Annotated in this window: 103 protein-coding genes, 1 other RNA gene and 2 pseudogenes (2 of these 106 only partly in view); 64 read left to right on the top strand and 42 right to left on the bottom strand. The window is 59.4% G+C overall.

Annotated features, from left to right (window positions below; genetic code table 11):
* A protein-coding gene (locus tag ACZ47E_RS22975) for a LysR family transcriptional regulator (RefSeq protein WP_022563097.1) crosses the window boundary here: on the bottom strand, positions 1-397 show its beginning. 500 nt of this gene lie to the left of the window's left edge; only the first 397 of its 897 coding nucleotides appear in the window; it begins with the start codon at positions 395-397; its stop codon lies beyond the left edge, outside the window.
* Between the two features lie 105 nt (positions 398-502).
* Between ACZ47E_RS22975 and ACZ47E_RS22970 the strand changes: the two genes are divergently transcribed.
* The 4 genes from ACZ47E_RS22970 (at position 503) to ACZ47E_RS22955 (ending at position 4227) form a co-directional block, all read left to right on the top strand.
* Positions 503-1585 carry a 4-oxalomesaconate tautomerase gene (locus tag ACZ47E_RS22970; protein WP_022563096.1) on the top strand — a complete coding sequence of 361 codons (1083 nt, stop codon included), beginning with the start codon at positions 503-505 and terminating at the stop codon, positions 1583-1585.
* A gap of 46 nt (positions 1586-1631) precedes the next feature.
* Positions 1632-2633, top strand: a complete 1002-nt coding sequence (locus tag ACZ47E_RS22965) for an ABC transporter substrate-binding protein (RefSeq protein WP_022563095.1) — start codon at positions 1632-1634, stop codon at positions 2631-2633.
* Positions 2634-2696: 63 nt separating this feature from the next.
* On the top strand, positions 2697-3464 hold the full coding sequence (locus ACZ47E_RS22960; RefSeq protein ID WP_060942253.1) for an ABC transporter ATP-binding protein: 768 nt from the start codon (positions 2697-2699) through the stop codon (positions 3462-3464).
* A complete protein-coding gene (locus tag ACZ47E_RS22955) occupies positions 3451-4227 on the top strand; it encodes an ABC transporter permease (RefSeq protein WP_022563093.1) in 777 nt (258 codons plus the stop codon). Before ACZ47E_RS22960 ends, ACZ47E_RS22955 begins: the two co-directional genes overlap by 14 nt.
* A gap of 180 nt (positions 4228-4407) precedes the next feature.
* Here ACZ47E_RS22955 and ACZ47E_RS22950 read toward each other — a convergent pair whose 3' ends face one another.
* The 6 genes from ACZ47E_RS22950 to ACZ47E_RS22925 all read right to left on the bottom strand — a co-directional run bounded on the left by ACZ47E_RS22950 (position 4408) and on the right by ACZ47E_RS22925 (position 10559).
* Positions 4408-5484, bottom strand: coding sequence for an ABC transporter ATP-binding protein (locus ACZ47E_RS22950; RefSeq protein ID WP_022563092.1), 1077 nt, complete (start codon positions 5482-5484; stop codon positions 4408-4410).
* Positions 5481-6308 (bottom strand): carbohydrate ABC transporter permease, encoded by an 828-nt coding sequence (locus ACZ47E_RS22945; protein ID WP_004445880.1) that lies wholly within the window; start codon positions 6306-6308, stop codon positions 5481-5483. The genes ACZ47E_RS22950 and ACZ47E_RS22945 overlap by 4 nt, the downstream gene beginning before the upstream one ends.
* Complete coding sequence (locus ACZ47E_RS22940) at positions 6305-7207, bottom strand: carbohydrate ABC transporter permease (RefSeq protein ID WP_006697215.1); 903 nt, start codon at positions 7205-7207, stop codon at positions 6305-6307. Before ACZ47E_RS22940 ends, ACZ47E_RS22945 begins: the two co-directional genes overlap by 4 nt.
* Positions 7208-7315: 108 nt before the next feature.
* Complete coding sequence (locus ACZ47E_RS22935; protein WP_022563091.1) at positions 7316-8548, bottom strand: ABC transporter substrate-binding protein; 1233 nt, start codon at positions 8546-8548, stop codon at positions 7316-7318.
* Positions 8549-8609: 61 nt separating this feature from the next.
* Positions 8610-9512: a sugar phosphate isomerase/epimerase family protein gene (locus ACZ47E_RS22930; RefSeq protein WP_022563090.1), complete on the bottom strand. Its 903-nt coding sequence runs from the start codon at positions 9510-9512 to the stop codon at positions 8610-8612.
* 12 nt (positions 9513-9524) lie between these two features.
* A complete protein-coding gene (locus ACZ47E_RS22925) occupies positions 9525-10559 on the bottom strand; it encodes a Gfo/Idh/MocA family protein (RefSeq protein ID WP_022563089.1) in 1035 nt (344 codons plus the stop codon).
* Positions 10560-10698: 139 nt separating this feature from the next.
* On the opposite strand from ACZ47E_RS22925, the gene ACZ47E_RS22920 reads away from it, so the two are divergent.
* Positions 10699-11733, top strand: a complete 1035-nt coding sequence (locus tag ACZ47E_RS22920) for a LacI family DNA-binding transcriptional regulator (protein WP_022563088.1) — start codon at positions 10699-10701, stop codon at positions 11731-11733.
* A 44-nt stretch (positions 11734-11777) separates the two neighbouring features.
* Here ACZ47E_RS22920 and ACZ47E_RS22915 read toward each other — a convergent pair whose 3' ends face one another.
* Positions 11778-12392, bottom strand: a complete 615-nt coding sequence (locus tag ACZ47E_RS22915) for a TetR/AcrR family transcriptional regulator (RefSeq protein WP_006697211.1) — start codon at positions 12390-12392, stop codon at positions 11778-11780.
* Between the two features lie 298 nt (positions 12393-12690).
* Here ACZ47E_RS22915 and ACZ47E_RS22910 point away from each other — a divergent pair, with 298 nt between their 5' ends.
* The 4 genes from ACZ47E_RS22910 to ACZ47E_RS22895 all read left to right on the top strand — a co-directional run bounded on the left by ACZ47E_RS22910 (position 12691) and on the right by ACZ47E_RS22895 (position 18825).
* On the top strand, positions 12691-13767 hold the full coding sequence (locus tag ACZ47E_RS22910; protein ID WP_048902964.1) for an efflux RND transporter periplasmic adaptor subunit: 1077 nt from the start codon (positions 12691-12693) through the stop codon (positions 13765-13767).
* The gene (locus ACZ47E_RS22905; protein ID WP_022563086.1) at positions 13767-14852 is read left to right on the top strand and encodes an efflux RND transporter periplasmic adaptor subunit; all 1086 of its coding nucleotides are present in this window, start codon (positions 13767-13769) and stop codon (positions 14850-14852) included. The genes ACZ47E_RS22910 and ACZ47E_RS22905 overlap by 1 nt, the downstream gene beginning before the upstream one ends.
* Positions 14849-17920 (top strand): efflux RND transporter permease subunit, encoded by a 3072-nt coding sequence (locus ACZ47E_RS22900; RefSeq protein ID WP_022563085.1) that lies wholly within the window; start codon positions 14849-14851, stop codon positions 17918-17920. The genes ACZ47E_RS22905 and ACZ47E_RS22900 overlap by 4 nt, the downstream gene beginning before the upstream one ends.
* Before the next feature lie 188 nt (positions 17921-18108).
* The gene (locus ACZ47E_RS22895; protein ID WP_022563084.1) at positions 18109-18825 is read left to right on the top strand and encodes a FadR/GntR family transcriptional regulator; all 717 of its coding nucleotides are present in this window, start codon (positions 18109-18111) and stop codon (positions 18823-18825) included.
* Here the strand turns inward: ACZ47E_RS22895 and ACZ47E_RS22890 are convergent.
* Positions 18794-20221 (bottom strand): aspartate ammonia-lyase, encoded by a 1428-nt coding sequence (locus ACZ47E_RS22890; RefSeq protein WP_022563083.1) that lies wholly within the window; start codon positions 20219-20221, stop codon positions 18794-18796. The genes ACZ47E_RS22895 and ACZ47E_RS22890 overlap by 32 nt on opposite strands.
* Before the next feature lie 270 nt (positions 20222-20491).
* Between ACZ47E_RS22890 and ACZ47E_RS22885 the strand changes: the two genes are divergently transcribed.
* The 9 genes from ACZ47E_RS22885 (at position 20492) to ACZ47E_RS22845 (ending at position 31422) form a co-directional block, all read left to right on the top strand.
* On the top strand, positions 20492-21943 hold the full coding sequence (locus ACZ47E_RS22885; RefSeq protein WP_022563082.1) for an amino acid permease: 1452 nt from the start codon (positions 20492-20494) through the stop codon (positions 21941-21943).
* On the top strand, positions 21940-22887 hold the full coding sequence (locus tag ACZ47E_RS22880) for an asparaginase (RefSeq protein WP_022563081.1): 948 nt from the start codon (positions 21940-21942) through the stop codon (positions 22885-22887). Before ACZ47E_RS22885 ends, ACZ47E_RS22880 begins: the two co-directional genes overlap by 4 nt.
* 319 nt (positions 22888-23206) lie before the next feature.
* Complete coding sequence (gene kdpF / locus ACZ47E_RS22875; protein WP_003506089.1) at positions 23207-23296, top strand: K(+)-transporting ATPase subunit F; 90 nt, start codon at positions 23207-23209, stop codon at positions 23294-23296.
* Between the two features lie 33 nt (positions 23297-23329).
* Entirely contained in the window at positions 23330-25033 is a 1704-nt protein-coding gene (gene kdpA, locus ACZ47E_RS22870; RefSeq protein WP_022563080.1) for a potassium-transporting ATPase subunit KdpA, read from the top strand.
* Positions 25034-25042: 9 nt separating this feature from the next.
* The gene (locus ACZ47E_RS22865) at positions 25043-25207 is read left to right on the top strand and encodes a hypothetical protein (protein WP_022563079.1); all 165 of its coding nucleotides are present in this window, start codon (positions 25043-25045) and stop codon (positions 25205-25207) included.
* A gap of 43 nt (positions 25208-25250) precedes the next feature.
* A complete protein-coding gene (gene kdpB, locus ACZ47E_RS22860; RefSeq protein WP_004445850.1) occupies positions 25251-27335 on the top strand; it encodes a potassium-transporting ATPase subunit KdpB in 2085 nt (694 codons plus the stop codon).
* A 12-nt stretch (positions 27336-27347) separates the two neighbouring features.
* Positions 27348-27914 (top strand): potassium-transporting ATPase subunit KdpC, encoded by a 567-nt coding sequence (gene kdpC / locus ACZ47E_RS22855; RefSeq protein ID WP_022563077.1) that lies wholly within the window; start codon positions 27348-27350, stop codon positions 27912-27914.
* 54 nt (positions 27915-27968) lie between these two features.
* Positions 27969-30683, top strand: a complete 2715-nt coding sequence (locus ACZ47E_RS22850; RefSeq protein ID WP_022563076.1) for a sensor histidine kinase — start codon at positions 27969-27971, stop codon at positions 30681-30683.
* 49 nt (positions 30684-30732) lie between these two features.
* The gene (locus tag ACZ47E_RS22845; RefSeq protein ID WP_022563075.1) at positions 30733-31422 is read left to right on the top strand and encodes a response regulator transcription factor; all 690 of its coding nucleotides are present in this window, start codon (positions 30733-30735) and stop codon (positions 31420-31422) included.
* Positions 31423-31452: 30 nt separating this feature from the next.
* On the opposite strand, the gene ACZ47E_RS22840 is transcribed toward ACZ47E_RS22845, so the two are convergent.
* Complete coding sequence (locus ACZ47E_RS22840; protein WP_004445845.1) at positions 31453-32505, bottom strand: threonine aldolase family protein; 1053 nt, start codon at positions 32503-32505, stop codon at positions 31453-31455.
* 373 nt (positions 32506-32878) lie between these two features.
* Here ACZ47E_RS22840 and gltB point away from each other — a divergent pair, with 373 nt between their 5' ends.
* Both gltB and ACZ47E_RS22830 read left to right on the top strand, forming a co-directional pair.
* Positions 32879-37624, top strand: coding sequence for a glutamate synthase large subunit (gltB, locus tag ACZ47E_RS22835; protein WP_022563074.1), 4746 nt, complete (start codon positions 32879-32881; stop codon positions 37622-37624).
* Between the two features lie 179 nt (positions 37625-37803).
* Positions 37804-39258, top strand: coding sequence for a glutamate synthase subunit beta (locus tag ACZ47E_RS22830; RefSeq protein WP_004445843.1), 1455 nt, complete (start codon positions 37804-37806; stop codon positions 39256-39258).
* An 82-nt stretch (positions 39259-39340) separates the two neighbouring features.
* On the opposite strand, the gene ACZ47E_RS22825 is transcribed toward ACZ47E_RS22830, so the two are convergent.
* The 4 genes from ACZ47E_RS22825 to ACZ47E_RS22810 all read right to left on the bottom strand — a co-directional run bounded on the left by ACZ47E_RS22825 (position 39341) and on the right by ACZ47E_RS22810 (position 44137).
* Complete coding sequence (locus tag ACZ47E_RS22825) at positions 39341-40696, bottom strand: sensor histidine kinase (protein ID WP_064263624.1); 1356 nt, start codon at positions 40694-40696, stop codon at positions 39341-39343.
* The gene (locus ACZ47E_RS22820) at positions 40693-41367 is read right to left on the bottom strand and encodes a response regulator transcription factor (RefSeq protein ID WP_004445841.1); all 675 of its coding nucleotides are present in this window, start codon (positions 41365-41367) and stop codon (positions 40693-40695) included. Before ACZ47E_RS22820 ends, ACZ47E_RS22825 begins: the two co-directional genes overlap by 4 nt.
* Positions 41368-41612: 245 nt before the next feature.
* Positions 41613-42848 carry an SGNH/GDSL hydrolase family protein gene (locus tag ACZ47E_RS22815; RefSeq protein WP_004445840.1) on the bottom strand — a complete coding sequence of 412 codons (1236 nt, stop codon included), beginning with the start codon at positions 42846-42848 and terminating at the stop codon, positions 41613-41615.
* 65 nt (positions 42849-42913) lie between these two features.
* Positions 42914-44137, bottom strand: coding sequence for a lytic murein transglycosylase (locus ACZ47E_RS22810; protein WP_004445839.1), 1224 nt, complete (start codon positions 44135-44137; stop codon positions 42914-42916).
* Positions 44138-44332: 195 nt separating this feature from the next.
* On the opposite strand from ACZ47E_RS22810, the gene galU reads away from it, so the two are divergent.
* Complete coding sequence (gene galU / locus ACZ47E_RS22805) at positions 44333-45220, top strand: UTP--glucose-1-phosphate uridylyltransferase GalU (protein WP_022563071.1); 888 nt, start codon at positions 44333-44335, stop codon at positions 45218-45220.
* Positions 45221-45278: 58 nt separating this feature from the next.
* Here the strand turns inward: galU and uppP are convergent, their stop codons facing one another.
* Positions 45279-46772: a polysaccharide biosynthesis protein UppP gene (gene uppP / locus ACZ47E_RS22800; RefSeq protein WP_022563070.1), complete on the bottom strand. Its 1494-nt coding sequence runs from the start codon at positions 46770-46772 to the stop codon at positions 45279-45281.
* 413 nt (positions 46773-47185) lie between these two features.
* Here uppP and ACZ47E_RS22795 point away from each other — a divergent pair, with 413 nt between their 5' ends.
* The gene (locus ACZ47E_RS22795) at positions 47186-47551 is read left to right on the top strand and encodes a PAS domain-containing protein (protein ID WP_022563069.1); all 366 of its coding nucleotides are present in this window, start codon (positions 47186-47188) and stop codon (positions 47549-47551) included.
* Between the two features lie 58 nt (positions 47552-47609).
* Positions 47610-48605 (top strand): KpsF/GutQ family sugar-phosphate isomerase, encoded by a 996-nt coding sequence (locus ACZ47E_RS22790; protein WP_004445833.1) that lies wholly within the window; start codon positions 47610-47612, stop codon positions 48603-48605.
* Positions 48606-48640: 35 nt separating this feature from the next.
* Here the strand turns inward: ACZ47E_RS22790 and ACZ47E_RS22785 are convergent, their stop codons facing one another.
* The 6 genes from ACZ47E_RS22785 to ACZ47E_RS22760 form a co-directional block, all read right to left on the bottom strand.
* On the bottom strand, positions 48641-49105 hold the full coding sequence (locus ACZ47E_RS22785) for an NfeD family protein (protein ID WP_004445832.1): 465 nt from the start codon (positions 49103-49105) through the stop codon (positions 48641-48643).
* 2 nt (positions 49106-49107) lie between these two features.
* Positions 49108-50157, bottom strand: coding sequence for an SPFH domain-containing protein (locus ACZ47E_RS22780; RefSeq protein ID WP_022563068.1), 1050 nt, complete (start codon positions 50155-50157; stop codon positions 49108-49110).
* A gap of 58 nt (positions 50158-50215) precedes the next feature.
* Positions 50216-51250, bottom strand: a complete 1035-nt coding sequence (gene hemH, locus ACZ47E_RS22775) for a ferrochelatase (RefSeq protein ID WP_022563067.1) — start codon at positions 51248-51250, stop codon at positions 50216-50218.
* A 353-nt stretch (positions 51251-51603) separates the two neighbouring features.
* Complete coding sequence (locus ACZ47E_RS22770; RefSeq protein ID WP_022563066.1) at positions 51604-53511, bottom strand: 5'-nucleotidase C-terminal domain-containing protein; 1908 nt, start codon at positions 53509-53511, stop codon at positions 51604-51606.
* A 217-nt stretch (positions 53512-53728) separates the two neighbouring features.
* Positions 53729-54103, bottom strand: coding sequence for an outer membrane lipoprotein Omp10 (gene omp10, locus ACZ47E_RS22765; RefSeq protein WP_003506132.1), 375 nt, complete (start codon positions 54101-54103; stop codon positions 53729-53731).
* Between the two features lie 146 nt (positions 54104-54249).
* The gene (locus ACZ47E_RS22760) at positions 54250-55695 is read right to left on the bottom strand and encodes a homospermidine synthase (protein ID WP_004445823.1); all 1446 of its coding nucleotides are present in this window, start codon (positions 55693-55695) and stop codon (positions 54250-54252) included.
* Positions 55696-55947: 252 nt separating this feature from the next.
* On the opposite strand from ACZ47E_RS22760, the gene ACZ47E_RS22755 reads away from it, so the two are divergent.
* Complete coding sequence (locus ACZ47E_RS22755; RefSeq protein WP_006697187.1) at positions 55948-56856, top strand: sensor domain-containing diguanylate cyclase; 909 nt, start codon at positions 55948-55950, stop codon at positions 56854-56856.
* On the opposite strand, the gene ACZ47E_RS22750 is transcribed toward ACZ47E_RS22755, so the two are convergent.
* Positions 56853-57488, bottom strand: coding sequence for an aminotransferase class IV family protein (locus ACZ47E_RS22750; RefSeq protein WP_022563064.1), 636 nt, complete (start codon positions 57486-57488; stop codon positions 56853-56855). The two genes, ACZ47E_RS22755 and ACZ47E_RS22750, sit on opposite strands and share 4 nt — an antisense overlap.
* 101 nt (positions 57489-57589) lie before the next feature.
* Positions 57590-59440, bottom strand: coding sequence for a M3 family oligoendopeptidase (locus tag ACZ47E_RS22745; RefSeq protein WP_022563063.1), 1851 nt, complete (start codon positions 59438-59440; stop codon positions 57590-57592).
* A gap of 170 nt (positions 59441-59610) precedes the next feature.
* Here ACZ47E_RS22745 and ACZ47E_RS22740 point away from each other — a divergent pair.
* The 3 genes and pseudogenes from ACZ47E_RS22740 to ACZ47E_RS22730 all read left to right on the top strand — a co-directional run.
* A pseudogene (locus ACZ47E_RS22740) lies at positions 59611-60801 on the top strand (sigma-54-dependent transcriptional regulator); the annotation flags it as partial.
* A gap of 183 nt (positions 60802-60984) precedes the next feature.
* Positions 60985-61155, top strand: a pseudogene (locus ACZ47E_RS22735) (helix-turn-helix domain-containing protein); the annotation flags it as partial.
* Positions 61156-61331: 176 nt separating this feature from the next.
* Positions 61332-63236, top strand: a complete 1905-nt coding sequence (locus ACZ47E_RS22730) for a peptidoglycan L,D-endopeptidase MepK (protein ID WP_022563060.1) — start codon at positions 61332-61334, stop codon at positions 63234-63236.
* Between the two features lie 82 nt (positions 63237-63318).
* Here the strand turns inward: ACZ47E_RS22730 and pyk are convergent, their stop codons facing one another.
* Both pyk and ACZ47E_RS22720 read right to left on the bottom strand, forming a co-directional pair.
* On the bottom strand, positions 63319-64758 hold the full coding sequence (gene pyk / locus ACZ47E_RS22725; RefSeq protein WP_004445813.1) for a pyruvate kinase: 1440 nt from the start codon (positions 64756-64758) through the stop codon (positions 63319-63321).
* The gene (locus ACZ47E_RS22720) at positions 64758-65144 is read right to left on the bottom strand and encodes a DUF1036 domain-containing protein (protein WP_318252556.1); all 387 of its coding nucleotides are present in this window, start codon (positions 65142-65144) and stop codon (positions 64758-64760) included. The genes pyk and ACZ47E_RS22720 overlap by 1 nt, the downstream gene beginning before the upstream one ends.
* A 292-nt stretch (positions 65145-65436) precedes the next feature.
* On the opposite strand from ACZ47E_RS22720, the gene ACZ47E_RS22715 reads away from it, so the two are divergent.
* From ACZ47E_RS22715 to ACZ47E_RS22705, 3 genes are all read left to right on the top strand, one after another.
* Entirely contained in the window at positions 65437-66225 is a 789-nt protein-coding gene (locus tag ACZ47E_RS22715) for an N-formylglutamate amidohydrolase (RefSeq protein ID WP_022563059.1), read from the top strand.
* A 15-nt stretch (positions 66226-66240) separates the two neighbouring features.
* Positions 66241-66546, top strand: a complete 306-nt coding sequence (locus ACZ47E_RS22710; RefSeq protein WP_006697181.1) for a DUF1244 domain-containing protein — start codon at positions 66241-66243, stop codon at positions 66544-66546.
* A gap of 147 nt (positions 66547-66693) precedes the next feature.
* On the top strand, positions 66694-66951 hold the full coding sequence (locus tag ACZ47E_RS22705) for a DUF2312 domain-containing protein (protein ID WP_006314683.1): 258 nt from the start codon (positions 66694-66696) through the stop codon (positions 66949-66951).
* Between the two features lie 68 nt (positions 66952-67019).
* Here the strand turns inward: ACZ47E_RS22705 and ACZ47E_RS22700 are convergent, their stop codons facing one another.
* The 5 genes from ACZ47E_RS22700 to ACZ47E_RS22680 form a co-directional block, all read right to left on the bottom strand.
* A complete protein-coding gene (locus tag ACZ47E_RS22700) occupies positions 67020-67640 on the bottom strand; it encodes a hypothetical protein (RefSeq protein ID WP_048902900.1) in 621 nt (206 codons plus the stop codon).
* A gap of 100 nt (positions 67641-67740) precedes the next feature.
* A complete protein-coding gene (ykgO, locus tag ACZ47E_RS22695; protein WP_003497670.1) occupies positions 67741-67866 on the bottom strand; it encodes a type B 50S ribosomal protein L36 in 126 nt (41 codons plus the stop codon).
* A gap of 146 nt (positions 67867-68012) precedes the next feature.
* Positions 68013-69089 carry a 5-(carboxyamino)imidazole ribonucleotide synthase gene (locus ACZ47E_RS22690; protein WP_022563057.1) on the bottom strand — a complete coding sequence of 359 codons (1077 nt, stop codon included), beginning with the start codon at positions 69087-69089 and terminating at the stop codon, positions 68013-68015.
* A gap of 11 nt (positions 69090-69100) precedes the next feature.
* Positions 69101-69568, bottom strand: a complete 468-nt coding sequence (purE, locus tag ACZ47E_RS22685; RefSeq protein WP_034497641.1) for a 5-(carboxyamino)imidazole ribonucleotide mutase — start codon at positions 69566-69568, stop codon at positions 69101-69103.
* 48 nt (positions 69569-69616) lie between these two features.
* Positions 69617-69820 carry a YdcH family protein gene (locus ACZ47E_RS22680; RefSeq protein WP_003497661.1) on the bottom strand — a complete coding sequence of 68 codons (204 nt, stop codon included), beginning with the start codon at positions 69818-69820 and terminating at the stop codon, positions 69617-69619.
* A 234-nt stretch (positions 69821-70054) separates the two neighbouring features.
* Here ACZ47E_RS22680 and ACZ47E_RS22675 point away from each other — a divergent pair, with 234 nt between their 5' ends.
* Positions 70055-70231, top strand: coding sequence for a YdcH family protein (locus tag ACZ47E_RS22675; protein ID WP_003506164.1), 177 nt, complete (start codon positions 70055-70057; stop codon positions 70229-70231).
* Positions 70232-70333: 102 nt separating this feature from the next.
* Here the strand turns inward: ACZ47E_RS22675 and ACZ47E_RS22670 are convergent, their stop codons facing one another.
* Positions 70334-71098 carry a sulfite exporter TauE/SafE family protein gene (locus ACZ47E_RS22670; RefSeq protein WP_004445798.1) on the bottom strand — a complete coding sequence of 255 codons (765 nt, stop codon included), beginning with the start codon at positions 71096-71098 and terminating at the stop codon, positions 70334-70336.
* Between the two features lie 104 nt (positions 71099-71202).
* Between ACZ47E_RS22670 and ACZ47E_RS22665 the strand changes: the two genes are divergently transcribed.
* From ACZ47E_RS22665 to ACZ47E_RS22640, 6 genes are all read left to right on the top strand, one after another.
* Complete coding sequence (locus ACZ47E_RS22665) at positions 71203-71856, top strand: thiamine phosphate synthase (protein ID WP_022563055.1); 654 nt, start codon at positions 71203-71205, stop codon at positions 71854-71856.
* 8 nt (positions 71857-71864) lie between these two features.
* Complete coding sequence (locus ACZ47E_RS22660; RefSeq protein WP_022563054.1) at positions 71865-72965, top strand: tetratricopeptide repeat protein; 1101 nt, start codon at positions 71865-71867, stop codon at positions 72963-72965.
* Positions 72966-73129: 164 nt separating this feature from the next.
* Entirely contained in the window at positions 73130-73930 is an 801-nt protein-coding gene (locus ACZ47E_RS22655) for an inositol monophosphatase family protein (protein WP_004445792.1), read from the top strand.
* Positions 73931-74132: 202 nt separating this feature from the next.
* Positions 74133-75149, top strand: coding sequence for a hypothetical protein (locus tag ACZ47E_RS22650; protein ID WP_004445790.1), 1017 nt, complete (start codon positions 74133-74135; stop codon positions 75147-75149).
* A 2-nt stretch (positions 75150-75151) separates the two neighbouring features.
* Positions 75152-76183 carry a peptidoglycan -binding protein gene (locus tag ACZ47E_RS22645; RefSeq protein WP_004445789.1) on the top strand — a complete coding sequence of 344 codons (1032 nt, stop codon included), beginning with the start codon at positions 75152-75154 and terminating at the stop codon, positions 76181-76183.
* An 89-nt stretch (positions 76184-76272) separates the two neighbouring features.
* Positions 76273-77919 (top strand): FAD-binding dehydrogenase, encoded by a 1647-nt coding sequence (locus ACZ47E_RS22640; protein WP_112635898.1) that lies wholly within the window; start codon positions 76273-76275, stop codon positions 77917-77919.
* 1 nt (position 77920) lies between these two features.
* Here the strand turns inward: ACZ47E_RS22640 and ACZ47E_RS22635 are convergent, their stop codons facing one another.
* On the bottom strand, positions 77921-79720 hold the full coding sequence (locus ACZ47E_RS22635) for an ABC transporter transmembrane domain-containing protein (protein WP_022563052.1): 1800 nt from the start codon (positions 79718-79720) through the stop codon (positions 77921-77923).
* A gap of 260 nt (positions 79721-79980) precedes the next feature.
* Here ACZ47E_RS22635 and rpmE point away from each other — a divergent pair, with 260 nt between their 5' ends.
* The gene (gene rpmE, locus ACZ47E_RS22630; protein WP_003497640.1) at positions 79981-80202 is read left to right on the top strand and encodes a 50S ribosomal protein L31; all 222 of its coding nucleotides are present in this window, start codon (positions 79981-79983) and stop codon (positions 80200-80202) included.
* Between the two features lie 152 nt (positions 80203-80354).
* Here the strand turns inward: rpmE and rcdA are convergent, their stop codons facing one another.
* The 3 genes from rcdA to ACZ47E_RS22615 form a co-directional block, all read right to left on the bottom strand.
* On the bottom strand, positions 80355-80870 hold the full coding sequence (gene rcdA, locus ACZ47E_RS22625; RefSeq protein ID WP_003506184.1) for a protease adaptor protein RcdA: 516 nt from the start codon (positions 80868-80870) through the stop codon (positions 80355-80357).
* Between the two features lie 401 nt (positions 80871-81271).
* Positions 81272-81463 carry a DUF1192 domain-containing protein gene (locus ACZ47E_RS22620; protein ID WP_004445779.1) on the bottom strand — a complete coding sequence of 64 codons (192 nt, stop codon included), beginning with the start codon at positions 81461-81463 and terminating at the stop codon, positions 81272-81274.
* Positions 81460-82749, bottom strand: a complete 1290-nt coding sequence (locus ACZ47E_RS22615; RefSeq protein ID WP_004445776.1) for an MFS transporter — start codon at positions 82747-82749, stop codon at positions 81460-81462. The genes ACZ47E_RS22620 and ACZ47E_RS22615 overlap by 4 nt, the downstream gene beginning before the upstream one ends.
* Positions 82750-82886: 137 nt before the next feature.
* On the opposite strand from ACZ47E_RS22615, the gene ACZ47E_RS22610 reads away from it, so the two are divergent.
* Positions 82887-83042, top strand: a complete 156-nt coding sequence (locus tag ACZ47E_RS22610; protein ID WP_004445774.1) for a hypothetical protein — start codon at positions 82887-82889, stop codon at positions 83040-83042.
* Positions 83043-83096: 54 nt separating this feature from the next.
* On the opposite strand, the gene ACZ47E_RS22605 is transcribed toward ACZ47E_RS22610, so the two are convergent.
* The 5 genes from ACZ47E_RS22605 to tkt all read right to left on the bottom strand — a co-directional run bounded on the left by ACZ47E_RS22605 (position 83097) and on the right by tkt (position 90820).
* Positions 83097-84122: a class I fructose-bisphosphate aldolase gene (locus tag ACZ47E_RS22605; RefSeq protein WP_004445772.1), complete on the bottom strand. Its 1026-nt coding sequence runs from the start codon at positions 84120-84122 to the stop codon at positions 83097-83099.
* Positions 84123-84313: 191 nt separating this feature from the next.
* A complete protein-coding gene (locus ACZ47E_RS22600) occupies positions 84314-85516 on the bottom strand; it encodes a phosphoglycerate kinase (protein ID WP_004445771.1) in 1203 nt (400 codons plus the stop codon).
* Between the two features lie 67 nt (positions 85517-85583).
* On the bottom strand, positions 85584-87449 hold the full coding sequence (locus ACZ47E_RS22595) for a potassium/proton antiporter (RefSeq protein ID WP_464017176.1): 1866 nt from the start codon (positions 87447-87449) through the stop codon (positions 85584-85586).
* A 315-nt stretch (positions 87450-87764) separates the two neighbouring features.
* Positions 87765-88775: a type I glyceraldehyde-3-phosphate dehydrogenase gene (gap, locus tag ACZ47E_RS22590; protein WP_004445768.1), complete on the bottom strand. Its 1011-nt coding sequence runs from the start codon at positions 88773-88775 to the stop codon at positions 87765-87767.
* Positions 88776-88837: 62 nt separating this feature from the next.
* A complete protein-coding gene (gene tkt / locus ACZ47E_RS22585) occupies positions 88838-90820 on the bottom strand; it encodes a transketolase (RefSeq protein ID WP_022563050.1) in 1983 nt (660 codons plus the stop codon).
* A gap of 324 nt (positions 90821-91144) precedes the next feature.
* Here tkt and ACZ47E_RS22580 point away from each other — a divergent pair, with 324 nt between their 5' ends.
* The 7 genes from ACZ47E_RS22580 (at position 91145) to ACZ47E_RS22550 (ending at position 96000) form a co-directional block, all read left to right on the top strand.
* Positions 91145-91417, top strand: coding sequence for a DUF4164 domain-containing protein (locus ACZ47E_RS22580; RefSeq protein ID WP_004445765.1), 273 nt, complete (start codon positions 91145-91147; stop codon positions 91415-91417).
* 10 nt (positions 91418-91427) lie between these two features.
* Entirely contained in the window at positions 91428-91805 is a 378-nt protein-coding gene (locus ACZ47E_RS22575) for a cell division protein ZapA (protein ID WP_004445763.1), read from the top strand.
* A gap of 75 nt (positions 91806-91880) precedes the next feature.
* Positions 91881-92039, top strand: a non-coding RNA gene (gene ssrS / locus ACZ47E_RS22570) — 6S RNA.
* 229 nt (positions 92040-92268) lie between these two features.
* Positions 92269-93531: a hemolysin family protein gene (locus ACZ47E_RS22565; protein WP_004445761.1), complete on the top strand. Its 1263-nt coding sequence runs from the start codon at positions 92269-92271 to the stop codon at positions 93529-93531.
* Positions 93531-94148 (top strand): 5-formyltetrahydrofolate cyclo-ligase, encoded by a 618-nt coding sequence (locus tag ACZ47E_RS22560; protein ID WP_022563048.1) that lies wholly within the window; start codon positions 93531-93533, stop codon positions 94146-94148. Before ACZ47E_RS22565 ends, ACZ47E_RS22560 begins: the two co-directional genes overlap by 1 nt.
* A gap of 72 nt (positions 94149-94220) precedes the next feature.
* Positions 94221-95045: a TIGR00282 family metallophosphoesterase gene (locus tag ACZ47E_RS22555; RefSeq protein WP_004445757.1), complete on the top strand. Its 825-nt coding sequence runs from the start codon at positions 94221-94223 to the stop codon at positions 95043-95045.
* 112 nt (positions 95046-95157) lie between these two features.
* Complete coding sequence (locus ACZ47E_RS22550; protein ID WP_034497294.1) at positions 95158-96000, top strand: MBL fold metallo-hydrolase; 843 nt, start codon at positions 95158-95160, stop codon at positions 95998-96000.
* A 37-nt stretch (positions 96001-96037) separates the two neighbouring features.
* Here ACZ47E_RS22550 and ACZ47E_RS22545 read toward each other — a convergent pair whose 3' ends face one another.
* Positions 96038-96541 (bottom strand): pyridoxamine 5'-phosphate oxidase family protein, encoded by a 504-nt coding sequence (locus ACZ47E_RS22545; RefSeq protein WP_278067638.1) that lies wholly within the window; start codon positions 96539-96541, stop codon positions 96038-96040.
* A gap of 198 nt (positions 96542-96739) precedes the next feature.
* On the opposite strand from ACZ47E_RS22545, the gene ACZ47E_RS22540 reads away from it, so the two are divergent.
* Positions 96740-97486, top strand: coding sequence for a YebC/PmpR family DNA-binding transcriptional regulator (locus ACZ47E_RS22540; protein WP_004445751.1), 747 nt, complete (start codon positions 96740-96742; stop codon positions 97484-97486).
* 55 nt (positions 97487-97541) lie between these two features.
* On the opposite strand, the gene ACZ47E_RS22535 is transcribed toward ACZ47E_RS22540, so the two are convergent.
* Positions 97542-98543 carry an LLM class flavin-dependent oxidoreductase gene (locus tag ACZ47E_RS22535; RefSeq protein WP_022563046.1) on the bottom strand — a complete coding sequence of 334 codons (1002 nt, stop codon included), beginning with the start codon at positions 98541-98543 and terminating at the stop codon, positions 97542-97544.
* 223 nt (positions 98544-98766) lie between these two features.
* Between ACZ47E_RS22535 and ruvC the strand changes: the two genes are divergently transcribed.
* The 17 genes from ruvC to glmM form a co-directional block, all read left to right on the top strand.
* Positions 98767-99279 carry a crossover junction endodeoxyribonuclease RuvC gene (gene ruvC, locus ACZ47E_RS22530; protein WP_004445748.1) on the top strand — a complete coding sequence of 171 codons (513 nt, stop codon included), beginning with the start codon at positions 98767-98769 and terminating at the stop codon, positions 99277-99279.
* Positions 99280-99308: 29 nt separating this feature from the next.
* Entirely contained in the window at positions 99309-99926 is a 618-nt protein-coding gene (gene ruvA / locus ACZ47E_RS22525) for a Holliday junction branch migration protein RuvA (RefSeq protein ID WP_004445745.1), read from the top strand.
* A gap of 122 nt (positions 99927-100048) precedes the next feature.
* Positions 100049-101089 carry a Holliday junction branch migration DNA helicase RuvB gene (gene ruvB, locus ACZ47E_RS22520; protein ID WP_004445743.1) on the top strand — a complete coding sequence of 347 codons (1041 nt, stop codon included), beginning with the start codon at positions 100049-100051 and terminating at the stop codon, positions 101087-101089.
* A 52-nt stretch (positions 101090-101141) separates the two neighbouring features.
* A complete protein-coding gene (locus ACZ47E_RS22515) occupies positions 101142-101360 on the top strand; it encodes a hypervirulence associated TUDOR domain-containing protein (protein ID WP_004445742.1) in 219 nt (72 codons plus the stop codon).
* Positions 101361-101393: 33 nt separating this feature from the next.
* Positions 101394-101975 (top strand): DinB family protein, encoded by a 582-nt coding sequence (locus ACZ47E_RS22510; protein WP_004445740.1) that lies wholly within the window; start codon positions 101394-101396, stop codon positions 101973-101975.
* The gene (locus ACZ47E_RS22505; RefSeq protein ID WP_004445738.1) at positions 101972-102496 is read left to right on the top strand and encodes an NUDIX hydrolase; all 525 of its coding nucleotides are present in this window, start codon (positions 101972-101974) and stop codon (positions 102494-102496) included. Before ACZ47E_RS22510 ends, ACZ47E_RS22505 begins: the two co-directional genes overlap by 4 nt.
* Positions 102493-103029 (top strand): NUDIX hydrolase, encoded by a 537-nt coding sequence (locus ACZ47E_RS22500; RefSeq protein ID WP_004445737.1) that lies wholly within the window; start codon positions 102493-102495, stop codon positions 103027-103029. The genes ACZ47E_RS22505 and ACZ47E_RS22500 overlap by 4 nt, the downstream gene beginning before the upstream one ends.
* Positions 103026-103466 (top strand): tol-pal system-associated acyl-CoA thioesterase, encoded by a 441-nt coding sequence (gene ybgC, locus ACZ47E_RS22495; protein ID WP_004445735.1) that lies wholly within the window; start codon positions 103026-103028, stop codon positions 103464-103466. The genes ACZ47E_RS22500 and ybgC overlap by 4 nt, the downstream gene beginning before the upstream one ends.
* Before the next feature lie 261 nt (positions 103467-103727).
* A complete protein-coding gene (gene tolQ, locus ACZ47E_RS22490; protein WP_003523238.1) occupies positions 103728-104447 on the top strand; it encodes a protein TolQ in 720 nt (239 codons plus the stop codon).
* A gap of 57 nt (positions 104448-104504) precedes the next feature.
* A complete protein-coding gene (tolR, locus tag ACZ47E_RS22485) occupies positions 104505-104966 on the top strand; it encodes a protein TolR (protein ID WP_004445732.1) in 462 nt (153 codons plus the stop codon).
* Between the two features lie 9 nt (positions 104967-104975).
* The gene (locus ACZ47E_RS22480) at positions 104976-106145 is read left to right on the top strand and encodes a hypothetical protein (protein WP_278067637.1); all 1170 of its coding nucleotides are present in this window, start codon (positions 104976-104978) and stop codon (positions 106143-106145) included.
* A gap of 20 nt (positions 106146-106165) precedes the next feature.
* Positions 106166-107473, top strand: a complete 1308-nt coding sequence (gene tolB, locus ACZ47E_RS22475; protein ID WP_004445729.1) for a Tol-Pal system beta propeller repeat protein TolB — start codon at positions 106166-106168, stop codon at positions 107471-107473.
* 209 nt (positions 107474-107682) lie between these two features.
* Positions 107683-108216 carry a peptidoglycan-associated lipoprotein Pal gene (pal, locus tag ACZ47E_RS22470; protein WP_004445728.1) on the top strand — a complete coding sequence of 178 codons (534 nt, stop codon included), beginning with the start codon at positions 107683-107685 and terminating at the stop codon, positions 108214-108216.
* A 158-nt stretch (positions 108217-108374) separates the two neighbouring features.
* Positions 108375-109382: a tol-pal system protein YbgF gene (ybgF, locus tag ACZ47E_RS22465; RefSeq protein ID WP_022563043.1), complete on the top strand. Its 1008-nt coding sequence runs from the start codon at positions 108375-108377 to the stop codon at positions 109380-109382.
* A 30-nt stretch (positions 109383-109412) separates the two neighbouring features.
* The gene (gene tilS, locus ACZ47E_RS22460; protein ID WP_022563042.1) at positions 109413-110738 is read left to right on the top strand and encodes a tRNA lysidine(34) synthetase TilS; all 1326 of its coding nucleotides are present in this window, start codon (positions 109413-109415) and stop codon (positions 110736-110738) included.
* 154 nt (positions 110739-110892) lie between these two features.
* A complete protein-coding gene (gene ftsH, locus ACZ47E_RS22455; RefSeq protein ID WP_004445722.1) occupies positions 110893-112857 on the top strand; it encodes an ATP-dependent zinc metalloprotease FtsH in 1965 nt (654 codons plus the stop codon).
* Positions 112858-113047: 190 nt separating this feature from the next.
* Positions 113048-114320, top strand: the 5' portion of a protein-coding gene (gene glmM, locus ACZ47E_RS22450; protein WP_004445721.1) for a phosphoglucosamine mutase. The gene runs 80 nt beyond the window's last position; only the first 1273 of its 1353 coding nucleotides appear in the window; the start codon lies at positions 113048-113050; the stop codon falls past the right edge of the window.

Here is a 114320-nt window from a genome sequence, read left to right as displayed (position 1 = left end):
TTGCCGTCAGATCCCTGATGCGCAGCCTGATATTTGGATATTGCTGACTGAAGGTCTTGATAACCGTGGGAAGAAAGTAGAAAGCGGCGGTGGGAACGCAGGCCATCGTGATGAGGCCGCGCCGTTGCGCGCCATCTTTCATGGCGAACAGCGACCCATCGAATTCTTCCAGCATACGCCGGACAAGCGGCATCACCTCCTGGCCCATGGCGGTGGGAGCGACATGTCGAGTCGTTCTCTCCAGAAGCGGTGCGCCGATGGCCTGCTCCAGCTTCTGGATGCGGCGGGTGAGTGCCGGCTGGGAGATATGCAGCGCCTCCGCTGCCCTGTGAAAGCTCTCAAGCTCAACTACGGATTGAAATGCGCGCAAATCCAGTATTTCGCAATTGATGCTCATTTCGCAATAAACCTCCAAAACATTGCATTTAACAGATTAGACTCTTTTGCCCATATTGCAACAACGCGGCGCATTGATCCGCAAAATGCAAGATTGAGGCTAATCATGAACGATCTGATGAAGATACCCTGTGTGCTGATGCGCGGCGGAACGTCTCGCGGACCGTTCTTTCTGGCTTCCGATTTGCCCCGAGATCCGGCGGCAAGGGATGCGGCTCTGCTGTCCATCATGGGCTCAGGCCATCCGCTGCAGATCGACGGTATCGGCGGGGGCAATCCGGTTACGTCGAAGGTGGCGATCATCGGACCTTCCACGGTCGCCGGCGCCGATATTGATTATCTGTTCGCACAGGTGCGCACCGACAGGCAGCATGTCGACTATTCCCCCAATTGCGGAAATATGCTGGCCGCCGTCGGTCCCTTCGCGATTGAGGCGGGGCTCGTGCCGGCGCAGGGTAACGATACGCTTGTCAGGATTCACAACGTGAATACCGGCAAACTGATCGAGGCGAAGGTGCCGACGCGGGGCCGCGAGGTAATTTATCTTGGTGACGCATCGATCGACGGTGTTCCGGGTCTTGCGGCACCCATCGCATTGACATTCATGGATGCAGCCGGCGCGAAAACCGGCAGGCTGTTGCCGACCGGAAAACCCGTCGATGTGATCGACGGGGTGGATGTAACGGCGATAGATTGCGCCATTCCGATGGTTCTCATGCGGGCAGCTGATCTCGGCGTCACCGGCTACGAAGATCCGCAATCGCTCTCCGCCAATCGAGACCTGATTGAACGGATGACCCGCATACGCATCGAGGCTGGAAAGATGATGGGGATGGGAGACGTTCGGGATATGGTCATTCCAAAGCCGGTGCTCATTGCGCCGGCGCGGCGGGGTGGAACGTTTTCGGTCAGGTATTTCATGCCGAACGAGTGCCATCCTGCCCTCGCGACAACCGGCGCTGTCGGCATCGCGACGGCGGCCGTAACGGAAGGCACCGTCGCCTATAGTGCGGCAGGAGGGCTTTCCGTGCCGAACCAGATCCGAATCGAACATCCCGCAGGCCGTCTGGATGTACAGCTGGAAATGCGAAACGGAGCCATAACAGCCGGACTTGTAAGGACGGCGCGCAGGCTGTTCGAAGGCTTTGCCTTCGCCAAGCCGATGGCTGCGATTGAAGACGCAGCATAGACAAGGCCATAGTGGCTAAAATATCGCGAAACGGGAGGAGACCCTCATGCGTAAATACCTGCTTGCAACGGCTGCGCTCTGTGCGCTGGCGGCAACCGCCAATGCCGAATCTGTCAGAATGAGCGTCGGCTCATACAACCTCAACAACCTGCCTTTCCCCGTTGCGGCCAGCCTCGGCTTTTATAAGGAAGAGGGGCTTGATGTGACGACCGAGAACTTTGCCCAGGGAGGCTCGAAGGTGCTACAGGCGCTCGTCGCCGGCTCCACGGACGTCGCCGTCGGTTTTTATGACCACACCATTCAGATGCAGTCCCAGAACAAGCACGTCGTGGGCTTCGTTCAGCTCGCCCGCAACTCGGGTCTGGTTCTTGCAGGCAAGAACGATACTGACTTCGATCCCGCAAAGCCTGAGACGATCAAGGGCAAGAAGGTCGGCATCACCTCGCCGGGCTCTTCCTCGGACTTCTTCATTCGCTACTATATGAAGCAGCACAATTTAAGCGACAACGATATCTCCATCATTGGCGTCGGCTCGGGTGCTGCCGCCGTTGCGGCCCTGCAGCAGGGCAAGATCGATCTGCTCGTCAATTATGACCCGGCGGCCACGATTGTCGTCGAACGCGGGCTGGGCAAAATCCTCATCGATGCACGCAGCGATCAGGGCGCAAAAGATGTTTATGGCGGCATCTATCCGACCTCCGTGCTTTACGCGACCCAGGAGTATATCGACGCGAATCCCGAAGTGATCCAGAAGGTCACCAATGCCACGGTACGGGCGCTGCACTGGATGAAGCAGCATTCGGCGGAAGAAATCGTCGAGAAGCTTCCTGACGACTTCGTGTCCGGGGACAAGAAAACCTACATCAAGGCCGTCGAAGCCGCGAAGGCTATCTTCTCCGAAGACGGCAAATTCGAGCCCGGCGATCTCGAAACGCCGCTTGCCGTTCTCAAGACCTTCAACGAGGCAGTGGCAAAGGCGTCGATCGACCTCAACACCACCTATACCAACAAGTTCGTCGAAGCCGCGGCTTCGAAGGCTGCAAACTGAGAGGCCGCCATGTCATCCCCAGTCAGAAAGCTAGAGCCAGTGGCGGACTTCAAACCACAGCCCATGGTCGCGATTGAGAACGTCACCATGGCATTCGGTGCGTTTGTTGCAGTCCAGGACGTTAACCTCAAGGTCGGCGATGGCGAGTTTCTTTCCATTGTCGGGCCCACCGGGTGCGGAAAGTCGACCATCCTCAATGCCATTGCTGGCTTGCTGAAGCCCGCGCAGGGCACGGTTTCCATCGACGGTTCAGCGGTCCAGGGCGTGCAGAACAATATCGGATATCTGTTTCAGCAGGACGCCCTCCTTCCCTGGAAGACCGCATTTCAAAATGTCGAGCTTGGTCTGATGTTCCGGGGCGTTGCCGAGGACGAGCGGCGTGCCAAGGTCACGGCATGGCTTGAAAAAGTCGGCCTCAAGGGTTTTGGCGACCGTTTTCCGCATCAGCTTTCCGGCGGGCAGCGTAAACGCGTACAGATGGCGCAGGCGCTGATTACCGAGCCGAAGGTCATCCTGATGGACGAGCCCTTCTCGGCACTCGATATCCACACCCGCCATCTCATGCAGAACGAATTGCTGCGCCTGTGGCAGGAGGATCGCCGGGCGGTGGTCATGATTACCCATGATCTGGAGGAGGCTATTGCGCTCGGAGATCGGGTCGTCGTTCTGGCTGCGGGTCCGAAGAGCCGTGTCATCGAGAGCTTTCCCGTCGATCTCGAACGACCCCGCAACGTCGCTGAAATCAAACTCGATCCGAAATTCATGACGCTCTATCGCGATATCTGGGCGTCCCTGCGCGGCGAAGTGGAGAAAAGCTATGCAAGCCGTTAATGTTCGTATCATCCAGGTCGTTCTCCTGGTCGTGCTTCTTGGCGGATGGCAACTCGGTGTGTCCTCCGGCGTCATTGATCGCTTCTTCTTTCCCGCACCCTACGATATCGTCAGGCAGGTGATCGACTGGGTTGCGGATGCCGGCTTCTACAAGCATGTCGGCATTACCCTCAGCGAAACCGTGCTCGGTTATCTCATCGGCACCGGTCTCGGGGTGGGCGCTGGCGTCTGGCTGGGCCTCAGCCCCTTCGTCGCCCGCGTGCTCGACCCGTTCATCAAGGCGGTAAACGCCATTCCCCGCGTCGTCCTGGCTCCGATATTCGTTCTCTGGCTTGGCCTCGGTCTGTGGTCGAAAGTTGCCCTTGCGGTTACACTCGTCTTTTTCGTCACCTTTTTCAACGCCATGCAGGGTGTGCGCGAAGTAAATCCGGTCGTGCTGTCAAATACCCGCATCCTCGGGGCGCGGCGCACGGATCTACTGCGTCATGTCTATTTTCCCGCTGCGGCGAGCTGGATTTTGTCGTCGCTGCGCACCTCCGTCGGCTTTGCGGTGGTTGGCGCGATCATCGGAGAGTATCTTGGGGCTTCTGCAGGCCTCGGCTACCTCATTGCCCGGTCGGAAGGCAATTTCGATGCGGTCGGCGTTTTCGCAGGCATCATCATCCTTGCGGTCTTCGTCCTCATCATCGACCTCATTCTCGATGTCGCAGAGAAAAGGATGATCACGTGGAGGCCCAACGCAGGCGAAGAGCGGCCTGCATGAGGTCGGGGTAGCTGAAATACAGCGGGGCAGCCATTTGGCTGCCCCTTTTTTTGAACCGTCCCGGCGACATGGACCATGGCCTTTCCACATTGCATAGCAGAGCTTCGAGTCCGGGGCTGGACGATCGGGGATCGTCAAACCGAAGATGATCGGCGTCCCGCTTCGCTGCGGTTCACCGGTTTACAGGCCAGCGCCTGTCTCTTCATCGAAGAGATGCATATCGGACGGGTCAACGTCGAGGCCGATGACCTCGCCGGCCTTGACCGGGCTGCGGCCCTGTATCGCAATCACCAGTTCCGTGGATGTGCCGAGTGTCAGGAAAGTTGCCGAGCCCGTTGTCTCCACAGCGGAGACGGGCAGTGTCAACGCCGCTCCCGTTGCAGTAGCGGGGCTGATATGTTCGGGCCTGATGCCGACGATGAGATGTTTGCCCGGCTGCAGGGGGGCGGGGCTCCTGATCGACTGCAGGGGTTCACCGTCGCCGAACCGGAGCTGGAGCGATGCGCCATCCGGACTCACGGTCGCCGGGATGAAGTTCATGGCTGGGGAGCCGATAAAGCCTGCGACGAAGCGGTTGACGGGATGGTCATAGAGCTCCAGCGGTGTCCCCTGCTGCTCGATTACCCCGTCACGCATCACGACGACATGATCGGCCATGGTCATCGCCTCGATCTGGTCATGGGTGACATAGACCGAGGTGGCATGCAGGCGGTCGTGGAGGGCGCGGATTTCCTTGCGCATGTGAACCCGCAGGGCCGCATCGAGGTTGGAGAGCGGCTCATCGAAGAGGAAGGCCTGCGGATTACGGATAATCGCCCGGCTCATGGCGACACGCTGGCGCTGCCCGCCAGAGAGTTCTCGGGGATAACGCTTCATGAGCTTGGAAAGCCCCGTCGTGGCGGCAACCTCTTCCGCGGCCTTGCGGGCTTCCGCCTTGGCGACACCACGCATGCGCAGCGAATAGGTGAGGTTTTCCTCGACCGTCATATGCGGGTAGAGCGCATAGGACTGGAATACCATCGCCACATCGCGCTTGCGCGGCGGCACACCGTTCATCAGCGTGCCGGCAATGCGCATGTCACCGGCCGAGATGCTCTCCAGCCCGGCAAGCGAGCGCAGAAGCGTGGACTTGCCGCAGCCGGATGGTCCCACAAGGGCAACAAAGGTGCCCTTCTTGATGGAAAGGTTGATGTTCTTCAGGGCATGGAAAGCGCCGTAATATTTGTTGACGCCTGATAGTTCGATCTGAAGGGTCATTTGAGCGCTCCTGATGTCAGGCCGGATACGATGCGGCGCTGCAAGAGAATGAAGAGGGCGAGAATGGGCGTCACATACATGGTCGCATAGGCCATGATGTTGTTCCATTCGCTGGTGTTGGGCCCCATGAAGGAATTCAGGCCGACGCTGGCGGGCTGCAGTTCTGCCGCCTGGATCATCGATTTGGAGTAAACGAACTCACCGAAGGCCTGCATGAAGATGAGAATGGCGCTGACGAGGATGCCGTTTCTGGCAAGCGGCAGCACGATATTGAAAAACGCGCCAACCCTCGAGTTGCCGTCTACGAGCGCTGCCTCCTCCAGTTCCTGCGGCACGGCCATGAAGGTGGCGCGCACCAGCACAACGAAGAAGGGCATGCTTTTCGCCGCAATGGCGAGGATGACCGACAGGCGTGGATAATCCAGAAGCCCGAATTGCGAGAAACCGACGAAGATCGGCGTGATCATCAATGAAGCTGGAAGGACTTGCAGCATCAGGATGAGGAACAGGCCGATATCCACCCAGACATTGCGATAACGGGCCAGCACATAGGCGCAGCCGACGCCGAGGATGGTGATCAAAAACACCGCACTCGAAGCGATCAGCACCGAATTCCACAGGTAACGGCCCATGTTGCGGCTGTTCCAGACATAGGCATAGGTCTGCCATTGTGGTTCACCAGGCCAGAAGGAGGGCGGGTTGGCGAACATCTCCGAGCCGCTTTTGAGCGAGGTCAGATACATCCAGTAGAGCGGGAAGAGGTAGATGATGGCAAGAATGATGGCGATTGCCAGCATCAGGCGGTTACGGTTGTTGATGCTCATCCGCGTACCTCATGCCGTGTGGAGCGCACATAAACGATGGAGGCCAGCATGACGAAAACGATCATGATGACTGAAATCGTCGCGCCCTTGCCGAAGTCATATTGCCGGAAGGACAGATCCCAGGCCCAATATTGCGCCACGTTGGAACTGTTATTGGGTCCGCCATCGGTAATGGCGGCAAATAGATCAAATTGCTGCAAGGTGAAGATCAGCCCGAGCGAGATGATCGCGCCGATGGTGGAGCGCATCATGGGCAGCGTGATGGTGTAGAAGCGCTGCCAGGCGTTGGCGCCATCAAGCTCGGCGGCTTCGTAAAGATCGCCGGGAATGGAGGCGAGGCCGACGGAAAGGAGGATCATGTTGAAGGAGGTGCCGAGCCAGATATTGGCGATCACAACCGCCCAGAGCGAAAAATTCGCATCCGAACGCCAGAAAATATTGCCTGATATCAGTCCGCTTTCGCGCAGGAAGAAGTTCAGAACCCCGAAGTCGCCGGACAAAATCCAGTTCCAGATGGCACCGACAACGAGGCCGGGCATGACCCATGAAACGAGGAACAGGCCCCGCAGCCAGGTGGCGCCGGGGAAATTGACCCAGAAAAACAGAGCCAGACCGAAGCCGATGACAAATTGCCCCGCTATGGAAGCGACGACAAAGGTTACCGTATTCATCAGGATGGGCCAGGTTTCCGGCTGCCGGAACAGATCGACATAGTTCTTGAAACCGACGAACGGGCGCACGAAAGTGCCCAGGCTGAACATGTCGACTTCCTGAAAGCTCATGACGATGTTGTAAAGCAGGGGTAACCCCGCCATCACGAAGAGGAAAGCCAACGGAAAGGCGACAAGGGCGATATCGAAACCGCGACCATCGCTGATGCTGGAAAGCAGCTTTTTCATAAGAAATCCTCGCAAGCTCCGCTCGGGGCCGCCGCCGCTTATCACGGCAAGCGACCCCACCGGGAGGAACCCTGCGGATGGGGCCGGACATGCCGGCCGCCTCCCTGATCAGCCATCGACGAGCTTGATTTTCTGTGCAGCCTGGTCGAGTGCGTCCTTCGGAGACATCTGTCCCGTCAGCGCGGCCTGAATGGCATCCTGAATGGCCTTCGAGATTTTCGGCCATTCGGGCGAGGGGCCACGCGGCTGTGCATATTTGAGCTGCTCGACGAAGGTCTTGAGCGCTTCATCCTTCAGCGCATTGCCGGTGGGCGGTACGGGAATGTCCGAACGCGCCGGCAATTGGCCAAAATTCTTGAACATGTCCTTGTCCTGCGAGACAAAGAACTCGATCGCCTTGAAGGCCTCTTCAGGATGTTTGGTCTTCGAGAAGATCGCCCAGTTATAGTCCCCCATGGCCGATGAGCGCGGCGCATCGGGCGCCGGAACCGGCAGCAGCGTGACGCCCCAGTCGAACTTCGCGTCCTTCAGCATGCGGTCGATTTCCCATGGGCCCGAAATGACCATGGCGGCGTTGCCGGCGTTGAAGGTCGCGGTAGAATCCCACTGGCTGCGTGTCAGCGTATCGGGCGAAGCCAGTTTTTCGTCCAGCATCAGCTTCCACGTCTCGAGCGCTTTCACGGCTCCCTCGGTGTTGATGTTCTTGTAGGTGGCGCCAGCCATCTGCGCCCAGGGCAGGAACTGGAATGTGCCCTCCTCATTCGCCTTGGCGCTGAAGCTGATGCCATAGACGTTCTTGGAAGGGTTGGTCAGTTTGCGTGCCGCGTCAACCAGCTCATCCCAGGTTTGCGGCGGCTTTGCCGCATCCAGCCCGGCGGCCTTGAACAGATCCTTGTTGTAATAAAGAGCGATCGTGTTGGTCGCCTTCGGGACGCCGAAATATTTTCCATCCCACATCACCGATTTCAGCGGGCCGGGGAAATAATTCTCCGTCTTGATGACATCGGACTTGGCTATCATGTCGGTCACATCGAGGAAGGCTCCGCGTGCGGCGAACATGGCGTGGTTGGGGTTGTCGATGGCGATGATGTCGGGCGCATTGCCGGTCGAATAGGCGCGCATGGATTCGCTCACCACGTCATCGAACTGCAGTTGCCGGTATTCGATCTTGATGCCGTTATTGAGCGCGTTGAACTCCTTGATGAGATTTGGAGCAGGCTGGATATCCCGGTCCAGCGACCACAAGGTCAAAGTCACGTCCTCTGCCTGTGCCGCAATCGCGCCGGCGGACACGCCCGCCAACAGAAACACGCCGGCCATCATGCATTTTGCGATACCCATAATCTCCTCCTCTTGGTTATCGTCTCTGCAATCTCGGGAACCTTCTCCCAAAAGGTTTCCGTTATGTCGGATCGACGACGAAATCGCCGCCTCGGCATTTTTTCAGATAGTTCAGGCCATGCACCTGTCCGGTCATTTCCAGCGCATCGCGATAGACCGGGTCATGCCAGCCTTCGATATCGATCGAGCCGGACCAGCCGGCGAGGCGCAGCTCGGAAATAATGTCGGTCCAGTTGCTGTCGCCGAAACCCGGCGTGCGCATGAAGACGAACTTCTCCTTGCCGAAAATGCCGTGCTCGCGGATGACGTCCCATCGGATGGTCGCGTCCTTGCCATGCACGTGGAAAATTTTCTTCGCCCATTTGCGGATCTGCGGTAGCGGATCGATCAGATAAACCATCTGGTGGCAGGGTTCCCACTCGATGCCGATATTCTCGTCCGGCGTTTCGTTGAAGATCAGTTCCCAGGCATCGGGATTATGGGCAATGTTCCAGTCGCCCGTCTGCCAGTTGCCGTCCATGGCGCAGTTTTCAAAAGCGATCTTTATGCCCTTGTCGGCGGCACGCCTGGCAAGCTCGCTCCAGATTTCCTTATATCTGTGCAGGCTCTCCGGCAGCGGCCTGCCGCGCAGGCGGCCGGTGAAACCTGCCACGCAATTCGCACCGAAATGATGGGCGTTGTCGATGCAATCCTTCCAGCCCTGCAATGTCTGAAGGTCGATATCGGTTTCTTCCAGCGGATTGCCGAACATGCCGAGCGTACTGATGGTGATATCGCGGTCGCCAATTGCTTCAAGGCAGCGCTTGCCGAGTTCGGCAAGGTCCTGACCGTTGGTCGTCTGCCAGAAGAAGGGCTCGAAGCTTTCAAAGCCTAGATCGGCGATCTGCCCGATACGTTCGGCCGCCTGACCCTTGGTGGCGCTGACCATAGTGCCGATGCGGATGGATGTTGCCGGATTGCTCACGTCTGTCGGTCCTTATGCTGCAATGGAAACGCGCTGGCCAAGGCGCGCGCTTTCGATCGCGCCCATCACCATTGCGAGGCTGTTGATATTGTCGAAGGAGGCTGTTTCCGGCATCTCGCCGGTACGCATGGATTCGAGAAATGATAGAATGACGCTGGCATGGCCGCGCGTGTCCTTGTCTGACACGACATCGGAAACGTTTACGGTCTTGAAGCCACGCAGAAGACCCTGTTCGTTGCCAGCCACCGAGGCGGAAAAACCGTCTTCGCCATCCCAGAGAATCATGCCTTTGGAGCCGATCAGCCGCCAGCGTGCTTCCCAACTTGTCCGCTCGCCTTCAGCGCACCACGAGCCGCGATAGGTGAAGACGACATCGTTGGAGAACTCGAAAATCGCGTTGGCGCTGGCCCCATGCGCATACCATGAGCCCGCCGGGTTCTTCTCCACACAGAAGACGGAGAGCGGCTTTTGATTGGCGACGAAACGGGCCGCGTCGAAGGTGTGAATTGCCATATCGAGAAGCAGGACGTTTTTCATCTCCTCGCGAAACCCCCCGAAATGCGGCCCCAGGAAGAAATCGCAATGGATGGCGGTCAGATCACCGATGACGCCTTCCTCCAATGCGCGGCGTAGACGTCTGATGCCGGACACGAACCGACGGTTTTGCACCACGGCGTGAATTTTGCCGGCTTTTTTCGCCAGTTCCACCAGCGTCGCGGCTTCCTCCATCGAGGCTGCAAGCGGCTTTTCGCTCAGCACATGGCATCCAGCCGCGAGACCGGCTTCGACTACGGCAAAACGCGCCTGGGGGATGACGATGTCAAAAAGAATGTCGGCTTTCGTTTCGGTGAGAACCGCGCGAAGATCGGTGCCGATGACCGCGCCGGTGAGGGCGAATTCCTCGGCAAGCGCGCGGGCTGTGCCCTCGTTCAGGTCCACCAGACCTGCGATCCTGATTTCGCCGGCGATTTCCGGCGAGGACTGGATGGCGCGCAGCCAGCCTTTGGCCATGGCTCCGCACCCGCATAAAACGGCATTAAAAGTCATCTCATCTCCCCGGACTCTTTCGCAAACTCCTCTTTGCGCAGAGCGTCGTAAACGTTTACGAGACTATGCCGATGATGTTAGATATGTCAAGACCATCAAGTGGCGCGCAGATTGCGGGCCGGGATTTGGAGGGGAGCGCATGAAAGGAATTCGCCAGCTTGCCGATTACCTCGAGATATCGATCGGCACTGTTTCCCGTGCGCTGAACGGCAAGCCCGACGTGAACGAAGAGACACGGCGCCGCGTTCTCGAGGCTGCGGAAAAACTGGGTTACGTCGCCAACCAGTCAGGCCGCAGCCTGCGTCAGGGAACGACCAATGTCATTGGCCTGATGACGGGCAGCGACGCGCAGACGGTGGAGAACGCCGACAACTTCTTTCTCGGCTTGACGGATGGCCTGCAAAGCGTGTTTTCCGGTCACAACCTCGATCTCATCGTTCTGCCTTGCCCGGGAGAAGAGGACCCCGACGAATATCTCAAGCGTATGGTGGCGCGCCGCATGGTCGATGCGATGATCATTTCCGCCACCCGGCGAATCGACAGGCGTGTCGATTTTCTCAAGCAGAATCGGCTTCCATTCGTGGCGCTCGGGCGGACCGCCTCCAGCACGGATCATGCCTGGGTGGATCTCGATTTCGAGGGCGTCGCGAAAAGCGCGATCGATCGCCTCGTGGCCTCCGGGCATCGTTCGATCGCGGTAGCCGCGCCCGACAGCGATATCAATCTCGGGCATGTGTTCCTTGATGGGTACAGGCGTGCGCTGGACAATAATGGCATCACTTATGATTCCTCTTTGGTCATCCGGGCGAAATCGAGCGAGCAGGGCGGTTATCACGCCGCCAGCGAATGGCTGCAGATGCGGCCTCGGCCGACGGCGATTGTGCTGATCTATGAGTTGATGGCCGTCGGTCTTTATCGTCGTCTTGCGGAAGCGGGGCTCGAACCGGGGCGGGATCTCGCCGTCATCGGATTTCGTGACGGCCCGCGCGGACAGTTTCTCGAACCGCGCCTGACAAGCTTCCGCATGTCGCTGCATGATCTCGGCGTTACGGTGGCGCAGACTCTTTTGTCGACAATGCCGGCCTATGCGCCATTTTATCCCGCCCAGGCCCGCCATTGCATATGGCCGATGGTGCTCGTGGCGGGGGAGAGCGATCCAGGTCCGGTATCGTAGGTCAGCCAGGTGGGGTTCCGCGGCGGGCAGGATGTTTTGGCTGCTCAGGGGAGCAGGCCGTTCATGAGCACGTCGAGGTGAACCTTGATGACGGCCTCCTTGTCCAGACTGCGCCGGTCGTCGAAAATCAGCCTGAAAACCAATGTTCCGACCATTGGTGACATGACGACATGCGCAAGTTCGGGCGCGTTGGCCCTGAATCTCTTTTTCGCGACACCTTTGTCCAGGATAGCATTGATGCGGGCGAGCACCGGCGCCATCAGAATATCATGGTGGTGGTCTATCAGATCCGGAAACTTGGCTCCCTCGGCCACGACGAAACGAAAGAGTTCCCGCATACGCCGGTCATCCACCAGTGTTTCGAACAGGAATTCGAGAAGCAGGCGAAGCTCCTCGACGGGATCGTCGGAGGTGCGTTCGTAGGCCTCGAATGCCTCTTGGAACGGTCTGCCGACGTGCTCGATCATCGCGGCAAAAAGGGCTTCCTTGGTTTCGAAATAGACATAGACCGTGCCTTTCGTCACTCCCACCCGGTCGGCAATGTCTTCGACCCGCGTTGCCGTAAATCCCCTTTTGGTGAATTCCTCAAATGCGGCGTCGAGAATTTGCAGCGGACGTTGTATCTTCTGTTCTGCACGTGAGAGTTTCGTTTTCGCCATTACCCCGGATCCTTACATATTGTCGGCGCGTGCCCTTATACCCGTCGTGATCGGCGGAAATAACAGGTGGTCTGCCTATCGCACCAGTGCAAAAACCGGAACCGATTTCCGCAGGTGGTTTGATGCTCGGTATGTCAACATATGCCTTTGATTGCCAGCGAATGCGTCAGGCAGTCTGCAATGATCCTTCTCTAGGGGAGCGATACCCCGAACAGCTCCCAGAGCGACGGCATAAGAATTTCATTGACTATACAGTCAGTCAAATATTATGGAAGAGGGCGAAGATCAAGAGGTCAGCATGAGAACCATTCTTATCGCATGGGCGGTGGGCGGCGTTTTTGCCCTGTCATCCTGCAGCAATGAAGAGCCGCCGGCCGAAAAGCCGCTGCGAACTGTCGATGTGGTCAAGGCGGAGAAGCAGCCGATCGACCGTGGCAGCATCATCACCGGCGAAGTGAGGGCGAGGGTTCAGACGGACCTGTCGTTTCGCGTCAGCGGCAAAATCACCGAAAGGCTGGTGGATGTGGGCGCGCGGGTGACGACAGGGCAACTGCTCGCCCGCATCGATCCGGAGGAGCAGAAGGCCGACATCGATGTTGCCCTTGCCAATCTGCAATCGGCCGAAGCACAACAGACGCAGGCACAATTGGCATTCGATCGCCAGCAAAGTCTTTTCCGGACGCAGGTCACCTCGCGCTCGGCCGTCGACAAGGCCCAGGAGACGCTGCTTACCACGCAGGGCGCGGTCAGATCGGCCCAGGCGCAGCTCGATACGGCGCGCGACGCGCTGTCGTATACGGAACTCAGGGCCGATGCGGATGGCGTGATCACGGCGCGAAATGTCGAAGTAGGCCAGGTGGCGCAGGCTGCCCAGCTCGTGTTCACGCTGGCGCATGACGGGCCGCGCGACGCCGTGTTTGATGTCTACGAATCTCTCTTCCTGGAGCGCGACATCGACAATCTCGTCAATGTCAGCCTCCTTTCGGATCCCGCCCACGCCGTGGCGGCCCCAGTGCGGGAAATCTCTCCGACGATCGATCCGGACAATGGTACGATAAGGGTGAAGGTCGGTCTTAACGGCGATCTGACCATGCCGCTTGGTGCGCCGGTATCCGGCCATTTCCGCTTCAGGCAGGTGGATGCCATCGAGCTTCCATGGTCGGCAATGACGTCGCAAAAAGGCCGACCCGCCGTCTGGGTGGTGGATCCGCAATCCTCCGAAGTCTCCATGCGGCCGATCGAGGTTGCGGATTATGAGACCAGTCAATTCGTCGTCTCGGCGGGGCTGAACCCCGGCGATCTCGTGGTCACGGGCGGGACAAAATTCCTCCGGACCGGTGAAAAGGTCGCCTATCAAAAGGGGCAGGCACAATAATGTTCAGGATAAACAGAAGCTTGTTTTTGCTGCTGTCCACGATGGCGCTCTCGTCCTGTCAGGAAAAGCAGGAGGCCGTCGCCGAGGCGCCGCGACCGGTGCTCTCGGTGGTGGTCGAGGAAAAGTCGGCGGATGCGCTGCAGCTCACCGGAACGGTGGAATCACGCATTCAGACGGATCTCGGTTTTCGCGTCCTCGGGCGGATCATAGCGCGGAACGTCGATGTCGCCGATCTGGTCAAGAAGGGCGATGTGGTGGCCTCGATCGATCCGCTCGCGCTTGAACTGTCGGTGAAGAGCGCGCAGTCGGATCTTTCCAATGCCGAAGCGCAGCTCGCCAATGCCGTGACCACCGAACAGCGCCAGCGTGTGCTGGCGGAGGCGCGTAGCGGCACCGAGGCGGCGCTGGAGGAAGCCCAACAGGCGACGCGCACCGCCAACGCCTCCGTCGCCAAGGCCCGTGCAAACCTGGACAAGGCGGAAGAACAGCTGGGTTACGCGCAGCTCCATGCGGAATTCGACGGTGTTGTCACGGCCACATCGGGTGAAATCGGCCAGGTTGTTTCCGCCGGCCAGACGGTCGTCACCATCGCCCGCCCGGAAGTGCGCGATGTAGTGGTGGATGTTCCGCAATTTGCGGCGCAGCGTCTGGATATCGGCTCGACCTTCGAGATCGCCCTGCAGCTCGATCCAAAAATCCGAACCACCGGCGTGGTGCGGGAAATCGCCCCGGCAGCCGAAACGGCAACGCGCACACGACGGACCAAGATCAGTCTGCAGGATGCGCCGGCGGCATTCCGCCTCGGTTCCGTCGTCACGGCTTCCGTGCTTGCTGCTTCCGAACCGCGGATCATGCTGCCGGCATCGGCCCTGCTGAAAACGGAGGGCGGCTGGTCCGTCTGGATCGTTAATGCCGACACGGCGACCGTCACGGCGCGCCCGGTCACGATAGAGGGTGAACCTGCCGAAGGCGGCAGCGTGCGCATCACCGGTGGCGTCAAACCCGGCGAGCGCGTTGCCAGCGCCGGCGTTCACAAGCTTAAGGATGGACAGGCCATCAGGATCGATCAGGAGGTCCGTCAGTGAAGAAATTCAATCTTTCAGACTGGGCGCTCGAACACCGTTCGCTTGTCTGGTATTTCATGCTGGTTTTCGTTCTCGCCGGCGTTTTTTCCTATCTCAACCTCGGTCGCGAGGAAGACCCGAACTTCACCATCAAGACCATGGTGATCAGTGCCCAGTGGCCCGGCGCCTCGGCGGAGGAAGTGGCGCGGCAGGTGACCGACAGGATCGAGAAGAAGCTCGAGGAACTCGATAATCTCGATCATCTGCGCAGCCAGACGGTGGCGGGCCGCACGACGATCTTTGTGGAGCTGGTGCCGGAAACCAAGGCGCGCAATGTCGAACCGACCTGGGTGCGGGTGCGCAACATGATCGGCGACATCAAGGGCGAGTTTCCATCCGGCGTGGTCGGCCCCTTCTTCAATGACCGTTTCGGCGACGTTTATGGCAATATCTACGCCTTCACCAGCGACGGTCTCAGCCAGCGGCAATTGCGTGACCTGGTGGAAGATGCCCGCGCCAAGGTCTTGACCGTCGACAATATCGGCAAGGTCGATGTCATCGGCGCACAGGACGAGACGATCTATCTGGAATTTTCCACGCGACAGATCGCGGCGCTCGGCATTGATCAGCAGTCCATCATCAAGACATTGCAATCGCAGAATGCCGTCACCCAGTCCGGCTTCGTCAATGCAGGACCTGAGCGCGTGGCGCTTCGCGTCAGCGGCCAGTTCACGTCTGAAGACAGTCTGCGGGCGATCAACCTGCGCGTCAACAACCGCTTTTTCCCGTTGACGGAAGTAGCGACGATCCGGCGCGGTTATGTCGATCCGCCGTCCTCGCTGTTCCGTTTCAACGGCCAGCCGGCCATCGGCCTTGCAATCGGCATGAAAACCGGCGCGAACCTGCTGCATTTCGGCGAGGCGCTGGATGCGCAGATGAAACGCGTGGTGGCGGATCTGCCAGTTGGGGTCGATGTGCACCGGGTGTCCGATCAGCCTGCCGTCGTCGATGAGGCGGTGTCGGGCTTCACCTCGGCGCTGTTCGAAGCCATCGCCATCGTCCTTGTCATCAGCTTCATCAGCCTTGGCCTCAGGGCCGGCATGGTGGTGGCGGTTTCCATTCCGCTCGTGCTGGCGATAACCTTCGTCTACATGGAATACACAGGCATTTCGCTGCAACGCATTTCGCTCGGTGCTCTCATCATTGCGCTCGGGCTTCTCGTGGATGATGCGATGATCGCCGTCGAAATGATGGTCGCGCGGCTTGAGGTCGGAGACGATCTCAGAAAAGCGGCGACCTATGTCTACACCTCCACCGCCTTCCCGATGCTGACCGGTACGCTGGTCACCGTTGCCGGCTTTATTCCTGTCGGCCTCAACAACAGCGCAGCGGGTGAGTTTACGTTCACACTCTTCGTGGTGATTGCGGTTTCGCTGATCGTGTCATGGATCGTCGCGGTTTTGTTCACGCCCCTGCTCGGCGTGACGATTCTGCCGAAGACAATGAAATCTCACCACGAGAAGAAGGGCCGGTTCGCCTCGGCCTTTTCCTGGCTTCTCGGCCGGGCGCTGCGCTGGCGCTGGGTGACGATCATCCTCACCATAACCCTGTTCGGCCTGTCCGTGGGTGGCATGAGCCTCGTGCAGCAGCAGTTCTTCCCGTCCTCGGACCGTGTGGAGCTCATCGTTGACTGGAACCTGCCGCAGAACAGCTCGATTGCCGAAACCAACCGGCAGATGGCGCAGTTCGAGCAGGAAATGCTCGCCAAGAATCCGGATATTGACCACTGGACGACCTATGTCGGTGAAGGCGCGCCGCGCTTCATCCTCTCTTTCGACGTGCAGACTCCTGATGTCACTTTCGGCCAGACCGTCATCGTCACCAAGGGGCTGGACGTGCGGGACAAGGTGCGCGCCGAATTGCAGGAATATCTGGACCGTACATTCGTCGGCACTGACGCCTTCGTGAAACTGCTCGATATCGGCCCGCCGGTCGGTAAGCCGGTGCAATATCGCCTCAGCGGCCCGGATATCCAGAAGGTCCGTGAGCTTGGGCAGCAATTGTCGGGCATTGTCGGCGAACACCAGCTGTTGTCCAACATGGTCATGGACTGGAACGAACCGACACGTGTAGTGAAGGTGGATGTGCTGCAGGACAAGGCACGCCAGCTCGGCGTCTCCTCGGAAGATATCGCCAACGCCATGAACAGCATTGTCGAGGGATCTACGGTCACACAGGTCAGGGACGACATCTACCTCGTGAACGTGGTGGCGCGGGCGCAGTTGTCGGAGCGCGGGTCCATCGAAACCTTGCAGAATCTGCAATTGCCGGCGACCAACGGCAAGGCCGTGCCGCTTTCGGCCATTGCCAATTTCCGCTACGAGCTGGAGCAACCGACCATCTGGCGTCGCGACCGGATACCGACGGTCACCGTCAAGGCTGCCATCATCGGCCCGACGCAGCCCGCAACGATCGTGACGCAGCTGAAGCCGAAAATAGAGGCTTTCGAGAAAACGCTTCCTGTGGGTTACAAGGTGGAGACGGGCGGTTCGGTGGAATCCAGCGCGGATTCGCAAGCGCCGATCGTCGCCGTGGTGCCGCTGATGTTGTTTGCAATGGCGACGATCCTGATGGTTCAGCTGCAAAGCTTCAGCCGGTTGTTCCTGGTCTTCGCCGTGGCACCCACGGCCCTGATCGGCGTGGTGGTGGCACTGCTCTTCTCCAATGCGCCAATGGGCTTCGTTGCCATTCTCGGCGTGCTGGCGCTGATCGGCATCCTTATCCGGAACTCGGTCATCCTCGTCGTGCAGATCGAGCATCTGCGAAGCGAAGGTGTCTCGGCCTGGCGTGCCGTCATTGAGGCGACCGAACACCGCATGCGGCCGATCATGCTGACGGCGGCGGCGGCAACGCTTGCCCTCATCCCCATATCCCGGGAAATCTTCTGGGGGCCGATGGCCTATGCGATGATGGGTGGCATTGTGGTCGGCACGGCGCTTACCCTGCTTTTTCTGCCGGCGCTCTACGTTGCCTGGTTTCGTATTCCGCGCGAGGATGAGAAGCCGGAGGGCGCAGAAATCCAGGCGTGATATCGGATGCCGGGCGAGGTGGTGGCTGCACTGCCTCCTCGCTCCAATAAAAATATCCACCGTCGTTGTTCCCGCGTGCAGGATGATGTTAGGAAGGTCGGCTTAGCCGCGAGAGCGGCAGCCGTCCTTTTGTATTTGGGCGGTTGCGTCGATATCGCGGACATATTGAGAGTGCGGAGGATTTAAAGATGGGCGGTTTGTCGGATTGGCTTGCGGATGGACAGCCGATCAATCGCAAGAATGCCGCGGAAGCGGTGTTCGATGATATCCGTTCCGCCATCACGACAGGCCAGCTTGCGGTCGGTACCCGGCTCCCTTCGGAAGCACATCTCGCAACGCGTTACGGCGTCAGCCGGCCGATTATTCGCGAGGCCCTGCGGTCTCTCCAGACGCTCGGCCTGACACAGACGCGCACAGGCAGCGGCACGTATGTGATGACCCCGACGCCGCCATCGGAACTGAATTACGGTGCCTATTCCGCACGCGACCTGATCGAGGCCCGCCCCTTCATCGAAGTGCCGGCTGCAGGGTGGGCCGCCTTGCGTCGCACGGACGCCCAACTGCAGGTTTTGCTCGATCTCTGTAATCGCATGGAAACCGAGGAAAGGCCGCATCCCTGGGTATTGCTGGACGGCCAGTTTCATTGCGCCATCGCGGAGGCCTCCGCCAACCGCCTCTTTGCCAAGGTGGTGGCGGACGCCCGCGAGGCCGTCGCCCAGCAATCAGAGATGGTTAACCTTATGGCCGGTCGCCGCGTCGCTTCCAATTTCGAGCATCGCCGGATCGTCGAGGCGATCCGGCGCGGTTCAGCGCCTGAGGCGCGTGAGGCGATGGAGCTTCACCTCGGGCAGGTGAAGCAGGTAGTGACGACGATCATTGGCGAAGATCGGCTTCGCCAGCCGTGACCGCTGGCAGATTGGCAAGGTGCCGTGGACTAAGCGCTTGCTGCAGTTCGGCCTCTGTCATGTAACCACGTTCAAGAACCACCTGCGGCACGGTACGGCCGCTGGTAAGCGCTTCCTTGGCGACTTCCGTCGCCGCATAATAACCGATCAGCGGGTTAAGCGCCGTGGCGAGACCGATTGATTCTTCCACGCGCTGCGCCATGATGGCCGGATTGGCGACGATGCCGTCCACGCATCGCTCTGCCAGTGTGCGGCAGGCGGCGCTTAGCTGGCTGATGCTCTGGGAGAGCGCACGCACGATGATCGGCTCGAAGGCGTTCAACTGCAGCTGCCCGGCTTCGGCGGCCATGGTGATGGTGATGTCGTTGCCGATCACCGCATAGGCCACCTGGTTGACCACTTCGGGAATGACCGGATTGATCTTGCCCGGCATGATGCTGGAGCCCGCCTGAACGGAGGGAAGGGTAATTTCGCCAATCCCGGCGCGCGGGCCTGACGAGAGCAGGCGAAGGTCGTTGCAAGTCTTCGACAGCTTTACGGCAACGCGTTTCAGCACGCCGGATAGGTGCACGAAGGCGCCGGGGTCCTGTGTGGCTTCGATAAGGTCTGCGGCCGTCACCAGCGGCCGGCCGGTCAGTTCCGCCAAATGCCGGCAGGCAAGCTCGGCATAACCGCGCGGTGCGTTGAGCCCGGTGCCGATGGCGGTGGCGCCCAGATTGATCTCATGCAGCAGAGCGGCGGATTCGATCAGACGCGCCTGGTCTTCGCCCAGCATCACCACGAACGTGCGGAACTCCTGGCCGAGCGTCATCGGTACCGCATCCTGCAACTGAGTGCGCCCGATCTTGATGAACCCGGCGAATTCCTGCGACTTGCGGTCGAAGGCGTCCTTCAGAACGCCCATCGAGGCTGCCAGGTCGTCAATCGCCTCGATCAGGCCAACGTTCACCGCGGTTGGATAAGCATCGTTGGTCGACTGGCTGAGATTGACGTGATCGTTCGGGTGAAGCCGGGCATACTCGCCCTTTTCGTGCCCAAGCAGTTCCAGCGCGCGGTTGGCGATGACCTCATTGGCGTTCATGTTGGTGGATGTGCCGGCTCCGCCCTGGATTTCATCCACAACGAATTGCTCATGAAGAGCGCCGGCGCGGATTTCGCGGCAGGCTTCCGCAATCGCCTCCATCCGATCCCTGTCGAGCAGGCCAAGTTCGTGATTTGCACGTGCGGCCGCCTCTTTCACATAGGCCAAACCCCTTAACAGGTAAGGGTTATGGCCAATGGTCACCCCGGTGATCTTGAAGTTTTCCACCGCGCGCGCGGTGTGCACGCCCCAATAAACATTCGCCGGAATTTCCTTCGACCCGAGCAAATCATGCTCACTGCGCGTCACGCTCACTTCTTCCTCCACTGGCTTGAAGCGTTGCAAAATCTGTAAGGCTGTCTTACAGATTTAATGACCATATGCCTGCGGGGGAGGAAGGTCAATATTGGCGAACAGCTCTTGACGAAAGCCATTGTCTCGACTTATGACGGCAAAAATCTGTCATGCAGCTTTACAGCATGAGCGCATTCGCTGGCCATATTTCCAGCCTTGGGGACGACGCCAGTTCCACTTTGATTTCCGGCTAATTGCCGACTACAAGCGTTTTATCGGGAGGATAAATCCATGCATTCTGGAAAAACAGCACCCGCCGAACGTGAGGTCTTCGCCGAAGAGGATCTCGGTTACCATAAAGCCCTTAAGCCGCGCCAGATTCAGATGATTGCCATCGGCGGCGCCATCGGCACGGGTCTCTTTCTGGGTGCCGGCGGGCGTCTCGCACAGGCCGGTCCGGCTCTGGTTTTCGTTTATGCACTCTGCGGCTTCTTCGCGTTTCTCGTGCTGCGTGCGCTCGGCGAGTTGATCATGCATCGCCCCAGCTCCGGTTCTTTCGTGTCCTATGCCCGCGAGTTCTACGGTGAGAAGATGGCCTTTGCGGCCGGCTGGATGTATTGGCTCAACTGGGCGATGACCTCGGTGGCCGATGTCACCGCCGTTGCGCTTTATATGAATTTCTTCAAGCAATACGTACCGTGGCTTGCGGGCATCGATCAGTGGGTATTCGCGATGACGGCGCTGGTGGTCGTACTGGCGATGAACATGCTGTCGGTGAAGGTGTTCGGGGAACTGGAGTTCTGGTTCAGCCTGATCAAGGTGCTGGCGCTCGCGATCTTCCTCGTCGTCGGCGTTTATTTCGTCGTTTTCGGTACGCCCATCGAAGGCCACGTTACCGGCTTCAGCCTCATTACTGACAATGGCGGCTTCTTCCCGAATGGCATTCTTCCAGCCTTCGTCATCATCCAGGGCGTGGTATTCGCCTATGCCTCGATCGAGTTGATCGGTACGGCAGCAGGCGAAACCGAGGACCCGCGCAAAGTCATGCCGCGCGCCATCCGCGCCGTCGTCCTGCGTCTCGTCGTGTTTTACGTCGGCTCGGTGCTGTTGTTCACGCTGCTCCTGCCCTACACGGCCTACAAGGCCGGTGAGAGCCCTTTCGTTACCTTCTTCGGCTCCATCGGCGTGCAGGGTGCCGATGTCATTATGAACCTTGTTGTTCTGACCGCCGTCCTGTCCTCGCTCAATGCCGGGCTCTATTCCACCGGCCGCATCCTTCACTCCATGGCTGTCTCCGGCTCGGCCCCGGCAGCGCTGGCGAAGATGAACAAGAATGGCGTGCCTTATGGTGGCATCGCGGTTACTGCCGTCGTTACCGTGTTCGGCGTCGCACTCAACGCCGTTGTCCCCGCAGCCGCGTTCGAAATCGCGCTCAACCTGTCAGCGCTTGGCATCATCTGCGCCTGGGCCGTCATCGTGCTCTGCCAGCTCAAACTCTGGCAGCTTTCGCAGCGCGGTGAACTGGTGCGTCCGGATTTCCGCATGTTCGGCGCGCCCTATACCGGCATCCTCACGCTCGTCTTTCTGTTCGGCGTGCTGGTGCTGATGGCCTTCGACTATCCCGTCGGCTCCTGGACCATCGCTTCGCTGCTGATTATCATCCCGGCGCTCGTCATCGGCTGGTATCTGCTGCGTGACCGCATCTATCGCCTTGCGGCTGAACGCGCGGGAGCATCGCATTGAGCGGGCAGGGCGCGATACCTCTGGTGGCGGTCATCGCCACCGGCGGCACCATCGCCAGTCGGCGCGGTGCCGATGGTGCCAGCACGCCCAGCCTTTCCGGTGAAGATCTGCTTGCGCTGGTACCGGAAATCGGCGCCCGGCTGAAGCCGGTGGACCTCATGGCGAAGGATTCGTCCAGCCTGACGCTTGCCGACATGCAGAGCATCAGCGATGCCGTTCGTATCGAACTCGACGATCCCGAAGTGGCGGGTATCGTGGTTCTGCACGGAACCGATGCAATGGAGGAATCCTCGCTACTCGTCCATTTGCAGCACGCCATCACGAAGCCGGTGGTCTTCACCGGCGCACAGTTTACGGCAGACCATAAGGACGCAGACGGACCGGCAAATCTGGCTCGAGCCATAGAAACAGCGCTCGATCAGGCGAATGCTGCTAAGGGTGTGCTTCTCTCCTTCGGCGGTCGCTGTCTCTCGGCCTGGGGGCTCTACAAGCTGAGCGCGGACGAGGCAGACGCATTCCGCTCGACCCGGCCACTGGCTGCCGCCCGAACACCGTTGCTTGCCGCCCCGGTGGCCGATCAACGCGTCGATATCGTTGCCATTCATCCTGGCTGTGATGCCACCCATATCGATGCAAGCCTTCAGGCGGGCGCGAAAGGCATCGTTCTTGCTGGACTTGGTTCCGGGAATGCCAATCCGCGTATCGCCGAAGCCGTGAAGCGCTGCGCCGAACGCGGCGTTCCGGTCGTCGTCTCCAGCCGCGTGCCGGAAGGGCGGCTCGTGGCGAGTTACGGCGGCGGCGGCGGTGGACATGATCTCGTCGCAGCGGGCGCCGTGCATTCAGCCACACTTCGTCCGGGCCAGGCGCGCATTTTGCTGGCCGCGCTGCTGGCGGACAAAAGTCCGGCGGAAACCATCGTTTCCGCTTTCGGTGACAACAGCTGACTTGATTGGCGGAAGCGATGTCCGGTCAGCGGGCATCGAAATTCCTATAGGATTCCTATTTTATTGCCCCTGTGGCCGTCTCGAACCTTTATGCGGTTCGGGTGCATTCTTCTGTGCGGGAAGGGATGGTGTTTCTTCCCAGCCAGAAAGAATGAAAAGCGACGTCCCACATGACGGCGCTTTTCTTCCTGTCCGGCTCCTCGATTAAAAAGGAGTCCCATCAATGATGGATATTGTTCTGATCGGCGCAGCCACGGTGTTCTTCGCCCTCTGCTTTGCCTACACGCGCGCCTGTGACCGGCTTTAGACGGAGGCTGCGATGACGTTTGATTATATCCTGAGCGGCGCCGTCACGGTCTTTATCGCTGCCTATCTCACCTATGCTCTCATTCGCCCCGAACGTTTCTGATCGGGAAGCGGCGGCTGTTGAAAGTTTGATACCATGACCCTCAATGGATGGTTCCAGATCCTGCTTTTCTGCGGGATCATTTTTGCGCTGGTGAAGCCGCTTGGCTTCTATATGGCGCGTGTCTTCAATGGCGAGCGCACGCTGCTGTCGCCGGTTCTTGTGCCGGTCGAGCGCGGACTTTACGCCCTTGCCGGGACAAGTGAGCGTGAGGAGCAGCACTGGACGACCTATGCGGTCTCCATGCTTCTCTTCAATCTTCTCGGTTTCGCCCTGCTCTATGCCCTGATGCGCTTTCAGGCCTTGCTACCCTATAATCCGCAGGGAATGGCGGCCGTCGGACCAGAATTGTCCTTCAATACGGCCGTCAGCTTCGTCACCAACACCAACTGGCAGAATTATGGCGGCGAAAGCACGCTTTCCTATCTGACCCAGATGGCCGGTCTCACCGTGCAGAACTTCGTTTCCGCCGCAACCGGCATGGCAATCGCCATCGGCCTGATCCGCGCATTCTCGCGCGCTTCCGGCAAGGCGATCGGCAACTTTTGGGTGGATATGGTCCGCTCCACGCTCTACGTGCTATTACCCCTCTGCATCGTGCTGACGCTCGTCTACGTCTGGCTCGGCGTGCCGCAGACGCTCGGCGCCTATGTGAACGCGCAGACGCTGGAAGGCGCGCAGCAGACGATTGCCGTCGGCCCCGTCGCATCGCAGCTCGCGATCAAGATGCTGGGCACCAATGGCGGCGGCTTCTTCAACGCCAATTCGGCGCATCCCTTCGAAAACCCCGATGCCATTTCCAACATGATCCAGATGGTATCGATCTTCGCCATCGGCGCAGCTTTCACCAATGTCTTCGGTCGCATGGTCGGCAACCAGCGCCAGGGCTGGGCTATCCTTGCGGCCATGGGCGTGCTGTTCATCGCCGGCGTTGCCGTCACCTACTGGGCGGAAGCAGCCGGAAACCCGCTGATGCACAGCTTCGGTCTTGCAGGCGGTAATATGGAAGGCAAGGAAGTCCGTTTCGGATTGGCGCTCTCGTCGCTCTTCGCGGTCATCACCACGGCTGCGTCCTGCGGCGCGGTCAATGCCATGCACGGCAGCTTCACGGCCTTGGGTGGTCTCATCCCGCTCATCAACATGCAGCTGGGCGAGGTGATCGTCGGCGGGGTCGGTGCGGGCTTTTACGGCATTCTGCTCTTCATCGTCATCGCCATCTTCGTGGCAGGGCTGATGGTCGGGCGCACGCCGGAATATCTCGGCAAGAAGATCGAGGCGAAGGAAATGAAGATGGCGGTTCTGGCCATTCTCTGCCTGCCGCTCGCCATGCTGGTCTTCACCGCCACTGCCACCATCCTGCCCTCGGCTGTGGCATCGATTGGGACCGCGGGCCCGCACGGCTTTTCCGAAATCCTCTATGCCTACACCTCGGCGGCCGCCAATAACGGCTCGGCCTTCGGCGGCCTGACCGGGAACACGACCTGGTACAACATCACGCTTGGTCTCGGCATGTTGATGGGCCGCTTTCTGGTCATCATTCCCGCACTCGCCATTGCGGGTTCGCTGGTCACCAAGAAGACCGTTCCGGCCTCTGCAGGCACCTTCCCGACGGATGGCCCGCTTTTCGTTGGCCTGCTGGTCGGCACGATCCTGATCGTCGGCGGCCTTACCTTCCTGCCTGCGCTGGCGCTCGGCCCGGTTGCCGAACATCTTGTCATGGCGGCAGGTCAGCTTTTTTGAGGTGATGTCATGAACGAAGGCAAATCCGCACGTCGCCGCATCGTTCCCGCCCGCAACGGCGCTCCCGTCAGAGGCAGCGCCACGCCCGGCGGCTGGTGCGCCTCCAATCTCATTCTCGCGATGATGGCGGCTCTGTTCGCCGCCGTTGTCGCTCTCGAATTTATCACGGGCTGATCGACCCTCATCGGTCGCCCTGTTCAAACGCTGGAGCCTCTTCATGAGCCAGTCCAAACAAGTGAGCATCCTCGATTCTCGCATTCTCGTGCCGGCCATCGCCGCCGCATTCAAAAAGCTCAACCCGCGCACGCTTGCGCGCAATCCGGTCATGTTCGTTGTTGCGACGGTGTCAGTGCTGACCACGGTGCTGTTCATCCGCGATCTCATCACGGGCGGCGCCAATCTGGGGTTCTCCTTCCAGATCAATCTCTGGCTTTGGTTCACCGTGCTGTTCGCCAATTTCGCCGAAGCCGTCGCCGAAGGGCGCGGCAAGGCGCAGGCGGATTCGCTGCGCCGGACCCGCACAGAAACCCAGGCGAAACTGCTCACCGGCGATGACCGTAGCCAATACAGTATGGTGGCGGGCACCAGCCTGAAGGTGAACGATGTCGTTCTTGTAGAGGCAGGCGATATCATCCCTTCCGATGGTGAGGTTATTGAAGGTGTTGCTTCGGTAAACGAGGCGGCGATAACAGGCGAATCCGCCCCGGTCATCCGCGAATCCGGTGGCGACCGCTCTGCCGTGACCGGCGGCACGCAGGTGCTGTCGGACTGGATAAGGGTCCGCATCACCGCTGCTGCCGGCTCCACCTTCCTCGACCGGATGATTTCTCTGGTCGAAGGTGCTGAACGCCAGAAAACGCCGAACGAGATTGCGCTCAACATTCTTCTCGCAGGCATGACACTGATTTTCGTTCTGGCCACCGCGACCATACCGAGTTTCGCGGCCTATGCCGGCGGTTCGATCCCGATAATCGTGCTGGTGGCGCTGTTCGTCACGCTTATCCCCACCACCATCGGCGCGCTTCTGTCGGCCATCGGCATCGCCGGCATGGACAGGCTGGTGCGTTTCAACGTGCTTGCCATGTCCGGCCGCGCCGTCGAGGCTGCTGGCGACGTGGACACGCTGTTGCTCGATAAGACCGGCACGATCACGCTCGGGAACCGGCAGGCGACCGAGTTCCGCCCCGTCGCCGGCGTTTCCGAGCAGGAACTGGCCGATGCGGCCCAGCTTGCGTCCCTTGCTGACGAAACACCTGAAGGTCGCTCCATTGTGGTTCTGGCGAAGGAGAAATATGGCATCCGTGCCCGTGACATGCAGAAGCTGCATGCCAATTTCGTCCCCTTCACCGCCCAGACCCGCATGAGCGGTGTCGATTTCGAAGGCTCCTCCATTCGCAAGGGGGCGGTCGACGCCGTTCTTTCCTATGTTGACGGCGGCGCTTCACAACAGGGCAATGTGGCGCTTGCCGTCAAAACCGAAACGGATGCCATGCGCGGCATAAGGACAATTGCCGAAGAAATTGCCAAGACCGGGGGCACGCCGCTCGCCGTTGTTCGGGATGGCAAGCTTCTCGGCGTCGTGCAGCTGAAGGATATCGTCAAGGGCGGCATTCGCGAGCGTTTTGCGGAGCTTCGCCGCATGGGCATCCGCACTGTCATGATCACTGGCGACAATCCGATGACCGCCGCCGCAATTGCTGCGGAAGCGGGTGTCGATGATTTCCTCGCCCAGGCGACACCGGAAAACAAGCTGGAGCTTATCCGCGAGGAGCAGGCGAAGGGCAAGCTCGTCGCCATGTGCGGTGACGGCACCAATGATGCACCCGCGCTGGCGCAGGCCGATGTCGGCGTTGCCATGAACACCGGTACCGTGGCCGCCCGCGAGGCGGGCAACATGGTCGATCTCGACAGCGATCCGACCAAGCTCATCGAGATCGTCGAAATCGGCAAGCAGTTGCTGATGACGCGCGGTGCACTGACCACCTTCTCGATTGCCAACGACATCGCCAAATATTTTGCCATCATTCCCGCAATGTTCCTGGCGCTCTATCCGCAGCTTGGCGTCCTGAATGTCATGGGACTTTCGACGCCGCAGAGCGCCATCCTCTCGGCCATCATATTCAACGCGCTTATCATCATCGCGCTGATCCCGCTCTCGCTGAAGGGCGTCAAATATCGCCCGATCGGTGCAGGTGCGCTGCTATCGCGCAATCTGGTCATCTATGGCTTCGGCGGCATCATCGTTCCCTTTATCGGCATCAAGGCCATCGACCTCGCCATCACGGCGCTCGGTCTCGCCTGAGGAGTAAAGACAATGTTTAGACAGCTTCGTCCCGCACTGGTGCTGATCCTCGCCACCACGGCCATCACCGGCCTTGCCTATCCGCTCGGCATGACGGGCCTGGCGCAGGCGCTTTTTCCCGCGCAGGCCAATGGCAGCCTGATCGAAAAAAATGGCACGGTGGTCGGATCGCAATTGATCGGGCAGGCCTTCACTGGCGAGACTTATTTTCATGGTCGTCCTTCCGCCGCCGGCGATGGCTATAATGCGGCCTCGTCCTCCGGCTCCAATCTCGGGCCGACGAGCGCCAAGCTTATCGACCGGGTGAAACAGGATTACGAGGCCGCGAAAGCTGAAAATCCGGCCTCGGCGGTGCCGGCCGATCTGGTGACGGCCTCGGGCAGCGGCCTCGATCCGCATGTTTCGCCGGAAGCCGCCTATTTCCAGGTTCCGCGTGTCGCCAAAGCGAGGGGCATGGATGAAGCGGCATTGCGCGCCATCGTTGAGCGTCACGTCGAAGCTCCGGAACTCGGCTTCATGGGCGAGCCCGTTGTAAACGTTCTTGCGCTCAACATGGCTCTTGACGCAGCCGGCTCATGAATTGAAATGGCTATGGCTTGTTCGCAAGCCATAGCCTCGACCACTGGTGGTTAAATGCCTGACGATATCAGCAACATGCCCGGCCGGCCGTCGCCCGATGCGCTTCTGGAAAACGCCAGGCGCGAGGCGCGGGGCCGGTTGAAGATTTTTTTGGGCGCCGCACCCGGTGTCGGCAAGACCTATGAAATGTTGATGTCAGGCCGGGCGAAGCTTGCGGATGGCGTCGACACCATTATCGGCGTCGTGGAAACGCATGGCCGCAGGGAGACCGAGGCATTGGTCGAGGGGCTGGAGGTCGTCCCTCGCAAACGTATCGATTATCGCGGCCAGATGCTGGAGGAGATGGATATCGACGCGATCCTCGCGCGTCGCCCCGCCCTGGTTCTGGTCGATGAACTTGCTCACACCAATGCTGCAGGCAGCCGCCACCCCAAGCGTTATATGGATGTTCAGGAAATCCTCGCGCAGGGCATCGATGTCTACACAACGCTGAACATCCAGCATGTCGAAAGCCTGAATGATGTGGTGGCGCAGATCACCCGCATCCGTGTCCGTGAAACCGTGCCCGACAGCATCATCGACCGGGCCGATGATGTCGAAATCATCGATATTACGCCTGACGACCTCATCAAGCGACTGCAGGATGGCAAGGTTTACCTGCCCCGTACGGCACGGCGCGCCATCGAGAATTATTTTTCGCGTGGTAACCTGACGGCATTGCGCGAGCTGGCGCTCCGGCGCACCGCGCAGCGGGTGGATGAGCAATTGCTCAATCACATGCAATCCCATGCCATCTCTGGCCCCTGGGCGGCCGGAGACAGGGTTCTGGTCTGTCTTGATCATGGCGGCAACGGCCCCGGTCTTGTGCGTTATGCCCGAAGGCAGGCGGACCGGCTGCGCGCACCATGGACCGCACTGCATCTCGACACGCCGCGGTCGCAGCAATTGTCGGAGGCGGAGAAGGATCGGCTGGCCGGCACCATGCGGCTTGCCCAGCAGCTTGGCGGCGAGACGGTAACCCTGCCGGCGCTTGACCTGACGCGGGAGATCATCTCCTACGCCAATACAAACAATTTCACCCACATCATCATCGGTCGCCCGCGAAAATCCTGGTGGCAGCGAATTTTTCAGCGCTCGTTGACGCATGATCTGATCGACCATGCCGGCGATATCAGTGTGCACGTCATTTCCGGCGACAAGAATGAAGAGAAGCCGGCGCAATCCGTGAAGGCCGCACCGTCCCGCTCGCGCTGGTCGATAGGCTCCTATCTCAACAGCACGCTGTTCGTAGCGCTCGCCATCGTTGTCGGCATCGTGCTTGACCGGACGCTCGACGTTCAGAATCTGGCGCTCGTTTTTCTCATGGCCGTGCTGGCGGCCGCTGTTCGCGGAGGACTTGGACCTGCGTTGTATGCCTCGCTGCTTGGCGCCGTCGCATTCAATTTTTTCTTTCTGGAACCACGATACACGCTGACGGTCAGCGCGCCGGACAGCGTTCTGGCGTTGCTTTTTTATCTCGGAGTGGCGCTTGTTGCCTCCAACCTCACGGTTGCGGTGCAACGGCAGGCGGCCTCGGCGCGGGTAAGGGCGCGCACGACGGAAGATCTCTACCTGTTTTCCAAAAAGCTTGCCGGAACGGCCACGCTGGATGATGTGTTGTGGGCTACCGCTTACCAGATGGCTTCGATGTTGAAGGTGAGGGTGGTGCTGCTTCTGCCGGAGAATAACGCCATCGCCGTCAAGGCCGGTTATCCGCCCGATGACACGCTGGTGGATGCCGATATCGCGGCCGCGCAATGGGCATGGGAACACGACAAGGCGGCTGGTCGCGGCGCAGACACATTGCCGGGCGCCCGGCGGCTTTATCTGCCGCTCCGCACCGGCAGCGGTGCCGTCGGCGTCGTCGGGTTGGATGATGACCGAAGCGGGCCGCTTTTGACACCTGAACAACAGCGCCTGTTTGATGCGCTGGCCGACCAGGCTGCACTCGCGATCGAACGTATCCAGCTTGCCTCGGATGTCGACAAGGCAAGGCTGGCCGCGGAAACGGACCGACTGCGCACAGCACTCCTCACCTCCATTTCCCACGACCTCAAAACCCCGCTCGCGGCTATTCTGGGTTCGGCCGGAACGCTGAAGGACTTTGCCGAGGACATCCCGCCCGATGCGCGCGCCGATCTGCTTTCGACGATCGTTGAGGAATCCGAACGGCTGAACCGCTTCATCTCCAATCTTCTCGATATGACGCGAATCGGATCGGGTGCAATGGAGCCGAATTACGGGCTGCATTTCCTTGGCGACATGGTCGGGACAGCGCTTTCGCGTGCCGCGAAAATCATTGTGCGGCATGAGGTTGTCCTGGATATTCCGCCTGATCTGCCGATGCTTAGGGTCGATCCCGTGCTATTCGAACAGGTCCTGTTCAACCTCATAGACAACGCGGCCAAATATGCTCCCGAACACACGGTCATCGAACTTCGTGGCTGGCAGCAGGGAAGGCACGTCTTCCTGTCCGTGGCCGATGAGGGGCCGGGCTTTCCTCCCGAAGATGCGGAGCGGGTGTTCGACAGCTTCTACCGGGTGCGCAAGACCGATCAGGTGCAGGCGGGAACCGGACTGGGGCTATCCATCTGCAAGGGTTTCATCGAGGCCATGGGTGGCTCGATTCGTGCGGAGAACAGGCAGGGTCGGGGAGGTGCGCAATTCACGGTAACTTTGCCCGTTCCGGCCAACGCGCCTGTGCTAGATCATGAAAAGGGCGCCGCCTGAGCCGAAATGGCGACCCCGCTCCCACTACGCCGCCAAAGGAGACCCTGGAATGACCAATTCCGCCGTTAACATTCTGATCGTTGACGATGAACCGCCGATCCGCAAGCTTTTGCGGGTGGGGTTGTCGACGCAGGATTATACGGTAAGCGAGGCGATGAATGCGAAGGTGGCGATGGAGCTGGTCGAGCAGGACAAGCCTGATCTCGTCATTCTCGATCTCGGCCTGCCGGATATGTCGGGACACGATCTTCTGGCGAAATGGCGCAGCGAGGGGGTGGCGTTGCCGGTCATCATCCTGTCCAGCCGAACCGATGAAGCAGGTATCGTCAAGGCACTGGAACTGGGAGCCGACGACTACATTACAAAGCCCTTCGGCATGAACGAACTCGTCGCCCGCATCCGTGTCGCGCTGCGCCACCGGCTCCAGAGCCAGGGTGAAAGGCCTGTCTTTCAGACCGGCGATCTTTCGGTCGATCTTGTCCGGCGTATCGTCAGGGTGGAGGACCGGGAGGTGAAGCTCTCCCCGAAGGAATACGATATTCTGCGGGTGCTGGTTCAGCACGCAGGCAAGGTGCTGACGCACCGCTTCCTGCTGGAGCACGTATGGGATGAAATGACCGACGTGCAATATTTGCGGGTCTATGTGCGCCAATTGCGCCAGAAGATCGAAAAAATCCCCGATCAGCCCCGTTACATCCTGACAGAAACCGGGGTGGGTTACCGATTACAGGAGGTTTGAGGGCGCCGCAAGGCGACGCCCTCCGATATCTCAGACGGCAGCGCAGATGGACAGGAATTCATCTACATCGGCCTCGGTCGTCGCAAAGCTGGTGACCATGCGGATCAGTACTTCGTCCTTGCCGACTTTTTCCGGCATGTCGCGCGGCTCCAGCCAGTCATAGAACCTCGCGCCTTTTTCCGTCGCTGCTTGCGCGGCTGCCTTTGGCAAAATGGCGAAAACTTCGTTGGCCTGGGTCGGCCAGGCGAGGCGAGCGCTGTTCAGCGAGCCGAAGCCCGCGCGCAGCCGGTTAGCCATGGCATTGGCATGGCTGGCGAGACCGAGCCAAAGATCATCCTGCAGATAGGCTTCAAACTGCGCTGCAATGAAACGTGACTTCGAAAACAGTTGCGCTGTGCGTTTGCGCAGGAACGAGAAATCCCGAGCGAGCGAAGGATCGAAGAAAACGATCGCTTCCGCGCACCAGCAGCCATTTTTCGTGCCGCCGAAAGACAGCACGTCAACGCCGCGTTTCCAGGTCATTTCAGCCGGCGTGGTGTCAAGGGCCGCCAGCGCATTGGCAAAACGCGCGCCGTCCATATGCAGAGGCAGGCCGTTTTCCTTGGCGATTTTGGAGATGGCTTCAATTTCGTCGAGTGTGTAGACGGTGCCGGCTTCGGTCGCCTGCGTCATGGTGATGGCGGCGGCACGGCCGTGGTGAACGGCATCCTGCGGATAGCGGGCAATGCGCTCGATCAGGTTTTCGGGCAGCATCTTGCCGTTCGGCCCTTCGACTGCGACCATGCGCATGCCGGAAAAGAAATCCGGCGCGCCGCATTCGTCCTCGATCACATGGGCTTCCGAATGGCAGAAGGTCAGGCCGCCGGCGCGAGCGATGCTGGCCAGCGAAAGCGAATTGGCCGCCGTGCCGGTGGCGACGAAAAACACCGCAACTTCGCGCTCGAATATCTCGTTGAAGCGCTTTTCGATGGAGAGATCGAGTTCGCTGGTGCCATAAGCGGAGGCAAAGCGCGTGGATTCCCGTGAAAGCCGTTCGTTGACGGCAGGGTGGGCGCCGGCCCAATTGTCTGAAGCAAAAAACATCTCTGAAGGCTTTCCGATGGCTGGGGTTCTGGTTTGGGAATGCGTGGCGCGATGAACGGCAAAGTTCTATGACCTAAGATTGCGATTGGCAAATCCGGCAATGAAAGCAATGGCTCTGCGGGTCTTGCGATAAGAAAGTTTCGCGCAATAGGTCAGTATCGAAACTTCGCTGCAAAATGGGGCTTTCACTAATTGGATTCGCACCCTTGCTAAATTCGCCTGTTTCTGCCAAAATCCTCGTGAATTGAGACAGCTTTGCTGTCCTAAATTTGATCGAGCCGGATTGAATGCGGATTTTGCGGGAAGCGAAAATTCGTGGTCGAGCCGGATCTTCGCATGAAACCATGCAAGTAATTTTGCAGGAGGGACAAAAATGACGAACAAGCCGCAGGCGGACATCGCCGCCGCAACCCTGACCACTGACTGTCCCACCGCGGCTGCGGCTGCACCCGTTTCTGCGAAAGCGCGTTTCGCGGGCGGCTTGCCGGAAAGGCAGGGTCTTTACGATCCCGCCAATGAACATGATGCCTGCGGCGTCGGCTTTGTCGCCCATATGAAAGGAGTCAAGTCGCACCAGATCGTCAAGGACGGCCTGTTCATCCTTGAAAACCTGACCCATCGCGGCGCTGTCGGCGCAGATCCGCTGATGGGCGATGGTGCGGGCATTCTCGTGCAGATTCCCGACCGCTTCTTCCGCGAGGAAATGGCCGCGCAGGGCGTGACATTGCCGAAGGCTGGCGAATACGCCGTCGGTCATATCTTCATGCCGCGCGATCCCTCCCGCATCGAGCACTACAAGAAGGTCATCGTCGACGTCATCGGCGAAGAGGGCCAGCAGTTCCTTGGCTTCCGTGATGTCCCGGTCGACAATTCCTCGCTTTCCAAGGCGCCGGATATCGCAGCGACCGAGCCGCACCACGTGCAGGTCTTCATCGGCGCCGGCCGCGATGCCGCGAGCAATGCCGATTTCGAGCGCAAGCTGTTCCTCATCCGCAAGGTTCTCTCCAACCGCATCTATGACGAAGGCGGCGGCAAGGAAACGCAGGATTTCTATCCCGTTTCCCTTTCTTCCTCGACCATCGTCTATAAGGGCATGTTCCTCGCCTATCAGGTGGGCGCATATTACAAGGACCTTTCGGACCCGCGTTTCGAATCGGCTGTCGCGCTCGTGCATCAGCGTTTCTCCACCAACACCTTCCCGTCGTGGAAGCTGGCGCACCCCTATCGCATGGTCGCCCATAACGGCGAAATCAACACGCTGCGCGGTAATGTCAACTGGATGGCGGCGCGTCAGGCTTCGGTTTCGTCCGCGCTGTTCGGTGACGACATCTCCAAGCTCTGGCCGATTTCCTATGAAGGCCAGTCGGACACGGCCTGCTTCGACAACGCGCTCGAGTTCCTCGTCCGCGGTGGCTATTCCATGGCCCACGCGGTGATGATGCTGATCCCGGAAGCCTGGACCGGTAACCAGTCCATGTCTGCCGAACGCAAGGCATTCTACGAATATCACGCAGCCCTGATGGAGCCGTGGGACGGTCCCGCCGCCGTTGCCTTCACCGACGGCAAGCAGATTGGCGCGACGCTCGACCGCAACGGCCTGCGCCCGGCCCGTTACCTCGTCACTGATGACGACCGCATCATCATGGCTTCCGAGGCCGGCACGCTGCCGGTGCCGGAAGAGCGCATCGTCAAGAAGTGGCGTCTGCAGCCCGGCAAGATGCTGCTGATCGACATGGAAAAGGGCGCGATCATTTCCGACGAGGAAGTGAAGCACGAGCTTGCCGCCAAGCATCCCTATCGCAGCTGGCTTGATCGCACGCAGCTCATCCTCGAAGAGCTGAAGCCTGTCGAACCACGCGCGCTGCGCCGCGACGTGTCGCTGCTCGACCGCCAGCAGGCCTTCGGTTACACCAGCGAAGACACCAAGCTCCTGATGTCGCCGATGGCGACGACGGGCCAGGAAGCCATCGGCTCCATGGGCACGGATACGCCGATTTCGGCCATGTCCGACAAGTCGAAGCTGCTCTACACCTATTTCAAGCAGAATTTCGCGCAGGTCACGAACCCGCCGATCGATCCGATCCGCGAAGAGCTCGTCATGAGCCTCGTGTCGTTCATCGGCCCGCGTCCGAATATTCTCGACCACGAAGGTGCCGCCCGCGCCAAGCGTCTGGAAGTGCGCCAGCCGATCCTGACCAATGGCGATCTGGAGAAGATTCGTTCCATCGGTCACACGGAAGACCGTTTCGACACCAAGACGCTCGACTTCACCTATGATGTGGAGCGCGGTGCCGAAGGCATGCCAGAAATGCTCGACCGCCTCTGCGAGCGAGCCGAATCCGCCGTCCGCGGCGGTTACAACATCATCGTTCTGTCCGACCGCCAGCTTGGCCCGGATCGCATCGCGATCCCCGCACTTCTGGCGACAGCCGCCGTGCACCACCACCTGATCCGCAAGGGTCTGCGTACTTCGGTCGGTCTCGTCGTCGAAACCGGTGAGCCGCGCGAAATCCACCATTTCTGCCTTCTGGCCGGTTATGGTGCGGAGGCGATCAACCCCTATCTCGCTTTCGATACCCTGCTCGACATGCACAAGCACGGCGCCTTCCCGAAGGAAGTGTCTGACGATGAAGTCGTTTATCGCTACATCAAGGCGGTGGGTAAGGGCATCCTCAAGGTCATGTCCAAGATGGGCATCTCCACCTACCAGTCCTATTGCGGCGCGCAGATTTTCGACGCCATCGGTCTGTCTTCGGAATTCGTCGAGAAATATTTCTTCGGCACCGCCACCTCCATCGAAGGTGTCGGCCTGACGGAAATCGCCGAAGAAACCGTGGCGCGCCACACAGCGGCCTTTGGCAAGGACCCGATCCTTGCCAACACGCTCGATATCGGCGGCGAATACGCCTATCGCATGCGCGGCGAAAGCCATGCCTGGACGCCGGACGCCGTCGCCTCGCTGCAACACGCCGTGCGTGGCAACAGCCAGGATCGCTACCGCGAATTCGCCGGCATGGTGAACGAAACGGCGCTGCGCATGAACACCATTCGCGGCCTGTTCAAGGTCAAGTCGGCGGAAGCACTCGGTCGCAAGCCAGTCTCCATCGATGAGGTCGAGCCGGCAGCCGATATCGTCAAGCGTTTCTCGACCGGGGCGATGTCCTTCGGCTCAATCAGCCGCGAGGCGCATACGACGCTCGCGATTGCCATGAACCGCATCGGCGGCAAGTCCAACACGGGTGAGGGCGGGGAAGAATCCGACCGCTACATGCCGCTGTTGAACGGCCAGCCGAACCCGGAACGCTCCGCCATCAAGCAGATCGCATCCGGTCGCTTCGGTGTGACGACGGAATACCTTGTCAATGCCGACATGCTGCAGATCAAGGTGGCGCAGGGCGCAAAGCCTGGCGAGGGCGGCCAGTTGCCCGGCCACAAGGTGGATGCGACGGTTGCAAAGACCCGTCACTCCACCCCGGGCGTCGGCCTCATCTCGCCGCCGCCGCATCATGATATCTATTCCATCGAAGATCTGGCGCAGCTGATCTACGACCTGAAAAACGTCAATCCGGAAGCCGATGTGTCGGTGAAGCTGGTGTCGGAAGTCGGCGTCGGAACGGTTGCGGCCGGTGTCGCCAAGGCGCGTGCAGACCATATCACCGTCGCCGGTTTTGATGGCGGCACGGGCGCGTCACCACTGACGTCGCTCAAGCACGCGGGTTCGCCCTGGGAAATCGGCCTTGCCGAAACCCAGCAGACGCTTGTGCTGAACGGTCTCCGCTCGCGCGTTGCCCTGCAGGTGGATGGCGGTCTGAAGACCGGCCGCGACGTCATCATCGGCGCGCTGCTCGGTGCGGATGAATTCGGCTTCGCCACCGCGCCGCTGATTGCGGCGGGGTGCATCATGATGCGCAAGTGCCATCTCAACACCTGCCCTGTCGGCGTTGCCACGCAGGACCCGGTTCTGCGCAAGCGCTTCAAGGGCACGCCGGAACACGTCATCAACTACTTCTTCTTCGTGGCCGAAGAAGTGCGCGAAATCCTTGCCTCGCTTGGCGTGACCAGGCTGGACGAGATCATCGGCGCTTCCGAACTGCTCGAGAAGGATGAGATGCTGGCGCATTGGAAGGCGAAGGGTCTGGATTTCAGCCGCATCTTCCATAAGGTCGAGGCACCCAAGGAAGCGACGTTCTGGACCGAACGCCAGAAGCATCCGATCGATGACATTCTCGACCGCAAGCTGATCGAAAAGTCGCTGCCGTCGCTGGAAAACCGCGAACCCGTGGTCTTCGAAGTGCCGATCAGAAACGTTGACCGCTCCGCCGGTGCGATGCTCTCCGGCGCGCTCGCCAAGCGCTGGGGCCATAAGGGTCTGAAGGATGACACGATCCATGTGACGCTGCGCGGCACGGCGGGCCAGTCCTTCGGTGCGTTCCTCGCTCGAGGCATCACCTTCGATCTGGTGGGTGACGGTAACGACTATGTCGGCAAGGGTCTTTCGGGTGGCCGCATCATTGTGCGCCCGCCGGAAAACGCCCGTATCGTCGCGGAAAACTCGATCATCGTCGGCAACACCGTGCTGTACGGCGCCATAACCGGCGAGTGCTATTTCCGTGGCGTGGCTGGCGAGCGTTTCGCGGTGCGTAACTCCGGCGCGGTTGCGGTTGTCGAAGGTGTCGGCGACCACGGCTGCGAATATATGACCGGCGGCATCGTGGTCGTTCTTGGCGAGACCGGCCGCAACTTCGCGGCCGGCATGTCCGGCGGCGTGGCTTATGTTCTCGACGAGAAGGGCGATTTCGCCACGCGTTGCAACATGGCCATGGTTGAGCTGGAGCCGGTTCCGGAAGAAGACGACATGCTGGAAAAGCTGCACCATCACGGCGGCGACCTCATGCACAAGGGACGTGTCGACGTTTCCGAAGACATGACTCGCCACGACGAGGAGCGCCTTTACCAGCTGATCTCCAACCACTTCCATTACACGAACTCGTCGCGTGCCAAGGATATACTCGATCGCTGGAGCGAGTTCCGTCCGAAGTTCCGCAAGGTCATGCCGGTTGAATACCGTCGTGCGCTTGAGGAAATGGAGCGCATGCGCATGGGCGTGGCGGCGGAGTAATCCGTCGCGTGAGGACACTACACCACCTGATCTCGCTGATAACAGCGGTCGCCATTCGTGGCGACCACTTGGACGGGCGGCGAGACCGGATTTGAGTTCATCGTGCTGGGGCGGCTTTGGGTTTCGCCACCTGGTACTGGGGCCCGACAGGCGCTCCGCTTTGATGTGAGGACATAAACGTGGGCAAGGTTACAGGTTTTCTGGAGATCGACCGGCAGGTGGGCAAGTATCAGCCCGCATCGGATCGTATCCGCCACTTCCGCGAATTCACCATTCCGATGTCGGATGCCGAGGTGCAGAAGCAGGCGGCGCGCTGCATGGACTGCGGCATTCCCTATTGCCACGGCCCGACAGGCTGTCCCGTGCACAACCAGATCCCCGACTGGAACGATCTGGTCTACAATAACAACTGGGAGGAGGCGATCCGTAACCTCCATTCCACCAACAACTTCCCGGAATTCACCGGTCGCGTCTGCCCCGCCCCTTGCGAGGAGGCCTGCACGCTGAATCTTGAGGATGCGCCGGTCGCGATCAAGACCGTCGAACAGGCTATTGCCGACAAGGCCTATGAGCTGGGCTTCATCGTACCGAAGCCGGCGACGATCCACACCGGCAAGAAGGTCGCCATCATCGGTTCCGGTCCCTCGGGCATGGCGGCGGCGCAACAGCTTGGCCGCGCCGGCCACGAGGTTCACGTCTATGAGCGCGAATCCAAGCCCGGCGGCCTGCTGCGTTACGGCATCCCCGATTTCAAGATGGAAAAGAACTTCATCGACCGCCGTGTCGAGCAGATCAAGGGCGAAGGTGTTACCTTCCATTGTGGCGTCAATGTCGGCGTCGATGTGACGGTGGAGGCGCTCCTCGCCGACCACGATGCCGTGCTTTATTGCGGCGGCTCGGAAACCCCGCGCCCGGCCGGCATCGGCGGTGCGGATCTGCATGGCGTTTATGATGCCATGCCCTATCTAGTGCAGCAGAACCGGCGCGTCGGTCGTGAAAACATTGACAGCGTTGGCTGGCCGGCCGATCCGATCCTCGCGGGCGGCAAGCATGTCGTCGTTGTGGGCGGTGGTGATACTGCATCCGACTGCGTTGGCACGGCGTTCCGCCAGGGTGCTGTTAAAGTCACCCAGCTCGACATACGCCCGATGCCGCCGGAAAAGGAAGACAAGCTGGCGGTTTGGCCTTTCTGGGCAACCAAAATGCGCACCTCGTCTTCGCAGGCCGAAGGCGCAATCCGCGAGTTCCAGGTGGCGACCCTCGAATTCGTTGGCGAAGACGGTGTGCTGACAGGTGTGAAGTGCTGCCAGGTGGATGACCGACGCAAGCCCATTGCCGGCACGGAGTTCATCATCAAGGCCGATCTCGCCTTCATCGCCATCGGCTTTTCCGGTCCCTTCACGGACAGCGTTCTGAAGGAAATGGACGGCAAGCTGACACTCAACACGGACCGCCGTGGCTCCACAAATGTCGTCGCCAACGAGACGGATTACAGGACCTCTGTCGACAAACTCTGGGCGGCGGGCGATGTGCGCCGTGGCCAGTCGCTGGTGGTCTGGGCGATCCGCGAAGGCCGTCAGGCGGCGCGTGCTATCGATGAAGCGCTGATGGGCGCGACCGTTCTTCCGCGCTAAGCCGGCAAATGGATAAAAATGGAAAGGCCTGTCGCACCCGCAACAGGCCTTTTTTTGATGTCAGAAAACGAGCGCTTCTTTTTCAGCAATAGGGAAGCGTAATCCGGAAGCAGGCCCCACCGCTGGAGGAATCGCCGATACTAATATCTCCGCCGTGATACCGCACGATTTCCTGCACGAGATTAAGCCCGAGGCCCGTGCCCCGGTCTCTGGGTTGCAGGCGATGAAAGGCATCAAAGACGAGTTCCCGCTCCTTTTCAGGAATGCCGTTGCCTTCGTCGGCGATCTCTATCACCCGATTGGCCGCCACTGTCATCGTTATGGTTCCGCGGTTGCCGCCGTGTTCTATGGCGTTTTGCACGATATTCATCAGGGCTCGCCGCAGGGAAGGGTCGTCCGCAAGTGCAAGGATCGGTTCTTCCTCCGGTTCAAATGAGAGCTCATAACCCTGCGAGATGGCAAGCGGTGCCATATCGGCAACAACCGATCTGCAGAGATTGACCAGATCGAGCGGCACCAATGGCGCCTTCTGGCCGCCGAGACGCTGCAGATCGAGCAATTGTTCGGCCAGCACGCCGATACGGTTGGCATCCGCCAAAATCCGGCTGCGTGCGGGCCCTTCCAGCAGAGTTTCGACACGCGTCTGTAGAATGGCGACCGGCGTGCGCAATTCGTGCGCGGCGTCGAGAATGAAGCGCTTGTGCCGTTCATAGCCATCGTCCAGGCGCTTGAGTGCACCATTGACGGCATGCACCAGCGGCTGCACTTCCCGTGGAATATCATTGTCGGGCAAGCGATATCCGCGTCTGTCGATATCGATCGCTTCCGCGGTTTTGGCAATCGTCGAGAGTGCCCGAAATTCCCTGCGGATGATCAAGGGAATTGCTATAGTGGTCGCAATGGAGATGAGGACGAGGACCGGGAAAATCATGATGTTGGAAAACAGCAGAACAGGGAGCGTCATGCTGAAAAGATCGCCTTTTCCGACCATCACGAACTCTCCGGCTGGCCCGGATGCACGGCGAACGACAGCAAGGTAAAGAACGGCAAAATAGGAGTAGGACATCCCGGCTTCGCGAATGTTCGAAATCTTGATGTCGTTTAACTCCTTCTCCATGTTGCTGTAGGCCTCGGGCACAGGGCCACCCTGGATGAGCTCATCCTTGTCGCTCAGCGCAACAAACCAGAAATCGGGCATTTTTTCCCGGAGTTTGGCATATTCGGCCGTCTCTTTCAGCGTAAGCTTCCCATCCGTATCGCGGATCAAAGCGTTTGCAGTTATCTGCGCCGCCTCCGAGCTAAGAAGAGCGCTGCCGACGCCGTCGCTCAACAGATAGGCAAAGAATGCGACGCTGACGATCAACAGACTGCCGATCTGGAAGAGGAGCAGTTGAATGGTCAATCGCCGCTTCAGTGACTTTCTCTTTGACAATCTCATCCCGTCGCCCTCAAAAGATATCCCACGCCGCGAATGCCATGCACCTCCACGGCGGCGTCCGCGGCCTGCAATTTGCGCCGCAAGCGGGAAATGTGGGAATCGAGCGCATTGGACTGGATTTCATCGTCAAAGTTATAGACGGCCTCTTCGAGCAGCGAGCGCAGCACTGTTCTGCCCTGTCGTCGCAGCAGGGCTTCGAGAATCAGCAACTCCCGTCTCGTCAGCGGAAGAAACGCGCCGTTGATACGCACTTCGCGCGTCTCGAAACAAAACTCCAGCCTGCCGAGTTTTGCCGTCATCGCCACGGTTCCGGCGGGTCGGCGCATCAGGGCGCGAATGCGGGCAAGTAGCTCCTCGACAGCGAAAGGCTTGGCCATATAGTCATCTGCACCGAGGTTCAGGCCCTTCACCCGATCCACGAGCCCGCCCTGGGCCGTCAACACTATGACGGGTGGGGTGACTGGCAGCAGACGCAGATTTTCTATCAGTTCGATGCCGTCACCATCGGGCAGTTGCCGGTCCAGTACAACGAGATCGTGGACGCCATCCATGATGGCGTGTCGAGCGAGATCCAGTGTTCCGACCGTATCCACGATAATATCGAACCGATGGAGCGCGGCAGACAGGGCCGCTGCCATCTCACGTTCGTCTTCAACAAGCAGCAGGCGCATGAATTCGTCTCGGCATTGTCGGCACGCTTAGGGTGAAGCGTACACATGAAGTCAAAAACGACGGTGCCGCTGACGCTCATGGCAAGCGACGCGTCGCCGTCGAATACATTCGCCGTGCGAAATCGGTGGAGCGGCGGAGGTTTGTGACCGATCTCCGCATTCCTGCAAAGCTGCAGCTATCCTGTCATCGTGGGACTGCCTGAACATTACGCCGACCGACTGGGCGGCAGACGGCGGGCAAGCTTCTATTGCTTTGCCTGTGTGGTATCGGGCGTCATCCGATAGTCATCGATGCGGCCTGCCGGCGCATCGGCCATTTCGCCACGCTTGGTCAGCCTTTCACGCGGGGATTCCACGACGGAGACGCGTGTTGGTGCGGCCGAAAGAGGGACATCCCCGAGCAGTTTGTCGCCGCCATCGAGAGCAGGATCGGTAAGGCTGATCGGCTGGGTGCGCACCTGTCCCGCATCGATGCCAAGTGCCGGCAGGGAGGTGAGTGCCGGCAGATTGCTGCCGTCCAGTTTCACAAGGTCCGGTCCGGCGCCGTCGAGGTGCCGGCGGACGAATTTCTCGACGTAAAAGGCAAGCTTGCGCTTTCCGGCCTGCGTCATGCCGATACCGTCGGCCTCACGCAGGCGGGCCTGCTGACCGTTCATGTCGTAACCGGTGATGACGAATTTGCCGGCTTCGTCGACAAAACCGTCCCAGACATCCACGAACTCGCCGCCGAATTTTTCCACATGGCTGCGGTAAAGCCGGTTGAACCCAACGAGATCCGCAGAAAGCGAGGGAGACTGGAAGGCGGGCAGACCCACCCATAATAGCGGCACTTTCGGGCGGCCGGCGAGGGTGAGAAGCTCATCGATCCGCCTCTCATATTCCTTGAGCCAGACCTCCGTGCCGAATTTTTCCTTGATATCGCCGATCTGCATCTGCTGGCGATCGTTCGAGCCCATCATGATGACGATGGTGGCGGGGTTGGTCTCGCTTATGAATTGCGGCAGGTTTTTGAACCAGTCGTAATAATCGGTGCGCACCAGGCCGGAAGAGCCATTGGCACGCACATCGACCGCAATTGCCGGCGAGCTGGCAAAGGCATTGACCAGCTCTTCCCCCATTCCGCCGGCGAGGAAATCACCGATAACAAGGACGCGCCTGGCATTTTCAAGCTTGGCGGCAGGCTCCGGCTTAGCGGTTCGCATCTGCACCACCGAAGGCGCTTTCCTTGCTGGTTGCGGGCGGGTAACCGATCTTTCACGCGGCGCGGATGGGAAATCGCGCCGGTTGCGGGGCTGGTATTCGCGGCCTGATCCGCCATCGCGGCCCACCGGCCTGCCGAACAGCATTTCAAACAGGGTGCGCCGCTGTTCCTGTGCCAAGCTCTCGGAGGGTACGAGCGGCATGGCAAGAACAGCGGAAAGAAGGACAGCGCAGAAACGCCAGCCGGTTCTTCCAGTTTTTTCCGCAGGTTTCGTACTCATGACATCGGCCCTTCCGGATATTTCGGCGGCGTTTCGTAACTGCCGCCGAACTCGCCGGCACATTATCAGTTGCGGAGGGCTCTCAGCAACCGCTGCGACGGCTGGCCGTCCGCGTCCATCCCCATGCGTGACTGGATGGCACTGATGGCGGCCTTGGAACCGGAGCCGAAGTTGCCGTCGACTTCACCGTCATAATAGCCGAGTTCCTTCATGCGGGTCTGAAGTTCGAATTTTTCGCGAATATCCAGCGTACCGTCCGGACGCGGCCACTTCTGCTGCATGCCGCCGTAACCGGCGATTTCATCCGCGAGCAGTCCGACGGCGAGCGCATAGCTGTCGGAGGCGTTGTATTTCTTGATGGTGAAGAAGTTCTTCATCATCAGGAAGCCCGGGCCGTTTGCCCCACCCTGCAGTTTCAGCATCGCGCGGTCGGAACCACGGGTGAAATTCTTGCCGTTGGGGCGGGTGAAGCCAAGCTTTGCCCATTCCGCGATGGTCTTCGTCTGGCCTTCATACCGCGCGCCGCCACGCGGAACGGCGGTTTCGTAACCCCATGTCCGGCCGGGCTCCCAGCCGTTTTTCGCGAGAAGATTGGCGGCAGTTGCGAGAGCGTCCGGGACGGAATGCCAGATGTCCCGTTTGCCATTGCCATCCGCATCTACCGCGTAAAGCAGGTAGCTTGTCGGGATGAACTGGGTATGGCCCATCGCGCCGGCCCAGGAGCCCGTCAGCTGTTTGGGGGTGACGTCACCCGCCTGAAGGATCCTGAGCGCGGCAATCAATTGCGTGCGCGCGAATTTGGCGCGCTTGGGATCGGAATAGGCGAGCGTTGCCAGCGCTTGCGGGATGTTGTGCAGACGCTCCGGCTTTTCGAGAACCGCGCCGTAATTCGATTCCATCGACCAGATGGCGAGAATGATGTGCTTGTCGACGTTGAAGTTGCGCTCGATCCAGTTGAGGGTCGTCGCGTGTTTCATCTTCATTTCGCGGCCAATCCGCACCGTGTACGGATTGACGCGGGAGTCGAGATAATCCCAGATTTGCGTTGTGAATTCCGGTTGGAAAGTGGCCTTGCGCAAAGCGTCGGGATCCGGCTCGCTAACGCCGGCAAAGGCTTTCTGATAGGTCGCCTTGCTAATGCCTTCTTTCGCGGCTGTTGCATAGAACTGGTTGATCCACTGACGGAATCCGGCATCGGCGCGGGCCGAAACCGGCGCCAGCGAGATTACCAGGCCAGCAGCCACCATGCAGCCGAATTTGCGGACATCTGAAAGGATCATCTTTGTCATCGTCTGTCTTTCGTTCTCTCGAATGTCATTTCGATTGCGAAAACGCATCGGGCGTCATCATGGATAACAAAAGAACGTCAACAAATTCTTTACCATTAATAGATGGTAGCGTCACCCTTTACAAAACGTTGTTGTTTTTGAAATAACAACAGCGTGCGGGGATTGTGATCAAGTGTTATCTCTCAGGAGGAATATGTGGTAGAACATAAGAAAATTCGGAAGGCCGTATTTCCCGTCGCAGGTCTCGGCACGCGCTTTCTGCCCGCAACCAAGGCAGTTCCAAAGGAAATGCTCACCGTCGTAGATAAGCCGGTTATTCAGTACGTCGTCGATGAAGCGGCAGAAGCGGGTATCGAGCATTTTGTATTTGTCACCGGCCGCGGCAAGGCGGTGATCGAAGATTATTTTGATATTCAATTTGAACTTGAACAGATGCTGCGCGAGCGCAACAAGAACGCCGAGCTGACACTGCTGGCCGGCCTTCTACCCAAGGCAGGCACCGCAAGCTTCACGCGCCAGCAGGTGCCGCTCGGCCTGGGCCATGCGGTCTGGTGCGCCCGTGATATCGTCGGCGACGAGCCCTTCGCCGTGCTTTTGCCTGACATGATCATGCATTCACAGAAAAGCTGCCTGAAGGGCATGGTCGAACTTTACGACCAGACCCAGGCCAACGTCATCGCCGTGCAGGAATGCGCTCCCGACCAGACGCATAAATATGGTATCGTCGGCGTGGGCGAGACCGTGGGTGAGGGTTTCAAGATCACCGAAATGGTTGAAAAGCCTGCAAAGGGTACAGCGCCTTCGAATTTCTACATTAACGGTCGCTATATTCTTCAGCCCGAGATTTTCGATATTCTCGAAAATCAGGAGCGTGGCGCCGGTAATGAAATCCAGTTGACAGACGGCATGCTGACGCTTGCCAAGTCGCAGGAGTTTGCAGGCTATCATTTCCGCGGTCAGACCTTCGATTGCGGCGCCAAGGATGGCTTCATTCTGGCCAATGTCGCTTTCGCTCTCGAGCGCGGCGATATCCGTCCGGCAATCGAAGAGCCGATCAAGGCCCTGATCGACGGGCTGAAGTGAGAGACCAAAGAATAGATGACAAAATCCCGGCCTTCGCGCCGGGATTTTTATTTGGCGCTTATCGCTTCAGGACAAGCCCTGCACCGACGCGAAGTTCGCTGCTGTCATAAACCGGTGTCCACTGGTAGCTGACATCGGCGGTCAGATCGAGATAACGGTTGAGACCCCAGGTCAGGCCGGCACCCGCCGTATATTCCACGGCGTCCTCCGTGTCGGAGGAGGGGAATGTGCGGTGCACGATTTGGCCGGTCAATCGCGCTACCAGATTGCTGCGCAATTCGTGGGTCAGCCCGGCATCCAGGCGATAGGAAACCCATCCGCCCTGCGGGCCGCCGGCGAAATCCTCTATTGTCGTGCGCAGGCCAAGATTGACATTCGTGCCGCGCTGGGGTGACCAGTTAAGTTCGCCGTCCAGCGTCAACGCGCCGATCGACGCAAGGCGATCATCGTCATATTGTTTGCGCAGATAACCGATGGCGGCTTCGCCACGGGTCTTTTCGCCGAGATCGACCTCTGCCCCAATCTTCGCCCCATAGGCATTGGATGAACGGGCATAACCGGAATTGTCGAGGCGGCTGTCATATTTCGTTGTGCCGGCGTTCAGTTCGAGGAAGGGGATCAGCGCTGGTGACAGCTCATAGCCGAGGCGTCCGCGCAGATTCGCACCATTCTGATCACGGTCACTGAGGCTGATCGGCCGGCCATCGAGACCCTTCGCGTCGGTATACACCGTACGGGACAGGTCAAGCGCGGCCAGGCCTCGCAGCTTGCCGAAATCCCGCTCTATCGATGCTCCGGCGCTGAAACGGTGTTCGCCACCCTGCACGGCGGCGCCGGTCAAAGCATTGGGATCGGTCGTGTCTTCACGGCTGAATTCGTAACCGGCCTTGAGGTTGGCGGTTGTTTCTGATCCGAGGTCAAGACGCAGATCGGCCTCTATCCGCGCCCTTGGTTCTTCTCCATCCTTATCACCGAAGTTTTTCTCCCACGCGCCGTCTCCGGTGACGGTCAAAGCATGGCGGGACCAGTCGCTGGTGAGCGTTCCGCGTATGCCCGTCGTCAGATAGTTTCGTCGCGAGGGACCACCCGTATTCCTCTGTTTTTCCGTGTTGATGGTCTGACTGATCGAAGGCCGGAGCAGAAGGGTGCCCAGCCGAATTCCCGGAGTCTGTCCGGGTTCGGTAACAACGCGTGGGTTTTCGCCCCCGTCCACGGTCGGCTCATAGGGGTTGTCTGCGTCGGCATAGGGCTGCCCCGCTTCGTCCTGCTGCTCGGAAATCGCGTCACCGGGATTATTTGAGGGACGCCAGAGTTGGGGCGTGGGGACAGGTGCCGTTGTGGCCTGGGCCGTACCCGCCATTGTCCCGGGGGTCGGCGCGGGAGCGGCGGAGCCAATGCCATCGGCCGTGGCAGCGGCGCCCGGCATTGCCGGGGCGGCAGTCGCCGTCTGTGCAGAAGCATCTTCGTGGTGGTAAAAAAGCGTGCAGGCGAGCAGCAGGGTTGCTGCTTTCCGCGACGTCGGCAGACGTGTGGCGGTGCCCTTCACAGTCATTCCTTTTCACCCGGCGAATGGGCCGAATGCCGGACCGACAGTCCGCCAATACATTGCCGCAGGCCCCAGTCAGAAAGGCCGACGAAACGACATGGACAAACCAGGGACCAAACAGTCGACGCAAGTTTTAACATCGCTTTAACAATAGGTTTTTTATGGTTAACAGTTGATAAAGATCACGGGAATTTCCTGATGTCACGGGGAGGCGTCCTGGAGTGCCGTCCACTCCCGTTACCTGCGCGCACCGGTCAGAGCTGGCGGCAGCGGGGCTGTTCGCAAATGCAAAATATTCCTAATATGAAAAGATTAAAACGTTTCAATTTGGCACGGAATCGCCCTATGATTAACGAAAGTTGACCTTCCATTGCCCGGCAAATCGTATTGAATTTTATTTTGTGTGACAGTGTCGTTTCATGAAAGCCGTTTTGAATATCAAACAGGTCGGTTTCTATTGTTGGGATATTACCAATGACCGCTTCTATTTGGATGAAGTGTGCGCTGAACTACTCGGAATTCCACTAAGACAGGCAATGCAGGGCATCAGTATTTTCCAGATACTCGAAAAAGTGGATCTGGATCATCGGAATCGGGTGATAGAGACCGCCTTGAACACCCTGAAGGACGCAAGCTTCTACAGTCAGGAATATGCCGTGCGCCGCACCGACGGTTCGGTTTCCTGGGTGAGGACCGCTGGCCGATATCTCGTCGATGAAGAAAACATTCCCTTTAAGCGGCTGGGAACCATGGAGGAAATTTCTCCGCCGGATTTGCGCCACTAAAGCAGGCGGCTCCCGGCAGGGAGTGGACTTATTCCGGCTGAAAGAGTAACAGTCGGCCATGATTACGCGCGCCGTCAACTTGGTCGAAGACAATGCCATCGAATCCGCCGTACGGACGATTTCGATGGAGCGGGCGGGCCTTGCCGCCCTCGAGACGGCTCTGCGAGACGGTCTCTCGGTCCCCTTCTGCAAGGCGATCGAAACAATCGGCCAGTCGAACGGCCGTCTCATCATAACCGGTGTGGGCAAAAGCGGGCATATAGGTGCGAAGCTGGCGGCCACCTTTGCGTCCACTGGAACGCCGGCATTTTTTGTTCATGCGGCGGAGGCCAATCACGGCGATCTGGGCATGATCGGCGGCGACGACGTGGTTCTGGCCATCTCCAAGGGTGGGGAAAGTGCCGAATTGCGCAGCATTATCAATTATTCGCGCCGCTTTTCCATTCCGCTGATCGCGCTGACCTGTTCCGAGACATCATCGCTGGCGAAGGCTTCCGATATCGTATTGCTGGTTCCCAACGAGCAGGAAGCCTGCCCGCTTGGCCTTGCGCCCACAACCTCCACATTGATGCAGCTTGCGCTTGGTGATGCCCTTGCTGTTGCGCTGCTGGAAGCGCGCAATTTTACGGCGGGCGATTTCAAGGTATTTCACCCCGGCGGCAAGCTGGGCGCCAGTCTCACGCTGGTCAGCGACATAATGCATACCGGTGATCGTGTGCCGCTGGTGAACAGGGGAACGGCCATGCCGGAAGCCGTGGGTGTTCTCTCCCGCAAGCATTTCGGCTGCGTCGGCGTTCTCGATGAGGACGGGCGTCTGTGCGGCATCGTCACCGAGGGGGACATGGCGCGCAACCTGTCGCGCAATCTTGCCGAATTGACCGTGGACGATATCATGACCCGGACGCCCAAGACGGTCAAAAAATCGGTCCTGGCAACGGGTGCGCTGGCAACGCTCGAAAAATTCCACATCGGCGCATTGATCGTGGTTGATGACGATAACCGGCCGATAGGGCTGGTGCATTTCCACGATCTGCTGAGAATCGGCGTGGCCTGAGGCCCGCCGATCCTGAGAAGGCTGATCCTGAAAACCTATCGCTCTAACGGCTCGACTGTCAGCGTTCGTCCCCGGGCGGAAGCGATCTTCACCCGGGTTCCCGCCGGCAGGTCTTCACCGTTGACCGGCCACCAGGTATCGTCCAGCCTGATACGGCCCCGCCCTTCGACAATCGGTTCCTGAAGCGTCGCCGTGCGGCCGACAAGGCTTGCCTCTCGCTGGTTGAGGAAGGGCTCGTCGCTTGTCGCCCGGTTTCTGCCGAAGTATTTCCGGCCGAGCAGAGCGAAAACGACGGAGAGCGCGGCAAACATCACTAACTGCAATTGCCACGCCCAAAACGCTGTTTGCCAAAGGAGCAGCGAGAGCGCACCGATGACCAGTGCGGCAAGGCCGATCCAGATCAGAAAGACGCCGGGGGCGATGAGTTCGGCAGCGAGCAGCACGAAAGCGACGATCCACCAGCTCCATGGTCCAAGTTCCGTGGCAAGCCCTTGCAGCATCGTCACTTCTCCGAGGAAGAACCGAAGGGATTGCCGGGAGCCGTGACGTTAATCGTCTGGCCCGAAGCCCGTGTCGGCGGCACGGAGCGGGAGGATGCGGGGGCGGCGGGAGCAGTGGGCGCGTCTCCGTCGTTGCCGAAGACCTCTTTAGCAATCGTGCCGATACCGCCGAGAGAGCCGATCAGCGCCGAGGCCTCCATCGGCATCAGCACGATCTTGGCGTTTTTGGCCGTGCCAATCTCTGCAAGTGCTTCGGTGTATTTCTGAGCAACGAAATAGTTGATGGCATGGACATTGCCGGCGGCAATGGCTTCCGACACCATCCGGGTGGCGTTGGCTTCGGCCTCGGCGAGACGTTCGCGCGCTTCGGCGTCGCGGAACGCTGCTTCGCGCTGGCCTTCCGCTTCCAGAATAGCGGATTGTTTTGCGCCTTCCGCGCGCAAAATCTGGGCATTGCGGGCGCCTTCCGCCTCCAGCACCTGCGCGCGTTTTTCGCGCTCCGCCTTCATCTGCCGCGCCATGGAATCGACGAGATCCTTCGGCGGCGCGATATCCTTGATTTCAATGCGGGTGACCTTGATGCCCCATGGTCCCACGGCCTCATCCACCACGCGCAGAAGGCGGTCGTTGATGGCGTCGCGGTTCGACAGCAATTCATCGAGGTCCATCGAACCCATGACCGAGCGGATATTGGTCATGGTAAGGTTCTGGATGGCGTTTTCCAGATTGGCGATCTGATAGGCAGCCTGCGCCGCGTTCAGAACCTGATAAAACGCCACCGCATCGGCGGAAACGCTGGCATTGTCGCGGGTGATGACTTCCTGGGTGGCGATGTCGAGCACCTGCTCCATCACGTTCATGCGGGCGCCGATGCGCTCGAAGAAGGGTACGATGAGGTTCAGGCCAGGCTCGAGCGTGCGCGTATAGCGCCCGAAACGTTCCACCGTATAGCGGTATCCCTGTGGCACGGTCTTGATGCCGGCAAACAGCACCAGAATGACCAGAACCACGGCTGCCAAGACGACGATGTCGAAACCGCCCAATGCGATCATCACTTTACCCTCCAGCACATCATGATCAGGGTTTTACCCCCGTATCGTTATGGCAAGATTACACCCAGCCTTGCAACTCCCGCCGCACAACCTTTTCGAGAACGGTCATGCCCTCGACACTGTCATTCAGGCATGGGATGTGGGTGAATTTCTCGCCGCCATTATGCAGGAAGATTTCTCCGGCTTCACCGGCAATTTCCTCCAGGGTCTCAAGACAATCCGATACGAAGCCGGGATTCATCACGGCTATACGTTTGATGCCTTCCGAGGCGAGTTTTTCCACGGTCTTGTCGGTATAGGGCTGGAGCCACTCTTCCGGTCCGAAACGGGACTGGAACGTGATCATGAAGTTCTTTTCGGTCAAGCCCAGAGCCTCGCGCAGCAGACGGGCGGTTTTCTGGCAATGGCAATAATAGGGGTCGCCCTTTTTGAAATAGGATTGCGGAATGCCGTGGAAGGAGGTGATCAGCATCTCCGGCTCCCAGTCCAGCGTCGCCAGATGGTTTTTGACGGAGGCGGCGAGCGCCCCGATATAGGCGGGATCGTCATGATAGGGCGGCACGGTGCGGATCGCTGGCTGCCAGCGCAGTTTCATCAGATGTTCAAACGCCTTGTCGTTCACGGTCGCCGTGGTGGACGCGGCATATTGCGGATAAAGCGGAAAAAGCAGGATTTTTTCGCAGCCCTGTTCTTTAAGCGCGTCGATCTTCGAGGCGATGGAAGGCTGCCCGTAACGCATTGCCCAGTCCACAACCACGTTGGGCAAATCCTTCAATGCCTGCGCCATCAACTCGCCCTGGCTGCGCGTATATGTGCGCAGGTAGCTTTCGTTGCGCTCGTGGTTCCAGATTTCCTCGTAGGCCTTGCCAACCTTCTGCGGGCGCTTGTTGAGGACGATGCCGTAAAGGATCGGGTACCAGTAGAGGCGCGACCATTCGATAACGCGCTTGTCGCTCAGGAACTCCGCCAGATAACGGCGCATCGGCCAATAATCCGTACCATCGGGCGTGCCGAGATTGACGAGCAGCACGCCCACCTTGCCAAATGCGACACGGGGATGGTTCGCGGGGAGTGCGGATAGTTCTGTCACCATGAATGATACCCTGAAACTCGAACTGGTTGTGCGAGGGACGCTCCGCCTCGGATAAAGGCTGGAAACGCTCCATCGTCTGTTTATTGACCCCAACGCAAACAGCAATGAAGTTTGGCTGGACGTGCCCGAGCTATACGCCCGTGGCGTTACTTTGTTCATCGTGTTCTAGACGAAATTCTTCAGGATTAAACCACCGCCACCGGCTATTTCCGCCATTCCGGCAGGCACATGCCTTCAGGCGGCAAAATCATTACCGTAAGTATCTGTTTTTAATTAGAAAAAAGAAGCCGGCCCAGAAATTCGAGGGCCGGCTTCGTGTCTGCGGCATATTGCCCTGTCTGCTGTAGCCCCGCTTATTGAGCCGGCAGTTCCAGCTCCTCGCCGATTTCGATGTGGTTCGGATGCTTCAGCGTGTTAGCCTTGGCAATTCTCTGCCAGAGCGCGCCGTCGCCATATTTCTCCGCAGCAATTTTCCAGAGCGAATCGCCTTTTTCCACCACATATTTGCTGGCGCCTGCAGCAGGCGTCGTTGTGGGCGGTGCGGGCGTGGCAGGGGCTGCAGGCGCGGGTGCCGGTGTGGCGGCCGGAGCGGCTGTCGTCGCTGCCGGCGCGGGTGCTGCGGGCTTCGCCGGGGCGACGTAACCTGCGGGCGTCACTTCGGCGATGCGGCCATCCGTATAGGGCTTATAGGGGCTGTTGGCGGTAATATAGGCCGCGACGGCCTCCTCGAGATTGGGGCCGAAATCATAAGCGTTGATGGCTTTGGTCGCAAAAACCTTGAAGCCGTCACCCCCGGTCCGCACGTAGTTATTGGCCGCAACGATATAGGTCTTGGCGGGATCGAGAGGCACGAAGGCATCGCCTTCCTTGACTTCGACGGAAACGACGCGGCTGCCGGCCGGCTTCGAGCGGTCGAAGGAATATTTCATGCCGGAAACCTGCATGAAGCGGCCCGCACCGTCATCGATCTGGCTGACGCCGTTTTCGAGGGCGGCACGAATATCCTCGCCCTTGAGCTGGAAGGTTGCGACGGTGTTCTGGAACGGCAGAACCGTCAACACTTCACCCATGGAGACATCGCCGCCATCGATGGAGGAACGCAGGCCGCCGCTATTTGCAAAAGCGATGGTGACGCCCTGATCCTTGACGCGGGCCAGCGTTGCGTCGGCCACCAGATTGCCCATCGAGCATTCCTTCACGCGGCAAATCTTGCGGTCGCCCTCGATCGGGCCCTCAGAAGTGCCGACCACCTTGGCTTTCAGGGCTTCGATCGGCGCCTTCAGTTCATCGATACGCTTCAGCGTGGCTTCATCGGGCTTGAAGGAGGAATCGACGAGGATCGGGTCTCCCTTGCTTTCCTTAGCCACGCCGTTGTCGTCGAAGACGACTTTGAGGTCGCCAAGATATTTGCTGTACTGGCCGGCCTGCACGACAGGAACCTTGTAGCCGCCGGGATTGTCAACGAGCGTCGGATAAGGGCCTTCGGCTTTCTGGTCGGTGTTCGACAGCAGCGTATGCGAATGGCCGCCAACCACAACATCGACATCGGGAATTTTGGCGATGAATTCCAGATCGCGCGGGTAGCCGACATGGGTGAGCGCGATGATCTTATCGACGCCGTCCTGCTTCAGCTTCTGTACCTGTTCGCTAATTTTCGCGACATCTTCGGCAATGGTGATGTTGGGACCAGGTGTTGCCAGTTCGGCCGTATCGTTGGCAACGGCGCCGACGATACCGATTTTCTGTCCGCCGACCTCGAGCACGACGGACGGCTTTACCCGGTCGCCGATTTTAGAGGCGGCGGTGGCCACCACGTTGGCGGTCACGATGGGGAATTGGACCTTGTCGAGGAAGCCGGCGAGCCCGTCCTCGCTATCGTCGAATTCATGGTTGCCGACGGTCATCGCGTCGAACTTCATGGCATTCAGCATTTCCGCTTCCACCGTGCCCTTGTAGGTGGTGTAGAACAGCGAGCCCTGGAAATTGTCGCCGGCATTGAGCAGCAGGACGTTTTTCCCCCCGGCCTTCAGGGCATCCCTTGTCTGGTTGATCGCTGTCAGCAGGCGCGCGGCACCGCCGAAGCATTCATTCTTGCCTTCCTCTTCCGCAGAGCAGGTTGAGTCGAATTTGTTGATCGATTCGATACGGGAGTGAAAATCGTTGATGTGAAGAATGTTGAGCTCGTAATCGGCCAGAGCCGCGCCGGCGGAAAGCGTTATCGCCGAAACGCTCAGCATGCCCAGTCCCAAAATTTTCTTCATGGTCCCTCTCTCCTGTTCAAAGCGGAAGCCCTGGCCGGTTGATCATTCTCCGACCGCGCTCATTCTTTAGTCCGAAAACATGTCAGTCTTTCGAAAACCGGATGTTTCCATTTAGCGGCAGTCGCCGCAAGCGAAATTATGACAGGTAGGCAATAAAGAAAAACGCACGCCAAAGGCGTGCGTCTGAGGGGTTTATCTTATTGAATAGGTGATATTATCAGCCCTGACGCGTGAGCGAGAACTGGCTGTTTGTGTCCGTCGTGCAGTTCAATTGTGACGGGGAGACGAGGGCGCAGTTGACGCGCGACTGCGTGTTGCGCACCAGCGACGTCATATTGATTTCGTAAAGCGTCGGCGAAATGGTGACATAGGTGCCGGAGGCCAGCAGCGTGTTGGTGTCGGTTGACCGGGTGGAGAAGGCGCCGTTCTGGAAGGTCGACACGATGCCGTTGCGGTCGATCCAGCGGCCGTCGACAGCCGGCCCGCGGGACAGGGACGGCGCCATCGAGGTTTGCTGCGATGGACCCGGCGCGACGCATGAAGACACCGCGATGGCGGCTGAAAGCAAAGCCGCGCTTGTCTTGAAGTTCATGAGCCTGTTCTCCTGCGATTCGATAAAAGCTTCTTGCTTCGACCATGCCGTGAAGCGTTCTTTATTTCAAGGCAACGTTGTTCGCTCTCCCCGGTTCCTGAGGTCGTTCAGGAAAGTCCCGGCGTGGCAAATATGAGACTCTTCCATCAGCGCACGAGGATGTTGCGGAACTGCCAGGGATCGGACTTGTCGAGATTTTCGGGGAACAGGCCGGGACGACCATCAAGCGGTGTCCAGTCGGTATAATGACCCTCGACCGGGCCGAGATAGGGGCGCTGCACTTCAAGGCAGCGGCGATAGTCCATCTCGTCGGCTTCGACGATGCCAACCTGAGGATTTTCGAGCGCCCAGACCATGCCGGCCAGCACCGCCGAACTGACCTGCAGTCCGGTCGCGTTCTGGTTCGGGGCAAGCGACCGCGCCTCTTGCAGGCTGAGCCGGGAGCCATACCAATAGGCGTTTTTTTCGTGACCATAAAGCAGGACGCCCAGCTCGTCGGCGCCATCGACAAGCTCGTCTTCGCCCAGCACATGCTGAACCGGCTGGGGAATGCCGCCATTGCCGAAGAGTTCATGCAGGGAGAGAATCGCGTCGTTGCAGGGATGGTAGGCATAATGACAGGTGGGTCGGTATGTCACGTCGCCACCATCATTGCGGACGGTGAAATAATCCGAAATCGAAATCGCCTCATTGTGCGTGACGAGAAATCCATATTGCGGCCCAAGGCCCGGGCACCATGTGCGTACTCTTGTGTTGGCGCCCGGCTGATCGAGATAGATCGCTGCCTTGCTGCCCTTCTTCTGTTTTTTTGCGTTTTTCGGCATCCAGTTCTCATGCGTTCCCCAGCCGAGCTCGGCCGGCTGAAAACCTTCCGCGATAAAACCTTCGACGGACCACGTGTTCCAGAAAGCGCCGAAGGGCTTGGGTTCTTTCGCCCGCTGGGTGTCGCGTTCAGCCACGTGAACACCCTTGACGCCAAGCCGCTCCATCAGTTTCGCCCAGCCTTCCCGGTCATGGGACTGCGGCTCCTCGATGTCGACGCCGATATCCTTTGCGAGATTGACGAGTGCCTGTTTCACGAACCACGAGACCATGCCCGGATTGGCGCCGCAGGTCGAAACGGCCGTCGTGCCGCCGGGTCTGCGCGCCTTTTCCTTGAGCATGGTCTCGCGCAGCGAATAATTCGTTCTCGCGGCATTGTCGGCATCGGCATCGAAATAAAAGCCGGGCCATGGCTCGACGACGGTGTCGATGTAGAGCATGCCGTGTTTACGGCAGATCCGCATGAGATCGACGGATGCGGCATCCACGGAAAGGTTGACGCAGAAACCTTGACCCCGCACGCCTTTAAGAAGCGGCTTGAGAACCTCCTTATAGTTCTCCTTTGTCAGGTGTGTCTGGATATGACGGATGCCCTTCTCGGCCAGAAACGGGGCGATGTCTGCGCGCGGATCGATGACCACGAGGCGGGTCCGGTCGAAATTGAAATGACGTTCGATCAACGGAAGAGTGCCGCGCCCGATGGAGCCGAAGCCGATCATGATGATTGGGCCATCGATATCGCCATAAATCGGGTGGTTTGCGTCCGTCATTCGTCAATTTTCCTTTTTCAGCCAATAAGTAAGCTAGATCACAAAAGCGTGCCACAATAAAGGGCAGGCAGATGACGGACATATGACGGTGCTGCCCGCAAGGTCAGTTCAGCTTCTCTTCCCTTCATTCTGCCTCTTCGCATTTTGGAGGGCGCGTTTATAATTGAACTCTTCTTTTCGCCATCGACCAAGGCTCGGGGAGGGCTTGACGGGATGATGGAGGAGGGATTTCTCCATCACAGGAGTTGCCTGTTGAGTGATCTTTTCGCGCGTGTAACAGCGCTTCAGAGTGCCACCCCCGTTTTGATCGCCCTCTATGATTCCGACGATCGGTTGCGGCATGCCAATCCGTCGTTTCGGGAGAGCTTCAGGCTTGCCGAAGATGATTTTCCGACCTGGGCGGATATCATGCGGCTGAACCACCGGCTGCGGACCGGTGTCGTCATTCGCAACAATGATTTCGAGGGATGGCTGCTGTCGGCGCAGTCCCGTCGCGGCAAGCTGCCTTACCGCGCCTTCGAGATGGACATGTATGACGGCCGCTGGTTCTGGATGACGGAAACGGTGCAGCAGGATGGCTGGATGCTGTGCGTTGCAAGCGATGTCACCGAATTGCGCCAGGGTTACAGAACGCTGAGGCAGGACAGGGATCTGGCCGTACGCGCCTCCCAGACGGACGAACTCACGGGAACGGCGAACCGTCGCTTCGTCTTCGCCAAGCTGGCGTTGCAGGTCGAGCAGGTCTCAAAGGGGCTGGAGGCCTCTTTTTGCCTTTGCACGCTCGATATCGATTTTTTCAAGCAGATCAATGATCGTTTCGGTCATAAGTGCGGTGACGCGGTGCTGCGCGATTTTGTCGGCGTCGCCCATTCCGTCATCCGCAGGGTCGATTGTTTCGGCAGGATCGGTGGTGAAGAATTCATGCTCGTCCTGCCGAGAACGTCTCTCGCCGAGGGGCGGGACATTGTCGAGCGGCTGCTGCAGCGAGTTCGGCTTTCGCGACCTCTTGCGGATTTTCCGGATTTCTCCTACAGCTGCTCGGCCGGCATGACGGCCTATCGGACGGCGGAAAGCGCGGACGATATTTTCACGCGTGCCGATCAGGCCCTTTATGCGGCCAAGGAGAAGGGCCGCGACCGGCTTCTGGCGGTAACGGTTTAGATGAGTTCCGCCGCAACCAGCCCATGCAGCGAATTGCCGACGAAGAGCCTGCGGCCGGCAATGTCTTCCGGCCTCAGCGCCTGGCCACGCGCCTTGCGTTCGCGGATCAGATCGGCGCGCAGCACGCCCGCCAGAATGCCGCTGTCGAGCGGTGGCGTCAGCAATTGCCCATCTGGCATTTCCACGAAAATGCTGGTCGATGATCCCTCGCACAATTCGCCGCGTTCGTTGAGCAGCAGCACCTCGTCGGCCTCTCCGGCTGAAAATTCAGCACGGGCGGCGTCATAGGGTTCGCGGCGCGAGGACTTATGGCGATAGAAGGTATCAGTGGAATCGAGTGTGACGTTCCGGGCGATACGAACCCGCCAAACCGTATCCTGTCGCAGGGGCTCGAACTCGGTGGTTTCGATGTCCAGTTCCCCCTTGTAGTTCATCACCAGCCTGACGCAGAGCGGCTTGTCGCCGCCCACCGCCTTTTCCAGCGCCTGAACCGCATTGACCGGGGCACGGAAACCGAGCGCGTCGGCAGAGCGCAGCAGCCGGCGGATATGCTGGTCAATGCGCTGAAAGCCGGTCTGTGGCTCCCAGCGCAGCGTTTCCCTCAAGGTCAGATCGGCGGGTTTGCGTTTCATGGCCTGTGCTCGTCGCCCGAAATTGATGACCGGCATCCTGTGCCGGCACTATCAACCGGCAAAGCTTATCCGGAACAGGATAGCCCTGCCGGTGGATGAGATTAAGCCTGCCTGTTATCCAGCGCTTCCAGCTCGTCGATCAGCCCCTCGATCATCGAAAGCCCCTTGTCCCAGAAGGAGGGATCGGTCGCATCAAGGCCGAAGGGCTTCAGGAGTTCCGAATGGTGCTTGGTGCCGCCCGCCCTCAGAAGCTCAAAATACTTCTCCTGAAAGCCCGACTCGGCCTTCTGGTAAACCGCATAAAGCGAGTTTACCAGGCAATCGCCAAAGGCATAGGCGTACACATAGAAGGGCGAGTGGATGAAATGGGGGATGTAGGTCCACCAGGTTTCATAGCCTTCGGAAATCCGGATCGCCGGACCCAGGCTCTCGGCCTGAACCGAAAGCCACAAGTCGCCGATCTGCTCGGAGGTCAGTTCACCCTGCTTGCGCGCAGTGTGAAGCTTGCGCTCGAATTCATAAAAAGCAATCTGGCGCACGACCGTATTGATCATGTCCTCGACCTTGCGGGCGAGCATGGCCTTGCGTTCCCGAACATCCTTCGTGTCATCGAGCAGTTTGCGGAAGGTCAGCATTTCCCCGAACACCGAGGCCGTTTCAGCCAGAGTGAGAGGCGTCGCGCACATCAGGGCCCCCTGTTCGCCGGCCAGAACCTGATGCACGCCGTGGCCAAGCTCATGGGCAAGCGTCATCACGTCGCGTGGTTTGCCGAGATAGTTGACCAGCACATAGGGATGGGCCGAGGGCACGGTGGGATGTGCAAAGGCACCCGGCGCCTTGCCGGGGCGGGCAGGGGCGTCGATCCATTCTTCATCGAAGAAGCGGCGGGCAATATCGGCCATTTCCGGCGCGAAGTCGCCATAGGCGGAAAGTACGGTATCCTTTGCCTCATCCCACGAAATGATCGTGTTCGACGTATCGGGAAGGGGCGCGTTGCGGTCCCAATAATTCATCTGCTCCATGCCCAGCCACTTCGCCTTCATGGCGTAATAGCGATGCGAAAGGCGCGGATAGGCTTTTTTGACTGCCGCCGCCAGCGCATCGACAACCTCGCGCTCGACGCGGTTCGCCAGGTGGCGGCTATCGGCAATATCCTCGAATTTGCGCCAGCGGTCGGAAATATCCTTGTCCTTGGCGAGCGTGTTGGTGATGAGCGTGAAGACCCGCAGATTGGCCTTGAAGGTGCCGCTCAGCGCTTCCGCCGCCTTCTTTCGGGTTTCCGGTTCCGGCTCCTGAAGCATGTTGAGCGTCACTTCCAGCGGCAGGCTTGCACCGTCTATGTCGAAACGCAGATCTGCCATCGTCTCGTCGAAGAGGCGGTTGAACGCCGCCGCGCTGGTCATCGATTTTTCAAGGAAAAGCTGTTCGAGCTGATCATCGAGCTGGTGCGGCTTGTCCTTGCGCAAATCCACAAGCCAGGGGCGGTAATGCCCTGCAGCCGCATCATTCACCATGCAGGCATCCATCGTGGCGTCGTCGATGCGGTTGAGTTCGAGCGTGAAGAACAGGAGGTGGGAGGAAATATCCGTCAGTTTCGCCTGGGCGTCGCCGTAGAGTTTGCCGTTTGCCGGATTGGATGTGTCGGAAAAATAGGTGAGCCCGGCAAAAGAGCCGATGCGGCCGATAAGATCGTCCAGCGCTTCATATTCCTTCAGCGCCGCGCCGATGCCCTTTTCGCCTGTCGCTTTTGCGGCGGCCTCAAGCTTGCCCTTCCATTTCTGCTCAAAAGCAGCCGCCATCGACGCCGCTTTCTCCAGGTCACCCCTGTATTCGGCCGAATCTCCCGACGGATAAAGGTCCGAAAGCTTCCAGCCGGGCAGGTCGCCGAGCAGTGGGGTGGCTGTTTCGGCGAGGGCGAAGACAGGCTGCGGAACGGGTTGGTTGAGGGTCATCGGATATGTCCTTCTGATTATGCTTTGCGCAGCATATGGGGCCTTTGTTTCCCGCGGCAATGGATAAAATGCAAGCAATTCTCAAAACTGGATGTTCAAGTCTCCCGTGCCAGAGTGCGGCACAAGGGACCGCATGACGCAGGTCCATAAACCGGAAACCGGAGCTAAAAATGACCGCGCATGTTCTTGTGATAGACGACGATCCCGTCCAGCGCCGCCTGCTCAAAAATGCGGTGGAACGTTATGGGCACCTGGCCCTGCTTGCCGAGAACGGCAAGGCCGGCCTGGAGCTCCTCAAGCAATATAGCGGTGAAATAAATGTCGTCGTCCTCGATCTCATGATGCCGGAGATGGATGGTCTCGGCTTTCTGAAAGCCGTCGGTGAACTGGGCGTCGACGTTCCGGTCATCGTCCAGACGGGGCAGGGCGGCATCGACACGGTGGTGCAGGCAATGCGCGCCGGCGCCTTCGATTTCGTCGTCAAGCCGGTCTCACCGGAAAGGATCGGCGCCGCCATCTCCAATGCGCTCAAGCTCGACAGAAGAGAGGCAAAGGCCCGCACGGGCAGGCGCGGACGGAGCAATGCAGTGAATTTTACCGATATCGTTTCCGCAAGCCCCGCAATGCTGAGGGTGATCGAACTGGCGCAGCGCGCCGCCCAGTCCAGCATTCCCGTGGTGCTTGAGGGTGAGTCGGGCGTGGGCAAGGAAATGGTCGCCCGGGCCATCCAGTCCGCCGGCGACCGGGCGAACAAGCCCTTTATTACAGTCAATTGCGGCGCTATTCCCCATAATCTCGTGGAAAGCATTCTCTTCGGTCACGAGAAGGGCGCCTTCACCGGCGCGACGGAAAAGCACGTCGGCAAATTCATGGAAGCGGATGGTGGCACGCTGTTCCTGGACGAGATCGGCGATCTGCCGCTGGACGTGCAGGTCAAGCTGCTGCGCGCCGTCCAGCAAGGCGAAATAGAAACCGTCGGTTCCGCTCGGGTGCAGAAAGTAAATGTGCGGCTGATCTCGGCCACCAACAAGAATCTCATCGAGGAGGTCAAGGAAGGCCGCTTCCGCGAGGATCTTTATTATCGCCTCAACGTCTTTCCGATTACCATTCCCGCCTTGCGTCGCCGGAAGGAAGATATCCCCCACCTCGCACGGGTGTTTGCCGAACGTTTTTCCGCGGAGCAAAAGCTGCCCAATCCCGTCGGCCTGGATGCCAGCGCGCTGGCGCTGCTGACCGCTTATGACTGGCCCGGCAATATTCGCCAGCTTGAAAATGCCGTCTTCCGCGCCGTCGTGCTGTCGCAGGGCGGGGAACTGTCGGATGCCGATTTTCCGCAGATCGCGCTGCAACTGCCGGAATTCTCGACAGGCGATGACGCGGAGGATGTCATCCGCTCGCCATCCGGATCGTCACTGAAGCTCGCAGCCTATTCGCCACCGGCACCAGCCGTCGAAAACCATGTCGTCACGGATGAACCGGCGGATGTTTCCACCACCATTTACAGGGGAGGAAGCCTGATCTCCAGCACGGATGAGACAGGCAACATCCGCAAGCTGGCGGAGATCGAAGAGGAGCTTATTCGTTTCGCCCTGCGTTTCTATCGCGGGCAGATGAGTCAGGTCGCCAGAAAGCTCGGCATCGGCCGCTCGACACTTTATCGCAAGCTGAAGGATTACGGCATCGATCCCGATGATCCGCTTCGAGACGTCGCATGATCGCGCAAGGCACTTATTCGAGGGCAGATCGCAAAATTCGTTAACTTCTGAGCAAGGATATCCGCTTACCGTCTATAAACCTCTTGTTAGTGGCTGATTCACTATATAGAGGAAGGTTGTATGTGTGTGGCAATTTTGCCATCGTGTCACCGTATTTGACGTTCATTTGAGGCAATGTGACAGAAATTGTCTTCCAGGCGGGGATCGAATTGCCATATCTGCATCGGAATAACGCGCTTTCAGGCAAGATGGCGCGCGGCTTGATCAAGGATATATGCACGAAGCTGTCGGCACGCGCTGTCACCTTTGCCTGCCTGATGCTCGCCGCAATGCCTTTCGTTGGTGTTTCGGCGACGGAAGCCGCCGCCGAAACGCGCAGTCTCAAGCTGTATTATATCCACACACGCGAGAAGGCGGTCATCACCTTCAAGCGCAATGGAAAATATGACCAGAAGGGTCTGCAGGAGCTGAACCGATTCCTGCGCGACTGGCGTCGCAACCAGCCGACACGCATGGACCCGCGCCTTTTCGATCTCGTCTGGGAAGTCTATCGCCGCAGCGGTGCCACTGATTATATCAACGTCGTGTCGGCTTTCCGCTCGCCTGAAACCAATGGTCTTCTGCGCACGCGCACCAAGGGTGTCGCAGAAAAGAGCCAGCACATGCTGGGCAAGGCCATGGACTTTTATATCCCCGGCGTGAAACTTTCCCGTCTTCGCGAGATCGGCATGCAGATGCAGATCGGCGGCGTCGGTTTCTATCCGACATCGGGATCTCCTTTCGTGCATATGGATGTCGGCGGCGTTCGTGCCTGGCCGCGCATGAGCCGCCAGGAACTCGTCCGCATCTTCCCGAATGGCAATACGCTGCATCTTCCTTCCGATGGTAAGCCGCTTCCCGGTTATGAGCAGGCGCTTGCCGATTACAAGAAGCGCGTCAGTTCCTCTTCCATTCAGGTTGCTTCCAGTGCCGGTGCCGGTCCGGCCTCTTCGGGCGGCGGCAAGCGCAAGACACTGTTGCAGGCCCTGTTTGGCGGCGGTGACGAGGATGAAGATCCCGATAGCATCGCAGCGCCCGAGCCCGCCGAACGTCCGGCGGTTGCTCGCCCGGCAGCTCCGCAGCAGGCGGCTCCTGAGCCCGAACCGACAATCGCCGTTGCTTCGGCCCAGGCACTTCCGGGTGTGACCGATGCCCCGTTGCCCACGGCCCGTCCCGCATTCGGCAACCAGCCGCCTGCCAATACCGGCCTTGCGACCGCGCTTTATTCGCCGGCGCGTAACGCAGCCCAGGATGCGCTGCAGGCTGCGACCACACCGACGCCCACATCCGCGCCTGCCGAGCGTCAGCAATTTGCCGATCTCGCCGAGGTTTCAGTTCCGGTGCCGACGCTTCTCGGGCCGCGTGGCATGAAGGGGGATGCCGAGGGTTCTGTTCTCACCGCTTCCGCTGAAGGCGCAACGCCCGCAGCAACGGGCGAACTGGCCTCTGTCCCGGTCCCCGCCAACCGTCCGGCTGTTGCGGAAGCCCTGCTGGCGGCCGCGAATGCCGATCCGGAGGGTGAAGACGACTTCGCCGAGACGCAGCAGGATACACTTTCACCAACAGTGGTCGCAGCTCTGGAACAGAGCGGTCAGGCTGCCCGGTCGCAGGTTCAGTCAGCCGTCACGCCGACAGCCGCTCCTTTCCCGGCCGCCGTCAATCACAAGGTCACGGTCGCACCTGCTGAAACGGCCAAGGCAGAACCACAGCCCGGCTTCGGTGACGCTTTTGATCTGAAACCTGCCATCAATAGTGGTCTCACTGCCGGCCTGCCGACCAAGGGTGCACGCCCGAGCAAGCAGGATGCTGCGGTTTCCCACCAGGCTATGGTCGGCGGCGGGCGTCTGACACAGGACCTGATTTCGGATTGGGCGCTCAATCAGAACAAGGGCACGACCGGGCGCTCGGTCAAGGCGCCGCGGGTTGTCGCCAACCGCATGCTGAGCCACGATATGTCGGCTTCCGCGACGTCGGCAAGCTTCAAGCCGGGCGCGGTCGCCATCGAATCGAGCCGCTTCAGCACGCCGGTCAAGATGCACTGAGCCTTCATTGCCAATGCGGCCCGAGAGGCCAATAAAAAACCCGCCGGTGACGGCGGGTTTTTTTGTTCCTGATATCTGTCCGTCAGACGCCGCTCTGGCCGTCCGAGCCAATATAGGCAATACGCACCATGTTGGTCGCGCCGGGTGTGCCGAGCGGAACGCCGGCGGAGATGATGATACGGTCACCCGGTTTGCCGAAGCCTTCGGAAACGACGATGCGACAAGCGCGGTTCACCATGTCGTCCAGATCGCTGGCGTCGCCGGTGACGACGCAGTGCAGACCCCAGACAACCGACAGTCGGCGTGCGGTCTGGATGATCGGCGAGAGGGCGATGATCGGAACCTGCGGCCGCTCACGCGACGCGCGCAGACCTGTCGTGCCCGACGATGTGTAGGTGACGATCGCCGCAAGCTTCAGGGTTTCGGCAATCTGGCGGGCGGCCAGTGAAATCGCATCGGCGCCTGTCGGTTCCGGCTGGGCGCGCTGCGCGTAGATGATGTTGGAATAATGCGGATCCTGTTCCACGGTGCTTGCGATGGAGGCCATGGTGGAAACGGCTTCGACCGGATAATCGCCAGAGGCAGACTCGGCAGAGAGCATGATCGCGTCAGCGCCTTCGAAGACGGCGGTGGCGACGTCGGACACTTCAGCGCGGGTCGGTACAGGCGCTGTTATCATCGATTCGAGCATCTGCGTGGCAACCACGACCGGCTTGCCTGCGCGGCGGCAGGCGCGGGTCAGCTGCTTCTGAATGCCGGGAACGGCTTCCAGCGGCATTTCGACGCCAAGGTCGCCACGGGCAACCATCAGGGCGTCAGAAAGCTCGATGATTTCTTCGATGCGCTCGACCGCCTGCGGCTTTTCAATCTTGGACATAAGGCCGACGCGGCCGCGTGCGATCTTGCGCACTTCAGCCAGGTCCTCAGGACGCTGGACGAAGGAAAGCGCGACCCAGTCTACCTCGTTGGTTTCCAGCACGGCATCGAGGTCGACGCGGTCCTTGTCGGTGAGAACGCCGACGCCGAGCAGAGTGTCGGGCAGGCTGATACCCTTGCGGTCGGAAATGCGCGTGCCGGAAATGACCGTGGTGACGATGCTCTTGCCGTCGCTCTTTTCAGCGCGCAGATGCAGCTTGCCGTCATCGATCAGCAGGCGATGGCCCGGTTTGACCGCCTCGAGAATTTCGGGGTGCGGCAGGAAAACGCGGGTGTTGTCGCCAGGTGCGTCGTTGTTATCAAGGGTGAAGGTCTGGCCAGGTACGAGCTCGACCTTGCCTTCCGCAAATTTTCCGACGCGCAGCTTGGGACCCTGCAGGTCGGCCAGAATGCCGATGGGGCGGCCGTTGCGGCTCTCGACCGAACGGATGCGCTGAATGAGCGTCCGCATCAGGTCGTGGCTCGCATGGCTCATGTTGATCCGGAAAAGATCCGCGCCGGCGAGATGCAGCTTTTCGATCATGGCCTCATCGGAGGAGGCAGGGCCGAGAGTTGCAAGAATTTTGACTTTGCGGTTACGCTTCATCAGTTTTGATTTCCCTGTGTGCCTGGCGTATCGGAAAGCTGGACCATCCAGCTGCCCTGTCTGCCCGTGTCATATTCCTTGAAACCCATTCTCTGGAAGCTGCGGGCATAACAATCATCCACACCGGTGATCTTGAACTCGTTTTCCGCCACGCACATGTTGACGTCACCGGTCCAGCGGCCGCCATGAGCGGCATCCTCGGCATAGAGATAATAATAACGTGACTGCAGTTCACCTTCGATCAGCGTCGCGCAGGTCGAGGCGGGGACCTGCCACCAACCTTCGCTGACCCAGCCCTCCTGTGCCCGATAGCCAATTGCGACCCCCACGAGATTCTGCGTGCTGTTGCAGACGCGAAAATCCGCATACGCGGGCGCCGCGATCATGAAAGGGGTCAGAAACAATGCCGCTATGGAAAAAAGACGGGCGAGGTGCCTGATGTGGCGGGGACGAGCGAGAGATGACTGAGTCACGGCTTCCATCCGGATTCCATGGTTATAATGAACACACTTCTTGGCGTGGCCGCCCAAGAAAGTCAACGCGAGTTTAATCGATTATATTGTTCGTGGGATCGTGAGTGCGATAAGGTAGATGGCTGTTCTTCCGCCGTAACTTGCGCCCGGCCTCAAGCCATGCCATCAAGCTTCTCTCCTCAATGCTGCCCCAGAAAAATCATCGATGAACGACTTCATACCCTATGAAATCATAGAAGGCGATTATGACAAAGGCATGGTTCTGCTGGCAGACCACGCCATGAACCTTCTGCCGGCACACTACGGCAATCTTGGTCTTCCGCAAACCGCTTTTCATCGCCACATCGCATTTGATATCGGTATAGAGGAGCTAACGCGCTCGCTGGCTGCGCGCCTTGGCGTGCCGGCGGTGCTCGGGCGTTTCTCGCGGCTGCTGATCGATCCGAATCGTGGTGAGGATGATCCAACTCTCATCATGAAAATCTCGGACGGAGCGATCATCCCCGGAAACCATCCCATTTCCGACCAGGAATGGCAAAGGCGGATCGAGACTTTTCACCGGCCTTATCACAATGCCGTGGACAGCGTGCTGACCCGTGTGGCCGAGGCCTCGGAAGAAGCGCCGCTCGTCCTGTCACTGCATTCCTATACACCGTTCTGGAAGGAAACGCCGAGGCCATGGCATGCGGCGGTTCTGTGGGATACGGATCATCGCGCGGTCGATCCGCTGCTGGCGCATCTGCGCGCTACCGGCGACATTCTCGTCGGCGACAACGAACCCTATGACGGAGCACTCAAGGGCGATACCATGTATCGTCATTGTATGGCGAAGGGTATACCGCACGCACTTCTGGAGGTCAGGCAGGATCTGATCGGCAACGAGGAGGGGATCGCCGAATGGTCAGACCGGCTCGCTCCCATTTTTGCCGCAATGAATGACGATCCGGTTCTGCATGAATATCAGCAGTTCGCTTCCCGCACCGGCCCCTATTGAGCCTGGAGTTTCGCCATGACAAATGAGAACGACAACGGGCAGATCGAGTTTGAGGCGGCCGCATTCCGGCGTCTCGTCAAACATCTTCGTGAACGCCACGATGTGCAGAACATCGACCTGATGAATCTCGCGGGCTTCTGCCGCAACTGCCTTTCCAACTGGTACCGTGAAGCGGCCGAGGAAGCGGGTGTTCCGCTCAGCAAGGAAAAATCCCGGGAAATCGTCTACGGCATGCCCTATGAGGACTGGAAAGAGAAATACCAGGGCGAAGCGAGTGGCGACCAGAAAGCCGCTTTCGAGCAGAACCGGCCCAAGGAATAAGTCTTCACCGACGGAATCGACTTGACGGGACGCCTTTCAGTGGGCAGTTCACAGGCCTGAATTTTGCTGCCTGCTGGCAGCGACCGGCGAACGCCTTGCCAGTTTGAATGAACAAGGCCCACATGCGGGCCGCCAATGAAGGATGATATGATGGACGAAACCAGCACCACCGAAACCGTCGCCGCCGCCGAACTGCGTCAGTTCATCGAGCGCGTCGAGCGCCTCGAAGAAGAAAAGGCTGCTATTCAGGGTGATATCAAGGATGTCATGGGCGAAGCGAAGGGGCGTGGGTACGATACCAAGGCGATCCGCACCATCATCCGCCTGCGCAAGAAGGATGCCAACGAGCGCATCGAGGAAGAAACGATTCTTCAGACTTATATGGCCGCGCTCGGCATGGAATGATCGGCTGAAAATGCCTCAATGAAAAATCGCCGCTTCTGCGGCGATTTTTGTTTAAACTGCCCTCGACATCAGCCGCGCGTGCCAGCCAGCTTTTCTGAAAGGTCGATGGCTTCCTTGCGGGCGTCCTTGTCTGCAGGATAAAGCGCCAGATAACGCTCCCAGGCTTTCAGCGCCAGCTCGTCGCGGCCGGAGGCTTCGAGGATGTTGGCCAGGCTTGCGATGGCCGGGAAATAGCGCGGCTCTTTTTCCAGTGTCAGGTTGATATCCGCCATTGCCTTGCGAGCGTCGCCATCGGCGAAATGGACCATGGCGCGGCGATAGGGCGCCTGGACATAGTCGGGATCGAGCAAAACAACCTGGTCGAGAAAATCGTAAGCGGCGGCGTTGCGCTTTTCGTCGGCAGCTTCACCCGCCCATTGCATCAGGAGATTGATCGTTGCGCTGCCGGAATCATTCCATTCGGAGGCGATCTGGTTGGCGATGCTGCGCGCCTTGACCGCATTCCGTTCCTTTTTCAGCGAAGCGAAAAGCGTGTCGATTGTCTTGGCGGGTGATGGCGCCGATTCGACAGTAACAGCTGGCTTTCCGTCTGCCGCTTGGGCAACAGCAGCCGTTCCCGCAAACGCGAGGCTTGAGACCATTAAGCCCTGAGCAATAATGAGAGCGGTGCAAAAACGATTTGGGCGCATGGGTTAAAGCTTAACCCGACTGCGCCCAATATCAAATGCAAACTTCTGGTCTGTCAACAAAGTGATCCGCGATCTGATCGCGAAACGCAGTCGCAGTCAATCAGCCCTGACGAGCCTTGAAGCGCGGGTTCTGCTTGTTGATGATGTAGACGCGGCCCTTGCGGCGAACCAGGCGGTTATCGCGATGACGGGCCTTAAGCGCTTTAAGCGAATTCTTGATCTTCATTTTACTGGTCCGCAGTTTTGCACGGTTTGTGCCGTGCTATTCAAACAATCAAAAGCGCGCAACGGGGCGCGCTCTTTTCGGTTGGCAGGCAGATACCTGTTTGAGCCCTGCCTGTCAACACTTGCCCGCGTCTTTGCCTTAAAAGACTAGGCTTTTCCTGTGTGCAGAAGCTGCGTCACGTGGCCCATCTTGCGGCCCGGCCGTGCTTCCGTCTTGCCGTAGAGGTGGACGAGACAATCTTTCTTCGACAGCCATGCCGGTACATCGTTGATGTCGTCGCCGATCAGATTGGTCATGATGCAGTCGGAATGGCGATCCGTGTTGCCGGGGTTAAGGCCCGATACGGCGCGGATATGCTGTTCGAATTGCGAGATCACACAGGCCGCCTCCGTCCAATGGCCAGTATTGTGCACGCGGGGCGCCATTTCATTGGCGACCAGCGATCCATCCGGCAGGACGAAAAACTCAATGCCGATAACGCCGACGTACTCCAGGGCGGCCAGGAGCTTTTCCGCCGATTGCACGGCAATACCCCTTGCGGCATCCGAAAGTGCGGCCGGCACGGTAGATGTGTGCAGGATGCCGTTCAGATGAACGTTCTCGGCCGGATCGTAACAGGTTACGGTCCCGTCCCGGAAACGGGCGGCGATGATCGAAATTTCGCGTTCGAAGGCGATGAAGCTTTCAAGAATCAGGGGCACGCCGCCAAGCGCTGCAAACGCGCCCGCGAGGTCTTCGCCACCCCGGAAGAGGCGCTGGCCCTTGCCGTCATAACCCATGCGACGGGTTTTCAGCACACCTTTGCCGCCAAAGGCGGCCAGCGCGGCTTCCAGCTCTTCCTGGCTATCCACGGCGTGGAAATCGGCGGTTGGAATGCCGCAATCGTTGAGGAAGCGTTTTTCCGTCAAGCGATCCTGTGAGGCGCTGAGCGCCTGTGCCGGCGGATAAACGGGAACCGAGGCGCTGAGTTTTTCTGCCGCGGCGACGGGCACGTTCTCGAACTCGTAGGTCACGACATCACAGCGGCTTGCGAGTTGCGCAAGTGCTTTTTCGTCATCATATGCTGCCACGATCTGGTCGTTGCAGGCCTGTGCCGCGGGACAATCCGCCTGCGGCTCCAGCACGATGGTACGGTGGTTGAGACGCGCCGCGGCCATCGCCAGCATGCGGCCGAGTTGCCCGCCACCGATGATGCCGATGGTGAGGTTGGTTGTTTTTGCCATGTCGTTTGTCGTCACTGGGCGCTGTCCATGGGGTATTCCGCGACAGCCGCCGACTGGCGCGCACGCCAGGCGTCCAAACGATCGGCAAGGTCTTCATCGCCAAGCGCCAGCACCGCGGCCGCGAGAAGGGCCGCATTGATCGCGCCGGCCTTGCCGATCGCGAGCGTGCCGACAGGGATGCCGGCGGGCATCTGCACGATGGAATAGAGGCTGTCCTGACCGGACATGGTCTTCGATTGGACCGGAACGCCGAAGACCGGAAGCGGCGTCATGGCAGCTGTCATGCCCGGCAGATGGGCAGCGCCGCCGGCGCCCGCAATAATGACCTTGAAGCCTTCGTCTTTCGCGCCGTTGGCGAAATCGTAAAGCCGGTCGGGGGTGCGATGGGCGGAAATGATGCGGGCTTCGTATTCGATGTCGAGCGCATCCAGCGTGTCGGCGGCGTTCTTCATGGTCTCCCAGTCGGACTGGCTGCCCATGATGATGGCGACGGGGGGCGTTTCTGCTGTCACGTAATGTCTCCGGGCTCAGGCGATGATATCGGGAATGACCTGATCTTCCAGCTGCGTCATCTTGTCCTTGACGGCCAGCTTCTTCTTTTTCATGCGTTGTATCCGCAGCGCGTCGCAGCTGGTCTGGATCATCGCATTGATCGCCGCGTCATAATCCTCATGCTCCTGGCGCAGCCGCGCCAGCGTGAGCCTGATGTCCGCCTGGTCCTGATCGGGCATCTTGTCATCCCCATTTTATGCCAGCCGGATAGCCTCCGGCGCGTATGTGATCGTTCACGAGCCTCTATCATCAAATCGCGGTAACGGGAAGTTATCCCTTGCGACCAAATTGCCCACTTATTGCCTTCATTTCGCCTTCGACAAGCCGATCGATCCGTGTCACATTGTCGTCGCAAACCTGAAACTCCAGCGATGGAGAGCTGGAGGTAGGTTCAAAAAGGAAGGACGTGCCGCATGACCATTCAGGCTCATATTGCATCGCTCGAAAAGAAACACGGTGCTCTGGAGGAGGAGCTCGAAAGTATTCTTGCTTCCCCGTCGTCTGACGATAGAGAGATCGCGGACCTTAAACGTCGTAAACTGCGCCTGAAGGATGAACTCCAGAGGCTCAAAGCCTCCACAAGACATTGATTTATGGCAGATCGCTGGCCCTCGATGAATGAGGGGTCGGCGGTCTGACCCTTTCGAGCTCTGGCGGCGAAAACCTGCTGCCAGAGCTTTTTTATTGCCGTATTAGAACGGCAGTCCGTCCCACAGCAGTTTCAGTGCCGCAATCAGCGCCATGGCATACATCAGCGGGTAAAACACGGATGGTTTAAGGTATTTCACCACTCTTGCACCGGCCAGCGTCGCCAGCATCGCGACAGGCAGCAGACTTGCCGATGTCTTGAGGTTGGTGGCGTCGAGCGCGCCAAGTGCGAAATAGGGTATGAGCTTGATCGCATTCATGATCGCGAAGAAGCGCACGCTCATGCCGGTATAGGTCTTCGGGTCGAGTTTCAGCGGCAGAACGTAGATCTGGAAGGGCGGTCCACCCGCATGGGCCACGAAACTCGCATAACCGGACAGGCTGGACCAGAGCGTGGCCGCGGCCGGCCTTTGCGGTTTTGCCGGAATTTCCTGACCGTTGCGGCTTTTGAAACTCTCATAAAAGTAACGCAACACGAACAGGATCGTGACCGAGGCGACGACGAGACGCATGGCATCTGCGGAGATCATGCTCGAAGTTGCCCAGCCGAGCGCAATGCCGGCGATAGCCCCCGGCAGCATGACAAGGAGCGTCTGGCGATGGTTGTAGTGCCGCCAGGCGAAGAGCGCGACAATATCCATGACGATCAGGATCGGCAGGAATATCGCCGCCGCCTGCACGGGCGATACGGCAAGCGCCATCAGTGGCACGCCCATCAGCGCCAGCGCGCCGCCCAGTCCCCCTTTGGAAAGGCCGACGAGAACCACTGCGGGAATGGCGACGAGATAAAAATGAAAATCGGTCAGCATGGATGTATGGTTGATCCTTTCGCCGGTCCGGTTTATCGGATTTGTCATATGAAAACGAGTGCAGATCGCGTCGGAAGCGTCGTCTGCTTGAAATGGACGAAACGATGAGCATTGTTGAAGACCGTTGCCGCCTTGTCCTGATCGTCCCGCAATCGGACGATGCGCAAAAGCAGGCGGCAGATGTGGAAGCCGCGCTGCGGGGAGGCGATGTCGCTTCGGTCATCATTCCGCAATATGGTCTGGATGACGCCGCTTTCCAGAAACGCGCCGAACTGATCGTACCCCTCGTGCAGGCGTCGGGTGCCGCAGCGCTCATTGCCGGTGACAGCCGTGTTGCCGGCCGGGTGAAGGCAGACGGGCTGCATGTGGTCGGTAACGCCGAGGCGCTTTCGGAGGCTGTGGAAAAATCCACCCCGAAACTGATCGTCGGCGGCGGAAATGCCGATGACCGCCACAAGGCGCTGGAGCAGGGCGAGGCCAATCCGGATTACGTGTTTTTCGGGAAGCTCGAAGGCGACATCAAGCCCGAGGCGCATCCCAAGAACCTGGCGCTCGGTGAGTGGTGGGCGTCGATGATCGAAATCCCCGCCATCGTCATGGGCGGCACGGACCTCTCGTCCGTGGTTGCCGTGGCGGAGACGGGCGTGGAGTTCGTGGCTATGCGCAGCGGCGTTTTCGATAATGTCGGTGGCGCCGCCCAGGCCGTTTCTGAAATCAACGCTTTGCTTGACGAAAAAGCGCCACGGTTTGACGGTTGATACAGGCGATGATCATGCGCTCGCTTCATTTCTGCCTCTCTGTTTCACTGCTGGCGTTTGCTTTCGCCGCGCCGGCGGGCGTCGCTCTTGCTCAATCCGGGCCGCAGAGTGAAAACAATGCGCTTTCCCGACAGCTGGAAAATGAGGCTCAGCCGACCCGTCAGGGCAGGGTGCAATCTGAAGAGCAGAAGGACTTGCAGCCCTCAGCCGGCGTGAACGTCTATCAGCGCATGGGTGCGGATCTGCCGGCACTGCCGCCTGAGAAGGAATTCAAGGGCCGGGTGGATGAGGCCTATGGCCATTTCCAGCGCGGCGAATATGTGCAGGCGCTTGATAAGGCGCTGAACCGCGCGCAGAACGGTGACGCACCCGCCCAGACGCTGGTGGCGGAAATGATGTCGCGCGGACTTGGCATTGCACGTGACGAGAAAACAGCCGCGTTCTGGTATCAGCAGGCCGCACAGGGCGGCGATCCCGTCGCCATGTTCAAATTTGCCCTTATCCTGATGGAAGGAAAATTCGTTACGCGTGACAAGGCGAAGGCCGATGATTTCATGCGTCGTGCAGCGGAAGCCGGCAACGCCTCTGCCCAGTTCAACTGGGGCCAGATATTGGTTTCGGAAAATCCGGGCGCCAAGGGTCTGCTGATGGCTTTGCCCTTCTATGAAAAATCCGCCGAACAGGGCATTGCCGATGCGCAATATGCGGTATCGCAAATTTACTGGTCCGTGAAGGATGTGCCTGCCGAGAAAAAGGCAAAGGCTCGCGACTGGTTGATGCGCGCCGCAAAGGCCGGCTATGACACTGCACAGGTCGATCTCGGTATCTGGCTGGTCAACGGATTTGGTGGCGAGCGTAATCTCGACGAAGGCTTCCGCTGGCTCTATGGCGCAGCACAGCGCGGTAATGTCGTGGCGCAGAACAAGGTTGCGCATCTCTATATTCAGGCACTCGGTACCCGGCCTGATCCGGTTGAGGCAGCCAAATGGTACGTGCTTTCCCGCCGCGCAGGATTGAAGGATCCGTCTCTCGAGGACTTCTATCTCGGCATCAATGACGAGCAGCAGAAGAAGGCGATCGAGGCCGCAAATCGTTTCCGTCCGACCTGATGGAAGGGTTGCGTTCCCTGGCCGCGGTTGACCCATGGGCTTTTTACCTTGAATTTCCGCGCGTTTTGTGGTCTTGAACCGCAAACTTTCAATTCAAGAAAATAATGACGTGCCTGCCCGGTGAGCTTCCGGGCGGTTCGCAAGCTTTCCAGGAAAAAACATCGATGGCCCGTTCAGCCCTTCTCAATGTCATGGTTCAGGCCGCCATCAAGGCGGGTAAGTCTTTGTCGCGTGACTTCGGTGAAGTGCAGAACCTGCAGGTCTCGGTCAAGGGACCGAGCGACTTCGTTTCGCAGGCGGATCTGAAGGCCGAGAAGATCGTGCGCGAGGAGCTGATGAAGGCGCGCCCTACCTATGATTTTCTGGGTGAAGAAGGCGGCGAGGAAAAGGGAACCGATGGTGCACATCGCTGGATCGTCGATCCGCTCGATGGCACGACCAACTTCCTGCACGGCATTCCGCATTTTGCGGTTTCCATCGCACTGGAGCGTAACGGCGAAGTCGTCGCCGGTGTGATCTTCAATCCTGCCACCGACGAACTCTACACCGCCGAGCGTGGCGGCGGCGCGTTCCTCAACGATCGCCGCATCCGCGTTGCCGCGCGCAAGGCGCTGACGGATTGCGTCATCGGCTGCGGCGTGCCGCATCTCGGCCGCGGCAACCACGGCAAGTTCCTGGTCGAGCTTCGTCACGTCATGGGGGAGGCTGCAGGCATCCGTCGCATGGGTGCGGCGTCGCTCGATCTCGCCTACGTTGCCGCTGGCCGTCTCGACGGTTACTGGGAAGCCGATCTTTCGCCGTGGGACATGGCGGCCGGCCTCGTGCTGATTCGGGAAGCCGGTGGTTTCGCCTCCGACATCAAGGGCGGCACGGATATCTTCGGCAGCAGTTCCGTTGCTGCGGGCAACGAATATATCCACAAGGCGCTCGTTGAGGTGGCCAACCGCCCTATTCCGGGCCGCTGATTGGTTTTCAGCAGAAAACCTGCCGTTTTTTACAAGTTTTCGATGCCCGGCGAATGTTCGCCGGGCATTTTTGTTTTCCCTCACCCGGCTCCATCCCTTCTTTCGTGAAAAGCCTGTGACGAAAGACCGGCTTTTCGCTTCAAATCGTCGCAATTTTCAAATAGCTTCCGCTGGATAGCTGACCAAAGGGAATGCGAACGTTATGGCGGATTCGGAGCTGCTCGATCTTGGCGTCGAGAAACCGGTGACCACACGGGAATACAGCCACAAGCTGTCCAGCCCCACACCGTTTCTCTGGACTATGGTTCTGTTTCTGATCCTCGTCGGCTTTCTGGCAGCGATTCTCTATCGGCAGGCGCACACCGCCTTCATGACCAATCCGGGGCTCAACGGCTTCATTCTCGGCGTGCTCGCCATCGGCATCATTCTGGTGTTTACGCAGACGATGAGCCTGCGTTCGGAAGTCCGCTGGTTCAACGCCTTTCGTGCCGCCGGCAGCGTCGAAAAGGTCGGTCGCGCGCCCAAACTGCTTGCGCCGATGAGCACGCTGATCGGCAAGCGTGGTGAAGTCCGCCTTTCTGCCGTTACGCAACGCACGATCCTCGATTCCATCGCAACGCGCCTCGACGAGACGCGTGATACTTCGCGTTATCTCGTCGGCTTGCTGGTATTTCTCGGCCTGCTCGGCACCTTCTGGGGTCTTATCGGCACCATTGGCGCCATCAGCAACGTCATCCAGTCTCTCGACCCAAGCGCCGGTGACAGCAATGATATTCTCGGTTCGCTCAAGGCCGGTCTCACCGCGCCGCTGGCGGGTATGGGAACGGCCTTTTCCTCGTCACTGCTCGGTCTTTCCGGTTCGCTTATTCTCGGTTTTCTCGATCTTCAGGCCGGCCGCGCCCAGAACCGTTTCTACACCCAGCTTGAAAACTGGCTTTCCTCGGTGACGGATACGACGGACGCCCCAAGGGAGTCCCGGGGCGACGCAGGGGCCGTGGTGAGCACCGAGCGTTCGCTCGCGGCCATGACCAGTCTTGCCGAAGGCATTCAGGGTCTGGTCAAGAACATGCGCAGCGAACAGCAGATGTTGCGCGACTGGATCGAGGCGCAACAGGAGGAATCCAAATCGCTCCGCCGCACGCTCGACCGGCTTTCGGCGCGGATTGACAGCGATACGAAGTCTTCCGGACGCACCCGGCACGATAACGGGAGCGAATAGCCATGGCGCTTGCGCGCAACCGCCGCCGCGACAGGGGTGTGGATTATTGGCCGGGCTTCGTCGATGCGCTGTCGACGCTGCTGATGGCCATCATGTTTTTGCTGACGGTCTTCGTGCTCGCGCAATTCGTGCTGTCGCGTGAGATTACCGGCAAGGACGAGGTGCTGACGCGTCTCAACAGCCAGATTGCCGAATTGACCGAACTTCTGGCCATGGAAAAGGGCAACAAGCAGGATGTGGAGGACGCCTTGGCGAGCCTGCAATCCACTCTTGCCGCGTCTGAGAATGAACGGTCGCGGCTGCAGGCACTGCTCGACGCCGGCTCGGGCAACAATGCCAGCGCCAACGCCCGTATCGGCAGTCTCACCGGTGAACTGGACGAGCAGCGGCAGGCCAATTCCCGCGCCTCCGCGCAGATCGAGTTGCTCAACCAGCAGATTGCGGCGCTGAGGGCGCAGATTGCCTCGGTCGAAGCCGCGCTGCAGGCTTCGGAAGCCAAGGATGCCTCTTCTCAGGTCAAGATCGCCGATCTCGGCCGCCGCCTCAATGTCGCGCTGGCGCAGCGGGTGCAGGAACTGAACCGCTATCGATCCGACTTCTTCGGGCGGTTGCGCGAAATTCTGTCCGATCGTGAAAACATCCGCATCGTCGGCGACCGATTTGTCTTCCAATCCGAAGTGCTCTTCCCTTCCGGCGGCAATGAACTCAATCCGGAAGGGCAAGCGGAAATGGCGAAGCTCGCAACCGCGCTGCTTGATCTCGCAAAGGAAATCCCGGCGGAGATCAACTGGGTCCTGCGCGTCGATGGCCATACGGATAATGTCCAGCTCTCTGGCTCCGGCCGCTACCGCGACAATTGGGAACTCTCCTCGGCCCGTGCCACTTCGGTTGTGAAGTTCCTGATCTCCAAGGGCGTGCCGGCAAACCGTCTGGTCGCTGCCGGCTTTGGAGAATATCAGCCGATTGCAGAAGGTGACTCACCGGAGGCACGGCAGCAGAACCGCCGTATCGAACTCAAGCTGACCGAGCGCTGAAATCGCGGACCGCATCTGGGCGGTTGCCTTCCGACGAAAGTAAACTTACGTTCGCGTAAAAGTAATTCCGTCATATCTGGGAGGGGCTGATGGAACGCTATGATGTGATCGTTGTCGGGGCGGGGCTTGCCGGACTGGTTGCGGCAACGGAGGCTGCCGAGCGAGGTCTCAGCGTCTGCGTGGTTGATCAGGAGGGTGAGCGGAACCTGGGCGGACAGGCCTTCTGGTCGCTTGGCGGCCTGTTTTTCATCGATAGCCCAGAACAACGTCGGATGCGCGTGCGAGACAGTCTCGACCTTGCGAGGCAGGACTGGTTCGGTTCGGCCGGTTTTGATCGCCCGGAAGATCACTGGCCGCGTCGCTGGGCAGAGGCCTATCTCGATTTTGCTGCCGGTGAGAAGCGGGAATGGCTGCACCGCATGGGTATGCGCTGGTTTCCCGTTGTCGGCTGGGCCGAGCGTGGCGGCGGTTTGGCCGATGGCCATGGCAATTCTGTTCCACGCTTCCATGTCACCTGGGGCACAGGCCCCGGGGTGCTTGCTCCCTTCGTTAAAAAGGCAAAGCTTATCGCGGCGGATGGGCGGCTATCCTTCCGCTTCCGCCACCGGGTTGATCGGCTGGATATCGCCGATGGCCGGGTGACCGGCGTTTCCGGTGCGGTTCTTGCAAGCGATCCCGTGCAACGCGGAGAGGAGAGCAGCCGGGAAGAGCAGGGCGAATTCAGTCTTTCCGCTGCTGCGGTCATTGTCAGTTCCGGCGGCATCGGCGGTAATCAGGAGCTGGTGCGGCGAAAGTGGCCCGTGGAACGACTGGGCCAGCCGCCGCAAAACATGGTTTGCGGTGTGCCGGCGCATGTGGACGGCCGCATGATCGCCATCACCGAGGCGGCGGGTGGCGGGGTCATCAACCGTGACCGCATGTGGCATTACACCGAGGGTGTCAAAAACCACGACCCGATCTGGCCAGGTCACGGCATCCGCATTCTGTCCGGTCCTTCGTCCTTCTGGTGCGATGCGAATGGTGACCGGCTTCATGCGCCGGCCATGCCTGGCTTTGATACGCTTGGCACACTGAAGATGCTGGGTGAACGTGGCAGCGGTTACAGCTGGTTCATTCTGACCAAAGCGATCATCAAGAAGGAGTTCGCGCTTTCGGGTTCGGAGCAGAATCCTGATCTGACGGGCAAGAATATGCGCCTGTTGCTGAAAAGGTTGGGAAAGGAGCCGCCTGGACCCGTGCGGGCTTTCATGGAACGGGGCGAGGATTTCGCCGTTCGTGATACGCTGGAAGAATTGGTGCCTGCGATGAACGCCATCGCCGGAAATGATCGTCTGGACACCAACCACATCCGCCGGCAGATCGAAGCGCGCGACCGCGAGATTGAAAACGGCTTTAGCAAGGATACGCAGGTAACGGCGATCCACGGTGCGCGCCGTTACCTCGGTGACCGGCTGATGCGAACGGCGAAACCGCATCGCCTGCTCGATCCTGCCATGGGGCCTTTGATTGCCGTGCGTCTGCATGTGCTGACGCGCAAGACCCTGGGTGGCCTGCACACCGACCTTGAGGCGAGGGTGCTGGACGCCGGCGGTGAGCTGGTGCCGGGGCTTTATGCCGCTGGCGAGGTGGCTGGTTTCGGCGGTGGCGGCATGCATGGATATAAAGCGCTTGAAGGCACTTTCCTTGGAGGATGCCTGTTTTCCGGGCGCGTTGCGGGGCGCAGCGTGCTGACGTAACTCAGGCCTGTGCGCGCAGTTCTTCGGGCCCCGTCTGGAATTGCAGACGGGCGAGCCGGGCATAGAGACCGTTCTGGTGAATGAGACTCTGATGCGTGCCTTCCTCGATGATGCGGCCTTCATCCATCACCAGAATGCGGTCGGCTTTGAGAACGGTGGCAAGGCGGTGGGCGATGACAATGGTGGTGCGGCTGCTCATGAGCTCATCGAGAGCCTTCTGTACCAGTGTCTCGCTTTCCGCGTCGAGCGCCGACGTGGCCTCGTCCAAAAGCAGGATAGGTGCGTTGCGCAGGATGGCGCGGGCAATGGCGATGCGCTGGCGCTGCCCGCCGGAAAGCGTCACGCCGCGCTCTCCCACCTGGCTGTCATATCCGTCGGTAAGGCGTTCGATGAAGCTGTCGGCCTGCGCGGCGATGGCGGCGGCGCGCACTTCTTCCCGTGTCGCGTCAGGCCGTCCAAAGGCGATATTGTCATGGATGGAGGAGGCGAATATCGCCACATCCTGCGGGACGATGGACAGGCGCGCCCGCAGATCGGCGAGCTTGACGTCGCGGATATCAGCGCCGTCAATGGTGATACGGCCCTGCTGCGGATCGTAAAAGCGCATCAGCAGCGAAAAGACCGTGCTCTTGCCCGCACCGGAGGGTCCGACGATGGCGACGGTTTCGCCGGCGCTGACTTTGAAGGAGAGGCCGGAGACGATCGGCCGTCCTGCCGCGAGCGGGTAGACAAAATCGACATTCTCGAATGCGGCTTCGCCACGCGGTGGCTGGGGCAGAGTGACGGGCGCGACGGGATCGAGAACCGGCGAGCGCTCGTCCAGCAGTTCGGACAGCCGTTCCGCCGCGCCGCCGGCCTGCGCCAGTTCTCCCCAGACTTCCGAGAGCTGGCCAAGGCCGCTGGCCGCGATGACCGAATAAAGCACGAACTGACCGAGCGTTCCCGCGGTCATGCTACCGGACAGGACGCTTTGTGCCCCATACCAGAGAATGCCGACAACGCTGCCGAAGACGAGCGTGATGGCGACGGCGGTGAGGATGGAGCGTGCGCCGATGGCGGCGCGTGCGCCCTGATAGGCCGCTTCCACCGAAGCGCCATAACGGGCATTCGCCAGCGTCTCGGCATTGAAGGACTGTACGGTGCGGCTCGCCGCAATCGTCTCGGAAGCATAAGCGGCGGAGTTGGCCAATGTGTCTTGTGTGGTGCGGGAGCGGGCGCGAACCGAGCGCCCGAAGGCAATCAGGGGAAAAACGATAAAGGGAATGGCCAGCAGCGCGAGTCCGGAAAGACCGGGGCTGGTATAGATCATCATCGCCACGGCGCCGCAGCACATGATGATGTTGCGCAACGCCACCGACGCAGATGAGCCGAATGCGGAGCGGATCTGCACCGTGTCGGCCGTCAGTCGCGAGGTGAGCTCGCCTGAGCGGTTGGCATCGAAGAATTGCTGTGACAGCGTGGTGAGGTGGGCGAACACATCGCGGCGCAAATCGGCAACGACCCTCTCGCCGATCGTCATGACATAATAATAACGCATCGCGCTGGCGAGTGCGAGAACAACCGCAATGGCCAAAAGCATGGCGAAGTAGCTGTTGATCATACCGCCATCAGGCGTCTGAAAACCGTGATCGATGATGCGGCGAACGGCGAGCGGCAAGGCGAGAGTCGTGGCGGAAGACAGAACAAGTGCAAAAAGAGCCGCAGCCATCAAGCCACGATAACGCCTGAGATAAGGAAACAGGCCAAGGAGCGGTTTCAGGCTTCTCTGTTTCACCGCTTTATGCTGTTCGATGTCTGCCACGTCCTCTATGCTCCTCGTTCTTCGCCATTTTTCGGCCTTTTGCGGGCGAATTTCCGGTCTGCGGTAAAATTCCCGCCCGGCAGCCATCTCCTTTCACAAGGGGATAGCAGGCTCTTGTTATCTCGGCGACCTTCATGTATAGGCTCCGCATCGAATTGGGAAGCCATAGCCCATCTGGACTATGGCTTCATTTATTGAATTGGCTCAGTTGACGCAATTGCGGCAAATGGACCGCACGTCACTTAACCAGGAAGATTGTCATGAAGGCTGATATCCATCCCGATTATCACACGATCAAGGTGGTCATGACCGATGGCACCGAATACGAAACCCGCTCTACCTGGGGTTCGGAAGGCGCCGTCATGAACCTTGAAATCGACCCCAAGTCCCATCCGGCATGGACGGGCGGCAACCAGCAGCTTATGGACCGCGGTGGTCGCGTTTCCAAGTTCAACAAGCGTTTCGGCGGCCTCGGCCTCTGATTCCCCTGCGGACGGATTGTTAAAAAAGCCCGGTTTTACCGGGCTTTTTTGTTGCGCTGTTTTGGCGATGGCATCTACCCGGCATGACCGCTGAAACAAAAAAGCAGGCCGGTGAGCCTGCTTTCAAATTGTCCACTCAATGTGGTGTTTTCTCAGTTGATCGAGAAAGCCGTGCGCAGAAGGTTGAGCTGCGCCTGAACGCTGTTCTCATTGTCCGGCACCTTCGCGGCTTCGGAGGGGCGATAGATTTCGCGGTCGAGCAGGGCGATGCGGTTCTGGAGACGCAGCGAGCGCTCGATAAGATCGCGGAAGGACTCCGGCAGGTCGTTCCAGCCGGGCGCGTTGCGGTCGACGTTGAAGCTGTCGAGGCGAACCTTATTCTTCTCGCTCAAAACCTGATCGCGGGTCATTTCACCGTTGTTGACGGCGCGCTGGAGCAGCAGCCAGGAGGCCATCTGCATCAGGCGAGTCGTGAGGCGCATCGATTCCGCGGCATAAAGCACTGAGGCCATGCGCGGCAGAACTTTCGAGGCAGCGCGGCCGGCGCCGTCGAGATAGCTCGCAGTTTCCTCCACCAGGGTCATGCCTTCGGTATAGAGGGTCTTGAACTGGTTGGAAGCAGCCGCGCGCCCCGCAAAGCTTATGGTATTTAAAACCTGTTCCGACATTTCTTTAAATCCCTGCTCACGCACCACACTGTCAGGCAACGACGATCCGGATATTTTGTTCCGGCCTTTAGTGTTTTCAGGATGGTATCTTTACCTGAAATGCGCAAGGCAATTATTAAAGAAGGGTTAATACCCACAGTTTTACCGAAGCCGGCGGCGGCAAAAAAAGAGCCGCGAAAGCGGCTCTCAAGGTAAAACAGGGAGAAAAATCAGACCAATTCGCCGAATGGAGAAGATGCCTGAAATCCAGAAGAACTGGACATGTATAGTAATCTCTCAGAAAGCTTAATTTTTGGTTAATGGTAAACGAAAGACTGCCCCAAAACCTCTTATTTTGGAACGCACGTTGAACCGATTCTGCCGTTAGGCACGTGCGGGCCGGGTTTATTGGTCACTGCGCGTCAGGATCGGAAAAGATTCTCCGCCGCCTGTCTTCCCGCGGATTTCCGCTTTCTTTCCTCTTCAAGTCGGGTGATTTCGGCCTGGAGAAGCTCGATCCGGCTGTCCAGTTCGTCCACGGAGAGGAGGCTGAGATCGCTGCCAATCTGGTGTGCAGCGGGTTTTTGCGGGCGGTCGTCGTCAAAGAGGCTCATATGCCTGCTCCTTTTTCCACGTAGTCCCCATCCTCGCCGGGATATTGCGGCGCGCGCGGGTCAAGCGCAATACTCTCCGGTGTCACCAGCGGCGAAGGCGTCGTCGGCATCATCGTCGAGAAATTGTCTTTCTCGTCGGTTGAAAGCGCGGCGCGCCTGCGGCTTCTGATAATGGCATAGGCAGTAATCAAAATATGGGCGACGGCTGTGACCAGAAACAGCGCATAGGGCCCGGAATAGGTCATGACAGCGCCGCCGAGCGTCGGTCCGATAATGGTGCCGACGCCGTAAAGCAACAGCAACCCGCCTGAAACCTTGACGAAATCCTCGGACGCCGCAAAGTCGTTGGCGTGCGCCACGGCGATGGGATAGAGCGCATTGGCGGCTGCACCGTAGACGGCGATCATCGGAATCAGAACGTAGACGTGATGCGGCTGCACGGCTGCGACCGCAAGTCCCGCGACGGCGCCAAGCCCCGCGAGGCCAGCCAGCACGTAACGACGGTCTATCCTGTCCGAAAGGCGCCCCGCCGGGAACTGCGCCAATGCGCCGACGAAAATCGTGACGGACACCATGATGGCGATCATGGTCGGATCCAGGCCTGCCCGGGCACCGAAGACGGCGCCGAGCGTGCCGTACGCGCCGTTGGCGATGCCGATCATCAGAATGCCGACGAAGGAGACCGGGGAGTTACGATAGAGCGCCGGCAAATCCAGTTTCACCTTCTGCAAAGGCTGTGGACTGGCCGCCTTTGAAAGCGTTGCCGGCAGAATGGCGATGCAATAAATGATGCCGCAGATCATGAACAGCGAGGTATTGCTGATATCTCCCATCGGCACGATCATCTGTCCCGCCACGACGCCCAGAAGCGTGATGGCGATATAGAGCGAAAAGATCATGCCGCGGCTTTCGTTCGTGGCACGCTCGTTCAGCCAGCTTTCGATGATCATTGAGGTGCCGGCGGTGCAGAAGCCGGTAAGCGCACGTAGCGTAATCCACCAGACGTCATCAACGATGAGACCGGTCATGAGCACGGTCAGGCATACCAATGCGACGAAAGACGCAAAAGCCCGCACATGGCCAGCACGGCGCACGATGGCCGGCGCGACAAAACAACCAACAACGAAGCCCGCAGCCCAGGAGGTTCCGAGGAAACCAAGGATCTCGTTGGAGTAACCCTCTGCCGAGCCACGCACTGGCAGCACGAGGCCCTGAAGACCGTTGCCGAGAAAGAGAAACAGAGTGCTGGATAAAAGAGCGAATACGGGTAGAAGATTTCTGCTCATGACAACACTCTCATGCGTTCGGACGGACGGTCGGACAGGTCATACAACGGGAGTTACCCGAATGAGTTGCACTCTTCTGGTGAACGGTAAAAATGTCCAGCCTGTGACGATGCAGAAATAAAGAAAAGGCTCAATAAATGACGAAGGCGATCGGCCTTTTTTTACTGCTGGCCATGGCCGTCCAGATTATCCGGCCGCTCGGCCTGCCGGGGCTGAAGAAACGGGGCGATTGCTGGAAGATAGCGGTTGCCGCCTTTGTCATCTGGTCGGTAACGCTGCTTCTGCGCCCATAAGAAAAAGCCGCCCCGGGAGGCGGCTTTCATTCACTAAAGCTCTGGAGCGAAGCCTCAGGCTGCCTTTTCGAGTTCCTGCTTCCAGTTGCCCTTGGCCGCCAGACTGTTCATGGCGGCGCGGTGCGTGAAGGCGCGCTGGCCGGCAGCGACATTCTCCTGCTTGCCGCCCCAGGTCTTGAGGGCCGTATCCTGAAGCGCGCGGCCGTAGGAGTAGGTGAGAGACCAGGGCAGGTCATAACCGGAATTCATGGCGGAGAGATGCGCCGTTGCCTCTTCGGAGGACTGGCCGCCGGAAAGGAAGGCAATGCCCGGAACGGCGGAAGGTACGGTCGCCTTCAGGACCTTCACGGTCTTTTCCGCCACTTCCTCGACGGAAGCCTTGCGGGCCTTCTTGCCGTCGATGATCATGTTCGGCTTGAGGATCATGCCTTCGAGGTTCACGCGGGCGTCGAAGAGGTCCGCGAAGACGGTCTGCAGAACCCATTGCGTGACTTCCGCGCAGCGGTCGATGTCGTGCGTGCCCGGCTCGCCGTCCATCAGGACTTCAGGCTCAACGATCGGCACGATATCCGCCTGCTGGCAGAGAGCGGCATAACGGGCGAGCGACTGGGAGTTTGCCTTGATCGAACCCCAGCTCGGGCGCTGTTCACCGATGGTGATGACGCCACGCCACTTGGCGAAGCGCGCACCGGCTTCATGGTACTTGCGCAGGCGCTCATAAAGACCGTCGAGGCCTTCGGTAATGAATTCATGCGGGTGGAAGGCCATCGGCTTGGCGCCGATATCCACCTTGATCCCCGGCAGGCTGCCAGCCGCCTTGATGATATCAACGAAAGGTGTGCCGTCGGCAGCCTTCTGGAACAGGGTCTCTTCATAGAGAATGACGCCGGAGATATATTTCTTCATGGCGTCGTCGGAACGGAACAGCATCTCGCGATAGTCGCGGCGGGCGGTCTCGGTGGACTCCAGATTGATGCTGTCGAAACGCTTTTTGATCGTTCCCGTGGATTCGTCGGCGGCGAGCAGGCCCTTGCCGTCGGCGACCATTTTGATTGCGATGTCTTCGAGACGTTCGGTCATTTGCTATTCTCCCAAGGCACAATAAATTTCCGATAACAGAAGTTCCAGGGCAGGGAAATGGCACGCTAACTCATTGAAACGATTGAAATGATTTCAATCGTTTGAAACTTTTCCTCCCGCGTGCACTTACCAAAAGACGAGGCCGGACAAGCATCGCTTGTCCGGCCTCGTGTCAGGCAAGTGAGATAAGTTTACTTGGCGGCGGTCAGGATGGCAACGCCCGGCAGTTCCTTGCCTTCCATCCATTCAAGGAAGGCGCCGCCGGCGGTCGAAACATAGGAGAAATCCTCGGAAACGCCGGCATGGTTGAGCGCGGCCACGGTGTCGCCGCCGCCTGCGACGGAGACGAGCTTGCCGGCCTTCGTGCATTCGGCGGCATGTTTTGCGGCAGCCACGGTGGCTGCATCGAAGGGTTCTATTTCGAAGGCGCCGAGCGGCCCGTTCCAGACCAGCGTTTCCGCGCGTGAAATCCAGGCCTTGATGCTTTCAACCGACTTCGGGCCGACATCGAGCACCATGGCGTCAGCGGGAATGGCATTGATGTCGACCGTTTCACTGGCCGCACCGGCCTTGAATTCGCGGGCAACGACGCCGTCTTCCGGCAGCACGATGGCACAGCCGGAAGTCGCGGCCTCGATCATGATCTGCTTTGCGGTTTCGGCCAGATCGTGCTCGCAGAGCGATTTTCCAACCTGGGCGCCACGGGCGGCGAGGAAGGTGTTGGCCATGCCGCCGCCGATGACGAGGGCATCGACCTTCTTGACGAGGTTCATCAGAAGATCGATTTTGCTTGAAACCTTCGCGCCGCCGACGATGGCGACGACGGGACGCACCGGCTGGCCGAGGCCCTTTTCCAGAGCCTCAAGCTCTGCCTGCATGGTGCGGCCGGCATAGGCGGGCAGGTGGCGGGCGAGGCCTTCGGTGGAGGCGTGGGCGCGATGCGCGGCGGAGAAGGCGTCATTGACATAGATATCGCCATTGGCCGCCAGAGCCTCGACGAAGGTGGGATCGTTCTTTTCTTCGCCCTTGTGGAAGCGCGTGTTTTCCAGAAGCAGGATATCGCCGTCATTCAGTTTCGCAACGGCTTCCGCCGCCGGCGCGCCGATGCAGTCGGACGCGAAGGAGACGGCATGGTCCAGCACTTCCTCAACTGCCGGTACGATCTGGGAAAGCGACATGTCAGCCACGGGTTCGCCCTTCGGACGGCCAAAATGGGCAAGCAGAATAACCTTTGCGCCCTTCTTGGAAAGTTCCAGAATGGTCGGCGCGACCCGCTCGATACGGGTCTTGTCCGTAACTTTGCCATCCGCGACCGGCACGTTGAGATCAACGCGGACGAGAACGCGCTTTCCGGCAATGTCGTTGAGGTCATCGATGGTCTTGAAAGCGGGCATAGGTCGATCCTGATTTGTTGCGAGTTCGGCAGGGACCATACTATGCCTGATTGCCGACGCAAGCCGGTCAGGCTTCATTTTCTCTCACGGTGTTTGAAGGTGCGACCACGTCTTGTGCGGTAGCGGTGGAACGCGAGTGACGCCGCTGCGCCAGATAGTCGCGCACCCGTTTGAAAATTTCCGAGAAGCTGATGAAGATCGGCAGGGTGGTAGCCGGTTCGACCGGCTCCAGCGAAATTCCGACACCCGCTATCGCCTCATGGTCGTCCAAAGTCCGCACGATCAGGACGATGGAGCCGAGGCGCACGCGGTCGGCATAATCGGCCCGTCCGGCAAGACGTGTCTCGATGAGTTCTGCGATGCTCATTGCCTGTTCTGCTGGCGCAAGCAGGCCGGGACCATAGGCGGCATCAAGCTCCTTCGCCGGCCGGGCGGGAGAGATCGCGAAGGTGCCGAAGAAATCGGCGTCGTCATCGGCGACGGGCAGGGCGCTCGCGAAGAGCCGGTCGATCAGGCGGGAATAACCGGGGGCGATGAAGAGATAGACAAGATCATTTTCACGCAGTCGCCCGGCATATTGGTAGCGAATCGATTTACCGTCACGCACCACCAACGAAGGCATCGCCCAGCGGGGAATGCGCTCGCCCTGCAGGATGGCGCTGCCCTTTGCCACGCGGTAGGAAATCAGTTCGTGATTGGCCGTGCCGGGAAGGTCAACCTCCAGCTTGTCCACCTCGCCCATGCGCGGCGGCACGATCAGCCCCAGCCTTGTTGCCACCGGTTTGATTGTCCAGCCCTGCACGAGGAGCGATACCAGCACGATGATGAAGGCGGCATTGAAATATATCTGGGCGTCATCAAGTCCGCCGAGGATGGGCATGATGGCAAGCAGGATGGAGACGGCGCCGCGCAGGCCCACCCAGGCGACGAAAGAGGTTTCCTGTTGGGTGTAGTTAAACGGCATGAGGCTGAGCCAGACCGCGAGCGGACGGGCGACGAAGATCAGGAACAGCGCCAGCAGGATGGCTGGAATTGCGATTGCAGGAAACTGCGACGGCGTGGCAAGCAGGCCGAGCATCAGGAACATGATGATCTGTGCCAGCCACGTCAGCCCTTCGTGGAAGCGACGGATCGTTTCCTTGGCGAAGATCCTGCGATTGCCGGCGACAATGCCGGCGACATAGACCGCCAGAAAGCCGCTGCCGCCAATCGTGCCGGTGAAGGAAAACACGAGCAGCGCCAGCGCAAGCACAAAGATCGGCGCCAGCCCGCGATCGGCGGCAAAACGGTTGACCACGGCGGCGATCATGAGACCGCCCAGCACGCCGACGATCACACCAAGGCCCATTTCCTCAACAAAAAGCAGTAGAAAACCGCTGTCGATACCGGCCAGGCCCTGTCCTTTGGCGATGATCTCGACCAGGGCGACTGTGAGGAAGATGGCCATTGGATCGTTGGTACCGGATTCGACCTCCAGCGTGGAGCGCACCTGATCGCGGATGTGGATGCCGCCGATGCGCAGCAGGAAAAACACCGCTGCCGCATCGGTGGAGGCGACGATGGCACCGAGCAGCAGGCCCTCTAGCCAGGAGAGCCCGAGCAGGAGGGCGGCTGCGCCCGCGAAAAAGACGGATGTGAGAATAACGCCGACCGTGGCAAGCGCCATTGCCGGTGCCGCGGAAAGCCGGAAAGACTGGATCGACGTGCCAAACCCGGAGTCGAACAGGATGACGGCAAGTACCAGCGAACCGAGCATATAGGCGAGAGGGTTGTTGGTGAATTCGATACCGAGTCCGTCCACACCCGCCGCAAGTCCAATCACAAGGAAAAGCAGCAGCAGCGGCGCGCCGAAGCGGTAGGCGATGAGGCTCGAGAAGGCAGCGACGAGGACAAGAACAGTTGCCACCAGCAACAACAGATAAAATGATTCCACGTCCACCGCCTCTTTCACGCCGCGCTGGCCACCGCAATGATTGCTCTGCACGTTCGCAGTCAATGCGCCACGGGTTGCGGTCTGTCAGCGCTCGGTCGGCGGCGTTGAAAGGTAACGCAAGGCGGGGTGTATCGAAAGATACGGCAGGGCCGAAGTGCATTGCGCACGACCGTTATCCCTGAGTCCCTTGTCCGTTTCAAAATGGACCAGACAAAGGCAGGAAATTGAAAACATGGCGGCACTGTAGAGGAAAACCGGGAATAAAAAATCCGGCGGGATCGCTCCCGCCGGAATGCATCGACTGATGGGTATTCGTTAGATGGTCTTCGCGAAGGCGACAGCCGTATCCGACATGCGGTTGGAGAAGCCCCACTCGTTGTCGTACCAGGACAGGACGCGCACGAAGTTGCCTTCCATGACCTTGGTCTGGTCATTGGCGAAGATCGACGAGTGGCTGTCGTGGTTGAAATCGCGGGAAACCAGCGGCTCGTCGGTATAGCCAAGGATGCCCTTCAGCTGGCCGTCGGAAGCCGCCTTGATGGCTGCGTTGATTTCGGCAACCGTCGTGCTCTTCTTGGCCACGAACTTGAAGTCGACGACCGACACGTTCGGGGTCGGAACGCGGATCGACGTGCCGTCAAGCTTGCCCTTGAGGTGTGGCAGGACGAGGCCAACAGCCTTTGCGGCGCCTGTCGAGGTCGGGATCATGGACAGGGCTGCAGCGCGGGCGCGGTACAGATCCTTGTGCATGGTGTCCAGCGTCGGCTGGTCGCCGGTGTAGGAGTGGATCGTGGTCATGAAGCCATGATCGATGCCAACGGCGTCATCGAGAACCTTCACGACCGGCACGAGGCAGTTGGTGGTGCAGGATGCGTTGGAGATGACGAGGTGATCTTTCGTCAGCTGGTCATGGTTGACACCGAAGACGACGGTGAGGTCGGCGCCGTCAGCGGGAGCCGAAACGATGACGCGCTTGGCGCCGGCCGTCAGATGGGCAGCAGCCTTGTCGCGGGCCGTGAAGATGCCGGTGCACTCAAGCGCGATGTCGACGCCGAGTTCCTTGTGCGGCAGCGTTGCCGGGTCGCGAACGGCCGTCACCTTGATCGGCTTGCCACCGCCAACGATGATGGTGTCGCCTTCGACCTTGACGTCGGCCGGGAACTTGCCGTGGATCGAATCGTAGCGCAGCAGGTGAGCGTTGGTTTCAACCGGGCCGAGGTCGTTGATGGCGACGACTTCGATATCGGTGCGGCCGGATTCGACGATGGCGCGCAAAACATTGCGGCCGATGCGGCCGAAGCCGTTAATGGCAACTTTTACAGTCATTTACAGTCTCCCGATCAAGAATGGGCTTGGTCTTTGCTGAATGGTGAGGGCTTGGGAAGCCCTTACGCAAGTTTTGCCTCGACTGCGGCGACGACAGCTTCTGCCGTGATACCGAAGTGCTTGAAGAGATCCTTCGCCGGGGCGGACGCTCCAAAGGAGTGCATGCCGACGAAAGCGCCATCGTTACCGATGAAGTAATCCCAGCCCTGGCGGATGGCGGCTTCCACCGCGATCTTGACCGGAGCCTTGCCGATGATGGCGTTGCGATAGGTTTCCGGCTGTTCCTTGAAGAGTTCGAAGCAGGGAACGGAAACGACGCGGGCGGATACGCCCTTGTCCTTCAGCGTTGCGGCCGCTTTCAGAGCCACTTCGACCTCCGAACCGGAAGCGAAGATCGAAACCTTGGCGTCGCTGGCGGAAACGAGTTCGTAGGCGCCGTAAGCAGACAGGTTCTTCTCTTCATATTCCTTGCGCGAAGGTGCAAGGTTCTGGCGTGTTAGGGCCAGCGCAGACGGACGATGCTTCTGTTCCAGCGCCAGCTGCCAGCATTCCGCCGCCTCGGTCTCATCCGCCGGGCGGAAGACGAGCAGGTTCGGAATGGCGCGAAGGGCAGCGATCTGCTCCACCGGCTGGTGGGTCGGGCCGTCTTCGCCAACGCCGATGGAATCATGCGTCAGAACGTGGACGACGCGGATGCCCATGAGCGCGGCAAGACGGATCGACGGACGGCAGTAGTCCGAGAAGATCAGGAAGCCGCCCGCATAAGGAATGAGACCGCCATGCAGTGCGATGCCGTTCATGGCAGCAGCCATGCCGTGCTCGCGGATGCCGTAGTGCAGGTAACGGCCGGAGAAGTCCGTCGGCGTGATGGACTTCATCTGGCTGGTCTTGGTGTTGTTGGACGGCGTCAGGTCGGCAGAACCGCCGATCATTTCCGGCAGCACGCCGTTAATGACTTCGAGCGAGTCTTCCGAGGCCTTGCGGGTCGCAACGGTCGGATTGTTCTCGATGATCTTCTTCTTGAAAGCATCGATCGAGCTATCGAAATTGCCCGTCAGGTCGCCGGCGAAGCGGCGCTTGAACTCGGCTTTCTTGCCGGCCTCAGCGGCTTCGAGGCGGGCTTCCCAGTCCTGACGCGTCTTGGTGGAGCGCAGACCGGCAAGACGCCATGCATCCAGGACGTCTTCCGGAATGACGAAAGCTTCGGCTTCCCAGTTCAGGCTCTTGCGGGCCGCAGCGATTTCTTCTGCGCCGAGCGGGTTGCCGTGAACCTTATGGGTGCCCTGCTTGTTGGGCGCGCCGAAACCGATGACGGTCTTGCAGGCGATGAAGGTCGGGCGGTCCGATTTCTGCGCGGCTTCGATGGCAGCGGCGATCGCATCCGGATCATGGCCGTCGACACGGATGGTGTTCCAGTGAACCGCCTGGAAACGGGCAATCTGGTCGGTGCTGTCGGAGAGGCCAACTTCGCCGTCGATGGTGATGTTGTTGTCATCCCAGAAGAGAACGAGCTTGTTAAGCTTCAAATGGCCGGCAAGCGCGATGGCTTCGTGGCTGATGCCTTCCATGAGGCAGCCGTCGCCGCACAGTACATAAGTGAAGTGGCTCTGCAGGTCGGAGCCGAACTCCTCTTCCAGCTTGCGTTCGGCGATTGCCATGCCCACGGCGTTGGCGATGCCCTGGCCGAGCGGACCGGTGGTCGTTTCGATGCCGGTGGCGTGGCCATATTCAGGATGGCCAGCGGTCTTTGAACCGAATTGACGGAAACGCTTGATCTCGTCGATCGTCATGTCCTCGTAGCCCGTAAGATAGAGCAGCGAGTAAAGAAGCATCGAACCATGACCTGCCGACAGCACGAAACGGTCGCGATCCGGCCAGAGCGGCGCCTTGGGATCGAATTTCAGGTAACGGGTGAAGAGAACGGTGGCGACATCAGCGGCGCCCATCGGCAGACCGGGATGGCCTGAGTTGGCCTTCTCCACTGCATCCATGGCAAGAAAGCGGATCGCATTTGCCATCCGGTTGTGTTTGTCGCGAGAAATCATGGCTTTTCCGTCTGTTTCCGGGTGAAAGGAGATAGTTTTACGCAACTATCCAAAAAGCGGGTTGATCCATAGCAGGTGAGGCAGGCAAGTCAATAAATCGACGGGCAATTGCGGTTCTGCGGTCGATAAAAATCGTTTCGCAAAGCGGGGGCTGGAACGGATTTCGTGTCCCGTCCGGCCCGGTTTCTTCGTTCATCCACAGAGCAAAACGCCACAATGCACTGGTTTGATTGACGGGATGGTAAATCGGGTAATAACCTCGTGAGCGTTTAAATGGCCTGAAACCGGACGATTCGGCCGGTGGCGTGCGAGTTGGAAAAAACGATGTCGGCTGAGAAGACCTTACAATCTGCGCTGACGGAGCTGAATGCTGCCATCACAAATCTCGAAAATGCCATCGATATGCGTATCGAGCGGCAGAGAGAGACCGGCGAGATCGATAACGAGGTGAAGCGCGTCCATGTCGACCGCGCCAGACTGGCGCAGGAACTGGACCAGGCCGAGTTTCGCGCTAACCGTCTTGAAGAAGTCAATCGCGAGGTTTCGCGCCGGCTGGTGACGGCCATGGAGACGATCCGCGCGGTGCTGGATCGATAGGAGCGGTATCATGGCGCAAGTTACTGTTATGATCGACGGAAAGGCCTATCGCATGGCGTGCGAAGCAGGCCAGGAAGACCACCTGACCGACCTTGCCACCCGTTTCGACCGGTATGTGGGGCATCTCAAGAGCCAGTTCGGAGAGATCGGCGACCTGAGGCTAACGGTAATGGCTGGTATCATGGTGATGGACGAGCTTTCCGAGCTCAACCGCAAGATCGAGAAGCTGGAAGGTGAGGTCGCATCCCTCTCCCGCAATCGCGATGGCATGGCCGAGCACAAGGCGAAGTCGGATGAGATGGTGGCGCTTGCCATCGGCGATCTGGCCGACCGGCTGAACGGCATTACCGAAAAATTGCTGGACCGCCCAAAACCGGCGGCACACTGATCGTCCGGAATCCGAAGCGATAAAATTTCGCTCTGCGCCTCTGGCGGTTTTTACCGATCCGTCCTATATCTTGAATGCGTTCTGCGCTTCTCGACAGGAACCACAATCCCTGGGGCCATACTCGATCCAAAGGGAGCTGTCCCTGGCCAGTCCCGTGGGGCTGGACACACGGTGCCCACCTACTTTTGTAGGCACCCAGGATCGTAAATCTCCATCGGTCGCCGTGGAACGCGCTTGAAGTTTCGGGACAATTCCGATGCTTCCCTGTACCCTCGATATAGTCGACAGTCATTTTTCATAACTGCCGGGCACGGCTTTTTTATATTCCTGTCATTGCAATGGCGGAACAATTCCCTATTATCCGGATTGGTATGTCTGTCATGCCCTTTAAAAAGGGGCGCTGCGGCCAAAACCGCGACGTGCCGTTCAACAGCCCAAAGAGCTAAACTTGTTTACTGAAATTATGATCGTGGTCCTGCTCACCGTATTGAACGGTGTGCTTGCCATGTCCGAGCTTGCCGTTGTCTCCTCCAGACCGGCGAGGCTAAAGGTGCTTGCCACGCAAGGCAGCAAGGGCGCCACACAGGCGCTCAGCCTTTCCGAAAACCCCGGACGCTTTCTTTCTACAGTGCAGATCGGCATCACGCTGGTCGGCGTCCTCTCGGGCGCATTTTCCGGCGCCACGCTCGGTGCCCGCTTTACGGCGTGGCTTCTGGAGCAGGGTGTTCCTGACCGTGCGGCCGATGCAATTGGCGTCGGCTCGGTCGTCGTCGCCATTACTTATCTGTCGCTGATCGTCGGCGAACTGGTGCCAAAGCAGATTGCGTTGCGCGATCCTGAAAAGATTGCCGCGCGTGTTGCGCCTACCATGATGCTGCTGTCCAAGGTCGGCGCGCCGCTGGTGTGGCTGCTCGACCGGTCGGGTAAGGCCATTCTGGCGCTTCTCGGCCATAGTGGCGAATCCAACGCGTCGGTTACCGACGATGAAATTCGCACCGTTCTGGCCGAAGCCCATAGCGCCGGCGTGATCGAGACCGAAGAATCGGCGATGATCACCAGCGTCATGCGCCTTGCTGACCGCAACGCGCGCGGCCTGATGACGCCGCGTCGCGACGTGGAAGTGGTCGATATCGAAGACAGCGCCGAGGAAATCCGCGAGCAGCTTCGCGGGACGCAGCGTTCGCGCCTGCCGGTGCGCAACGGCGCGTCCGACGAAATTCTTGGCGTGCTTTTCGCCAAGGACGCCTTCGATGCGCTGGCCTCCGGCAAGGAGCTCAACATTCGTGAGCTTCTGCGCGAGGTGCCCGTCGTGTCCGACCTGACGAGCGCCGTTGACGTCATCCAGTCGTTGCGTCGCTCCACCGTGCACATGGTCCTCGTTTATGACGAGTACGGCCATTTCGAAGGTATCATCAGCTCCGGCGACGTGCTGGAGGCCATTACCGGTGCCTTTCAGGAAGATGACGACGAAGAGCCGGCCATGGTCGAGCGCGAGGACGGTTCGTTCCTCGTTGCCGGCTGGATGCCTGCCGATGAGTTCGCTTATCGCATGGGCTTCCAGATCAATGAGGACGCCGAGTTCGAGACCGTCGCCGGACTTGTCCTGGACGAGTTCCGTCGCCTGCCGGAACTGGGTGAACATGTAACCCGCAACGGCTGGCGTTTCGAGGTCATCGACCTTGATGGTCACCGCATCGACAAGGTTCTCGTGAGCCGGGCCGCCTGATGCCCGGTGACGTTGCCGAAAAAGCAAGGTTGCGCGGCGAACGGCTCGCCGCGCGAGATGCTCTGACGCTGGCGGAACGGCACGAGAAGAGCCAGTCCATTACCGCCCACGGTGCCGCGGATATTCCCCTTGTGCCGGGGACCGTCATCTCCGGCTTCATGCCGATCCGCTCGGAGGCGGATACCCGTCCGCTGATGGAAGCGTTGCGGGCAAGGGGTGGACGTCTCGTCCTTCCCGTTGTGCTGGATCGTGAAACCATTGTCTTCAGGGCTTTCGAGAGGGATACGCCGCTGGTGAAGACCGGCTTCGGCACGACCGGTCCGGGTGAGGATGCGGAGCTTCTCGATCCCGATATACTGCTCGTACCTCTGTCCGTCTTCGATGGACACGGGCAACGGGTTGGTTATGGCGCAGGCCATTATGACCGCGCCATCGCGCGGTTGCACGCCAAGGGCAAACAGCCCGTTCTCATCGGTGTCGCCTTTGACTGTCAGGAAGTGGCAGACATCCCCGCGGAACCGCACGATGTCTCGCTTCACGCCATTCTGACAGAAAGCGGTCTGCGCTGGTTTTCAGCCCCGTTGTCGATCTCCGATAGTGGGCAAAAGGCGCTTTAGCACTTTTTAAAAGATTGATTACCCGTTAGAGGGGACGAAATATCGAAACATGCGCAAGATCGGGGCGGGTGAATGAGGCTTCTTTTTCTCGGAGACATGGTTGGCAAGACCGGACGCACGGCTGTCTGGGAGCGATTGCCGGGGCTGATTTCCGATCTGAAGCTGGATTTCGTCATCGTCAACGGTGAGAATGCTGCTGGTGGTTTCGGTATCACCGAGGATATCTATCTCGAGACCATCAATGCCGGTGCCGATGTTGTCACCACCGGCAATCACGTCTGGGATCAGAAAGAGGCGGTTTCCTTCTGCGAGCGCCATGACCAGTTCCTGCGGCCCGCCAATTACCCCGAGGGTACGCCGGGCAAGGGCTCGGGCATTTTTTATGCCCGCAACGGCGCACGCATATTGGTCGCCAACATCATGGGGCGGGTCTTCATGCATCCGGAGCTGGACGACCCCTTCAAGTCGGCGGAAAGCATTCTTGCTGCCTGCCCGCTGAAGGAACAGGCGGATGCCATCATCTTCGATTTTCACGCCGAGGCGACCAGCGAGAAACAGTGCTTCGGACATTTCGTGGATGGCCGTGCAAGCTTCGTCGTCGGCACCCACACCCATGTTCCGACGGCTGACGCACAGATATTGAACGGCGGAACCGCCTACATGTCGGATGCGGGCATGTGCGGCGATTATGACAGTTCACTCGGAATGGACAAGGAAGAGCCGATCAACCGCTTTATCTCCAAGATGCCGAAGGGCCGCTTTGAGGCCGCGAGCGGGCCTGCCACGATCTGCGGTGTCGGGGTGGAGATTTCCGACCGGACTGGGCTTGCGGAAAAAATTGCGCCGCTGCGCATCGGGCCGCGACTTTCGGAAACGCTGCCTTCCTTCTGGGTTTGATCCCGCCGAAGCGTTCACAATGACGAGAGTGCCAGCCTTCAGTTGCTGATGTAACTGGACGCTCGGCAAAACCTGTCCCATCCTCTCAGCTTCGCAAGTTCAGGGGAGTGGCATGATGCTGCGCGTGCTAATGCTTGCAATAACAGGATTGATCGCCTGTTCGGGAGCGGCCTTCTCCCAGTCGGCGAGCCGTCCTCCCGTCAGCCAGTGCCAGGCGATCGCCAGCGCCATTCCGGGCGTGATGTTCGCGCGCTTCGATGCGCGCAATGTTCAGCTGGCTCAGGCCACGGCGAAGGAAGAGGTGAAAATCAGCTTCATCGGCCACTCCACCTACCTGATCGAAAGTCCCGGCGGGGTAACGATTGCCACGGATTATAACGGTGTCTATCGCCCTCCCGTCATGCCGACGGTGGTGACCATGAACCGGGCGCATTCAACACATTTCACCCTTAATCCGGACCCGGCCATTCAATATGTGCTGCATGGCTGGAGCGATACGCCGGGAGAAAAAGCCGAGCACAAGGTGCTCGTGGGCGACGTTTACATCCGCAATGTCTCAACCGACATCCGCAACCGCTGGGGAGATTATGAGTCTTTTCAGGAAAACGGCAATTCCATCTTCATCTTCGAGGTTGCCGGGCTGTGTATCGGCCATCTCGGCCATCTGCATCATGAGTTGACGGACACGCATTATGCCGAGATCGGCCGCCTGGATGTGTTGATGGTGCCTGTCGATGGTGGTCTGACCATGGGGGCCGACAGCATGAGCAGGGTGGTCAAGCGCCTGCGCTCTGCGCTGATCCTGCCGATGCATCGCACCGGCCCGCCGCTGGAGCAGTTTCTGACCATGTTTGGCGAAAATTTCGCTATCGCCTATGCGAGCGATCCGGTCATCCGGGTCTCGATGAGAAACCTTCCCCGCCAGCCGCAGATACTGGTGCCGAAAGGCATGTAAATGGCGACGGGCGGGGAAAGGCTCGGGGAGCGGGTTCTCAGGCGAAGGTGAGGTGCTGGCGAACGCCGACGTCCGGCGTCTTGTCATCCGACATGTTTGCCTTGGCGATTTCCCAGCCGAATTTCAGCGTACGGTCCGTCGAAGCCCAGATATCGGCATCATCGACATGCAACGCCAGCATGGTCAGTTGCGGATCGCTCTTGCCGTGCTCGTACCAGGCGGCGGTGACTGAATTCCAGTATTCGTCGATCTTTGATTTGTCATCGCGCGCTTCGAGTACGCCCGAAAGGCAGGCGTGATAATCATGATCCTTGCCCACGAGGCAGAAATGCGCGCGGGATCCGGATTTGAGCGATTTTACCAGATCCGTGTCTTTTTTGGAAAAAAACCAGATCGTGTTGGTCTTGGGGTCAGCATGGGGCGCCATAGGCTGCATGTGACTGTGCAGGCCCTCAAGGCCGAGCATGCCGGCATGGACGGAATTGATCTCGTCCCAGAGCTGGCGGGCCGGGGCTTCTCTTGCTTCAGTCAGGCTGACCATATGTCTTCTCCTTCCGGTTTGGGGCTGCGGCGGAGTGGACAAGATGGCCTTCTCCGTCGCGTTCATGATCAGAACGAAGAGCGGATAAATCAGTTCCTTCTGTTGTTGCGGCAAGAGAAAGCGCCTGCGGGCTTGAACGATGAGCCTATCGCACTTATAAGGCCCGCAATCTCCAAATTACGATAAATCAGGTTTTCCATGGCTGGTCATTCACAGTTCAAGAACATCATGCACCGCAAGGGCAAGCAGGACTCCGTGCGGTCCAAAATGTTTTCCAAGCTTGCGCGCGAAATCACCGTTGCGGCCAAGACGGGCATGCCCGACCCGAACATGAACCCGCGCCTGCGTCTGGCCATCCAGAACGCCAAGGCCCAGTCCATGCCGAAAGACAATATCGAACGTGCCATCAAGAAGGCTGCGGGTGCCGAAGGCGAGAACTATGATGAGGTCCGCTACGAAGGCTACGGCCCTGGCGGCGTCGCCGTCATCGTCGAGGCGCTTACCGACAACCGTAACCGCACTGCCTCCAATGTACGATCCATCTTCACTAAGGCTGGTGGTGCGCTGGGTGAAACCGGATCGGTCTCCTTCTCCTTCGACCGTGTCGGCGAGATTTCCTATAAGGCGGAAGTCGGCGATGCAGACAAGGTGATGGAAGCGGCCATCGAGGCCGGTGCGGACGATGTTGAATCTTCCGAAGACGGCCACATCATCATCTGCGGTTTCGAAGCGATGAACGAGGTGTCCAAGGCGCTGGAAGGCGTGCTGGGCGAAGCCGAAAGCGTCAAGGCCATCTGGAAGCCGCAGAACACGGTACCTGTAGATGAAGAAAAGGCACAGTCGCTGATGAAACTCATCGACAACCTCGAGGACGATGACGACGTGCAGAACGTCTATTCGAACTTCGAAGTGTCGGAAGAAATTCTCGCCAAGCTTTCCGCCTGACGTTTTCACGTTCCTAAAAAAGGCCCCGGCAGCGATCCGCTCCGGGGCTTTTTGTTTAGGCGGCCTTTTTGATGGATGTCCGCACGTCGGCGAAAATCTCGACCGACCGCAGCCGCTTTTCGATGTCGTGGATCGGCATCGAGACAATCAGTTCGTCAGCCTGTGTTTCAGCCAGAAAACCGTCGAGATGACGCTGGATCGTTTCAGGCGCGCCAACGGCGGCAAAACGCAACGTGTGCTCCACGGAGAAGCGCTCCATCTCGTTCCAGTAGCCTTCCATGCTGTGCACGGGCTTCGGGAACTGCGTCCGCACATTGCGCCGCAGATTGACGAATTGCTGCTGTGACGAGGTAAAGAGATGCTGCGCCTCCTCGTCGGTATCGGCGCCGACACCCATCACGCCCACCATCACATAGGGCTTGTCCAGCACCTCGGAGGGCTGGAAACGCTCGCGATAGATATGGATCGCTTCCATCAGCATGTCAGGGGCAAAATGGGATGCGAAGGAATAGGGCAGGCCAAGGGCTGCGGCCAGATGCGCACTATAGGTGCTGGAGCCGAGCAGCCAGAGAGGCACGTTCGAATTCATGCCGGGTACGGCGAGGATCGCCTGATCCTGCTGAGGCGGGCCGAGATATCTTTGCAATTCGACGATGTCGTGCGGGAAATTCTCCGCACCGGCGTCGAGATTACGGCGCAGCGCCCGTGCGGTTCGCATATCTGTTCCGGGGGCGCGGCCCAGGCCAAGATCGACCCGGCCGGGCAGAAGTGCTGCAAGCGTCCCGAACTGTTCGGCAATGACGAGCGGGGAGTGGTTGGGAAGCATGATACCGCCCGAGCCGACGCGGATATGTTTCGTGGCCGCACCCACATGGGCGATAACGAGCGACGTCGCGGCGCTTGCGATGCCGGGCATGCCGTGATGTTCGGCCAGCCATATGCGGCTATAACCTTGTTCTTCAGCCTTGATCGCCATCCGGCGGGAGTTTTCGAGCGCCGCGCTGACGCTCTCGCCTTCGCCGATGGGCGAAAGATCGAGAAGGGAAAAGGGGATCATCCGACGCTCCTGCGTAATCTGGGTCTTTGCAGCGGATGTAAGGCGCGCCTGCGGATTTACCAGACAAGTCGCGTAGAATTGAAGGATGGATCAAAAAAATTGGCCTTTGCCAAAGGTCGGCACTGGGGCGACTTTGGCCCCTATTTGACGCCTGTACCCGGGAATGTTGTCGTTTTGTTCACTTATCGCTGGCAGTCTCGCGGCCGGAAAGATAAGGTACCTCATGCAAAAGACGATTCGGATCATCGGCATCGACCCCGGACTACGGCGCACCGGCTGGGGCGTGATCGACACATTGGGAAACAGCCTGCGTTTCGTCGCTTCCGGCACGGTGACTTCAGATGGCGACATGGATCTCGCCTCCCGGCTTTGCCAGCTTCATGACGGCTTGGCGGAAATCGTGCACAGCCATCAGCCCGATGAGGCGGCTGTGGAGCAGACTTTCGTCAACAAGGACGCGGTGGCCACGCTGAAACTCGGACAGGCGCGCGGCATCGCCATGCTTGTTCCGGCGCGTGCCGGTTTGCCGGTGTTCGAATATGCGCCGAACGCCGTGAAAAAAGCTGTCATCGGTGTGGGGCATGGTGAAAAGCAGCAAATTCACATGATGCTGAAAATCCTGATGCCGAAGGCCGAGTTCAAGGGTAACGATGCGGCGGACGCCCTCGCGATCGCAATCTGCCACGCCCATAATCGCGGCGGTGACAGGATGCGTCGGCTGCTGGCGGCCGGTTAATTTTAAGTCTCATTGCAGCGGGCGCGATCATGATCGGAAAACTGAAGGGCAGCATCGAGGAAATCGGCACGGATTACGTGTTGGTGGATGTGCATGGCGTCTGTTACGTCGCCTATTGTTCGGCGCGCACGCTGTCGAAAATAGGCTCCGTCGGAGAGGCCGTGATCCTCTTCATCGAAACCTATGTACGAGAGGACCAGCTCAAGCTTTTCGGCTTTCTTTCGGCGCTGGAGCGGGAATGGTTCAACCTTTTGCAGAGCGTGCAGGGCGTCGGATCGAAAGTCGCTCTTGCGGTGCTTTCCACCCTGTCGCCCACCGAGCTTGCCAATGCCATAGCGCTCCAGGACAAGGCGTCAATATCGCGTGCGCCGGGGGTTGGGCCCAAAGTGGCCGTGCGCCTCGTGACCGAATTGCGCAACAAGGCCCCGGCTTTCGCGGGCGAGGCGTCCGGGGCTATCGGACTGAAGCAGGAACTCGGGGAGGGTGTAGCCTCCGCGCCGGTGGCGGACGCCGTATCTGCACTCACCAATCTCGGCTATTCGCGTGACCAGGCCGCCAATGCGGTCGCCGCGGCGCTGAAAAATGGCGGTGAGGGCGCGGATAGCGCCAAGCTGATCCGGCTGGGGCTGAAGGAGCTTTCACGGTAAGGTGAGCCCGTTACACAAGCGTCCGGACGCGGTGTTGAATTTCGTGACGCGCCCTGGCGCGACAGCCATGTTATAGCGGCGAAGACGACCTCATGAATTCTAGAAATAATGGAATGCCCTGAATGAGCGATGCGGACAGACTGATCACCCCGGAAAAGCGCGGTGAGGACATCGACACCACCCTGCGTCCGCAGTCGCTGGACGACTTTACCGGGCAGGCGGAGGCGCGCGCCAATCTCAAGGTCTTCATCGAGGCCGCCAAGAATCGTGGCGAGGCGTTGGATCACGTGCTGTTCGTCGGTCCGCCCGGCCTCGGCAAGACCACGCTGGCGCAGATCATGGCCAAGGAGCTTGGAGTAAACTTCAAGTCCACCTCAGGGCCGGTAATCGCCAAGGCGGGCGATCTCGCCGCGCTCCTGACCAATCTTGAAGAGCGCGATGTTCTCTTCATCGATGAAATTCATCGCCTCAACCCGGCCGTGGAAGAAATCCTGTATCCGGCGATGGAGGATTTCCAGCTCGATCTGATCATCGGGGAAGGCCCGGCGGCGCGTTCGGTGAAGATCGATCTTTCCAAATTCACGCTTGTCGCCGCCACTACCCGCCTCGGCCTCTTGACGACACCGCTGCGCGACCGTTTCGGCATTCCCGTGCGTTTGTCCTTTTACACGGTTGATGAACTGGAACTTATCGTCCGTCGCGGTGCGCGGCTGATGGGTCTCAACATGACGGATGAGGGTGCCCGCGAAGTGGCGAGGCGGGCGCGTGGCACGCCCCGCATTGCCGGACGGCTTCTGCGCCGGGTGCGCGACTTTGCCGAGGTGGCGCGGGCGGAAGCCGTTACCCGGGATATCGCCGACGAGGCTTTGACGCGGCTGTTGGTGGATAATATGGGTCTTGACCAGCTGGACATGCGGTATCTGACCATGATCGCCGTCAATTTTGGCGGGGGCCCGGTCGGCATCGAGACCATTGCCGCTGGACTGTCGGAGCCGCGCGACGCGATCGAGGATATCATCGAGCCCTATATGATCCAGCAGGGTTTCATCCAGCGCACGCCGCGCGGGCGTATCCTGACCGCCACGGCCTGGAAACATCTGGGCATGCAGCCGCCGAAGGATCTCGAGGCAGCACAGTTCCGGCTCACGCTTGAGGACGATTGAGGGGAACAAACCCGCCTTGCCGGCTTTGATCGTCTTTGGCACGGAGATGGTCATGTCTGGATATCGCAAGGGTACGAAGGTCCGCTGGAACTGGGGCACGGGTACAGGTGAAGGGAAAATCCTTGAAGTCTTCACCGAAGATGTCGAAAGAACGATTTCCGGTTCCACGATAAAGCGTAAGGCCAGCAAAGACGAACCCGCTTATCTCATCGAACAGGAAGATGGCGGCAAGGTTCTGAAAAGCAGATCAGAGCTCGAACGCACCGATTGAACGACGCCGTTAGGTGTTACGGGAGGGATGCCGATGCCTTATGATCCGCTGCGGGTTTTCCGCAAACTTGCGCGCAACAACCGGCTCGCCAATTACCGGCTGCATCAAGCCTGTCTCCAGCTTTCGCAGGAGGCGTTTGTTGCCCGCCGCATCAGTTTCTTCCCGACGCTGCGTGCGACGCTCAATCATATCTACACTGTCGACCGCTTTTATATCGATGCGTTGCAGGGCGGCACACTGGGACTGGCCGCCTTTGCCGTAGAGGAACCCTTTGCCAACATGCTGGCGTTGCAAGGCGCCCAGACAGAGCTTGACGAGGTGTTGATCGCCCTTGTCGACGGGCTCGATGAAGATCGCCTCGCCGCTATTGTCAATATCCACCGCGGCAGGCGTATCCAGCAGGATCGCTGCGACGACGTTCTGTCGCATCTCTTCCAGCACCAGACGCATCATCGCGGGCAGGCGCATGCGATGCTGTCCGGGACCCCGGTCAAGCCGCCGCAACTGGATGAATTCATTGTGGGAGATGATGCAAAGGCGAGAAAAGACGAGATGGATGCATTAGGGTGGACGGAAACCGATTTGATGTTTCCAGCCCGCAGGCCCGCCCAATGACACACAATACCAAGCAGGACACCCGCATCCGGATCAAGTTCAAGCCGAAGCGCATTTTCCAGATGCGGGTCGCGGGGCTGGCCTTCCGCGATGGCCACGTCCTGGTGCACCGGGCCACACATGAAAAATTCTGGACCTTTCCAGGCGGGCGTGCCGAAATGGGTGAGCGCTCAGAAGAAACGCTGGCGCGGGAAATGGTCGAGGAGCTCGGTGTGGAAGCCAAGATCGGGCGGCTTCTCTGGGCGGTCGAAAATTTCTTCCATTACGAAGGCAAGGACTGGCACGAACTCGGCTTTTATTACCTGATGGACCTGCCGCAAACGCTTGCCTTTCATCCCACCGACATTATTCACCGTGTTCAGGATGGCGATAACGAGCTTGAGTTTCGCTGGGTCGCGGCAACCCGGCAGGCATTGACGGAGCTCGATATTCCCCCCTATTTCATCGCCGACGAAATAGAGAACCTGCCCAGGGCCACGCGACACCTTGTCTGGCACGACGGCGATCTGGACGATAAATGACCTCTCCGCCCCAACGTCACATGATCCGGTTGGATCGCAGACCGCAGCTTTTCAGCATGCGCGTGGCAGCCCTCATTTTTCAGAGTGGTCATCTTCTGGTGCAGCGTGGTGCAGGGGATGACTACTGGGCCTTGCCTGGCGGTCGGGCTGAAATCGGTGAAAGCTCCGAGCAGACCATTGTTCGCGAGATCGGTGAGGAGCTTGATCGGACGTGTTCGGTGGAGCGCCTTTTATGGTCGGCCGAAAACTTTTTCGCCTATGACGGTTATTCGGCCCATGAATTGGGATTTTATTATCTCGTTTCGCTGGGCCATCCCCTGCCATTCCATGAAAACCACATCGTCCACAGGGTGATGGATGGCATCGAGGTCGAATTCCGCTGGCTGCCTTCACGAACTTCCGGGCTGATCAGGAACGATCTGCGCCCGCGCTTCATCGCAGAGCGCATCGAGGCGTTGCCCCTGCGGCACGAGCATCTGATTGTCCGCGAGGGCCGCTCCGACGCTACTGAAAATCCCAAGGAGACATTATGAGCGAGCTTTTGGTTTCGCTGTCGGGTGAACTGATCGAACACGGTCACCGCCTGATGCAACGGGTCTACTACGAGGACACCGATTTTTCCGGCCTGGTTTATCACGCGCGGTACCTGCATTTTCTTGAGCGCGGCCGTACCGATTACCTGCGTTGCCTCGGCTGCGAACAAAGTGCACTTCTGACCGCTGATGAAGAAGGTCTGGTCTTCGTCGTGCATCGCATGGAGATCGATTTTAAAAGCCCCGCCCGGATGGACGACGTGCTGACGGTGACCACCATCACCGAGAAGGCCGGGGGCGCAAAAATGGTGCTCAATCAGGAAATCAGGCGCGGTGAAACGCTGCTCGTCGCCGCCAAGGTCATCATAGCCGTCATCAATGCCAATGGCCGGCCAAGGCGTCTTCCCGAGACGGTGGCGGAAAAATTTCTGAAGTAATTGACGGGCCGGATCAGTAAATCCGCCGGGCGTGGCCGGGTTGTAACACTCCTTTAACCATAATGGTGTCTTACTTTAGCAACTGGCATTTGTGCAGCGCACGCCTTCCTTTCACCAAATTTATTGGCAAGTAAGGCTTACTGGCAAGTATCGGGGTATGGCTAAGGGGTTGGCGGCTGTTGCCGCAGGACTTCGAGCGTTAACACGCGTTTGAATCGCCCGGTCCCGTACCGGGCGTTTGGATTCGGGGATTGGATATTTATGGAACAGGCAGGTTTGGCAGCGGCGACGCATGATGTAAGTCTCTGGGCGCTGTTTATGCAGGCGGGCCTCATCGTTAAGCTCGTGATGATCGGGCTTATCGCCGCCTCGGTCTGGACGTGGGCAATCGTCTTCGACAAATATGTGAGCTTCGGCAAGGCGAGGCGCCAGTTCGACCAGTTCGAACAAGTGTTCTGGTCGGGCCAGTCTCTTGAAGAGCTCTATCGGACGCTGGCGGAGCGCCAGAATGGCGGTCTGGCCGCAATTTTCGTTTCGGCCATGCGCGAATGGAAAAAATCCTTCGAGCGCGGCGCGCGTTCGCCCATCGGCCTGCAGATGCGTATCGACCGGGCAATGGACGTGACCATGGCGCGGGAAAGCGAACAATACGAGGCGCGCCTCGGCTCGCTCGCCACCATCGGTTCGGCCGGCCCCTTTATCGGTCTCTTCGGCACGGTTGTCGGTATCATGACCTCGTTCCAGGCGATTGCCGGTTCGAAGTCCACCAACCTCGCGGTCGTGGCTCCGGGTATCGCGGAAGCGCTTCTTGCCACCGCGATCGGCCTTGTCGCGGCTATTCCCGCGGTTATCGCCTACAACAAGTTCACGGCTGACGCGCACAAGCTTTCCGCCCGAATGGAAGGTTTCGCCGACGAATTTTCGGCAATCCTGTCGCGACAGATCGATGAAAAACTTCAGACACGGCAGGCCGCCCAGTAAGCGGCCGACTGGAATGCCGTCGAGTGATTTGCCGCAAGGCAAAACGGAGTAGATGATATGGGTATGTCAGCAGGTGGCAGCGGCGGCGGTTCCGGCGGACGCCGGGGTGGACGCGGCGGACGGCGCAGAGGCGGCGCGATCAGCGAAATCAACGTGACGCCGCTGGTCGACGTCATGCTCGTGCTGCTCATCATCTTCATGGTGGCGGCGCCGATGATGACTGTCGGCGTGCCGATCGACCTGCCGCAGACCTCCGCCAATGCGTTGAATTCGGACACGCAACCGATCACCATTTCCGTCAATGCCAATGGCCAGATCCATTTGCAGGAAACGGAAATCCAGGCGGCTGAAGTGGCGGACAAGCTGCAGGCAATTGCCACGACCGGCTATAACGAACGCATTTTCGTGCGCGCGGATTCCGTTGCCGCCTATGGCGTCGTTGCGGATGTGATGGCGCGTATCCAGGCGGCCGGTTTCAAAAATATCGGCCTTGTGACCCAGCAGAAACAGGACAATTGACGTAAAGCGATGAAGGGCAGCCTTACCACATCCGCGATCGTGCATGCGTCGCTTCTGGCTTTCGCCCTTGTCTCCCTGGGCTCGCCGGAACCCCTCGACGTATCTCAGGCTGAGGCACTGCCGGTGGAGCTGGTGCCCATCGAGGAACTGACCCAGATACAGCAGGGCGATAAAAATGCGCCCAAGGCGGAAAAATCCGCGCCTGTTCCAACAACCCGTCCCGATATCATCGAGAACGCGCAGAATATTGGCAATAACACCGCGGATATCGAGGCGCCGCCGACGCCGACCGCCAAGCCAAACGACAATATCGCCGCGGCCGCACCGCCAAAGCAGCAGAAGCCGCAGCCCGTCGTTGATACCAAAGCGAATGAGGTGAAGGAAATCGTCAAGGAGGAAACCTCGGCTCCTAAGCCGCAGGAAATGGCCGCCTTGCCGCAGACCAAGCCTGAAGTCGCACCGCAGCCCAAGACCGAGCCGCCGCCGCAGGAAACCAAGGCGGAAGAACCGCCGCCTGCCACGCAGGAGCCGGCAGAAATACCGGTGCCGCAGAACGTTCCCCGTCCGAATTCGAGGCCCGAGCCACCGAAGCCGGAAGAGCCGAAACAGACCGAGACGAAGCCAGCGGAGCAGAAACCGGCCGAAAAGCCAGCTGAGAAAAAGCCGGATCAGGCAAAGTCGACGGACAAGCCTTCCGATAAGAAGCCCGGCGAGAAGAAGCAGGAGACTGCGAAGTCCGCTTCCTCGAAGGAAAGCGATTTCAACGCTGACGATATTGCCGCGCTGTTGAACAAGCAGGCGCCTTCCGGCGGCGGCGCAAAGCGCTCGACGCAGACGGCAGCCCTTGGCGGCAAGAAATCAACGGGCGGCTCGACGCTCAGCCAGACGGAAATGGATGCGCTACGCGGCGCGATCCAGAAGAACTGGCAGATCATTCCCGGCATGGCGGATGCCTCGGACGTTCGCGTCCGGGTGACCATGAAGCTCGACCGTGATGGCTCCATCATCGGTCGGCCCGAGATCGAGGCGACGGGCGGTTCCGAAGGGACGCGCCGTGCCCTTTCCGGCGGAGCTTATCGCGCCATCATGCGTTCTGCTCCGTTCACGAACCTTCCTGCCGACAAATACGATGCATGGAACGAAGTCGTCGTGAACTTCGATCCCAGTGAATTGCTATGAATGCTGAAAGGCCTGGCAACATGAAGATATTTTCGCCGATCCGGCTGGTGCTCGCTGTCGCGGCCCTCATGTCGGTTTTCTCCGCACCGGCTTTTGCACGGGTGGAAATCAATATCAACAAGGGTAATGTCGAGCCGCTGCCGATTGCCATCACCGACTTCATGTCGAGCGACGGCATCGGCGCGCAGGTCTCCGCGGTCATCGCCGCCGACTTGCAGCGGTCCGGTCTTTTTGCGCCGGTCAACAAGAACGCCTTCATCGAAAAGATCAGCAATCCGGATCAGCAGCCGCGTTTCGAAGACTGGAAGGTCATCAACGCGCAGGCGCTCGTTACCGGTCGCGTGACGCGCGAAAGCGACGGCCGCCTGCGCGCCGAATTCCGCCTGTGGGATACCTTCGCCAATCAGCAGATGACGGGCCAGCAGTTCTTTACCCAGCCTGAAAACTGGCGCCGTGTCGCTCACATCATCGCGGATGCCATCTACGAGCGCGTCACCGGTGAAAAGGGTTATTTCGACACCCGTGTCGTTTTCGTCTCCGAAAGCGGACCAAAGACCGCCCGCAAGCGGCAGCTGTCGATCATGGACCAGGACGGTTTCAACGTCCGCAACCTGACCAACTCGAACGACATCGTCCTGACACCGCGTTTTTCGCCGAGCCGCCAGGAAGTCACCTACATGTCCTTTGAAGGCCAGCAGCCACGCGTTTATCTGCTGCAGCTGGAAACCGGACAGCGTGAAGTCGTCGGCAACTTCCCAGGCATGACGTTCTCGCCGCGCTTTTCGCCTGACGGGCAGAAGGTGATCATGAGCCTTCAGCAGGATGGCAACGCCAATATCTACACCATGGATCTGCGCTCTCGTACCACGACACGCCTGACCAACACGTCGGCGATCGATACGGCCCCGTCCTATTCGCCTGATGGTCAGCGTGTTGCCTTTGAAAGTGACCGTGGCGGCCGCCAGCAGATTTACGTCATGAATGCCGATGGTTCCGGCCAGCAGCGCATTTCCTTCGGCGATGGTTCCTATTCCACGCCGGTCTGGTCTCCGCGCGGCGATCTGATTGCCTTCACCAAGCAGTCTGGCGGCAAGTTCTCGATCGGTGTGATGAAGACGGATGGTTCGGGCGAACGAATCCTGACCAGCGGCTTCCACAATGAAGGGCCAACCTGGGCACCGAATGGCCGCGTACTGATGTTCTTCCGCCAGAACGCGGGTGCGGGCGGTCCGCAGCTCTATTCGATCGATCTGACGGGCTATAATGAACAGCTCATCAAGACACCGACCTTCGCTTCAGACCCGGCCTGGTCGCCGCTTCTGGACTGATATGACTGCCATCACGGCGCCGGCTTGAACCGGTGCCGTGATGTTTTACGCATACCACAGGGAAATGTGCCTCTTTCTTGCCGCAAAGTGTTGTGAGGGAGCAAAAAACTGGGACATTTCCTTTCTGTTAACCATAAGCGTTTGCCGGCTATTAACCGCGATCAGTTAGTGTCTGGCAACGTTATTGAAATCCTAAGGAGAGACCGGCGATGAGCCGTACACATATTTCGGCACTCAGCCCCATGCAGAAACTGGCCCGCAACCCGGCTGTCATCGCCATGACCCTCGCGCTTGCTCTCGCAGGCTGCGCGAACAAGAAGAACATGCCGAACAGCGCCGGTGAACTCGGCCTTGGTGGCGCAGGCTCTGCAACGCCGGGCTCCCAGCAGGACTTCACGGTCAATGTCGGCGACCGCATCTTCTTCGACACGGACTCCACCTCGATCCGCGCCGACGCCCAGCAGACCCTGCAGCGCCAGGCACAGTGGCTTGCCCGTTACCCGAACTACGCCATCACGGTCGAAGGCCATGCCGACGAGCGCGGCACGCGTGAATACAACCTGGCACTCGGCGCCCGCCGTGCGGCAGCAACCCGCGACTTCCTGGCCTCTCAGGGTGTTCCGGCAAGCCGCATGAAGACGATCTCCTACGGCAAGGAACGTCCGGTCGCGGTTTGCGACGACATTTCCTGCTGGTCGCAGAACCGTCGCGCGGTCACGGTTCTCGGCGGCGCAGGCATGTAATCGCCTGACGTTTTTGTGAACGTAAATAAAGGGCGGTCTTCGGGCCGCCTTTTGTTTTTTTCATAGTTTGGCCGAAGTTAAGTTGCTTTTTCGGTCGATATGGAAAAAATCCGGCTTGCACTATTCCGGTGCAAATCAGTTAAGGCAGGACGAATGAGATGAAGAAACTTGTCGTGGCGGGAATGCTGGGGCTTGCAGCCTGCACCGGCTTGAGCGGCACAGCCGTTTCGGGTCCGCTGTTCGGTGCGGGGGGTAGCTTCGGCACGATCAATTCTCAGCAGCAGCCCCCGGTCGTCCGGGTTCAGGCCAATGAAGCCTATCGGGTTCAGCAGCTTGAAGAACAGATCCGGCAACTCAACGGCCGTATCGAGGAAATGAGCTTCCAGCTTTTGCAGATGCAGGAAACGATCCGCAAGGCGCAGGAAGACAATGAGTTCCGCTTCCAGGAACTGGAAAGCGGAAAGGGCGGAAGTCCTGCAGCAACGCCGAAAAAGAAGGCGGAGGCAAGTCCGGTCAGTCCGGCGACGCCCCCGACCGACGACGTTGCAACGATCATCGAAACGCCACCCGAGGGTGGCGCTTCCGTTTCACCGTCCGCTCCCTCCAGTGCTCCGACAGGCGCGCCGGGTGAGACCACGCTCGGTTCGATCGAACTTGATTCCAAGGGGATGCCTATTGGCGGCACGCTCAATTCAGGCGCCAACAATTCTTCCGGCAGCCTGCCCGGCGTGACGACAGGCAACAGCACGCGCAAGACCGATCCCGTCAATACAGCGGCGCTGACCAGCGAAGGCGATATCTACCAGGCCGCTTACGGTCATGTCCTTTCCGGTGATTACAAGCTGGCGGAGCAGGGGTTCCAGCAATATCTGCAGGGTTACCCCAAGGGCACGAAAGCCGCGGATGCGAGCTTCTGGCTGGGTGAAGCGCAATATTCCCAGGGCAAGTTCAACGAAGCCGCGAAGACCTTTCTTAACGGCCACCAGGCCTATGGCAAGTCTCCGAAGGCTCCGGAAATGCTGATGAAGCTTGGCATGTCCCTTGCCGCTCTCGATAATACCGAAACGGCCTGCGCCACGCTGCGCGAGGTGCCGAAGCGTTACCCCAATGCTTCGAAGACCGTGCTGAACAAAGTCGCCAGTGAACAGAAGCGGCTGAGCTGCTGATCTTTTCCCTGCCATTGCGGCGGTCTTTCCATGCCGGTTGATGTCCGCATTCCGAACGAACAGCCAATTGCGCCGCTTGCGGCCGCACGGTCCTTTGTCGAAAAATTCCGCGAACCTGCGCATATTCTCGTCGCAATCTCCGGCGGCAGCGATTCCACCGGCCTGTTGCTGGCATTGCATGAGGTGATGTCCGAGAAGGGGCGCGATCTGCTTCGGCTTTCTGCCGTTACAGTGGATCACGCTCTGCGAGTGGAATCCGCCGATGAGGCCCGCAAGGTTGCGACACTTTGCGCCGAGCTGGGCATTCCGCACGTCACACGCCGGTGGGAAGGTTTAAAGCCGGTCTCCGGCATTTCGGAAGCGTCCCGTCTTGCCCGCTACCGGCTTATCGCGGAAGCAGCCGTCGCGTTCGATGCCGATCTCGTGGTGACGGGTCACACGGCCGGCGATCAGAGGGAAACCGTCGCGATGCGTGCTGCCCGCAACAGCGGCGAGGACAATCTCGGCCTTTCCGGCATGGCGGACGCGGTTTTATACGCTCGGCGCCATTGGATCATGCGGCCATTCCTGAGGTGTGAAAGGCAGGCGATCCGCGATTACGTGTCGTCCCGTTCGCGGCGCTGGCTCGACGATCCAAGCAACGAAAATCCACGATATGAGCGTGTTCGCATGCGGCAGGCCTTGCCTGATGTTCCGCTTCCGGCCGATGGGGGAGAGGCGGAAAAAAGGCGTATATCCTCTGAAAAAACGGCAGTCTTCCTGCGCGCACACGCCGAGGTCTTTTCTGGTGCGCTCGCGAAATTGCAGCCGGACGGCGTGTCGCCTGATCGGGCGGATTTCCGGCACGGGCTGGCAGTGCTGATAGCAAGTCTCGGCGGGCGGCCCTATCTGCCGGCCGCGGGCAGCATGGAGCGCGTTCTTTGCTTCCTCAAAACCGGCAATTACGGACGTATGACAGTCGGTCGTGTCCTGCTCGATCGCCGACGGGATGGGCTATATATCTTCCGCGAGCAACGAAATCTGCCGGAGCTTCGTCTTGAGGCATATCAGAAGGGCCTGTGGGATGATCGCTTCATCGTGGAAAACCGGTCGCCTTTCCCTGTCCGGGTCAGCGCGGAGGAGGCTGGTACTGGAGCGGGTTTTCCATCGGTGCCGCCGGGAGTGACCAGATTGGCGCTATCGGGCCTTCCGCAAATCGCCGCAGCGGAAGCGGGGGAAACGGTCGGGGAGTTGACGGTCGATGTGACGCCAAGGCTGGCGCCCTTCGATCTTTTTCTGCCACGCTTCGACCTTGAGTTGGCAAATACGATCGCTGTTTTGTTCGGACGGCCGGCATATCCACAGCCCCCGGTTTAAATCGGGCCTCATTTTCGTGAATTGCCTTGGAACAGTTTTTACACCAAAACGCATCAGATAATGCGCTTTGCCTTGGCAAGGGCAGATGTCGTCCTTATGTTAAGGGCACGTAATAGCGGGCAGTAGTTGTGCCCGTGTGAGTTCGGGGAGTTCGATGAACCCAAATTTCAGAAATTTCGCCTTGTGGGCCGTGATCGCCCTCTTGCTGATCGCGCTGTTCAGCATGTTCCAGACGTCGCCGACGCAAACGGGTTCACGGGAAATTCCGTATTCCCAGTTTCTCCGCGACGTGGATTCCGGGCGAGTTCGCGACGTGACCGTCACCGGTAACCGGGTTCTCGGAACCTATACCGAAAACGGCACGGCCTTTCAGACCTATTCCCCCGTCATCGACGACAGCCTGATGGAGCGCTTGCAGAGCAAGAACGTGACCATCGTGGCGCGCCCGGAAAGCGATGGCTCCTCGGGCTTCCTGAGCTATCTCGGCACGCTTCTGCCGATGTTTCTCATCCTTGGCGTCTGGCTGTTCTTCATGCGGCAGATGCAGGGTGGTTCGCGCGGTGCGATGGGCTTCGGCAAGTCCAAGGCCAAGCTCCTGACGGAAGCCCATGGCCGCGTGACGTTTGACGACGTTGCCGGCGTGGATGAAGCCAAGCAGGATCTTGAGGAAATCGTGGAATTCCTGCGTGACCCGCAGAAATTCCAGCGCCTCGGCGGCAAGATTCCGCGCGGCGTTCTGCTTGTTGGTCCTCCGGGCACCGGTAAGACGCTTCTTGCGCGTTCCGTCGCAGGTGAAGCCAATGTGCCGTTCTTCACGATTTCCGGTTCGGATTTCGTGGAAATGTTCGTCGGCGTCGGTGCCAGCCGTGTGCGTGACATGTTCGAGCAGGCGAAGAAGAATGCGCCTTGCATCATCTTCATCGATGAAATCGACGCCGTCGGCCGTCATCGTGGCGCCGGCCTCGGCGGTGGTAACGACGAGCGCGAACAGACGCTGAACCAGCTGCTGGTCGAGATGGACGGTTTCGAGGCGAATGAGGGCATCATTCTCATCGCCGCTACCAACCGACCCGATGTTCTCGATCCCGCACTTCTGCGTCCCGGCCGTTTCGACCGTCAGGTCGTTGTGCCGAACCCTGACATCGTCGGCCGCGAGCGCATCCTCAAGGTGCATATCCGCAACGTGCCGCTGGCGCCGAATGTCGATCTCAAGGTTCTCGCCCGCGGCACCCCCGGTTTCTCGGGTGCGGACCTGATGAACCTCGTCAACGAAGCCGCCCTCATGGCCGCCCGCCGCAACAAGCGCGTGGTCACCATGCAGGAATTCGAAGACGCCAAGGACAAGATCATGATGGGTGCGGAGCGCCGCTCTTCTGCCATGACCGAGGCCGAAAAGAAGCTGACTGCCTATCACGAAGCCGGTCATGCCATCACCGCTCTGAAGGTTGCCGTGGCCGATCCGTTGCACAAGGCGACGATCATCCCGCGCGGCCGCGCACTTGGCATGGTGATGCAGCTGCCGGAAGGCGACCGCTATTCCATGAGCTACAAGTGGATGGTGTCGCGCCTCGTGATCATGATGGGTGGCCGCGTTGCCGAAGAACTGACCTTCGGTAAGGAAAACATTACCTCGGGCGCGTCTTCGGATATCGAGCAGGCAACCAAGCTTGCCCGTGCCATGGTGACGCAATGGGGCTTTTCCGATGCGCTCGGCCAGGTCTCCTATGGTGAAAACCAGCAGGAAGTTTTCCTTGGCCATTCCGTCTCGCAGTCGAAGAACGTCTCCGAAGCCACAGCCCAGACGATCGACACGGAAGTTCGCCGCCTTATCGATGAGGCCTATGCCGAGGCTCGCCGCATTCTGACGGAAAATCACGATGGTTTCGTTGCGATTGCCGAGGGTCTGCTTGAATACGAAACCCTGACGGGTGACGAGATCAAGGCCCTGCTGAAGGGTGAGAAGCCCGCCCGCGATCTGGGCGACGATTCTCCGGGCAGCCGTGGTTCCGCAGTGCCGAAGGCCGGCACCAAGAAGGACGGTCCCAGTGAAGTGAAGGGTGACGGCGAAGCAAAGGGCGACGGTGAAGCCGAAGGCGGCATGGAGCCGCAGCCGCATTGATCGACCGCGTCTGTTAGAAATTGTAAAAGGCCATCCGGGTTTCCGGGTGGCCTTTTCATTTTGGTAACAAGATATAAGCCATTTTTGCGGTAATTTACGTGCTGTTTATCGTGGTTTGTGGCATCTAGCCAAAAACGCTTCCGGCTGTTTTCAGCTTATGCCGGAATGCTGGAAAAGATTTGGAGTTAAAATGGCACGCCGTTATTTCGGAACCGATGGTATCCGCGGACAATCGAACGTCTTCCCCATGACGCCTGATCTGGCGATGCGGGTTGGCATTGCCGTCGGGACGATTTTCCGCCGTGGCCATCATCGCCATCGTGTCGTCATCGGCAAGGATACACGCCTTTCCGGCTATATGCTGGAAAACGCCCTGGTTGCCGGCTTCACCGCCGCCGGTCTCGATGTCTTCCTGCTCGGCCCGATCCCGACGCCTGCCGTCGCCATGCTGACCCGCTCGCTGCGCGCCGATATCGGCGTGATGATCTCGGCCTCGCACAATCCCTTCTCCGACAACGGCATCAAGCTTTTCGGGCCTGACGGTTACAAGCTTTCCGATGAGCTGGAGCTGGAGATCGAAGACCTCCTCGACAAGGATATCTACGCCCAACTGGCGAAACCTGCCGAAATCGGCCGGGCGAAGCGCGTCGATGGCGACATCTATCGTTATATCGAGTTCGTGAAGCGCACCCTGCCGCGCGACGTGACATTGAGCGGCCTGCGAATCGCCATCGACTGCGCCAATGGCGCGGCTTATAAGGTGGCGCCCGCGGCTCTCTGGGAACTCGGCGCGGAGGTCGTCACCATCGGCAACGAGCCGAACGGCATCAACATTAACCTCGAATGCGGTTCCACGCACCCGGAAGCCCTTCAGAAAAAGGTCCACGAGGTGCGGGCCGATATCGGCATTGCGCTGGATGGTGATGCGGACCGCGTCATCATCGTTGATGAACGCGGTGAAATCGTTGATGGCGACCAGCTGATGGCCGTCATCGCCGACAGCTGGGCCGAAGACAACACGCTCCGCGGCGGTGGCATCGTCGCAACTGTCATGTCCAATCTCGGTCTTGAGCGGTTTCTTGGCGACAAGGGCCTCACCCTTGCCCGCACCAAGGTGGGTGACCGCTATGTGGTCGAACACATGCGCAACCACAATTTCAATGTTGGCGGTGAGCAGTCCGGCCATATCGTGCTGTCGGATTACGGCACGACGGGGGATGGGCTCGTTGCGGCATTGCAGGTTCTCGCCAAGGTCAAGCGCTCCGGCCGCACGGTGAGCGAGGTTTGCCGCAAGTTCGAGCCCGTGCCGCAGCTTTTGAAGAATGTCCGTATCTCCGGTGGCAAACCGCTGGAAAACCCGGTCGTGCAGCAGGCAATTGCGGATGCGGAAAGTGCGCTTGCCGATAATGGCCGCCTCGTCATCCGCCCTTCCGGCACCGAACCGCTGATCCGCGTGATGGCGG

The sequence above is a fragment of the Agrobacterium sp. 5Ca39 genome (genome assembly GCF_055382365.1).
The sequence above is the reverse complement of the archived record's forward strand: the minus strand, read 5'-3'. Positions and strand labels throughout refer to the sequence as shown.

Coding starts and splice junctions, on each gene's coding strand:
- ACZ47E_RS22760 (WP_004445823.1), bottom strand. CDS start 55,695: ATGACGGACGCAAACCACCCGATTTATGGCGATATCGATGGCCCAATC.
- ACZ47E_RS22515 (WP_004445742.1), top strand. CDS start 101,142: ATGTCTGGATATCGCAAGGGTACGAAGGTCCGCTGGAACTGGGGCACG.
- ACZ47E_RS22785 (WP_004445832.1), bottom strand. CDS start 49,105: ATGCTGCAAGGGCTTGCCACGGAACTTGGACCATGGAGCTGGTGGATC.
- gltB (WP_022563074.1), top strand. CDS start 32,879: ATGACGAACAAGCCGCAGGCGGACATCGCCGCCGCAACCCTGACCACT.
- ACZ47E_RS22550 (WP_034497294.1), top strand. CDS start 95,158: ATGATGCTGCGCGTGCTAATGCTTGCAATAACAGGATTGATCGCCTGT.
- ACZ47E_RS22645 (WP_004445789.1), top strand. CDS start 75,152: ATGGCGCTTGCGCGCAACCGCCGCCGCGACAGGGGTGTGGATTATTGG.
- ACZ47E_RS22955 (WP_022563093.1), top strand. CDS start 3,451: ATGCAAGCCGTTAATGTTCGTATCATCCAGGTCGTTCTCCTGGTCGTG.
- ACZ47E_RS22850 (WP_022563076.1), top strand. CDS start 27,969: ATGCCTGACGATATCAGCAACATGCCCGGCCGGCCGTCGCCCGATGCG.
- ACZ47E_RS22510 (WP_004445740.1), top strand. CDS start 101,394: ATGCCTTATGATCCGCTGCGGGTTTTCCGCAAACTTGCGCGCAACAAC.
- kdpB (WP_004445850.1), top strand. CDS start 25,251: ATGAGCCAGTCCAAACAAGTGAGCATCCTCGATTCTCGCATTCTCGTG.
- tkt (WP_022563050.1), bottom strand. CDS start 90,820: ATGATTTCTCGCGACAAACACAACCGGATGGCAAATGCGATCCGCTTT.
- tolR (WP_004445732.1), top strand. CDS start 104,505: ATGGGTATGTCAGCAGGTGGCAGCGGCGGCGGTTCCGGCGGACGCCGG.
- purE (WP_034497641.1), bottom strand. CDS start 69,568: ATGGGCAGCCAGTCCGACTGGGAGACCATGAAGAACGCCGCCGACACG.
- ACZ47E_RS22840 (WP_004445845.1), bottom strand. CDS start 32,505: ATGTTTTTTGCTTCAGACAATTGGGCCGGCGCCCACCCTGCCGTCAAC.
- ACZ47E_RS22970 (WP_022563096.1), top strand. CDS start 503: ATGAACGATCTGATGAAGATACCCTGTGTGCTGATGCGCGGCGGAACG.
- ACZ47E_RS22615 (WP_004445776.1), bottom strand. CDS start 82,749: ATGAGCAGAAATCTTCTACCCGTATTCGCTCTTTTATCCAGCACTCTG.
- ACZ47E_RS22905 (WP_022563086.1), top strand. CDS start 13,767: ATGTTCAGGATAAACAGAAGCTTGTTTTTGCTGCTGTCCACGATGGCG.
- ACZ47E_RS22950 (WP_022563092.1), bottom strand. CDS start 5,484: ATGACCCTTCAGATCGAACTATCAGGCGTCAACAAATATTACGGCGCT.
- ACZ47E_RS22885 (WP_022563082.1), top strand. CDS start 20,492: ATGCATTCTGGAAAAACAGCACCCGCCGAACGTGAGGTCTTCGCCGAA.
- ACZ47E_RS22750 (WP_022563064.1), bottom strand. CDS start 57,488: ATGAAACGCAAACCCGCCGATCTGACCTTGAGGGAAACGCTGCGCTGG.
- ACZ47E_RS22790 (WP_004445833.1), top strand. CDS start 47,610: ATGATTACGCGCGCCGTCAACTTGGTCGAAGACAATGCCATCGAATCC.
- ACZ47E_RS22715 (WP_022563059.1), top strand. CDS start 65,437: ATGAACGACTTCATACCCTATGAAATCATAGAAGGCGATTATGACAAA.
- ACZ47E_RS22895 (WP_022563084.1), top strand. CDS start 18,109: ATGGGCGGTTTGTCGGATTGGCTTGCGGATGGACAGCCGATCAATCGC.
- ACZ47E_RS22560 (WP_022563048.1), top strand. CDS start 93,531: ATGCCCGGTGACGTTGCCGAAAAAGCAAGGTTGCGCGGCGAACGGCTC.
- ACZ47E_RS22920 (WP_022563088.1), top strand. CDS start 10,699: ATGAAAGGAATTCGCCAGCTTGCCGATTACCTCGAGATATCGATCGGC.
- ACZ47E_RS22720 (WP_318252556.1), bottom strand. CDS start 65,144: ATGATCGCGGCGCCCGCGTATGCGGATTTTCGCGTCTGCAACAGCACG.
- ACZ47E_RS22505 (WP_004445738.1), top strand. CDS start 101,972: ATGACACACAATACCAAGCAGGACACCCGCATCCGGATCAAGTTCAAG.
- ACZ47E_RS22815 (WP_004445840.1), bottom strand. CDS start 42,848: ATGAGTACGAAACCTGCGGAAAAAACTGGAAGAACCGGCTGGCGTTTC.
- ACZ47E_RS22675 (WP_003506164.1), top strand. CDS start 70,055: ATGACCATTCAGGCTCATATTGCATCGCTCGAAAAGAAACACGGTGCT.
- ybgF (WP_022563043.1), top strand. CDS start 108,375: ATGAAGAAACTTGTCGTGGCGGGAATGCTGGGGCTTGCAGCCTGCACC.
- ruvB (WP_004445743.1), top strand. CDS start 100,049: ATGAGCGATGCGGACAGACTGATCACCCCGGAAAAGCGCGGTGAGGAC.
- omp10 (WP_003506132.1), bottom strand. CDS start 54,103: ATGAACTTCAAGACAAGCGCGGCTTTGCTTTCAGCCGCCATCGCGGTG.
- kdpC (WP_022563077.1), top strand. CDS start 27,348: ATGTTTAGACAGCTTCGTCCCGCACTGGTGCTGATCCTCGCCACCACG.
- ACZ47E_RS22545 (WP_278067638.1), bottom strand. CDS start 96,541: ATGGTCAGCCTGACTGAAGCAAGAGAAGCCCCGGCCCGCCAGCTCTGG.
- tolQ (WP_003523238.1), top strand. CDS start 103,728: ATGGAACAGGCAGGTTTGGCAGCGGCGACGCATGATGTAAGTCTCTGG.
- ACZ47E_RS22620 (WP_004445779.1), bottom strand. CDS start 81,463: ATGAGCCTCTTTGACGACGACCGCCCGCAAAAACCCGCTGCACACCAG.
- ACZ47E_RS22640 (WP_112635898.1), top strand. CDS start 76,273: ATGGAACGCTATGATGTGATCGTTGTCGGGGCGGGGCTTGCCGGACTG.
- ACZ47E_RS22910 (WP_048902964.1), top strand. CDS start 12,691: ATGAGAACCATTCTTATCGCATGGGCGGTGGGCGGCGTTTTTGCCCTG.
- ftsH (WP_004445722.1), top strand. CDS start 110,893: ATGAACCCAAATTTCAGAAATTTCGCCTTGTGGGCCGTGATCGCCCTC.
- ACZ47E_RS22600 (WP_004445771.1), bottom strand. CDS start 85,516: ATGCCCGCTTTCAAGACCATCGATGACCTCAACGACATTGCCGGAAAG.
- ACZ47E_RS22705 (WP_006314683.1), top strand. CDS start 66,694: ATGATGGACGAAACCAGCACCACCGAAACCGTCGCCGCCGCCGAACTG.
- ACZ47E_RS22535 (WP_022563046.1), bottom strand. CDS start 98,543: ATGATCCCCTTTTCCCTTCTCGATCTTTCGCCCATCGGCGAAGGCGAG.
- ACZ47E_RS22610 (WP_004445774.1), top strand. CDS start 82,887: ATGACGAAGGCGATCGGCCTTTTTTTACTGCTGGCCATGGCCGTCCAG.
- ACZ47E_RS22575 (WP_004445763.1), top strand. CDS start 91,428: ATGGCGCAAGTTACTGTTATGATCGACGGAAAGGCCTATCGCATGGCG.
- ACZ47E_RS22745 (WP_022563063.1), bottom strand. CDS start 59,440: ATGACCCTCAACCAACCCGTTCCGCAGCCTGTCTTCGCCCTCGCCGAA.
- ACZ47E_RS22660 (WP_022563054.1), top strand. CDS start 71,865: ATGATCATGCGCTCGCTTCATTTCTGCCTCTCTGTTTCACTGCTGGCG.
- ACZ47E_RS22680 (WP_003497661.1), bottom strand. CDS start 69,820: ATGCCCGATCAGGACCAGGCGGACATCAGGCTCACGCTGGCGCGGCTG.
- ACZ47E_RS22940 (WP_006697215.1), bottom strand. CDS start 7,207: ATGAAAAAGCTGCTTTCCAGCATCAGCGATGGTCGCGGTTTCGATATC.
- ACZ47E_RS22965 (WP_022563095.1), top strand. CDS start 1,632: ATGCGTAAATACCTGCTTGCAACGGCTGCGCTCTGTGCGCTGGCGGCA.
- kdpF (WP_003506089.1), top strand. CDS start 23,207: ATGACGTTTGATTATATCCTGAGCGGCGCCGTCACGGTCTTTATCGCT.
- tilS (WP_022563042.1), top strand. CDS start 109,413: ATGCCGGTTGATGTCCGCATTCCGAACGAACAGCCAATTGCGCCGCTT.
- ACZ47E_RS22810 (WP_004445839.1), bottom strand. CDS start 44,137: ATGACAAAGATGATCCTTTCAGATGTCCGCAAATTCGGCTGCATGGTG.
- ACZ47E_RS22780 (WP_022563068.1), bottom strand. CDS start 50,157: ATGATCGCATTGGGCGGTTTCGACATCGTCGTCTTGGCAGCCGTGGTT.
- pal (WP_004445728.1), top strand. CDS start 107,683: ATGAGCCGTACACATATTTCGGCACTCAGCCCCATGCAGAAACTGGCC.
- ACZ47E_RS22565 (WP_004445761.1), top strand. CDS start 92,269: ATGATCGTGGTCCTGCTCACCGTATTGAACGGTGTGCTTGCCATGTCC.
- ACZ47E_RS22580 (WP_004445765.1), top strand. CDS start 91,145: ATGTCGGCTGAGAAGACCTTACAATCTGCGCTGACGGAGCTGAATGCT.
- ACZ47E_RS22935 (WP_022563091.1), bottom strand. CDS start 8,548: ATGGGTATCGCAAAATGCATGATGGCCGGCGTGTTTCTGTTGGCGGGC.
- ACZ47E_RS22700 (WP_048902900.1), bottom strand. CDS start 67,640: ATGCGCCCAAATCGTTTTTGCACCGCTCTCATTATTGCTCAGGGCTTA.
- rpmE (WP_003497640.1), top strand. CDS start 79,981: ATGAAGGCTGATATCCATCCCGATTATCACACGATCAAGGTGGTCATG.
- kdpA (WP_022563080.1), top strand. CDS start 23,330: ATGACCCTCAATGGATGGTTCCAGATCCTGCTTTTCTGCGGGATCATT.
- rcdA (WP_003506184.1), bottom strand. CDS start 80,870: ATGTCGGAACAGGTTTTAAATACCATAAGCTTTGCGGGGCGCGCGGCT.
- ACZ47E_RS22820 (WP_004445841.1), bottom strand. CDS start 41,367: ATGCGCCTGCTGCTTGTTGAAGACGAACGTGAGATGGCAGCGGCCCTG.
- ruvC (WP_004445748.1), top strand. CDS start 98,767: ATGCAAAAGACGATTCGGATCATCGGCATCGACCCCGGACTACGGCGC.
- ruvA (WP_004445745.1), top strand. CDS start 99,309: ATGATCGGAAAACTGAAGGGCAGCATCGAGGAAATCGGCACGGATTAC.
- ACZ47E_RS22690 (WP_022563057.1), bottom strand. CDS start 69,089: ATGGCAAAAACAACCAACCTCACCATCGGCATCATCGGTGGCGGGCAA.
- ACZ47E_RS22655 (WP_004445792.1), top strand. CDS start 73,130: ATGGCCCGTTCAGCCCTTCTCAATGTCATGGTTCAGGCCGCCATCAAG.
- ACZ47E_RS22670 (WP_004445798.1), bottom strand. CDS start 71,098: ATGCTGACCGATTTTCATTTTTATCTCGTCGCCATTCCCGCAGTGGTT.
- ykgO (WP_003497670.1), bottom strand. CDS start 67,866: ATGAAGATCAAGAATTCGCTTAAAGCGCTTAAGGCCCGTCATCGCGAT.
- ACZ47E_RS22925 (WP_022563089.1), bottom strand. CDS start 10,559: ATGACTTTTAATGCCGTTTTATGCGGGTGCGGAGCCATGGCCAAAGGC.
- ACZ47E_RS22555 (WP_004445757.1), top strand. CDS start 94,221: ATGAGGCTTCTTTTTCTCGGAGACATGGTTGGCAAGACCGGACGCACG.
- ACZ47E_RS22665 (WP_022563055.1), top strand. CDS start 71,203: ATGAGCATTGTTGAAGACCGTTGCCGCCTTGTCCTGATCGTCCCGCAA.
- ACZ47E_RS22540 (WP_004445751.1), top strand. CDS start 96,740: ATGGCTGGTCATTCACAGTTCAAGAACATCATGCACCGCAAGGGCAAG.
- ACZ47E_RS22605 (WP_004445772.1), bottom strand. CDS start 84,122: ATGACCGAACGTCTCGAAGACATCGCAATCAAAATGGTCGCCGACGGC.
- ACZ47E_RS22865 (WP_022563079.1), top strand. CDS start 25,043: ATGAACGAAGGCAAATCCGCACGTCGCCGCATCGTTCCCGCCCGCAAC.
- ACZ47E_RS22650 (WP_004445790.1), top strand. CDS start 74,133: ATGGCGGATTCGGAGCTGCTCGATCTTGGCGTCGAGAAACCGGTGACC.
- pyk (WP_004445813.1), bottom strand. CDS start 64,758: ATGAAGCGTAACCGCAAAGTCAAAATTCTTGCAACTCTCGGCCCTGCC.
- ACZ47E_RS22500 (WP_004445737.1), top strand. CDS start 102,493: ATGACCTCTCCGCCCCAACGTCACATGATCCGGTTGGATCGCAGACCG.
- ACZ47E_RS22795 (WP_022563069.1), top strand. CDS start 47,186: ATGAAAGCCGTTTTGAATATCAAACAGGTCGGTTTCTATTGTTGGGAT.
- ACZ47E_RS22480 (WP_278067637.1), top strand. CDS start 104,976: ATGAAGGGCAGCCTTACCACATCCGCGATCGTGCATGCGTCGCTTCTG.
- ACZ47E_RS22710 (WP_006697181.1), top strand. CDS start 66,241: ATGACAAATGAGAACGACAACGGGCAGATCGAGTTTGAGGCGGCCGCA.
- ACZ47E_RS22770 (WP_022563066.1), bottom strand. CDS start 53,511: ATGAAGAAAATTTTGGGACTGGGCATGCTGAGCGTTTCGGCGATAACG.
- ACZ47E_RS22845 (WP_022563075.1), top strand. CDS start 30,733: ATGACCAATTCCGCCGTTAACATTCTGATCGTTGACGATGAACCGCCG.
- hemH (WP_022563067.1), bottom strand. CDS start 51,250: ATGGTGACAGAACTATCCGCACTCCCCGCGAACCATCCCCGTGTCGCA.
- ybgC (WP_004445735.1), top strand. CDS start 103,026: ATGAGCGAGCTTTTGGTTTCGCTGTCGGGTGAACTGATCGAACACGGT.
- gap (WP_004445768.1), bottom strand. CDS start 88,775: ATGACTGTAAAAGTTGCCATTAACGGCTTCGGCCGCATCGGCCGCAAT.
- ACZ47E_RS22960 (WP_060942253.1), top strand. CDS start 2,697: ATGGTCGCGATTGAGAACGTCACCATGGCATTCGGTGCGTTTGTTGCA.
- ACZ47E_RS22915 (WP_006697211.1), bottom strand. CDS start 12,392: ATGGCGAAAACGAAACTCTCACGTGCAGAACAGAAGATACAACGTCCG.
- ACZ47E_RS22945 (WP_004445880.1), bottom strand. CDS start 6,308: ATGAGCATCAACAACCGTAACCGCCTGATGCTGGCAATCGCCATCATT.
- tolB (WP_004445729.1), top strand. CDS start 106,166: ATGAAGATATTTTCGCCGATCCGGCTGGTGCTCGCTGTCGCGGCCCTC.
- uppP (WP_022563070.1), bottom strand. CDS start 46,772: ATGACTGTGAAGGGCACCGCCACACGTCTGCCGACGTCGCGGAAAGCA.
- ACZ47E_RS22825 (WP_064263624.1), bottom strand. CDS start 40,696: ATGAGATTGTCAAAGAGAAAGTCACTGAAGCGGCGATTGACCATTCAA.